The 115,343-nt window shown below is 69.9% G+C and carries 83 protein-coding genes and 6 pseudogenes (1 of these 89 only partly in view); 23 read left to right on the top strand and 66 right to left on the bottom strand.

Annotated features, from left to right (window positions below; all coding sequences use genetic code 11):
* The 3 genes from ACF1CT_RS29310 to ACF1CT_RS29300 all read right to left on the bottom strand — a co-directional run.
* Positions 1-1,091, bottom strand: the 5' portion of a protein-coding gene (locus ACF1CT_RS29310; RefSeq protein ID WP_391786984.1) for a PH domain-containing protein. Its footprint begins 463 nt before the window's first position; 1,091 of the gene's 1,554 nt are visible here — the first part of the coding sequence; it begins with the start codon at positions 1,089-1,091; the stop codon falls past the left edge of the window.
* On the bottom strand, positions 1,088-1,579 hold the full coding sequence (locus ACF1CT_RS29305; RefSeq protein ID WP_376241938.1) for a PH domain-containing protein: 492 nt from the start codon (positions 1,577-1,579) through the stop codon (positions 1,088-1,090). The genes ACF1CT_RS29310 and ACF1CT_RS29305 overlap by 4 nt, the downstream gene beginning before the upstream one ends.
* A 130-nt stretch (positions 1,580-1,709) precedes the next feature.
* Positions 1,710-2,276, bottom strand: coding sequence for a hypothetical protein (locus ACF1CT_RS29300; RefSeq protein ID WP_391786983.1), 567 nt, complete (start codon positions 2,274-2,276; stop codon positions 1,710-1,712).
* A 164-nt stretch (positions 2,277-2,440) separates the two neighbouring features.
* Between ACF1CT_RS29300 and ACF1CT_RS29295 the strand changes: the two genes are divergently transcribed.
* Both ACF1CT_RS29295 and ACF1CT_RS29290 read left to right on the top strand, forming a co-directional pair.
* Positions 2,441-3,706, top strand: a complete 1,266-nt coding sequence (locus ACF1CT_RS29295; protein ID WP_391786982.1) for a sensor histidine kinase — start codon at positions 2,441-2,443, stop codon at positions 3,704-3,706.
* Entirely contained in the window at positions 3,699-4,331 is a 633-nt protein-coding gene (locus tag ACF1CT_RS29290) for a response regulator (RefSeq protein ID WP_391786981.1), read from the top strand. Before ACF1CT_RS29295 ends, ACF1CT_RS29290 begins: the two co-directional genes overlap by 8 nt.
* 188 nt (positions 4,332-4,519) lie before the next feature.
* Here the strand turns inward: ACF1CT_RS29290 and ACF1CT_RS29285 are convergent, their stop codons facing one another.
* From ACF1CT_RS29285 to ACF1CT_RS29265, 5 genes are all read right to left on the bottom strand, one after another.
* A complete protein-coding gene (locus tag ACF1CT_RS29285; protein WP_391786980.1) occupies positions 4,520-7,348 on the bottom strand; it encodes an AAA family ATPase in 2,829 nt (942 codons plus the stop codon).
* A 90-nt stretch (positions 7,349-7,438) separates the two neighbouring features.
* The gene (locus ACF1CT_RS29280) at positions 7,439-8,206 is read right to left on the bottom strand and encodes a thioesterase II family protein (protein WP_391786979.1); all 768 of its coding nucleotides are present in this window, start codon (positions 8,204-8,206) and stop codon (positions 7,439-7,441) included.
* Positions 8,207-8,505: 299 nt separating this feature from the next.
* Positions 8,506-9,021: a cytochrome P450 gene (locus ACF1CT_RS29275; RefSeq protein WP_391786978.1), complete on the bottom strand. Its 516-nt coding sequence runs from the start codon at positions 9,019-9,021 to the stop codon at positions 8,506-8,508.
* Positions 9,022-9,382: 361 nt separating this feature from the next.
* Positions 9,383-10,030 (bottom strand): peroxiredoxin-like family protein, encoded by a 648-nt coding sequence (locus ACF1CT_RS29270; protein WP_391786977.1) that lies wholly within the window; start codon positions 10,028-10,030, stop codon positions 9,383-9,385.
* A gap of 115 nt (positions 10,031-10,145) precedes the next feature.
* Positions 10,146-10,292, bottom strand: coding sequence for a hypothetical protein (locus ACF1CT_RS29265; RefSeq protein ID WP_391786976.1), 147 nt, complete (start codon positions 10,290-10,292; stop codon positions 10,146-10,148).
* Between the two features lie 159 nt (positions 10,293-10,451).
* Here ACF1CT_RS29265 and ACF1CT_RS29260 point away from each other — a divergent pair, with 159 nt between their 5' ends.
* The gene (locus ACF1CT_RS29260; RefSeq protein ID WP_391786975.1) at positions 10,452-11,048 is read left to right on the top strand and encodes a TetR/AcrR family transcriptional regulator; all 597 of its coding nucleotides are present in this window, start codon (positions 10,452-10,454) and stop codon (positions 11,046-11,048) included.
* Positions 11,049-11,111: 63 nt separating this feature from the next.
* Here the strand turns inward: ACF1CT_RS29260 and ACF1CT_RS29255 are convergent, their stop codons facing one another.
* Genes ACF1CT_RS29255 through ACF1CT_RS29245 form a run of 3 tightly spaced genes read right to left on the bottom strand, consistent with a single transcriptional unit; the run spans position 11,112 to position 16,224 of the window.
* Entirely contained in the window at positions 11,112-12,467 is a 1,356-nt protein-coding gene (locus tag ACF1CT_RS29255; protein ID WP_391786974.1) for a cation:proton antiporter, read from the bottom strand.
* Between the two features lie 17 nt (positions 12,468-12,484).
* Entirely contained in the window at positions 12,485-14,146 is a 1,662-nt protein-coding gene (locus ACF1CT_RS29250; RefSeq protein ID WP_391786973.1) for a histidine phosphatase family protein, read from the bottom strand.
* Entirely contained in the window at positions 14,146-16,224 is a 2,079-nt protein-coding gene (locus ACF1CT_RS29245) for an FAD/NAD(P)-binding protein (protein ID WP_391786988.1), read from the bottom strand. The genes ACF1CT_RS29250 and ACF1CT_RS29245 overlap by 1 nt, the downstream gene beginning before the upstream one ends.
* A 283-nt stretch (positions 16,225-16,507) precedes the next feature.
* On the opposite strand from ACF1CT_RS29245, the gene ACF1CT_RS29240 reads away from it, so the two are divergent.
* Positions 16,508-18,004, top strand: a complete 1,497-nt coding sequence (locus ACF1CT_RS29240; protein WP_391786972.1) for a hypothetical protein — start codon at positions 16,508-16,510, stop codon at positions 18,002-18,004.
* Between the two features lie 164 nt (positions 18,005-18,168).
* Here the strand turns inward: ACF1CT_RS29240 and ACF1CT_RS29235 are convergent, their stop codons facing one another.
* The 8 genes from ACF1CT_RS29235 to ACF1CT_RS29200 all read right to left on the bottom strand — a co-directional run bounded on the left by ACF1CT_RS29235 (position 18,169) and on the right by ACF1CT_RS29200 (position 30,491).
* Positions 18,169-19,479: a TIGR02679 family protein gene (locus ACF1CT_RS29235; protein ID WP_391786971.1), complete on the bottom strand. Its 1,311-nt coding sequence runs from the start codon at positions 19,477-19,479 to the stop codon at positions 18,169-18,171.
* Positions 19,476-23,630, bottom strand: a complete 4,155-nt coding sequence (locus ACF1CT_RS29230; RefSeq protein ID WP_391786970.1) for a TIGR02680 family protein — start codon at positions 23,628-23,630, stop codon at positions 19,476-19,478. The genes ACF1CT_RS29235 and ACF1CT_RS29230 overlap by 4 nt, the downstream gene beginning before the upstream one ends.
* On the bottom strand, positions 23,627-24,958 hold the full coding sequence (locus tag ACF1CT_RS29225; protein WP_391786969.1) for a TIGR02678 family protein: 1,332 nt from the start codon (positions 24,956-24,958) through the stop codon (positions 23,627-23,629). Before ACF1CT_RS29225 ends, ACF1CT_RS29230 begins: the two co-directional genes overlap by 4 nt.
* A complete protein-coding gene (locus tag ACF1CT_RS29220; RefSeq protein ID WP_391786968.1) occupies positions 24,955-26,511 on the bottom strand; it encodes a TIGR02677 family protein in 1,557 nt (518 codons plus the stop codon). The genes ACF1CT_RS29225 and ACF1CT_RS29220 overlap by 4 nt, the downstream gene beginning before the upstream one ends.
* Positions 26,512-26,865: 354 nt before the next feature.
* Complete coding sequence (locus ACF1CT_RS29215) at positions 26,866-27,258, bottom strand: type II toxin-antitoxin system death-on-curing family toxin (RefSeq protein ID WP_391786967.1); 393 nt, start codon at positions 27,256-27,258, stop codon at positions 26,866-26,868.
* Positions 27,255-27,449: a ribbon-helix-helix protein, CopG family gene (locus ACF1CT_RS29210; protein ID WP_147995503.1), complete on the bottom strand. Its 195-nt coding sequence runs from the start codon at positions 27,447-27,449 to the stop codon at positions 27,255-27,257. Before ACF1CT_RS29210 ends, ACF1CT_RS29215 begins: the two co-directional genes overlap by 4 nt.
* 465 nt (positions 27,450-27,914) lie before the next feature.
* Entirely contained in the window at positions 27,915-29,150 is a 1,236-nt protein-coding gene (locus ACF1CT_RS29205; RefSeq protein ID WP_391786966.1) for a glycoside hydrolase family 1 protein, read from the bottom strand.
* Between the two features lie 78 nt (positions 29,151-29,228).
* Entirely contained in the window at positions 29,229-30,491 is a 1,263-nt protein-coding gene (locus tag ACF1CT_RS29200) for an MFS transporter (protein WP_391786965.1), read from the bottom strand.
* A gap of 100 nt (positions 30,492-30,591) precedes the next feature.
* Here ACF1CT_RS29200 and ACF1CT_RS29195 point away from each other — a divergent pair, with 100 nt between their 5' ends.
* Entirely contained in the window at positions 30,592-31,239 is a 648-nt protein-coding gene (locus tag ACF1CT_RS29195) for a TetR family transcriptional regulator (RefSeq protein WP_391786964.1), read from the top strand.
* 55 nt (positions 31,240-31,294) lie between these two features.
* Here the strand turns inward: ACF1CT_RS29195 and ACF1CT_RS29190 are convergent, their stop codons facing one another.
* From ACF1CT_RS29190 to ACF1CT_RS29175, 4 genes and pseudogenes are all read right to left on the bottom strand, one after another.
* Positions 31,295-32,152 carry an SDR family NAD(P)-dependent oxidoreductase gene (locus ACF1CT_RS29190; RefSeq protein WP_391786963.1) on the bottom strand — a complete coding sequence of 286 codons (858 nt, stop codon included), beginning with the start codon at positions 32,150-32,152 and terminating at the stop codon, positions 31,295-31,297.
* The gene (locus ACF1CT_RS29185; RefSeq protein WP_391786989.1) at positions 32,149-32,565 is read right to left on the bottom strand and encodes an alpha/beta fold hydrolase; all 417 of its coding nucleotides are present in this window, start codon (positions 32,563-32,565) and stop codon (positions 32,149-32,151) included. Before ACF1CT_RS29185 ends, ACF1CT_RS29190 begins: the two co-directional genes overlap by 4 nt.
* Before the next feature lie 149 nt (positions 32,566-32,714).
* A pseudogene (locus ACF1CT_RS29180) lies at positions 32,715-32,939 on the bottom strand (alpha/beta fold hydrolase); the annotation flags it as partial.
* A gap of 164 nt (positions 32,940-33,103) precedes the next feature.
* A complete protein-coding gene (locus ACF1CT_RS29175; RefSeq protein ID WP_391786962.1) occupies positions 33,104-34,645 on the bottom strand; it encodes a flavin-containing monooxygenase in 1,542 nt (513 codons plus the stop codon).
* An 88-nt stretch (positions 34,646-34,733) separates the two neighbouring features.
* Between ACF1CT_RS29175 and ACF1CT_RS29170 the strand changes: the two genes are divergently transcribed.
* From ACF1CT_RS29170 to ACF1CT_RS29160, 3 genes are all read left to right on the top strand, one after another.
* Entirely contained in the window at positions 34,734-35,951 is a 1,218-nt protein-coding gene (locus ACF1CT_RS29170; RefSeq protein WP_391786961.1) for a PucR family transcriptional regulator, read from the top strand.
* Between the two features lie 1,274 nt (positions 35,952-37,225).
* Positions 37,226-38,647 carry a hypothetical protein gene (locus ACF1CT_RS29165; RefSeq protein WP_391786960.1) on the top strand — a complete coding sequence of 474 codons (1,422 nt, stop codon included), beginning with the start codon at positions 37,226-37,228 and terminating at the stop codon, positions 38,645-38,647.
* Between the two features lie 236 nt (positions 38,648-38,883).
* Complete coding sequence (locus tag ACF1CT_RS29160) at positions 38,884-39,177, top strand: hypothetical protein (RefSeq protein WP_391786959.1); 294 nt, start codon at positions 38,884-38,886, stop codon at positions 39,175-39,177.
* Between the two features lie 14 nt (positions 39,178-39,191).
* On the opposite strand, the pseudogene ACF1CT_RS29155 reads toward ACF1CT_RS29160, so the two are convergent.
* Positions 39,192-40,072 (bottom strand): annotated as a pseudogene (locus ACF1CT_RS29155) (IS5 family transposase).
* A 124-nt stretch (positions 40,073-40,196) separates the two neighbouring features.
* Here ACF1CT_RS29155 and ACF1CT_RS29150 point away from each other — a divergent pair.
* Positions 40,197-40,982, top strand: a complete 786-nt coding sequence (locus ACF1CT_RS29150; RefSeq protein WP_391786958.1) for a DUF4145 domain-containing protein — start codon at positions 40,197-40,199, stop codon at positions 40,980-40,982.
* Between the two features lie 321 nt (positions 40,983-41,303).
* Here ACF1CT_RS29150 and ACF1CT_RS29145 read toward each other — a convergent pair whose 3' ends face one another.
* Complete coding sequence (locus tag ACF1CT_RS29145) at positions 41,304-42,224, bottom strand: hypothetical protein (RefSeq protein ID WP_391786957.1); 921 nt, start codon at positions 42,222-42,224, stop codon at positions 41,304-41,306.
* 156 nt (positions 42,225-42,380) lie between these two features.
* On the opposite strand from ACF1CT_RS29145, the gene ACF1CT_RS29140 reads away from it, so the two are divergent.
* Positions 42,381-42,545 (top strand): hypothetical protein, encoded by a 165-nt coding sequence (locus tag ACF1CT_RS29140; RefSeq protein WP_329837617.1) that lies wholly within the window; start codon positions 42,381-42,383, stop codon positions 42,543-42,545.
* A 94-nt stretch (positions 42,546-42,639) separates the two neighbouring features.
* Here the strand turns inward: ACF1CT_RS29140 and ACF1CT_RS29135 are convergent, their stop codons facing one another.
* Entirely contained in the window at positions 42,640-42,789 is a 150-nt protein-coding gene (locus ACF1CT_RS29135) for a hypothetical protein (protein WP_391786956.1), read from the bottom strand.
* A 319-nt stretch (positions 42,790-43,108) separates the two neighbouring features.
* On the opposite strand from ACF1CT_RS29135, the gene ACF1CT_RS29130 reads away from it, so the two are divergent.
* Together ACF1CT_RS29130 and ACF1CT_RS29125 are read left to right on the top strand one after the other, a co-directional pair.
* The gene (locus tag ACF1CT_RS29130) at positions 43,109-44,284 is read left to right on the top strand and encodes a transposase (protein ID WP_391786955.1); all 1,176 of its coding nucleotides are present in this window, start codon (positions 43,109-43,111) and stop codon (positions 44,282-44,284) included.
* A 42-nt stretch (positions 44,285-44,326) separates the two neighbouring features.
* Positions 44,327-45,310: a GNAT family N-acetyltransferase gene (locus tag ACF1CT_RS29125; protein ID WP_391786954.1), complete on the top strand. Its 984-nt coding sequence runs from the start codon at positions 44,327-44,329 to the stop codon at positions 45,308-45,310.
* On the opposite strand, the gene ACF1CT_RS29120 is transcribed toward ACF1CT_RS29125, so the two are convergent.
* Positions 45,289-46,452 (bottom strand): helix-turn-helix domain-containing protein, encoded by a 1,164-nt coding sequence (locus ACF1CT_RS29120; RefSeq protein WP_391786953.1) that lies wholly within the window; start codon positions 46,450-46,452, stop codon positions 45,289-45,291. The two genes, ACF1CT_RS29125 and ACF1CT_RS29120, sit on opposite strands and share 22 nt — an antisense overlap.
* Positions 46,453-46,541: 89 nt before the next feature.
* Entirely contained in the window at positions 46,542-47,195 is a 654-nt protein-coding gene (locus tag ACF1CT_RS29115) for an HAD family hydrolase (RefSeq protein WP_391786952.1), read from the bottom strand.
* Positions 47,196-47,466: 271 nt separating this feature from the next.
* Here ACF1CT_RS29115 and ACF1CT_RS29110 point away from each other — a divergent pair.
* The 4 genes and pseudogenes from ACF1CT_RS29110 to ACF1CT_RS29095 all read left to right on the top strand — a co-directional run.
* Positions 47,467-48,487, top strand: a pseudogene (locus ACF1CT_RS29110) (serine hydrolase domain-containing protein); the annotation flags it as partial.
* A gap of 74 nt (positions 48,488-48,561) precedes the next feature.
* Positions 48,562-49,197: a DUF4365 domain-containing protein gene (locus ACF1CT_RS29105; RefSeq protein WP_391786951.1), complete on the top strand. Its 636-nt coding sequence runs from the start codon at positions 48,562-48,564 to the stop codon at positions 49,195-49,197.
* 1 nt (position 49,198) lies between these two features.
* Positions 49,199-50,329, top strand: a complete 1,131-nt coding sequence (locus ACF1CT_RS29100; protein ID WP_391786950.1) for a hypothetical protein — start codon at positions 49,199-49,201, stop codon at positions 50,327-50,329.
* Between the two features lie 580 nt (positions 50,330-50,909).
* Positions 50,910-51,446 carry a hypothetical protein gene (locus tag ACF1CT_RS29095; RefSeq protein WP_391786949.1) on the top strand — a complete coding sequence of 179 codons (537 nt, stop codon included), beginning with the start codon at positions 50,910-50,912 and terminating at the stop codon, positions 51,444-51,446.
* On the opposite strand, the pseudogene ACF1CT_RS29090 reads toward ACF1CT_RS29095, so the two are convergent.
* Positions 51,427-51,549 (bottom strand): annotated as a pseudogene (locus tag ACF1CT_RS29090) (IS5/IS1182 family transposase); the annotation flags it as partial. The gene ACF1CT_RS29095 and the pseudogene ACF1CT_RS29090 overlap by 20 nt on opposite strands.
* Here ACF1CT_RS29090 and ACF1CT_RS29085 point away from each other — a divergent pair.
* Positions 51,507-51,690 (top strand): annotated as a pseudogene (locus ACF1CT_RS29085) (DUF6243 family protein). The pseudogenes ACF1CT_RS29090 and ACF1CT_RS29085 overlap by 43 nt on opposite strands.
* A 666-nt stretch (positions 51,691-52,356) precedes the next feature.
* Here ACF1CT_RS29085 and ACF1CT_RS29080 read toward each other — a convergent pair.
* The 22 genes and pseudogenes from ACF1CT_RS29080 to ACF1CT_RS28975 all read right to left on the bottom strand — a co-directional run bounded on the left by ACF1CT_RS29080 (position 52,357) and on the right by ACF1CT_RS28975 (position 93,537).
* Complete coding sequence (locus tag ACF1CT_RS29080; RefSeq protein WP_391786948.1) at positions 52,357-52,545, bottom strand: hypothetical protein; 189 nt, start codon at positions 52,543-52,545, stop codon at positions 52,357-52,359.
* A gap of 59 nt (positions 52,546-52,604) precedes the next feature.
* Positions 52,605-52,964: a hypothetical protein gene (locus ACF1CT_RS29075; protein ID WP_391786947.1), complete on the bottom strand. Its 360-nt coding sequence runs from the start codon at positions 52,962-52,964 to the stop codon at positions 52,605-52,607.
* Positions 52,939-53,862 (bottom strand): hypothetical protein, encoded by a 924-nt coding sequence (locus ACF1CT_RS29070; RefSeq protein WP_391786946.1) that lies wholly within the window; start codon positions 53,860-53,862, stop codon positions 52,939-52,941. The genes ACF1CT_RS29075 and ACF1CT_RS29070 overlap by 26 nt, the downstream gene beginning before the upstream one ends.
* A 39-nt stretch (positions 53,863-53,901) precedes the next feature.
* Positions 53,902-55,026 (bottom strand): DUF3696 domain-containing protein, encoded by a 1,125-nt coding sequence (locus tag ACF1CT_RS29065; protein ID WP_391786945.1) that lies wholly within the window; start codon positions 55,024-55,026, stop codon positions 53,902-53,904.
* Between the two features lie 2 nt (positions 55,027-55,028).
* Positions 55,029-56,318: a DUF262 domain-containing protein gene (locus ACF1CT_RS29060; protein WP_391786944.1), complete on the bottom strand. Its 1,290-nt coding sequence runs from the start codon at positions 56,316-56,318 to the stop codon at positions 55,029-55,031.
* Between the two features lie 223 nt (positions 56,319-56,541).
* The gene (locus ACF1CT_RS29055; protein WP_391786943.1) at positions 56,542-58,881 is read right to left on the bottom strand and encodes a UvrD-helicase domain-containing protein; all 2,340 of its coding nucleotides are present in this window, start codon (positions 58,879-58,881) and stop codon (positions 56,542-56,544) included.
* On the bottom strand, positions 58,878-65,732 hold the full coding sequence (locus ACF1CT_RS29050; RefSeq protein WP_391786942.1) for a DEAD/DEAH box helicase: 6,855 nt from the start codon (positions 65,730-65,732) through the stop codon (positions 58,878-58,880). Before ACF1CT_RS29050 ends, ACF1CT_RS29055 begins: the two co-directional genes overlap by 4 nt.
* A complete protein-coding gene (locus ACF1CT_RS29045) occupies positions 65,729-71,383 on the bottom strand; it encodes a hypothetical protein (RefSeq protein ID WP_391786941.1) in 5,655 nt (1,884 codons plus the stop codon). Before ACF1CT_RS29045 ends, ACF1CT_RS29050 begins: the two co-directional genes overlap by 4 nt.
* Positions 71,380-74,628: an SNF2-related protein gene (locus tag ACF1CT_RS29040; RefSeq protein WP_391786940.1), complete on the bottom strand. Its 3,249-nt coding sequence runs from the start codon at positions 74,626-74,628 to the stop codon at positions 71,380-71,382. The genes ACF1CT_RS29045 and ACF1CT_RS29040 overlap by 4 nt, the downstream gene beginning before the upstream one ends.
* Before the next feature lie 126 nt (positions 74,629-74,754).
* Complete coding sequence (locus tag ACF1CT_RS29035) at positions 74,755-75,987, bottom strand: serine/threonine-protein kinase (RefSeq protein WP_391786939.1); 1,233 nt, start codon at positions 75,985-75,987, stop codon at positions 74,755-74,757.
* 483 nt (positions 75,988-76,470) lie between these two features.
* On the bottom strand, positions 76,471-78,738 hold the full coding sequence (locus ACF1CT_RS29030) for a TIGR02679 family protein (protein ID WP_391786938.1): 2,268 nt from the start codon (positions 78,736-78,738) through the stop codon (positions 76,471-76,473).
* A gap of 440 nt (positions 78,739-79,178) precedes the next feature.
* Positions 79,179-79,748, bottom strand: coding sequence for a hypothetical protein (locus ACF1CT_RS29025; RefSeq protein WP_391786937.1), 570 nt, complete (start codon positions 79,746-79,748; stop codon positions 79,179-79,181).
* A 608-nt stretch (positions 79,749-80,356) separates the two neighbouring features.
* A complete protein-coding gene (locus tag ACF1CT_RS29020) occupies positions 80,357-80,740 on the bottom strand; it encodes a hypothetical protein (RefSeq protein WP_391786936.1) in 384 nt (127 codons plus the stop codon).
* Between the two features lie 84 nt (positions 80,741-80,824).
* Entirely contained in the window at positions 80,825-81,781 is a 957-nt protein-coding gene (locus ACF1CT_RS29015) for a hypothetical protein (protein ID WP_391786935.1), read from the bottom strand.
* The gene (locus ACF1CT_RS29010) at positions 81,778-83,037 is read right to left on the bottom strand and encodes a TIGR02678 family protein (RefSeq protein ID WP_391786987.1); all 1,260 of its coding nucleotides are present in this window, start codon (positions 83,035-83,037) and stop codon (positions 81,778-81,780) included. Before ACF1CT_RS29010 ends, ACF1CT_RS29015 begins: the two co-directional genes overlap by 4 nt.
* A complete protein-coding gene (locus tag ACF1CT_RS29005) occupies positions 83,034-83,744 on the bottom strand; it encodes a TIGR02677 family protein (RefSeq protein WP_391786986.1) in 711 nt (236 codons plus the stop codon). The genes ACF1CT_RS29010 and ACF1CT_RS29005 overlap by 4 nt, the downstream gene beginning before the upstream one ends.
* 4 nt (positions 83,745-83,748) lie before the next feature.
* Positions 83,749-84,491 (bottom strand): annotated as a pseudogene (locus tag ACF1CT_RS29000) (TIGR02677 family protein); the annotation flags it as partial.
* Between the two features lie 250 nt (positions 84,492-84,741).
* On the bottom strand, positions 84,742-87,018 hold the full coding sequence (locus ACF1CT_RS28995) for a DUF262 domain-containing protein (RefSeq protein ID WP_391786934.1): 2,277 nt from the start codon (positions 87,016-87,018) through the stop codon (positions 84,742-84,744).
* 608 nt (positions 87,019-87,626) lie between these two features.
* Positions 87,627-88,955: a class I SAM-dependent RNA methyltransferase gene (locus tag ACF1CT_RS28990; RefSeq protein WP_391786933.1), complete on the bottom strand. Its 1,329-nt coding sequence runs from the start codon at positions 88,953-88,955 to the stop codon at positions 87,627-87,629.
* 228 nt (positions 88,956-89,183) lie between these two features.
* A complete protein-coding gene (locus ACF1CT_RS28985) occupies positions 89,184-91,232 on the bottom strand; it encodes an APC family permease (RefSeq protein ID WP_391786932.1) in 2,049 nt (682 codons plus the stop codon).
* A 132-nt stretch (positions 91,233-91,364) separates the two neighbouring features.
* Positions 91,365-92,444: a 1-aminocyclopropane-1-carboxylate deaminase gene (locus ACF1CT_RS28980; protein ID WP_391786931.1), complete on the bottom strand. Its 1,080-nt coding sequence runs from the start codon at positions 92,442-92,444 to the stop codon at positions 91,365-91,367.
* A 274-nt stretch (positions 92,445-92,718) separates the two neighbouring features.
* Positions 92,719-93,537 (bottom strand): GntR family transcriptional regulator, encoded by an 819-nt coding sequence (locus ACF1CT_RS28975; protein WP_391786930.1) that lies wholly within the window; start codon positions 93,535-93,537, stop codon positions 92,719-92,721.
* Between the two features lie 334 nt (positions 93,538-93,871).
* Here ACF1CT_RS28975 and ACF1CT_RS28970 point away from each other — a divergent pair, with 334 nt between their 5' ends.
* Both ACF1CT_RS28970 and ACF1CT_RS28965 read left to right on the top strand, forming a co-directional pair.
* Positions 93,872-94,540: a potassium channel family protein gene (locus ACF1CT_RS28970; RefSeq protein WP_391786929.1), complete on the top strand. Its 669-nt coding sequence runs from the start codon at positions 93,872-93,874 to the stop codon at positions 94,538-94,540.
* Positions 94,540-95,223 carry a potassium channel family protein gene (locus ACF1CT_RS28965; protein ID WP_391786928.1) on the top strand — a complete coding sequence of 228 codons (684 nt, stop codon included), beginning with the start codon at positions 94,540-94,542 and terminating at the stop codon, positions 95,221-95,223. Before ACF1CT_RS28970 ends, ACF1CT_RS28965 begins: the two co-directional genes overlap by 1 nt.
* A 186-nt stretch (positions 95,224-95,409) precedes the next feature.
* Here ACF1CT_RS28965 and ACF1CT_RS28960 read toward each other — a convergent pair whose 3' ends face one another.
* From ACF1CT_RS28960 to ACF1CT_RS28945, 4 genes are all read right to left on the bottom strand, one after another.
* Positions 95,410-96,174: a DUF3159 domain-containing protein gene (locus ACF1CT_RS28960; RefSeq protein ID WP_391786927.1), complete on the bottom strand. Its 765-nt coding sequence runs from the start codon at positions 96,172-96,174 to the stop codon at positions 95,410-95,412.
* A 3-nt stretch (positions 96,175-96,177) separates the two neighbouring features.
* Complete coding sequence (locus ACF1CT_RS28955; RefSeq protein ID WP_391786926.1) at positions 96,178-96,594, bottom strand: OB-fold nucleic acid binding domain-containing protein; 417 nt, start codon at positions 96,592-96,594, stop codon at positions 96,178-96,180.
* Between the two features lie 155 nt (positions 96,595-96,749).
* A complete protein-coding gene (locus ACF1CT_RS28950; RefSeq protein WP_391786925.1) occupies positions 96,750-97,442 on the bottom strand; it encodes a response regulator in 693 nt (230 codons plus the stop codon).
* Between the two features lie 295 nt (positions 97,443-97,737).
* Positions 97,738-100,281, bottom strand: coding sequence for a DUF4118 domain-containing protein (locus ACF1CT_RS28945; protein ID WP_391786924.1), 2,544 nt, complete (start codon positions 100,279-100,281; stop codon positions 97,738-97,740).
* A gap of 515 nt (positions 100,282-100,796) precedes the next feature.
* On the opposite strand from ACF1CT_RS28945, the gene ACF1CT_RS28940 reads away from it, so the two are divergent.
* Positions 100,797-101,840 carry a M20/M25/M40 family metallo-hydrolase gene (locus tag ACF1CT_RS28940; RefSeq protein ID WP_391786923.1) on the top strand — a complete coding sequence of 348 codons (1,044 nt, stop codon included), beginning with the start codon at positions 100,797-100,799 and terminating at the stop codon, positions 101,838-101,840.
* Positions 101,841-101,982: 142 nt separating this feature from the next.
* Positions 101,983-103,422, top strand: a complete 1,440-nt coding sequence (locus tag ACF1CT_RS28935; RefSeq protein ID WP_391786922.1) for a M1 family metallopeptidase — start codon at positions 101,983-101,985, stop codon at positions 103,420-103,422.
* A gap of 60 nt (positions 103,423-103,482) precedes the next feature.
* Here ACF1CT_RS28935 and ACF1CT_RS28930 read toward each other — a convergent pair whose 3' ends face one another.
* From ACF1CT_RS28930 to ACF1CT_RS28900, 7 genes are all read right to left on the bottom strand, one after another.
* A complete protein-coding gene (locus ACF1CT_RS28930) occupies positions 103,483-104,151 on the bottom strand; it encodes a potassium-transporting ATPase subunit C (protein ID WP_391786921.1) in 669 nt (222 codons plus the stop codon).
* Positions 104,152-104,280: 129 nt separating this feature from the next.
* Positions 104,281-106,407: a potassium-transporting ATPase subunit KdpB gene (gene kdpB / locus ACF1CT_RS28925; RefSeq protein ID WP_391786920.1), complete on the bottom strand. Its 2,127-nt coding sequence runs from the start codon at positions 106,405-106,407 to the stop codon at positions 104,281-104,283.
* Positions 106,404-108,068 (bottom strand): potassium-transporting ATPase subunit KdpA, encoded by a 1,665-nt coding sequence (gene kdpA, locus ACF1CT_RS28920; protein WP_391786919.1) that lies wholly within the window; start codon positions 108,066-108,068, stop codon positions 106,404-106,406. Before kdpA ends, kdpB begins: the two co-directional genes overlap by 4 nt.
* A gap of 7 nt (positions 108,069-108,075) precedes the next feature.
* Entirely contained in the window at positions 108,076-108,165 is a 90-nt protein-coding gene (kdpF, locus tag ACF1CT_RS28915) for a K(+)-transporting ATPase subunit F (RefSeq protein ID WP_037777601.1), read from the bottom strand.
* A gap of 371 nt (positions 108,166-108,536) precedes the next feature.
* Complete coding sequence (locus ACF1CT_RS28910; protein WP_391786918.1) at positions 108,537-109,310, bottom strand: DUF3710 domain-containing protein; 774 nt, start codon at positions 109,308-109,310, stop codon at positions 108,537-108,539.
* Position 109,311: 1 nt separating this feature from the next.
* Positions 109,312-109,845 carry a dUTP diphosphatase gene (dut, locus tag ACF1CT_RS28905; protein WP_391786917.1) on the bottom strand — a complete coding sequence of 178 codons (534 nt, stop codon included), beginning with the start codon at positions 109,843-109,845 and terminating at the stop codon, positions 109,312-109,314.
* Positions 109,845-110,429: a PaaI family thioesterase gene (locus tag ACF1CT_RS28900; protein WP_391786916.1), complete on the bottom strand. Its 585-nt coding sequence runs from the start codon at positions 110,427-110,429 to the stop codon at positions 109,845-109,847. Before ACF1CT_RS28900 ends, dut begins: the two co-directional genes overlap by 1 nt.
* A 58-nt stretch (positions 110,430-110,487) precedes the next feature.
* Between ACF1CT_RS28900 and ACF1CT_RS28895 the strand changes: the two genes are divergently transcribed.
* Positions 110,488-110,943 (top strand): DUF3093 domain-containing protein, encoded by a 456-nt coding sequence (locus ACF1CT_RS28895; RefSeq protein ID WP_391786915.1) that lies wholly within the window; start codon positions 110,488-110,490, stop codon positions 110,941-110,943.
* A gap of 122 nt (positions 110,944-111,065) precedes the next feature.
* Here the strand turns inward: ACF1CT_RS28895 and ACF1CT_RS28890 are convergent, their stop codons facing one another.
* The 4 genes from ACF1CT_RS28890 to ACF1CT_RS28875 all read right to left on the bottom strand — a co-directional run bounded on the left by ACF1CT_RS28890 (position 111,066) and on the right by ACF1CT_RS28875 (position 114,652).
* Positions 111,066-112,049 carry a hypothetical protein gene (locus tag ACF1CT_RS28890; protein ID WP_391786914.1) on the bottom strand — a complete coding sequence of 328 codons (984 nt, stop codon included), beginning with the start codon at positions 112,047-112,049 and terminating at the stop codon, positions 111,066-111,068.
* A 12-nt stretch (positions 112,050-112,061) separates the two neighbouring features.
* On the bottom strand, positions 112,062-112,358 hold the full coding sequence (locus tag ACF1CT_RS28885; RefSeq protein ID WP_003965732.1) for a DUF4193 domain-containing protein: 297 nt from the start codon (positions 112,356-112,358) through the stop codon (positions 112,062-112,064).
* A gap of 404 nt (positions 112,359-112,762) precedes the next feature.
* Positions 112,763-113,992, bottom strand: a complete 1,230-nt coding sequence (locus ACF1CT_RS28880; RefSeq protein ID WP_391786913.1) for a sensor histidine kinase — start codon at positions 113,990-113,992, stop codon at positions 112,763-112,765.
* A gap of 6 nt (positions 113,993-113,998) precedes the next feature.
* A complete protein-coding gene (locus ACF1CT_RS28875) occupies positions 113,999-114,652 on the bottom strand; it encodes a response regulator transcription factor (RefSeq protein ID WP_383078773.1) in 654 nt (217 codons plus the stop codon).
* Between the two features lie 394 nt (positions 114,653-115,046).
* On the opposite strand from ACF1CT_RS28875, the gene ACF1CT_RS28870 reads away from it, so the two are divergent.
* Positions 115,047-115,220, top strand: a complete 174-nt coding sequence (locus ACF1CT_RS28870) for a hypothetical protein (RefSeq protein ID WP_391786912.1) — start codon at positions 115,047-115,049, stop codon at positions 115,218-115,220.
* The last annotated feature ends 123 nt before the right edge of the window (positions 115,221-115,343 follow it).

The raw sequence follows: 115,343 nt of genomic DNA, 5'->3' as shown, positions 1-115,343 counted from the left end.
GGGTGGCGGGTCAGCCCGTCCCGGACGGTCAGGGAGGGGTGCTCGTCCAGCACCGCGGCCGCCACCCGGCGGGCCTCGTCGCGGGGCACGGGCGGGGTCAGGACGCTCCGCCTCCGGTTGTCCTCGCGGTTGCCCAGGCCGCTGGCGACGGCGTTGAGCTTCGCCGCTCCGGCCCAGCGCAGCGGGATCGGCTCGACAAGTTCCACGCCGCGCAGCCGCCGCTTCTCGATGCTGACGGAGCGGGTGACGAACAGTCCACGGCGGACGCGGAACATTCCGCCTTCCTCGCGGGCCAGTTGGTAGCCGGACCAGCTCTCGATGAAGGTGGCGGTGGAGCCGATGATCCCGAGGACGACCACGACGGCCAGGACGACGAGGATCCCGTACCACAGCGGGACCGAGCCGAAACGGTCCTGGAGGTCCTTGACGACCCCGAGCTCCAGCGGGTCCACCTTCAGCTCGCGCAGGGTGCGGTAGACGCTGGCCACGGCGATGAAGACACCGCCGACGCCCCAGACGCTCAGCGGGCCGTACTTCAGCCACGACCAGTCCAGTTCGCTGATCGGCCCGTCGTCCACGGCGACGGTGGCCAGGCCGCGCCGGGCGTCCCGGCGCTCGATCAGTTGCCGGCGCAGCTCGGCGGCGTCCGCCTTGCCGATGCCGTCCAGCGCCAGTCGCTGGCCCGCGGAGACGCCCTGTTCGCCGGTGCCGATGGTGAGCTTGGTGAGTCCGAAGATCCGGTGCAGCGGGTTGGCGGTCAGGTCGACGCTGCGGATGCGGTCGACCGGGATCGAGCGACGGCTGCGGAACAGGAGGCCGGACTGGAGTTCCACAAGGTCGTCGGTGACCCGGTACCGGGTGGTGAACAGCCGCATCAGGCTGATGCCGCTGATGACCAGGAGGGTGAGGAAGAGGGAAGCGAGGGTGATCAGTACCTGAAGGTTGGTCTTCCTGGTGATCAGGACGGTCACCAGGAACATAGCGACCGGTGCGGCCAGGACGGCGAGATTGACCGGGATCAGCCGGGAGTCGAGCCGTCCCCACTGCGGTGCCGCGTGTGCCGCCCGCCGCACGGTGTTCGGGGCGCTCATGTCGCGTCCTCTGCGGTGGCCTGGGTGAACCGGGTCAGATGCTCGACCAGTTCCTCGGCGACCTTGTGTTCGATGCCCTTGATCTTCACGGCTCCGGAGGCGGAGGCGGTGGTCACGGTGACACCGGAGAGACCGAACATCTGCTGGACCGGGCCACGCAGGGTGTCCACCGTCTGCACCCGGGACAGCGGCACCACGCGCCACTGCTGCCACAGCCAGCCGGAGGCCGCGTAGACCGCCTCGTCGGTGACCTCCCACCGGTGCACCCGGTAGCGCCAGGTCGGCATCACGGCCGTGTAGATCAGGCCGGGCAGCAGCGAGATCAGTGTCGCCCACATGAAGAATTCCCGGGTGGGGGGAATGGAGGCCCACAGGATTCCGAACGTGAGCGGAAGAGGTACGGCGAGCAGCGCCGACTGCACGGTCCACCAGCCGATCGCGCGGCTCCCCACCCGGTGCCGGGGCGGCCGGAGCCTCACATCTTCCATGCTGTCCACTGCTGCTTCACCCAAGTTCTTGCGTCAAGGCGGATCGCCGAGCTGATGAGCTGTCATGTTGTTCTGATCATGGGGTGTTGAGGAAGCCGAACACGTCGGCCGCCTCAGCACCCCACAGTATTCAGAGTGCCGCGCCGCTGCCGCTCCGGGACTCCGCGGCCGGGTTCTGCGCCGCCTCGGCGGCACGCACCTTGCGCATCTTGGTCAGCAGGACGGCGGTCCGGGTCAGGACCATGGCCAGGGACATGAAGACGAAGGCGTTGGCGTAGGTGTCCGGACCGCTGATCTTGTAGTCGATGGAGAAGCGGATCAGGTCCTCGGTGAACCAGTGCTCGGCACCGTAGGCGAAGATCACGCGGCCACTGGAGAGTACAACCCACACCAGCGCGTAGCCGATCCCCCCGATGGTGTAGATCTGACCGGACTCGTGACGGTAGGCGGGCAGCAGCGCCCCGGCGATCAGACCGGCGATCACACCGATCCCCACACCGACGAACTGGAACGACACGTCGTTCCCGAGGGTGGGGAACGAGTGCACGAAGATGGCGATGACGACAGCGACGGCGAGCACCGAGCGCACCATGCGCATGGTGGTGATCTGGCGGTGTCCGATGTCCGTGGCCAGAATAATGATCAGAATCGTTCCGCTGGCGATGAGAGCGGTGACGAACTGGCTCAACTGGTCCATGTGCGAGGTCTCCTGCGGCGGATCGGTTCTTGACTTCGGCGCACCGCTCGGGCGGTGTCCTGGGTACCCACGCTAGGCCCGCGGCACCGGTCGCGGAGACGACTGAACGGTGGGTTCCGGCTGTCCACCGGACGGTGGACACGGTGGACACACGTGGTAGGACTATGGGCGTGCGCACTCATTCTCGACGTGGTGTTCCACGGGCTCGGCAGCACCATGCGTCGCAGGACGGCGCGTACTACGGCCCCGAGTCCGGAACCCGCTGGTTCGGTCTGTGGGACGGCTTCTTCGCGCTCTCCTACTTCGTCACGGCCACTCTGCTGATCGGCTCCGGCACCCATGCCGTGGCCATCGGCGCCCTTACCCTGATCGTGCCCTGGTACGCGGGATTCGGCCGGCCCCTGATGATCCGCGACGACGCCGTCGGACCCCGGAACCTGGTCTTCGCGAGTGTCCTGTTGGTGCTGTTGGCCGTGGTGACGTCGTTCACCCTGTCCGGTGCCTTCGCGATGTTCGCGGTCGTTCCCATGCTCATCATGAGTCTGCCGATGCGGCAGGCGGTCGTGGTGGTCGTGATGGCCAATCTCTGGCCGGTGCTGGTGGTGTGGGTACGCGAGGAGGACCTGGGCCTCGGGGTGATCCAGGTGCTGCCCTTCTCGTTGCTGAGCGTCGGGCTGTCCACCCTCCTCGGGATGTGGATCAAACGGGTGGTGCGCCAGAGCAAGGCGCGCGGTGGTCTGATCGAGGAGCTCCGGCGCAGCCGCGAGCGGGTGGCCAGGCTCTCCCACGAGGCCGGGATCTCCGCCGAGCGGGAACGGCTGGCGAGGGAGATCCACGACACGATCGCGCAGGGCCTCACCAGCATCATCGGCCTGGTCCAGACGGTCGATTCGGAGCTGGAGCACGATCCCCAACGGGCTCGCGCCCATCTGGCGCTGGCCGGCCGGGTGGCCAAGGAGTCGCTCGCCGAGGCGCGTGACTTCGTCACCGCCCTCACCCCGCCCTCGCTGCGCGGCAGTTCGCTGGTGCAGGCGGTGCGCAGACAGGCGGACGGGCTGATGGCGGAGACCGGCCTGGATGTGCGCTGCACCGTCGAGGGCACGGAGAAGCCGTTGCCCATGACGGTCAATGTCGTCCTGTTGCGCTCGGTGCAGGAGGCCATCGCCAATGTGCGCAAGCACGCAGGCCGGGCCCGGGCGGTCGAGGTGACCGTCGCCTTCGAGGAGGACACCGTCCGTCTCGTCGTCCGCGACGACGGTCAGGGCTTCACCCCCGACGGGGAACAGGACGGATACGGCCTGCGCGGCATGCAGGCGAGGGCCGCGGAGATCAACGGCTCGGCCACCGTCAGCAGCAGCCCCGGCCGGGGCACCACGATCGAAGTGACTGCCCCGCTCGGCGCGGTCGGCCAGGAGGCGTTCAGTGGCTGAGACGGCGACGATCAGGGTGCTGCTCGCCGACGACCATCCGGTGGTGCGCGAGGGGCTGAGCGCCATGCTGGAGTCCGCCGAGGGCATCAGTGTCGTCGGCCAGGCCGGGTCCGGCGAGGAGGCGGTCGTCCGGGCCGTCGACCTCCGCCCCGACATCGCCCTGCTGGACCTGCGCATGGGTGCCATGGACGGTGTCGCCGCCACCGGCCAGATCCTGCGCCTCTGCCCCGGTACCAGGGTCGTCATCGTCACCACCTACGAGGATGACGCCGACATCCTTCGCGCGGTCGAGGCCGGCGCCTCCGGCTATCTGCTCAAGGGCAGTTCGCGGCAGGAGCTCGTCGACGCGGTACGCAACGCCGCCCGCGGCGAGACGGTCCTGACCCCGTCGCTGGCGGGCAAGCTCTTCCGGCCGCGTGTCGTCGAGCCCTCCCCGCTCTCCGGCCGGGAACGCGAGGTCCTCGGCCTCGTCAGCCTGGGCCTGACCAACGCCGAGATCGGCTCCCGCCTCTTCATCGGCGAGGCCACGGTCAAGACCCATCTGCTGCGCTCGTTCAAGAAGTTGGGCGTATCCGACCGCACGGCGGCGGTGATGACGGCGATGGAGCGCGGCCTGCTGTCCTGAGAGCCTGTCGGTGTGACCGCCGGCAGGCTCCGAGGCGCGTCTTCGACCGGGGCCCGGTTCCGGCCGCCCGGACGGGCGCTCGAAGAGGGCTCCGCGGCCTTCTTCGAACCCCCGCCGAAGCTGAACGCGGAACGGGGAAACGGAGGACGAGGGAACGGGGAATCCGGCACTCCGCCGCGGGACGGGCCTCAGGCGATCCCGGTGAGGCTGCTGTCCGCGAGCTTCGCGGGCAGGTCCCGACGCCGCTTCACCTTCAACTTCCGGTAGATCCTGGTGAGATGCTGCTCCACCGTGCTCACGGTGACATACAGCTTGGACGCGATCTCCCGGTTGGTGTTGCCGTGCGCGGCCAGGAGGGCGACGCGTGCCTCCGCCTCCGTGAGCGCGTCGACCTCCGGCTGAGCGGCGTCACCGGCCGCCTGCGCGGCCGGGGCTGCTGTCTCCGCCCCTTCCCCGTGGCTGGGGATGAGCTGGCGGCACAGGGGCTCCGCCCCGCACGCCTTGGCGACGTGCCACGCCTTGCGCACCAGCACCCGTGCCCGGTTGAAGTCGCCCAACGCACGGTAACCACGTCCGAGTTCGCCGAGCGCGTGCGCGAGCCGGAGTCGGTTGTCGCCGTTCTCCAGAATCTCGACGGCCTCCTTGAGGCGGGGAAGGCGGCGCCTGAGGTCGTCGCCCCGGGCCAGGATCAGCAGCAGCGCGCCGCGCAGTCCCCGGTTCCCCGGGCTGCGTCGCATCTGTTCCTCGGCGAGCGCGTAGGCCCGCTCGGTCTCGTCCAGGGCCAGCCAGGTCTCGGCGGCGTCCATCCGCCACGGAACCAGATGCGGGGTGTCCACCCGCCAGGCGGTCATCAGGTCGCCGCAGGCGTCGAAGTCCCCCAGGGCGGCGTGGTACCGGCCGGTCGCCAGGTGGTAGCGGCCGCGGGCTCGTAGGTAGTGCAGCCCCAGCAGGGTCTGGAACAGCCCGTCGGGAACCGGGTGTTCCAGCAGCATCATGGCCTCGTCGTAGCGGCCCATGCCGGTTTCGGCCTCGATCAGGGTGGCCAGTGGCAGGCTGATGGCGACGCCCCAGCCCGCCGGGGATATTCGGGAGAGCGCGGTCCGTGCCTGGTGCGCCGCGACCGTCAGGTCGCCCTGCCGCAGCGCGATCTCGGCCCGTACCGCGGACAGCACCGCCTGCCAGGTGGGAACCTGCCGGCTCGCACACTCGCCCAACAGTCGTTCGCACCAGGTCTGGGCGAGATCGATCCGTTCGGCGTAGACGAGGGCCATCAGGGCGAACGCCAGCGGCTGCAGGGCGTTGTCCGACAGGTGGTAGCGCTGGAGTACGCGTTCGGCCTCGAACACCGCGCGATGGGTCTGGCCCGAGCCGAGGGCGGCGGTCAGGGCCGCGGCGGACTGCGCGTACGCCTCGCCCGCCAGGTCGCGCGGGCCGGTGGCCGTCGCCCGGTCCACGGCGCCGAGGGTGGGGACGCGGTTGCGCAGCGGGGGGCTGACCGCGGTCAGCCACTGTGCGGTGGCGGCCAGGGCCGCGCCCCACGCGTCCTCACCCGCGGTCCCGCCCGGCCTGCCAGAAGCGGTCCTCCCGTCGGCGGACAGCCGGGCGACGGCGTCCGCCGCCTGCTCCAGCCGTCCGGACCAGAGGAGGTAGGAGACGGACAGCGCCAGATCCCGCGAGGCGACGCGTCCGGCCTCCAACTCGTCGGCGAGCTGCGGCAGATGCGTCTCGGCCGATACGGGGCCCAGCCGCCAGGCGACACTGACCAACCGCGTCTTCAGGGCCGCCCGCGCGGGTCCGTCCTGGCTTGCGGAGTGGGCGAGTTCCAGGCAGCGCAGGGCGAATTCCAGTTCCTCCTCCACGAGGGCGTACTCGGCCGCCTCGCGCAGTACGGGTACGGCCCACCGCTCGGCGTCCCACCGGGCGGCGACCAGGTGCCGGGCGACTTCGAGCACGGCGGCGCCGTCGCTGTGGAGCAGTTGGGCGGCCCGCCGGTGCAGTGCGGCGAGGGTGGTGGCGGGGGCGGCGGCGAGCACGGCGGTGCGCGCGGCGGGAGCGCGGAAGGTCCCGCCCTCCAGCAGCGCGCTCTGGTGCAGGTCCTGCACCCCCTGTTCGACGGCGCCGGCGTTCAGGCCGAGCAGTTCGCTCAGCAGCACCGGGCAGTTCGCGTCGCCGAGGACCGCGATGCCCTGGGCGATGGTCAGCGCGTCGGGGACGCCGCGGTGCAGGCAGCCGAGCACGGCCTGGGCGTACGCCTCACCCGGGACGGGACGTTGCAGGGACTCGCCGTGCTCCCCGTCGGCCCGCCAGTCGTCCATGAGGGCGCGCAGCAGCAGCGGGTTCCCGCCGGTGAGCCGGTGGCACTCGGGGGCCAGCCGGGTGGCGACGGGGCTGGAGACCCAGGCGCCGAGTACGCGTGCGACGCCCGACTCGGTGAGCATGTGGAGCCGCAGTCGGCCGCAGTTGGGCTGGCGGAGCAACTCGGCGTGGAACATGAGCTGTTCCTGCCGCAGCCGGGTGGACTCGGTGAGTACCACCAGCACCTTGGCCTGGCGTACCCGGCGGGCCAGGTGGAGCAGGAACTGAAGGGAGTGCCTGTCGCCCCAGTGCACGTCGTCGACCGTGATGACGAGCGGGCGCCCCTCGGCCAGTTGCAGGAGGACCGAGGAGACGCGCGACATGGTGCGCAGCCGGGTGGGGGCGTCGCTCTCCTCGTCGGTGTCCACGCCGTCCAGCAGCGCGATCGCCTCGGTGCGGGCCCGGGGCGACATGGTGGCGTTGTCGAACACCTTCTTCAGCAGCCCGAAGGGCAGCTCGCGCTCCGACCGGGATCCGGCGGTCTCCAGCAGCAGCACGTCGCCGGCCAGGGCGCGTTCGGCGAACCTGTCGAGCAGGTCGGTCTTTCCGCTGGCGACGGCGCCGCTGATGAGTGCCAGCTGTCCCCTGCCCTGTCTCGCGCTGCACAGCATGTCGGTCAGCGTCGCGAGGTGGCTTTCACGTTCGAAAAGTTTGGCAGCCAAGGTGAGTTCGTCCCCCAGAACCCCGACCTGCGGTCCGGAATTCACACCGGACCGCAGGAATGGTGCGTCGATTGCGAATTCGTGGTCCGGTCAGGACTGCTTTCGGCCGGCCCCGGAAATGCTCTTGGAGATGATCTCGATGATCTCGTCCGCGTGGTTGGCCAGGAAGAAATGACCGCCGGGGAAAACCCTGATGTCGAATTCGGCGGTGGTGTGGGCGCGCCACGCCTCGGCCTCTTCGAGGCTGGTCCTGGGGTCGCTGTCACCGGTGAAGACCGTGATCGGGGCGCTCACCGCGGCTCCGGCCTCGGAGCGGTAGGTCTCGACGGCCGTGTAGTCGCTGCGGATCGCGGGCAGCACCATCCGCAGGATCTCCTCGTCGCCGAGGATGCGGGAGTCGGTGCCGCTCAGGAGCTGCATCTCCTTCACGATGCCGTCGTCGTCGCGGCGGTGCACGTTCTCCTCGCGGTAGCGGGACGGTGCCCGCCGACCGGACGCGAACAGGGCGATCGGGCCGGGAAGCCCGTCGCGCTCCAGACGCAGCGCCACCTCGTAGGCGAGGACGGCCCCCATGCTGTGCCCGAAGAAGGCGGTCGGCACATCGAGCCAGGGCTTCAGCTCGGCGACGATGGCGTCCGCGTAGTCGGGGATGTTGTCGATCCCCGGGTCCTGCCGACGGTCCTGGCGTCCGGGGTACTGGAGGCAGAGGACGTCAACGGCCGGGGAGAGCGCCCTGGACATCGGGAAGTAGAAGGGCGCGGAGCCCCCGGCGTGCGGCAGACACAATAGTCGGACACCACTCTCCGGAGCTGGGTGGAATCGGCGTATCCATGCGCTGTTTTCTCGGTTTTCACCCATGTACCGAAGATACTTTCCCTAAAAGTTTCGTTTACTCACATGCCTGCGGCCGGAATAAACGCGTGCACCGCCCCCAGAACAAGTCATATGTTTATCATGGTAGTTGACGTAGGGGGTACCCCTATGTTTAGACCAACACCCCCATGTGGGGTAGCGCGTAGACTTGTGTTCGATTAGACGGTGGATTTGGTTTGTTCCGGATGGCCCGGAGAAGTCCGGGCGGCCGGAGTGCGGCCACCGGACGGCGGGGCGCGCCGTCCGGTGGTTCTCCGTCGCTCGTGCTGTGGCGGGCGGCGCCGTCAGTCCGTTCGCAGGGGCAGTGCGACGAGACCGCGCACCGAGCCCGCGCGACGGCGCAGTTGCTCGGCGGGGACGGCGAGGCGCAGTCGCGGGAAGCGGCGCAGCGCGGTGGCGAGGACGATTTCGGCCTCCAGCGCGGCCGGGCGCGCACCGACGCGGCAGTGCAGGCCGTGACCGAAGCCGAGCCGGCGCGTGGTGTCCGGACGGGTGAGGTCGAAGCGGTCGGGGTCGGCCCACTGGTCGGGGTCCCGGTTGGCGGCGGCGACGCCGACGATCACGTAGGAGCCCTTGGGGATGGCCGTGCCGCCGATCTCGACGTCGTCCAGGGCGTAGCGGCTCGGTCCGGGGGTGACCGGACCGTCGTCCCGGATGGCTTCCTCGGCGGCTCGCGGCAGCAGCGACGGGTCGGCGCGCAGTACGTCGGGCTGGTCCGGGTGCTGGAGCAGGGCGAGCAGTGTGTTGCCGATGAGCTGGGCCGACGGCTCGTAGCCGCCGAAGAGCAACAGCCCCGCCATGCTGACGAGTTGGTCGTCGGTGAGCCTGCGACGGCGAGGACGGCCGTCAGCCCGGCGGGTCCCGGCGGCAGCGGCAGCACGGTGAAGGCGGCGGTCTGGCCGAGTCGGCCGCAGACTGCCAGCCGGGTGGCCGAGACCCGTTTCGGGGCGCGGCCGATGAGCAGGGTCCCGACCAGCGCACCCCCGCCGAGCGCGCCGAGCAGGAGCCCGGCGGCCGGTGGCCCGGGCGGGGCGCCCGCCGGTCCGACGCGCCCGGCGGCCCGGGGGAACGCGGATGCGGCCGGGGAACGGGCGTTGCCACGGCCGCCTCGGCGCGTCCGGCCCGCGTCGGTGACGACCGCTCCGGCGGGGGTGGTTCCGTTCAGGCGAGGGCGTCGAGCGCGGCGAGGATGTCGGCCGGTTCGGCGCGGGCGGTGTAGTCGGTGTCCACGAACGCCCAGCGGATGGTGCCGTCCCGGTCGATGACGTACGTCGCGGGCAGCGGGAGGGTGCGCGGGTGGCCGCCGTTGACGCGCTGGAGGTCGAACCCGAGCTTGTCGTAGACGGCGGCGAGGTCGTCGGGAAGGTCGAAGGCGAGGCCGTACTGCTTCGCCGCGTCCGAGCCGACGTCGCTCAGCACGTCGAACGCGAGGCCGTGCTTCTCGGTGAGGGACAGGGACTCGTCGGGGATCTGCGGCGAGACGGCCACCAGGCGGGCTCCGCGCGCGGTGATGTCCGCGTGGTGCTGCTGGAGCGAGCGCAGGGCGATGTTGCAGTAGGGGCACCACGCGCCGCGGTAGAAGGTGAGGACCACGGGACCGTCGGCGAGCAGTTCGTCGAGCGAGACGGTCCGGCCGGTCGCGGAGCCGAGGACGAACCGGGGGGCCTCGGCCCCGACCGGCAGGGCGGTGTCGGCCTGTCCCGAGGCGGCGAGTTCCTGGCCCGCCCGGTTCATGACCTCCCGCACCTCGGCGGGGATCTGCTGCTGACGGGCCTCGTAGAAGCTGCGCAGCTCGGCGTTGAGGGTCATGGGCGGGATTCCTCCAGGGGTTGTGGTGGGTCGGGACGGACAGAACTTGGAACGTTCGTTTCAAGATAGCGCCGCGCGGGACCGCGCGCCAGCCGGAGGGCGGCTGCCGCATGGTTCAGAGGGTGGTGAAGGGCCGGTGGTCGGCGAGCGCGAGGGCCCGGACGAAGGCGCCGAGCCCGAGCGTCCGACGGGCGGCGAGACGGAGGATCGAGGGGCGGTTCGACCCGTAGGCGACGGCCCACAGCTTCGGTATCCGATTCATGCGGCACAGGGTGAAGACGCACATCTGTTCGTGGGGTGATCGTGGACGAACCTGGACGGCCGCGGCCCGGGCCGGTGAACCTTCCGGGTAACGGCACTGGGCGCGGAGGCGCCACTCCGGTTATCTTGGAATTCCTATTTCAAGATGGCGGGGTGAAACATGCCGGACATCAAGCACTTCGATCCGGACGCGACCCTGGAGACGGTGGTACGGCTCTTCTGGCAACAGGGCATGGCCTCGACCGGAATCCAGGACGTGGTGAACGCCACCGGTATCAACCGCTCCAGTCTGTACTCCACCTTCGGCGACAAGCAGGCCCTGTACCGGGCGGCCCTGCGGCGCTATCTGGAGCACCGTTCGCAACCGGTCTTCCGGCGTCTGGCCGAGGACGCGAGGGGACTGCCCGCCGTCACGGATTTCTTCACCGGGCTGATCACCGCCCGCTGTTCGGGCGAGTACGCGCGCTGGGGCTGCATGGTCTCCAACGCCCACGCGGGAACCGAGAACGGCGACCCGGAGATCCGCGCCGTCCTCGACCAGCACCACCAGCAGCTGCGCGACGCCCTCCGCGCGGCCCTGGTCACGGCCGGGGAGCGGGGGCAGCTCTCCCCCGGCGTCGATCCCGCCTCCTCCGCGGACCTGCTGGCCCTCCTCGCCTACGGGGTCAACCTGCGCTCACGGGCCGGCGCCGACGCGGGCACCCTCACGGAGACGGTGAAGGCCGCCCTCGCGCCGATCGGCGCTCGGGCCGCCTGAACCTTCCCGCGGGACGGGACGCCGGGCGGACACCTGGTGTGTCCGCCCGGCGAAGGGGTCGGGTCAGACTCCCGCGGGTTCGTGCCGCGGGGGCTCCGCCACCGGGGACGAAGCGGTCTCCGGCGGGGCGGACACCATCTGCCGTTCCAGCCGGTCGGGCATCGCCCGGCGATAGAGCGGAACCGCGGCGGCCGTCGTGATGACGGCGACCAGGACGAGCATGGCGAAGACCTCGGGTGTGATCACCCCCTGGGCGAGGCCGATGTTGATGAAGATCAGGATCATCAGGCCCCGGGCGTTCATCAGGCCGCCCACGGCCCAGGACTCGCGCGAGGAGAAGCCGATCGCGCGCATCGCCGCGGCGCAGCCGACGTACTTGCCGATGAAGCCGGCCGCGAGGATGGCGAGGAAGGGCAGGACCATCGCCCAGCCGGCGATGCCGCCGAGCTCGGTGTTGAGTCCGGAGAAGGCGAAGAAGATGGGCAGGAGCAGGACGCAGACGATGTCCATCATCCGGCCGTGCAGGGCGGCGCGGAACGCGGGATTCTCGGGCATCGCGAGACCGGCGATGAAGCCGCCGAACACCGAGTAGATCCCGATGTAGTCGGTGAACAGGCCCGAGAGCAGCACGATCCCGATGACGATGTACATCTCCTCGAAACCGAAGGTGCCGGTGCGCTCGACCCGGTCGCCGAGCGGACGCAGCAGCTTCTTGACCCCGAGGAGCATGACGGCGGCGAACACCGCGGTGAGGCCGATCGTCCTGCACACGTGCCAGGCGCCGGCGCCGCTGTGCATCGCGGAGAGGACCGCGAGGAAGCACCACGCCGCGGCGTCGTCGACGGACGCGCCCAGGAGCGTCATGCGGCCGAGCGAGGAGTTCTGGAGCCGTCGCTCGTACAGGATGCGGGCGAGCATCGGGAAGGCCGTGATGGACAGGGCGCCGCCGAGGAAGAGGGCGAACTCGAAGGGGGTGACGTCCGGCCTGGAGATCCGGTCGTACAGGAGGTATCCGACACCGGCGCCGAGCAGCAGCGAGGGGACGATGCCGGAGACGGCGAGGACGGCGGCGTTGCGGGTGTCCTTGCCGCCACTGCCCGCGCGGTGGTCGAGCCCGGCACCGACGAGGAACATGAAGACGGTGAGGCCGATGGTGCTCAGGACGTACAGGATCGGCTTCACCTCGGGCGTGAAGATCGCCTTCTGGGCCGAGGGGAAGAGGGCTCCGAACAGGGTGGGGCCGAGCAGGACGCCCGCGACCATCTCGCCCAGGACCCGCGGTTGTCCGACCAGGAGGGCGAGTCTGCCGCACAGCGCGGACGCGGCGAGGATGACGACGACGGCGGGCAGCACTTCGAGCACGAGTTCGAGGTTCTTGTCGACGACGGCGGCGGCCAGTTGGTGGGTGGCGTGATGCACAGGTGCTCCTGCGGTTGTCAGGACCGTGCGGTGACGGTGGTGGGGGCGGTGCCGAGGTCCGGTCCGGCCGCGGGCCGCCGCGCGGGCGTGGGACCCAGGCCGAGGACGGCGGGCCAGCGCGTGTCGTCGGCGGCGACGACGAGGGAGCGGGCGTACCGGCTGTCGAAGAAGGACAGGACGAACATCGGCAGCAGGGTCCAGATCGCGACCTGCTCCAGGGCGGCGTTGCCGGTGAGGGCGGCGATGACGACCACCACGAAGATGTTCGGGTAGGTCATGGCGGTGTAGTCGTCCAGGGTCTGTACGTGCCCGCGGCGTTTGAAGAGCATCGCGACGAGCCGCAGTCCCACGGTGATGCCGAGCGCGGTCGGCGCGTGGGTCGTGAAGTCGGCGAGGTCGAGCTTCAGCGTGACGAGCACGATGAACGCGGTGAGCAGCAGGACGGCCGCGTAGCCGTTGCGTTCGCCGTACTTGGCGGTGCGGATCGGGAAGCGCCGCCTGAGCCGGCCGACCAGGAGGTAGGCCGCCGCGACGACGCCGGTCGAGGTGGCGGCGCTGATGGCGAGGGCCGGTGCCACCCCCTGGTGCAGCGTGGCGGCCAGGACGGCGGAGAACGAGACGGTCGCGGCCAGCGAGGAGAGCAGGACCTGCGCGAACGTCGGCATGATCATTCCGCCCAGGCAGCGGCTGACGGTCATCGCGACCACGGAGCTCGGGGTGGCGAGGAAGATCGCGGCGAAGGCCACCGTGCTGGTGTCGCCGACGTCCCACCAGCGCAGTGCGGCGGCGAGGACGAGGGGCAGCGCGAGGTAGCGCAGGGCCACGGACCGCAGGATGCCCCGGTCGGTGACGAAGGTACGCGCGTTCTCCAGTTCGATGCGGCACATGGTGATCACGCTCGCCAGGACCAGGAGCACGAGCAGGAGGTACGGCGAGGTGGCGAAGCGCAGTCCCGCGAGGTTGCCGAGCAGTCCGGCGGCGAGACCGGCGCAGAAGACGATCGGGTGGTTGACGACGATCCAGTCGTAGACCATGTTCATGGTCTCGTTCTCGTTCTTCACGTACGAGTGGACGCGGTCGCCGCGCAGCATCTCGGAGTTCGGCAGCCGCAGGTCGTACGACTCGTCGGCCGGCCGGTCGAGGACGAACCGGCAGATCAGCTCGACCACGTACTTGTGGGAGACCACGCAGACCGTCTCGCCCCGGCGCAGGGCCGGCAGCAGTTCCTCGTCGTAGAAGGCGCGGACCCGGTCCTTGAACTGTTCGGCGGTCTCCCCGCCCCGCATCGTGGGGCTGTCGGCGTTCATGGCGCGCTCGTACTCGGCGATGCCGTGGCGGCGCTGGAGGATGGACTTGCTCTCCAGGGTGTAGCTGCCGAAGTCGCGTTCCATGAGCCGGTCGTCGACGACGACCGAGGGGCCGGCCGGGCCCCGCTCGCCGAGGATGGTGCGGGCGGTGTCGTGCGCGCGGCTGAGCGGCGAGACGAAGACGCGGTCGAACTCCTGGCCGCGGTGGCGGGCGGCGACCTTCTCGGCCTGGATGCGGCCGAGCGTGGTCAGCGGCGCGTCGCGCTGTCCGGCGATGCGGTGCACGGAGTTGCAGGTGGATTCGCCGTGCCGGACCATGAAGAGCCTGCCGAGCAGCCCGCGGTCGTCCTCCTGCTGTGCGTGGTGTTCCATCAGGCATCCTTCTTCGGGGCGTGCTTGACCTGGCCGGCGTACTCGGAGTCCCACCCGGCGAGGCGGGTGATGTCGCAGAGGTTGTGCACGGCGTGCTTCTCCACGAGCGTCGTCAGGAGGGCGACGGTCCGGCGGGCCTGTTCGGCCGTGAGGCCGAACTCGCGGGCCAGGGCGGTTCCGAAGTCGGCGGTGTCGTCGGTGAGGATCGTCCGGTACTTGTCGCGCTCGGTCCGGTCCTCGGCTCCCAGGTAGTTGACGGCGTTCGGGTAGGCGGTCTCCCGGGCGTGGGCCAGCAGGCGCTCGCGGAGCCGCTCGGTGTCCGGCTCGCTCGCGCCGAGGTCCAGGTCGGCGACGATCCAGTCGCTGCTGCGGACCAGGCAGTGGTGGACCGTGTCCGGAAGGTTCATCGCTTCCCCGCTGGTCTGGCTCCCGGCCTGGCGCAGTACTTCCATGGCGGTGTCGAAGCACTGGTTGCGCAGGGTTCCGATGCTGAACACGAACGCTCCGAGGCGGCCCCGGCGGGTGGTCTCGTCGCCCTGGCGCATCGGGCCGACGGCGAAGAGGTTCCTCGCCGTCCCGCCGTCGGCGGCGACCAGCTGGCCGTGCGGGCCGACCTCGACGCCGCGGTGGGTCCTGCCCTGCGGCCGGGCGGCCCGGTGCCCGTGGATCAGGCCGTTCCACAGCGGGTGGTCCGCTCGCTCGTAGTCGGTGTTGTTGCCCAGGCAGTTGACGACGCGGTCGACGGTCACGTCCTCGCGGTCGGCGAGGACGACGCGGATCTTCGTGCCGTCCTCGACCGGCCGCATGTCCTGGATGGCGGACGGGATGACGCTGATGGTCCTCGGGGCGCCGTGGTAGCCGTGCATCCGGTCGCGGACCACACCGCCGATCTCCCGCACGGTACTGGTGCGGCTGGTGACGATCAGGCTCTTGTAGCGGTCGAGCAGCATCCGGACGTCGTCGGCGTCCATCCGGGAGATCAGCTCGATGACGTACGGCTCCCAGGCCTTCATGACGCGCTCGGCGAAGATCTCCGCGGGAGTGTCCGCGCCGTGCTCGGCGAGCAGGTGGGCGTACTCCGCCCCGACCCCCTCGACGACGGCCTCGGGAGTGAGTGTGTCGGCGTCGAGGAACGCGGGGCGGCGGGCCTGCCAGATGTCGTGCTCGTGGTCCGTCGGGTAGGTGCCGTGCAGGTGTCCGCCCCGCGAGCAGATGAGGATCTGCCCCTTGTGCCCGGCGTGCACCAGGGAGACCACGGTGTCGAAGGCGGAGAGCGCCGAGCCGGTGACGAGGACGGTCTCGTCGGCGCCGACGGCGCGGAATCGTTCCTGGACCCCGGGGGCGTAGGGGTCGCCGATGAACCGCTCGGAACCGCGGACGCGGTGGTAGAACGGCGCCTGGGAGGGGGCGAGGTGACCCGTCGCCAGGATCACCTGGTCGGAGTGGAGCTCGTGGACACCGCCCTCCTCACCGAGGTCGGCGTACTTGACGACGTAGCCGTCGTCACCGCGGCGCACGTCGATGGTCTCGCCGGACAACTCGCGCAGGGAGACCTCGGGGTGGGCGTCGGCCACGGCCGACCGCAGCCGCTCGGCGAGGTACTGGCGGAAGACGAGCCGGGGCACGACACAGGCGACGCCGAAGGCGTGATACTGCCACTTCGCCGGCCAGTCGGTGCGGTCGGCCTCCCCGTTCGCCCACTCCAGGAAGTCCTCCGGGCGCTCGCGGCGCAGGGTGATGCGGCCGGCCTGGATGTTGAGCATGTGCTCCCAGTGCGTGGACGCCCGGCCGAAGGCGAGACCGCCGTAGCGGTATCCCTCCTCGCGCTCCATCAGGCATATCTCCAGCGGCGCGGCGGCGAACTGCAGGAGGCGAATGGCGGTGAGGGTGCCGGAGAACCCGGCGCCGACGATGACGATGCGGCGGGGGGAGCCGGCGCGGCCGGCCATGGTCTTCCCCATGGCCGGCGTCGGGGCGTTGTCACGCACGGTCTTCCCCGTGCCCGGCGCCGGAGCGTTGTCGCGCGCGGTCTTCCCCATGGCCCGCGTGGGGGCGTTGTCACGCATGGCTACCTGCATTTCCACGGTCCTGTCTCCTTCGGTGCGTAAGGGCAAGGCAGGGCGGCCACGGACGGGCGAGGGCTGTGGCGCGAGCGGAGGAGGGCGCCGGCCCGGCGAGGCGGCATCAGCATCGGGAGCGGCGGCGGTGTCCCGGCCGGATCGTGGACGATCCTGGACGAGACCGCGCCACTCCTCGCGACGGCCGGAATGTGCTTGACAGGGGGGACGCTTCCCGGACTAACTTGAAACGCTCGTTCCATGTTGTTGTGTTCAGGCCAGCCGTCCTTGGGGGAGGATCTTCGTGCCGCAGTTACTCGATCCGGGCAGAGCCCGCACGATGGACGAGTTCATCGGCGAACTACGCCTGTTGAAGGCATGGGCCGGCAATCCCTCGATCACGGAGATCACCCGCCGCGTTCATGCCGCCTGGCGGCAGGTGGGACGCCCGCGCAACGAATGGCCCGCCAGATCCACCGTGGGCAACTGCTTCCGGATCGGACGCCGCCGCCCGAACACCGACCTCCTGCTCGCCGTCGTCCACGCCCTGGTCGACGGCGACGCGGCGACGGTCTCCACCTGGCGGCAGGCCATGCGTGCCGTCCTGGGCGAGGTCGAGGCGTCCGCACGGGTCACCGCCTACGACCGGCTGCCCGCACCGCCGTCGCTGCTCATCGGCAGGGACGACCTGCTGACCCGGGCGGAATCCCTCTTCCTCGACGAGGACGCCGCACCCGTGCTCGCCCTGGAAGGCATGGCGGGAACCGGCAAGACGGCCCTCGCCCTGGCCCTCGTCCACCGCGTGCGCCCGGCGGGCCGTCCGGACGCACCCGTACTCTTCGCACGACTGCGCGGCACCGCCCCCGGCGCACCCCCGGTCGACCCCTCCGCGGTTCTGGAATGCTTCCTGCGCCTCCTGGGAGTGGGCGGCGAGCGGATCCCCCACGGCCTCGAAGCCCGTGTCCAGCTCTACCGGCAGACGCTCGCCGGAACCGGGACCCTGATCGTGCTCGACGACGCCGCCGACGGTGACCAGATCCGCCCGCTGCTGCCCGGCTCGCCCACCTGCCGCACGGTCGTCACCAGCCGCAGCGCCCTGTACGACGTGGACGGAGTGGAGCGGCTGCGGGTCCCCCCGCTGGACGCGGCCGGCTCCGCGGAGCTGCTCGGCCGCGTCGCGGGAGCCGAGCGCCTCGGCCCCGGCCCCGCGGCCGGCCGCCGGATCGGCGAACTCCTCGGCCACCAGCCGCAGGCACTGACGATCATCGGCCGCCATCTGCGCGACCATCCCAACTGGGACCTCGCCGACTACTACCGCGAGTCGCTCACCCTCCTCGCCATGGAAGGCGGGGTCAGGACCTCCGTGGCGGCCTCCGACGCCCGCCTCCCGCTGGGCGCCCGTCGCCTGTTACGGCTGCTGGCCCTGCACCCCCTGCACGACATGGGCATACAGGCGATCGCCGCCCTGGCCGACGAGTCCGCCGCCTCCGTGCACCGGCACCTGACCGCACTCACCCGGGTTCATCTCGTCCACGAAGTGGAACCGGACCGGTACCGGCTGCCCGACCTCGTCCACGCCTACGCCGAGGAACGCATCAGCATCGACGAACCGGCGAGCCGGATAAAGGAGGCACTCGGCAGGGCCCTGACGTACTACCGGACCAGAATCGACAACGACGGCCGGAGCCGGACGAACCGCCTCGACACCGCCGTCGTACGCAAACGCTTCAAGCACACGGACGCCTGGTCCGAAGTCGTGCGCCAGGCGGCCAGGGGGACCGTGACATCCGTCGCGGCGTAGCGCGATCCGCCTCCGCCCCGTCGAGACCACGGTCACGGCCCACGTCACCCGCTTCCTCGCCGAACTCCGGCTCCGCGACCGGGTGCAGGCCGTCGTCAACGCCGATTCCTTCACCGTCGGACCACTCGCCGAGGCACTCCGCGTCCCGCGCGGCGGCGCCGTTCTCAAGCCTTTCCCGGACGCAGGCGGCCGGAGGAACACTCCGGCCGCGCCTCGGCGGCGAGGTCCCCCAACAGCGCATCGGCGACCAGTTCCTCGACCACGGCAGCGCCGTGCTCCGCCAGGGCATCGGCAAGCCCGGGATCCCACGGCGCTTCGGTGACGCGCCCGGGGTGAGGGCCGCGCGCGTTGCGGACGACCGCGGCCCGGTAGTCCGCCGCCGTCATGCGCCAGGGGTGCGCCCGTGTCTTGTCCAGGACGTACGCGGCGATGCGGATGCCCTCGCCGTCGAAGTCACCGTGGTAACGAAGAGCGGCGCCCCGGTCGGCGAGCAGGCGCAGGAGCTGGATCGCGGCGCTGTTGGGCCAACCGGACGTACAGACGAGCGGCGGACAGCCGGGGCCGAAGCGGCGGAGTGCCAGGGCCAGGATGCTGGGGTTCTCCACCACGTGGACGACGTGTGGGGCAAGCGCGGCGGGCAAGGCGAGTTCGCCCGGGTTCCGCACGTGCGCGAGGGTCAGGCTGGCGGCCTGGCCGGCCTCGGCGCACAGGCGGGCCACCCGGGCGAGAAGACCGTCGCCGACGGGGCGCAGCCCGCCCACGACGACGGTGGCTGACAGCGCGTCGTCGGCGACGCCCGCACGGGTCCACAGGGCGCGTCGTTCCGCCGCGGACTGCGGTGGAGCGACGTCGTACAGGGTTGCCAGGGCGCGCAGGACGAGCGTGGAGAGAGGTGTGCCGTCGTCGAGAGCGTGTGCGTGGCCGTTCAGGACCCGGGCGGCGAAGACGGGCAGCGGTTCGGCCCGGCCGGGGAGTTCGGCGAGCACGGCGAGCGCGTCGGTGAGCAGTGTGCGGGTGCGTTCCGCCGAGCCGCCGACCAGGCCCGCGGCCCGGCAGGAGGCGGCCCAGTCGGCGAGCACCGGCTGCGCCCGCACCGTGTCGTGACCGGCCAGCCAGGCCCACAGTCCCGAGCGTTCGTCGTCCTGGCGGCGCCGCTCGCCGGCTCGGTCGCCGAGTGGTCCGACGAGTGCGGTGACGGCCTCTCGGACGGTACGGCCGGAGAGTTCGCGGACGGCCTCCTCCAAACGGTCCAGGGCGACGGAGGGACGGGGATCCGGCAGGCGGTCGAGACCGAGGAGGTCGGCAAGGGCCTCCCGCTGGGGTTCGTCCAGCGGTCCGAGGCGTACCCGCGCGACGGGGCGACCGGAGGAGAGGCGGTCGTGGACCGTCTGCCAGAGGGGGCGGAGCTCGGGGCGGCGCAGGGTGGCCTCGCCCGGGGCCGGTTCTGTGCGGGGCGTGGTGTTCGCGGTCGTCATTCCGCCTCCATGCCGGTGCCGTTCCAGACGAAGCGCGCGCTGGTGACGGCCTCGTCGTCACCGGCGGTGAGGAGTTGGTGGACGGCGATGCCGGGCAGCTCGCGGTAGGTGCCCCACTCGTGGTCGGAGGTGATCATGAGGTCGAGGTCGAGTGCGGTGAGCAGGGCGAAGACTTGTCCTCGGTTCACGGTGTCGACGCCGACGAAGACCTCGTCGAGCAGGATCGGGCGGGGTGCCAGGGGCACGTCCTCGTAGTGGGCGGCGACGGCGGCGAACAGCGGCAGGTGCAGGGCGATGGCCTTCTCCCCTCCGGAGAGGGCGCCGTGCAGCCGCTTGGTCAGCGGCTGCCTGCCTTTTCCGTCCGCCCGGTCGAGACTGACGGTGAAACTGTGCCAGGCGGTGTAGTCGAGTACGTCACCGAGGTGTTCCTCCCAGCTCGCGGCCGTGTCGCTGTTCTTGGCCTCCTCGATGCGGCCGCGGAAGAAGGCGTGCAGGGCCTCACGGTCGGACTCGGTGACCCGGCCGGGGTCCTTCAGGAGCAGTTGGCGGGCGGTGCGGGTGCTGTCGGGGAGGTCCGGGCGAACGTCCCAGACGAGCTGGACCGCGACCTTGGAGGCGGTGCGGACCCGCTCCAGGTGCCCGTTCATGTGTGCGACGAGCTCGCCGGCCCGGCGGATTCGGGCGGCGAGGTGACGGCGGATGTCACCGGTGAGGATCTGGTCGAAGAGACGCCGCTCGGCGGTGCTGATGTCGTCACGGCTGCGGTCGCGTTCCTGGGTGAGCGTGGTGAGCAGGCCGGTCGCTCCGACGCGGACGCCGTCCAGGGCGGCGGTGAAGAGCTGGACGTCGTCGTCGGGCTCCAGGTCCAGGTCGGCGCGGACGCCGAGGTGTCCGCGGGCCTCATGGACGGCTTCGGAGAGGCGGGTCGCGGCGTCGCCGAGGTTCCGTGGGGCGTGCGGGAGGCCGGGCCACTGGGCCGCGATGGCGCGGGCGGCCTCCAGAGTGGCCCTGGTGCCGTCCCCGGCGTCGAGTTCCGGTGCGATTCCGGCGTCCTCGGCCAGGCCGACGAGGCACAGATGCCGCAGGCGACGTGCCGCGCCGCCCCGGGCCGCGACGGCCCTCTCCCGTCGTTCGGCGTCCTGGCCACTCGTGGCCCTCAGTTCTCCGATGCGGCCTTCCAGGTCCACGAGGAGACGGTTCGCCCGCCGGGCGTCGTCCCGGCAGCGGTCCCGTTCGTCGCGCGCCTCCACGACACGGGCGACGATCTGCCGGTAGTCCTCTCCGACGGCCGCCTCCACCGCGTGCAGGCGCGCCGTCATCCCGGCGGCCCTCGCCCCGGCCGTGGCCGCCTCCTCGGCCCTCTCGTCCGCGATGCGGCGGGATCGGTCCGCCTGCGCGGCGGTCTGCCGGGCCCGTTCCGCGGCGGTGGCCGCGGTGAGGCGGGCGTAGACCCAGTTGCCCGCGAGGTCGTGGAATCTCTCGATGTCGTCGAAGAGCGTCCGCAGCCGGTCGCGGTCGGTGGGCAGTCCGTGTTCCGCCGCCCGGCGGCTCAGTGTGCGCAGCGCGTCCGCCACCTCGGTCTCGCGCCGGGCGAGATGCGTGGTCGCGTCGCGTACGACCTCGTCCCGGGCGGCCACCATCTCCTCGGCCCGGTCCCAGTCCCGTCGGAGTGCGTCGAGTTCCCGGTGGCCGGGGCGGGCGGCCCGGTCGGCGTCCAGCCGGGCGGCCCGGGCGTCGAGCTCGTGCAGCTGGCCGTCGACGGCGTCGAGGGCGGCGGCCGTCTCCTCGACGCGCCCGGTCAGTTCGGCGATCCGGCGCTGCCGGGTCCGCTGCCGGGCGAGAGCACCGATGAAAGCGGGTTCCGGCTTGTTCCACGTCCCGGTGGCCGGCCCGAGGCGCCAGGCTCCTCCGGCGGAGACGGCAGCCGGGTGGCCGCCGGGAAGGACGGTGCCGTACGCGACACCGGCGAGGATCCGGGTCACGGTGTCGGCCGGTACGGGGAGGTCCGCCTCCGGCCGCAGCACGTCGAGCAGGCTGGGCCCCGGGGCGGTCGTGGTCAGGGCGGCCTCGATCCGGGTGTCGTGACCCGGCAGCGTGATCCCGTCCGAGGAACTGACCCACGCGTCCAGGAGGCCCGAGCTCTCCAGTGCGGCTTCCACCGCTGCCCGGACGGGGACCGGGACGTCTTCGCGGAAGACCACCAACCGCCACAACGGTGCTCCCGCCGCCGTGGTGCGGACGGTGGTACGGGCGGGCGGAACGGGCGGCGGGAGGTCGGTCTCGCCACTGAGCCGACGCACCTCCTCGCCCAGCCTGTCCCGCTCCTCCCCCAGCCGCCGGCGTGCGGCCTGCGCACCGGCCCGCGCCGTGGTGATCTCCTGGTCCAGCGGTCGCGCGGCGGCATCGACCAACGCGCGCACATCCGCCTCGACCGCGGCCCCGGCCGCCAGTTCGCCGGGGTCGGCGATGCTCAGCTCCGCGCAGTTCCCGGCCCAGGCGAGCAGCCGTTCCGCCTGCCCGGCGACGGCGTCGTCCCAGGCTCCGGCGGTCTCGTCCCGGCGAACGATCGCCTCCCCGAGCCGGGTGCGTGCCTCGTCCAGCAGGCCCTCGGCGGTGCCCCGGTCCCGTACCGCGCGGTCGTGCCCCTCGATCGCCTCGGTGATGTGGGCGACCTGCCCGCGTCGGGCGGTGACCGCGCCGCGGAGCAGTCGGCGGGCCCGGCGGGCCGCGTCCTCTCCCGGCGGACGAACGACGGCACCGGACTCCTCGGATCGCCGGTCGCCCGTGCCGTGCGCCGGGCCGTCGCGGAGCGGCACCGCCGGTCCCGCGTCCAGGATCGCCGCCACCTCACGATGGACGGACTCCATGCCCGGGCCCCGGGCCGACCGGTGGGCTTCGTCCGCGGCTTCTCGCGCGTGTTCGTCGAAGGTGCGGGCGTGCCCCGCGGTCTCGTCGGCGAGCCTCCGGTCCTTCTCCGCCCCGTTCCCGGCGGACCGAGCGGTGGAACGCCGCTGCTCGGCGGCGGCGACGAGGTGTGCGGCGTCGCGGCGGAGCCGGTCGAGTTCCTCCCCCTTCCGGTACGCGTCGCTGTCGCGCAGCCCCTCGACGGTCTCGTCCAGTGCGTGTGCCCGCAGCTCCTGTTCGTCGCGCAGGGCCTGCGTCGAGCCGCGTTCCGCGAGCACCTCGTCGAGCTCCTCGGCACTCCGGCGGGCGGCACGGGTGAGGTCGTCCAGGTCGGTCGTCGCGGAGATGAGTCCGGCCGCACCGGCGCGCAGAACCCGGCGGGCGTAGGCGCGCTGCCGGGATGCGACGGTCTCGGCCGCCGCCACTTCCGCGTCGAGCCGGTCGACGTGGTCGCGCTGCCGGTCCAGGCGCTCGAAGCCCTCGGCGAGTTCGGTGATCTCCCCTTCGCCGAGCGGGGGCAGGGCGCGGGACAACAGGGTGGACAGCAGCGAGGGGTCGAGCCGTTCGGACAGCTTGGGCTGGCGGAGCTGGAGCAGCGCGGAGAGCAGCGACTCGTACCGCTGCTCCGCCATGCCCGCGAAGAGCGCGCGCCGGACAGCGGTGCGATAGTCGGTGGCCGACGGGTGGACCTCGCCCCGGTCGCGAAGGGCTTCGGCGAGAGCGGCCTTGGTCAGCGGCTGCCCCGCCTCGTTGACGAGTGGCACGCCATCGGGGTGGGAGAGCCGGGAGCCGGTGGTGAAGTATTCGGCGTGTGCCGTACTGGTGTGCACGCTCGCATGCAGGCGGGCACCGCAGCCGAACCAACGCTCGACGCCGTCGTCGACGCGGCGGAACTCCATCCACACGTATCCCACGCGTGTCTTGCCGGAAGCTCCCGCACCCAGCATGTTCCAGTGCATGGTTCGTTCCGAACCACCGAACGTGGAGAGGCGGTTGGGGCGGAGACTGGCGTCGAAGAGGAAGGGGAGCAGCAGTTCCAGGGCCTTGGACTTGCCGGAGCCGTTCTGGCCGCGCAGCAGCAGACGCCCCTGATGGAACGTGAAGGTCTCGTCGTAGTAGCGCCAGACGTTGAGGATGCCCGCGCGGTGGGGCTGCCAGCGGCTGCGGGCGGCGTCCGACTCGCGAACGGACGGCAGTTCGGCGTCCTCCTCGGGCCGTCGTTGGAGGGGCAGCTCTGTCACGTTCACTGTGTGTCTCCTGCCGCGGCGACGCCGCTGGAAGCGGTGGTGCCTTCCGGTTCGTTCCTCGGGCCCGGACCCGGGCTCGGGCTCGGGCTCGTGGTCTCCGTCAAGCGGTAGCGGTACGCGGCCGGCCGCGCGAAGGCGCGGCCCCGGGCCCGGTCGGCCAAGCCCATGTCGAGCAGGACGCGCAGGGCGTCGTCGGCCAGCCGTGCCGGACCGTCCTCGGACCGGTACGCCTTGGCCCAGCCCGGGAAGCGGCGCAGTTGCCCGGCCCCGGCCTCGGCCAGTTGCTCGGGCAGCATCCCCGCGGGAGTCGCGCAGAGAGGTTCGAGGAGGAGCAACGCGGCGACCCGGGCGGTGGAGGTGTCGTCGGGGAAGCGGACGTCGGTGGCGATGCCGTCCGGATCCACGAGGAGAAAGCCCTCGGCCCGTTCCTCCAGGAGGAAGCCGGCCTGCTCGACCGAGCGGCGCATGATCCGGCGGCCGGTCGGGGAAGTGACGTACGCGAGTTCGTCCTCGTCGAGGTCGGCCCGGTACAGCACGGGGTCGTCGAAGAGGCGGCGGAGTACCGAGTGGCGCAGCCACAGGTTGCGCTGGGCATCCGTGGAGGCGGTCTCGCCGGACGAATCGTCGGCCGTCCCGTCGACGGCGGCGCCGCCGTACCGGCGCTCCCGGACCAGGCCGGTGAGGAGGTTCTCGAACCGCGCGGGCACCTCGTCCGGGGGCACGGCGAGCCGGGAGGCGCCGACGGGCGCCGCCGGCAGCCTCATCAGCAGCGTGCTGTCCACCCGGTAGAGCACCTTCGCCTCCGCGGAGTCGGCGTACGCCTCGGTCGTCCCGTCCACGGCGCGCAGCACTTCGTACGACTCCAGCAGCTTCAGGACGTCGACGAACGCCATCCGCTCCGGCCGGTGGACCGGGTCGAACGCCGGCAGTTCCCGGTCGGCCGCCGTCGCCTGCACAACGCGGTCGGCGAGCATGCCGATGGTCGTCATCGGCATCGACAGCAACTCGGCCGCGGTGACACAGAGCAGGACGTAGCGCCGACGGTCGAACGGGGCCCGGCCGGACCGTGCCCTGCGCGCCGGGCGGGAGCCGTCGGGGTTCGCACGGATCTTGGCGAGGCGGGCGTACCCGCGGCGGGGCTCCACGACCAGGCTCCAGCCGCACGTGTAGTCGAACCAACGGGCCAGCGGGTCACGACGGCGACGCACCAGTTCGAATCCGGTCGGGTCGGCGGCCTCGGTGAGCAGCGGACGGGCCAGAAGGAGGCGGAGGGCACGGGCGACCTCTTCCCGTTCCGCGGAGGCGAGCTGGTTGGCGAGCGTGCTCATCCGGCCGCCTCCTGTCCGGTGGCGGCGCCTACTGCCGGGAAGGCTGTCGTTCCGCCCGCGACCATGATGTGGACGACGTAGTCCGGGCCCGCCAGCGTCCCCTTCGCGGTGTGCAGTACGGCGGTACGCCTGTCGGGAGGCGGCGACAGCACGATCTCCACCCTGCCGTCCCCGGTCGTGGTCCGCCGCAGGCCATCCGTGTCCGACGGGGCGGCAAGGGCCCGGCCCAACAGGTCGAGCAGGTGGTCGAAGGCCACCGGATCCAGGACGTCGAAGGAGGAGAGCCGCACCGGGCCGTCCGTCCTCAGCGCCTGCCGGGCGCGCGCGAGTTCCGCCCGCTCCGCACGTGCCCGCTCGGCGCGCTCGGCCCTCAGGGCCGCGACGTCCCTCACTTTGCCGGTGCGGGTGAAGCGCTCCGTCCGTCCACTGGTCCGCAGCAGCGCCGACACCGCCACCGCAGGCGCCTCGGACCAGGAACGGGACAAGGGGATCAACTCGGGGTCGGGGTGGGCGAGGTGGGCGTGGCGTGCCGGACCGAGGCCGAAGGCCGTCGACCACAACCGGTGCAGGTCGTCCTCCTCGGGAGCCGCAGCGAACCAGCGCGCCAGTTCACGGAAGTCCTGTACGGCGCTGGAGGAGCGGCGCCGGGACTCGTTGATCCGCTCCAGGACCTGGAGGAGGGAGACGATGGCGCGCCGGGCGATGTCGTGCAGCTGCTCGATCCGGGGGCGCGCCCCGTCGTCCGGCAGGAACCAGGCCCGCAGGCCCGACCAGCGCGCCCGCCGGCCCTCCAGCCAGCCGGCCGCCGGGTCCTCCCCCGGCACCGGTGGCAGTTCCGCGCCCCGCAGGGCCCGCTCGCGCAGCACCGCGATGCCCCTCTCCTCCACGCGGGCCACGGCCGCGGCGACCGTCTCGCCGCGCCGGTCGAGATCGATCAGGAATTCCTGGAGGTACGCGACGGTGGCGGCCTTGACCTCACGGAACACATCCAGGTCCACGCCCTCGGCGCGCAGGAGCCGCTGCAGCTGGCCGTTGAAGGCCTTGGTGTTCTCCACCAGGGCCTCCAGATGGCCCTCCAGCTCCCGCAAGGTGCTGAAGATCCGGCGGTCCGCCGCGGCGGGTTCACCGGACAGCAGAGTCAGCTCGTCGAGCCGATCGGTGATCGCCTCCAGCACCGCGGTCTGCAGCGCCCCCGTCGAGGCCAGCACCTCCAGGGCGTGTCGCAGCCCGGCGAGCGCGGCCTCGCCCCGGCGGGTCAGCGAGTAGTGCAGGTTGCGCCGCTCGTACTCCTCGGCCGTGCGGTAGTTCTCGGCGTGGTTGTGGACCACATCGAGAAGTTCCCACCCCACCAGCCGTTTCAGCGTGTCGTGCAGTTCTTCGTCATCGACGTCCGCGATCCAGCCCACCCCGCGCAACCGCTCGCGTACGCCGTCGAGCCCGAGCGTGGTCTCCAGGTGTTCGCCCGCCACGCCGAAGGCCTCCAGCACGGCCCCGTTCAGGTCGGACTTCTCCCCCGTGGTGAACCGGAACATTTCCGGTGGAACCCTGCGCATCCTCGTACGTCCCCTCCTCCGCCGCCCCCGCGGCACTTCGGCCCCCACGGTAACGATCCGGGGAGCAGCAGGAGGTGGGCCGACGAGCGGCGTCGTGCGGCTGCGCGTCCGAGGCGCACGACGACGAGGTGGGGGCCGGGCACGCGTGCCCTGAGCGGCGCATGATCCGGCGGCCTCCACACGGGGCGTGGCCGAACATCTGCGGCTCGACGGCGCGCGCGCCGCGACCGGCAATCCGGGCCAGGGGGTCCGGCCCGATCCGGTCGGCCGACGCGCCGTCGCTCGGCGGCGATGGAAGCCGGGTGATGCGTGAGGGCTGGGCACGCGAGTTTCCGGGCCTCACGATGTCGTGCGTCAGGAAACGGGGAACCAGGCAAGCAGACGCTTGGCGATGAACGGCACATCGACGATGTCCTGCGCGACTTCCTCGACGAACGGGCCGGCCACGGAGACGGGCGGCGGAACGGCACCGGCGCTGACGCCGTTGAACCGCAGGAAGACGCGCATGGCAAGCCAGGCGGTGCGCTTGTTGCCGTCGATCAGCCCGTGGTTGCGGGCGACCGAGTGCAGCAGCGCCGCCGCCTTCTCGTGCAGCGTGGGATACAGCTCGGCCCCGAATACGTTGGTTCGGGGCCGTTCGATCGCCGACACCAGAAGTCCCATGTCGCGCACGCTGTGCTCGGTACCGTTGACCGCGCGGGCGATGGCCAGGATCTCGTCGATCTGGATGTAGCGCACTTCGGTCACTTCAGGTAGTCCAGGATCTCCGCATCGCTGTCCATGAGCTCGGCCAAGACGTCGTCGACCTTCAGCTCGGCCCGGTTCTGGGCGTCACGGATGGCCTCGATGGCAAGCTCCTGCTTGCTGCGGCGCTCGCGACGAGCACGCTCGGTGAGCTTCGCGTCGAGGTCGTCGGGAAGTCGGAGTGTCATCGCCATACAGTGATGATACCGGTCTGGTATCTGGGTGGCGAGGTGATACCGACCACTCAAGGCCTCGGACCACCGCGCCCCCACCACGTCTCCGCCGAACCGCGCTCCCGGTTCCGAGGAGCGTGCGGCCGAGGCAGGGACGGCCCGGTCCGCGCGGCCGGGCCCAGAAGGTCCGCGAGGTTCATGCGCACGCACAGAACCGCAGGTCAGGAGCCCTTTGCAGCCGGTTCAGGGATGGCCACGCACTCCGCATGGTGCATCAGAGGATCTTTCTCATGGTTCCTCCTGTGCGGGGATGAGGGGAAGAAGGGAAAAGAGGAGAAGGAGCTGGGGGTGGGATCGGTGAGGAACGGCCCCCGGTCCTGGTGTCAGGTCCGGGGCCGGGGGCCGTTCGGCAGGTGGGGCGCTCAAGGCGCCCGGGAGGCGGCGGCCGGATCGGGGAGCGGCTTCGGCCTCCGTGGTCGCCGTCCGTCAGGCCGTGGGCCAGCGACGGTCTCGGCCGGCCGCGCCGAGCCAGCCGGCGGAGGGCTTGGGAGTGCGGGCGAAGGTGGTGCGGTCGACCGCGATGAGACCGAAGGTGGGCCGGTAGCTGCCCCACTCGTAGTTGTCGAGGGCGGTCCAGTGGAAGTAGCCGCGTACGTCGATGCCGTCGGCCATCGCGTCGGCCAGACCGGCCAAGGCGCCGGAGGTGTAGGCGACGCGGCGCGTGTCGTCGCCGGTGGCGATGCCGTTCTCGGTCACGACGAGCGGGACGCCCGGGGCGAGCTCGGCGGTCCGGCGCACCGCCTCGCCGAGGGCCTCCGGGTAGAACTCCCATCCAGTGAGGGTGCGTTCGGCGTCGTCGGGGACGGGCAGGAGGCCGTCGGGGCCGACCACGATGCGGGTGTATGTCTGGACGCCGAGCCAGTCGTCGTCGCGTGCCGCCTCCAGGAAGACGTCCTGGCGCGGGCGGCTGTAGGCATCGGCGGCTGCCTCCGCGCCTTCGAGCGCCTGACATGCCTGGACGGAGACCGACCAGCCGGTGCGCACGTGCGGCACGTGGGACTTGACCGCCTCGACGGCGCGGCGGTGGGCGCGGGTCAGGGCCTCGGTGAGGTGGGGGTCCGGCTCGGGTATCCCGGTGGTCGCGAGCTGCTCGGTCGCGCCGCCCGCCTCCGTGCCGGCCGCCGCCTGAGCGAGGACAGGGAGCAGGGCCGCCACCATGTTCGGCTCGTTGATGGTGCACAGGTGGTCCACGCCGTCGGCGTAGACCGGGGCGGCGGCCTCGGCGAAGCGGGCAAACCGGTCGGCGGCGTCTTCGCCGTACCACGAGCCCCGGGCGGCGAACCAGCGCGGCGTAGTGAAATGGTTCAGGGTCACCAGGGGGCGCAGGCCGCGCTGGTGGGCGCCCTCGACCATGCGGCGGTAGTGGTCGATCGCGGCGCGGGAAATCTCGCCGGGGGCCGGTTCGATGCGGGCCCACTCCATGCTGAACCGGTAGTCGGTGAAGCCGAATCCGGCGAGCAGGTCCATGTCCTCGGGCCAGCGGTGGAAGCTGTCACAGGCGTCGCCGCTGGGCTCCTCGATGTGCCCGCCGGGGCCCTGTTCCAGGGCGAGGTGTTCCAGCTCCCACCAGTCACTGTTGTGGTTCGCTCCCTCGGTCTGGTGGGCAGCGGTGGAGGCCCCCCAGAGGAAGCCCTCGGGCAGGGTGGTGCGGGGGTCGGTCATGGTGCGTGCTCCTGGGAAGTGGGACGGCGGCGCCGGGCCGCGGCGGTCGTTCGGTAGGGCAGGGATGGGTGACGGGGGTCAGGCGACGCGGCGCAGCGGCAGGACGCACAGGCCGCCGGCGAGGGTCAGGACGATGGCGAGGACGAACAGTGCCGGGTACCCGAAGGCGGGCACGAGCAGGCCCGCGGTGATCGGGGCGAGCAGCTGCGGCATGGTGTTGGCGATGTTGAGAAATCCGAGGTCCTTGGCTCGGTTCTCCTGGTCGGGCAGGACTTCCGCGACGAGGGCCTGGTCGACCGCGCCGAAGCAGCCCAGGCCGAGGGCGGCGGCGCCGGTGAAGAGGTAGAAGGACCAGAGGGCCGGGGCGAGCACCAGGGGGACGATCGCAGCGGCCATGACGGCGGTGCCGGCCAGGATGAACACCTTGCGGCGCCGGAGCCGGTCCGAGAGCGGCCCGCACACGGCGATGGCGGTGCCGGTGGCGAGCGCGGAGACGATCGCCCCCAGGGCGATGACCGGACCCGCGTGCGCGGTGGACAGGTGCAGGTGGTCGGTCAGCACGTAGAGCTGGTAGACGAGGACGAGGTTGATCCCGAGCAGGGCGAGCAGCCGTCCGCCCAGCGCCCAGAAGAAGTCGGCGTCCTTCGGCGGCAGCAGGCCCCGGCCCAGCTCCCGCAGGGAGATCCGCGGGCGGGCCAGGTCCTTCGAGGACGTGTCCGGGGCCATGAAGAAGAACAGCAGGGCGCCCGCAGCGACCAGCCAGGGCAGCCAGCGCAGCCCCAGGGTCGGCGCGGTGACCAGCGCGCCCGCCGCGACCGCGCCCAGGCTCTGCCCGACCAGCGAACCGAGGCCGGTCCAGGCCGAGGCCTTGCCCAAGCGCTCCGACGGGACCCGGTCGGGGAGCACCGCGTACAGCGGGGCGAGCATCGCGTTGAGGGCGATCTGGAACGCCACGATCAGCACGAGGAGCCCGGCGAAGCCGTCCGCGAAGGACGCCGCGCTGAGGCAGCAGGCGGCGGTGAGGCCGCCTGCGGCGATCCACGGGTTGCGGCGGCCGTGGCGGGACCGGGTGCGGTCCGACAGAAGGCCGAAGGTGATGTTGGAGACCAGGGCGGTGACCGCTCCGGCGGTGGCCAGGACGGCGAAGTGGGTGAGCTTGGTGGCGGGGTCGAGCTCCTCCAGGCGTGCCTGGAGGAGGGTCAGCCCGGCGGCGGCGGGGAACGCCCAGCTCAGGTGGGTGGCGGCGAGCAGGGGGCCCAGCCGGGTGGCTCTCGCGGGGGGCTTCTCGGTGTCGGTGCCGCCTTTGATCAAGGTCGCACCGACGGGTGAGGTGGGCGTCACGGACGGCTCCTACATGCCGTGTTGTGTGGAAGTCGCCTCAAGGTAATGTTGAAAACATTGATGGTCAAGGTTTTGGTTGTGGGCTCGTTAGACTCCACCCATGAGCACTCCCAGGGGGCCGTACGCGAAGACCGCTGCGAAGCGGCAGAGGATCATCGAGGCCGCGCTCGCGGCGTACGCGGAGGCGGGCAGCCGCAGGGTGTCGGTACGGGACATCGCCCAGCGCGCCGGCATGACGGACGCGGGCGTCCTGCACCACTTCGGCGGCCGCGAGGCCCTGCTCACCGCCGTGCTGGAAGCCCGCGACGCCGCCGGAAGCGAGCTGTACGGGTGCTTCGAGAAGCACGACGCCGGCTACGCGGACATGCTGGCGCGGAACGCCGCGACACCGGGCTTGGTGAAGCTCTTCGTCGACTTGGCCGCGGCGGCGGCCGAACCCGACCACCCCGCCCACGACTTCTTCACCGAGCGCTACGACCGCTTCCGCCGAGAACTGACGACCGCCATCGCGACCAAGGCCGCCGAACGGGACGCGGAGGCCACCGGCCCCGGAGCACACCCCGGCTCCCCCGCAGCGCCCGAGCCCCTCGATCCGGCCTGGGCCGCGCGCATCCTCATCGCGGCGACCGACGGACTCCAACTGCAGTGGCTGCTCAACCCCGAGATCGACATGGCTGCCGACCTCTCCCGCCTCGCCGACCTGCTGATCACCGTCGGCACCCGCGCCACGGATCCGGCGGCGAACTGAAGCGCCTCACCTGTACGCACAGAGGGAGCGCACTCCCCCATGCCGTCATCGGTCATCACCCAGCGGCACCGAACAGCTTCCGCTCGAACGCGGCGGTCAGCTTGGGATACAGGCCGGGCAGCAGGCGGACCAGGCGGTCCGCGGTCCTGGCGTCGGAGCCGACGCGCATGCGCGGGGCTCCGGCCTCCACACCGTCGACGATGACGCGGGCGGCCTGTTCGGCGGGCATCTTCAGGAGCTTGTCGTTGTAGACGCGTGCGCGGTCGACCTCGGAAGCTGTCGGGACGAGGCCCCGGTCGCGGGCCTGGGACAGGCCGACGGTGGCGATGTTGGTCTTGACGCCGCCGGGGTGGACGAGAGTCACCCGGACCGGCAGGCGCCCGGTCAGCAGCTCGGTGCGCAGGGTCTCGGTGAAGCCCCGGACGGCGAACTTGCTCGCGCAGTAGGCCGAGAGCGTGGGCTGGGCGAGGTAGCCGTTGACGCTGGAGACGTTGACCACGTGCCCGTCGCCGGAGGCGATCAGGTGCGGCAGGAACGCCTTGGTGCCGTGGATGACGCCGAACAGGTTGACCGCCAGCGTCCGGTCGTACACGTCCCAGTCCGTCTCCAGGACCGTCCGTCCGCCGCCGGTGATCCCGGCGTTGTTGTAGATCTGGTGCACCACCCCGTAGTGCGCGGCGACGGTCTTGGCGTACGACTCCACGGCGGCACGGTCGGCGACGTCAAGAGGGGCGGTGTGCACCTCGGCGCCCAGCGCCCGGGCCCGGTCGGCGGTCTCGCCGAGGCCGCCGTCGTCGATGTCACTGACGGCCAGCCGGGCGCCGCGCTTGGCCAGTTCGAAGGCGACCTGACGGCCGATGCCGGCGCCGGCGCCGGTGACCACGGCCACCTTGCCGCGGACGCTGTTGCTCATACGGGTTCTCCTGCCGAGGGGGCGGGCACGACGCGAGCGCCGTGCGCGTGGGCGAGTTCGGTGGTGAGGCCGACCAGACGGTCGAGGACGCCGGGCGCCAGGTTGTGGCCCATGCCGGGGATCTCCACGTTCCGGGCGCCGCGGATCGCGGCGGCGGTGGCGCGGCCGCCGCTGGGATGCACCAGGAGGTCGCGGTCGCCGTGCACGACCAGCGTGGGCGCGGTGATCCGGTGGAGTTCGGCGGTACGGTCGCCGGAGGCGCGGATGGCGTCGATCTGCCGGGCCATCGGCGCACCGGAGCGCCTGCCGCCCGTACGCTCCCACACGCCCGCCGACCAGGCCCGCTCCAGCGCCTCGTCGGGCGGGAAACCGGTGCCGCCGATGTGCGCCACAAGCTCCAGGTGCCGGGCCACGGACTCCTCGACGGTACGGGCCGCGGGCTTGACCAGCCGCGCGACGGTCGACCAGGCCGGCCGACCCGCCGGGCTCCCGTGGTGGAGAAGATCGAGGTGAGCGTGGCGACCCGGTCGGGGTGTCGGGCCGCGAGGGTCTGCGCGATCATGCCGCCCATCGACATGCCGACCAGGTGGGCCCGGCCGATGCCGAGGTGATCCAGCAGGCCCAGGGTGTCGGCCGCCATGTCGGCCAGGTCGTACGCGTCGGGGCGGGGGCGGGCGAGGAGTTGGCGCGTCCGCCCCGGCGGCGGGGCCGCGATCCGGTCGGACCGGCCGGCGTCCCGGTTGTCGAACCGCACCACCCGGAAGCCTCGGCCGGTGAACCCGGCCACGAGGCGGTCCGGCCAGGAGGTCAGGTCGAGCCCCAACCCGGCTAACAGCAGCAGCGGTTCGCCGTCGTCCGGGCCGTGCGTCCGGTACGCGAGGCGCGGCCCGGCCGGCGGCTCGACGAACCGGTCGCCGTCGGATCCATCCGTCGTGGCGTCGTCCCCGCCCGTCACGCCGCCGCCCCCGTCCGGGCCGCGGCCCGGGAGAAGACCAGTTCCCGGTCGGTGACGCTGCCGGAGCGCAGCAGCTTGACGTCGTCGCGGTAGTCCATGGAGGTCAGCCACGGCATCCGGTCCCCCTGCCGGGGCAGCGAGTCGACGGCGCGCCGGACGTAGCCGGCGCCGAAGTCGAGGAGCGGGCGGGTCACCATTCCGGGGTCGGCCGGCTCGGGTCGGCAGCTGTCGTAGCCGTGGGCGTCCAGATGGGCGAGCAGTCGGCAGAAGTGCTCGCAGAGCAGGCCGACCTTCAGCGTCCAGGACGAGTTGGTGTAGCCGATGGCGAAGGCGAAGTTCGGCACGCCCGAGAGCATCATGCCCTTGTATGCGAGGGTCTCCGACAGCCGTACCTCACGGCCGTCGACGGTGAGGCGGATGCCGCCGAACGCCTGCACGTTCAACCCGGTGGCGGTGACGACGACGTCCGTCTCCAGCTCCTGCCCGGACTCAAGGAGGATGCCCCGCTCGGTGAAGGTGGCGATCCGGTCGGTGACCACGGTGGCCCGGCCCTCGCGGATCGACCGGAACAGGTCTCCGTCGGGAACGGCGCACAGCCGCTGGTCCCAGGGGGCGTACGGCGGGTTGAAGTGCACGTCGACGGGGTAACCAGCGGGCAGCTGACGGGCGTTGGACCATCGGATCACGCGCCGCGCCGTCTTCGGGAATCTCCGGCAGAAGCTCCAGACGAGACGCTGCTGGGCGATGTTCCTGCGCCGGGACAGGGCGTAGCCGCGGCGCTGTCCGAGGTACCTCTTCAGCGCGTTGGCGATCGCGTCGGCGCGCGGTATCGGCATGACGTAGGTCGGCGTGCGCTGGAGCATGGTGACGTGCGCGGCGGTGCCCGCCATCGACGGGACGAGCGTGACCGCGGTCGCCCCGCTGCCTATCACCACGACACGCTTGCCCGCGTAGTCCAGGTCCTTCGGCCAGTGCTGCGGGTGCACGACCGGGCCCGGGAAGCGGTCCAGGCCCTCGAAGCGGGGCGTGAAGCCCTCGTCGTAGCGGTAGTAACCGCCCGCGCAGAACAGCCAGCCGCAGGTCAGCGTGGTGCGCTCGCCGGTGTCGGTGTGTTCGACCTCGACGGTCCAGCGCGCCTCGTCGCTCGACCAGGACGCGCCGAGAACCTTGTGGTGGTAGCGGATGTGCGCGTCGATGCCGTTCTCGGTGGCGGCCTGCCGCAGGTAGTCGAGGATCCGCGGCGCATCGGCGATGGACTGCTCGTCGCGCCAGGGCTTGAACTCGTACCCGAAGGTGTGCAGGTCCGAATCCGAGCGTATGCCCGGGTAGCGGAAGAGGTCCCAGGTCCCGCCGGACACCTGGCGGGCTTCGAGGACCGCGAAGCTCTTCGACGGCAGCTCGGTCTTCAGGTAGCGCGCGGCACCGATGCCCGAGATCCCGGCTCCGACGATGAGGACGTCGAGGTGCTCGACGGCGGACCTGGCAGAGGACGGGGACACGGGCGGCTCCGGGCGGTGTCGGTGGACGGGTGTGTCCATGCTGGTCGCGCCGCCGCACGGCAACAACGTGCAAACCGCACCATCCGGGTCGAGTGGAGGTGACGATCTGCACAACTACGATGGGTACATGTCATGGCAGTCGCCCTCGCCCCTGGTACGGGAACTGATCCGCCGGGGCGCCGAGATCGCGCTCACCCCCTCGCCGGACTGGCTCGCCGAGCTGGACGCGGCGATTCTGTCCGGCGACGCCAGACGACAGATCGCGGCCGATCCGGTGCTGGCCGCCGGGACACGCCGGACCAACCGCTCCAACCTGTTGTTCTGGGCGGCCTCCAACGTCCGCGCGCCGGGCGAGCCGGTCCCGGCCAACGACACGGAGGCACCCCTGGCCGTCGCCCGGGACATGATCCGGCGAGGCCTTGACGAGTCCGCTCTGGACGCCTACCGGGTCGGCGAGAGCGTCGCTGTGCGGATGTGGACACAGATCGCCTGCACGCTCACCAGCGACCCGGAGGAGCTGCGCGAACTCCTCGACGTTTCCCTGCGCTCCATCGCCGCCTTCGTGGACGACACCGTCGGCGCGATCTCGGCCCGGATGCGCGCCGAGCGGGACGAGCTCACCCGGGGCACCCACGCCGAACGCCGCGAGACCGTCGCCCTCCTGCTGGAAGGGGCGCCCATCACCCAGCAGCGCGCCGAGAGCCGGCTGGGCTACCGGCTGCAGCCGAAACACACCGCCGCGATCATCTGGACCGAAGCCCCCGACGCCGACCTGAGCCAGCTCGACCGGGCCGCCGACGCATTCGCCGAGGCCGCCGGCCAGCCGCGCGCCCTGAGCATCATCGCGAGCGCCGCCACCCGCTGGCTGTGGGTCCACGGCCGGCCCGACGGCGACCGGGCGCACGCAGCACTGGACCGGCTGCCGGACGTGCGGGTCGCGTTCGGCTCCACCGCGCCAGGCGTCGACGGCTTCCGTCGCAGCCACCTCGAAGCCCTGACCACCCAGCAGATGCTCACCCGCCTGACCTCACCCTCACGGATGGCCTTCCACCACGAGGTCGAACTCGTCGCCCTGCTCACCGCCGGCCCCGAACGTGCCGACCGGTTCGTCACACGCACCCTCGGCGAGCTGGAGACCGCGCCACCCGAGATCATCGAGACCCTGCGCGTCTTCATCGCCGAACAGTGCAACGCCACCCGTGCCGCCGCCCGGCTGTTCACCCACCGCAACACCCTGCTCCGGCGCCTGGCCCGCGCCGACCAGCTACTGCCGCGCCCCCTCGCCCAGCACACGATCGAGGTCGGCGCCGCTCTCAAGGTCCTCCAGTGGCGCGGATACCCCTGACGCCGCCGAAAAGTGCACAGAGAAAGCACCTGGCCCTTCCATCGAGGGTCGACAGCGGGCAGCCTGCTCAACAGCTCCCGGAATCAGCTCGGACGGCAGCCGGAATCTCCCTGCCATGTTCGCGCCGTACCGGATGAGGACAGCGGTGGGGACTCCTCCCCGGAAGTGGATACTCCACCGGCTCCGGGCACGGCGTCCCGCACTACAGCCTGCCGCGGGGCGGGGCGCCCGGCATCCCCGAACCGCGAGCCTGCGGCTTGAAGCCCTTCCCCGGGCGCCGGAGTCCCTACGACCCCTGACACGGCATCCGTCCGACGCCCGCCTCGGCATCACGGAACGTCACGACCGAGAAGCGAAGGGGCGGAACCGGCCAACAGCTCGGCAGCGGGCCTCAGCACCCCATCGCGGCGGCCGCCTCCACACAGGCGAGTGCCCCGCCCGGCAGCCTCAACCCACACCTGACGCACCATCAGGCAACGCGTCGTTCATGGGTCACACGTGCGTCAGGTGCGTCGAATACGCGTCAAGACATCGCACCTGACACACGTATCGCCCATAACGCACACTCGGGAAAGCGGCAGATCAGGCGCCCTTGGCGGCCGGCTCCAGAATCGCCACGCACTCCATATGATGCGTCATCGAAAAGATGTCGCGGAGAGCGGGGACTGGAGAAAGTGCAGGCCAGATGGCCTATTCCTGCCTCCCCGGCGACCGGTGAAGTCACCCGAGCGTCAGATGAGCGTCAAAGAGAGCCGGGCCCGCGCTTCTGCTGGTGCCGCATCAGACAACGTTCGCCCCACCGAGTATCCCGCATAGCCGTTCGTCGGCGGCGTGCTCGTTCCGCCAGACGAGCGGCTACCACGCTCGGCATCACGCAGGCCTCCGGCAGGGTGAAGCGGACCCGCGAGGAGATATGGGCCCACCACCTTGAGGGCGGCTGCCCAGTACCACGCACGCGAGGGCCACCTCAACGCGTCCCGCAGCCACGGGGGAGCAGGCCGACGACGAAACCGTGCGGCCCGGGGCCTGGATCAGCCAGCAGCAGGTCAAGGCCGGGAAGCTGTCGCTTCAGCAGGCGAGGAGCTGTCCGCCTTGGACATGCGCTGGTCATAGACGAACGGCCGCGGGCACGCTACGCGGGCGGACCGGTGGCTGAGTGATCTCTGCAATTCTCGCTGCGGCAACGGCCCGTAGGCGGTGGCTGCCTCGCGGGCGATGCTCAGGCTGCGGACCCCCGCGCCGCCCAAGGTCGCCGTCGCCGGGCGGCTGCCGAGATGAGCATTGCCGACCGCGCCGATCCGAGACGATCGCGCGGCTCTCGCAACCGCTGCCATAAGGTGATCGTTTGGCTACTGAGAAAGGTGCATCGCCTCGTGAATTCAGTCCGCAAGTCCAGCAGTTCAGCCCTAATCGCCGCCCTCGCGATGGTCTTCGCTGCCAGCTGCACCCAGCAGCCCGAGCGTGTCGATTCCACCCCTCCAGCCCCGACCGGCAAGCAGACCTTACCGGCCCGCGCCGTCTACGATCCCCCAGCGAAGTTCAACACCCAGGCTGGCGTCCTCATGCCCTGGGAGGCCACATCCGGGCTGCTGAGCGTCGGCGGAACCTGGCTGGGTGACAGCAAAATCCCGGTGGCTCTCCACAAGGACAAGGCATACGTGGCGACCCTCGACCGCCTGCTGGCCTTCAACACGACCACCGGTTCGCTCACCGCCACTATCGCTCCCACGGCTGATGCGCTGAGTGTGCTCAGCGAGAACGACCGCAACAACGCCGCTCCTCCGGTCGTCACCCCAGGAGCCGATCCGCTGGTCCTCGCGCCGTTCTTCGTACGGCGGCCCGGAGTCGGAACTCAGGCAGCCACCAACTTCATCGAGCTCACTGCCACCGACGCGTCCAGCGACAAGGTCGGCTGGAGGCTGCCCCTGACGCTGCCGTCCTGGACAAAGGACGGCAGCCCGCGCACTGTCTCGGTCATAGGAGCCTCGGAGAAGGTCGCCATCGTGACGGTCAGCACCGGCGCGTCTTCGCTGTTCTCCGCTGCTACCACCTACGGCATCGACCTCACCGCACGCCGTGTCGTGTGGACCAAGGACCGGTTCGAGGCGACCGCCGTAACCGGGAAGATCGTGGCAGGCGAGCTGGAAACCTCTGACGGGACCTACGAATCCGCACGCGGCTACGACCTGCTCACTGGCACCGAGCGCTGGCACGGAGAGGACCGTCTCAACCTCGACGTGAAGCCCGCCGGGCCGCACCTCCTCCTCGTCCAGGCACAGAACAAGGACGACGCACGCGTACATATCCAGCAGTTCCTCGATCCCGCGACCGGCGCGGTGAAGCACGAGGCTCCGGAGGACATCGCCGGCTCCCGCTGTGGCCATGATGGGCAGAACACCGTTGTCTGCTCCTGGAACCAGGGAAACCTGTACAAGGTCTGGGCATTCAACGACCGCACCGCCTCCCTGCTGTGGCAGCTGCCAGACCAGACTGCCAATCGCATCGCGCCGCGGGTCACAGCCGTCTGGAACGGACGGGTCTACGGCAAGACGGACAACGGCCCCCTCGCTCTGGACTCACGGACCGGAGCCGACCTGCCGACCCGCCCGGGTGTCGCCCCCTTCCTCGTCAACGGGTACACCGGACTCGCCCTGTCCCCGGAAGATGACCTGACCGCGTACCCGGCCGCTAGGTAACCGGGATGCTGCGCGGTCGACGCCCCCGGCTGAGGGTGGCCGCCGCCGCACAGAGCCGGGCATCGGATGAGAGCTGCTGGCAAGGCCGCATGCCGCGCCCGCCGCTCCGTCTTTGCTGAAGTTCTTTGGCGGGCTCCCCAATTGGGGAGCCCGCAGGCCTGTCCGGTCTACGTAACCTGGGGTTGGTGAGTGCGCTAGGTAGTGTCCGGCGGATCATGAGGCCGTAGGGTCTGACCGTGATTAACCTCCAGGTCCGAGGCGAGAACGGCACGATCGAGGCCCGCGCGAAGCACGGTGTGGTCTGGGGACCTGAGCTGGCTGGTCTTGATCAGGCCGTGTTTCCGATGCTGGGACACCTGCTGCCGTACGCGGATACCGTTTTCAACCACAGGCAGGTGTCAACCCTGTTGGAGGAGGTACCGCGGCTGCCTGCAGGCGTGCTGGCTGATGAGTTCGCACGCGAGCTGATCGAGCTGGGTCAGGTAGTTCTCGCCGGACAGGGCCTGTACCTGTGGTTCCTCGGGGACTGAGACTGCGGGCCAGCTCAGCACCGGAGCCACAACCGGACAGCCGCAGTGGTGACGGTGCCGTGAAAGACGTAGGCCCTCTTGTCATAGCGGGTGGCGACGGCCCCGGAGTTCTTGAGCCGGTTGATCGTCCGCTCGACTTCGTTGCGGCGTTTGTAGATCTCGCTGTCGAAGCTGGCGGGCCGGCCGCCCCCACTGCCGCGACGTTTGCGGTTGGCCCGCTGGTCCTTCGGTTCGGGGATGGTGTGTTTGATCTGGCGTCTTCGCAGGTAGCGCCGGTTCCGACGTGAGCTGTATGCCTTGTCGCCGCCCAAGTGGTCCGGCCGGGTGCGGGGACGACCGCCTTGGGGGCGAGGAACGCGGATCCGTTCGAGGACCTCGATCATCTGCGGCGCGTCGCCCCACTGGCCAGGCGTGACCAAGAAGGCCATCGGGCGGCAGCCACCTTCACACGCGAGGTGAATCTTGCAGGTCAGGCCGCCCCGAGACCGTCCGAGTCCTTCGTCGGGGCGGTGGTGTCGAGGCGTCGTCCTTTTTTCGGGACACGTGGCTTCCTCTTGCGAGCGCCGGCCGCGTGCTGATGGGCACGGCAGGACGTCGAGTCGACGCTGACCATGCTCCAGTCGATCCGGCCCGCGAGGTCGGCGTCGGCCTAGACGGCACACAGGATCCGGTCCCACGTGCCGTCCGCCGACCAACGCCGGTGCCGTTCATAAATGGTCTTCCAGCTGCCGAAACGCTCAGGGAGGTCCCGCCACGGTATGCCTGTCCGGACCCGGAACAAGATCCCGTTGATCACTCTGCGGTGGTCGTTCCACCGTCCTCCACGCAGCCCCGACGCCGGCAAGTGCGGCTCCAGCCGGACCCACTCGGCATTCGTCAGATCACCCCGCCCCATGCCAGACACAACGAGTCGGCAATCCGACAGTCACACGATCCGCCGGACAGAACCTAGAGCCGTCCTTCTACGTCCTCGTAAAACCCCGCCCATGGGTGCGTTGCCGCTGGCAGGATGAGACGCTATGGCAAACGTCTTGATCAAGGATCTACGGGAAATCTCGAAAGGCTTCTCCGAGAAACTGGAAGAGTGGCCCCACATCCCGTGTCCCACGTGCGTGCGGGGGGTATTGCAACCGGTCCCCGAATCCTTCGTGGAAGAAGAGAGGGTCACCAGTAAGTCCTGGCGCAACCATGAAGCATGGGAGCCCGAGTGGATTCAGGGCGACTTCCTCTGCATCCTCACGTGCCAGAAAGGGGCCTGTGACCACGTACGCGTCGTCGGGCACAGCGCGGTCGAAGCGACAGGCAACTGGGAGTGGGAGGGAGAACAGTACGAGCAGCGCTTGACGCCGACCATGTTCTTCCCAGCGCTGCCTCTGCTCGAAAGCCGCCCCCTCTGCCCGAAGGAGGTGGGGAAACGGATGGATATCGCAGCCAAGATCATTTGGCTCGACCCCAACTCTGCTGCGAACCGGATCCGGTCGGCGGTCGAGGCCCTGATGGACGAGCAGGGGATCATCCGCTACAAGCCCGACCGTAGAGGGAAGCCGTCGAGAATCAGCCTCGACCAACGAATCTCTACGTTCAAGGCAGCGCTGCCAGAGCACGCAGAAGCCGCTGACCTGCTCTTGGCCGTCAAATGGATCGGCAACGTGGGCAGCCACGAGGATCTTCTCCGCAGCCGTGACGTCCTGGACGGAGTCGAGTTCCTGGACCATTCCCTGTCCCTGATCTACGACACGAACCACGACGACATCAAGAAGCGGGCAGCCGACGTAACTGCGCGGCGGGGACGCCCCAGCAGCTGATCCATCGCTGACTCATAGTGACCGTGAGCGCGGGGCAGTCAGGGCGGACGAGCGCGTCCGCGCTCGGCGTCCCGGGTGCGGGCCCCTTGCGGGCCACGCGTTCACCGGCAGCGACCGAACCGGCCCCGGAGGGCCTCCCGGCAGCTGCCTGGTGTGGCCTGCGGCCTACCGCACGTCACACGCCTCGCCACACCTCTGCCGCTCGGTGGAGCGCTGCGGCACGGTTCATCCTGGGTGCCATCTGGCTCCCGCTCTTACTGCACCCGACAGCATTGCGAGACTTCCCCTGGGGTGAATGCTGCGGGCCAGCCTTGGGAATCGTCAGCGCGCCAGTTTGAGGCGTGCAGTCTCTGCGGCATGGGAGGCTGCTTCGATCAGCCCGAGTTCGCCGGCGAGCGTTCCCACGAAGGCATTGACCGCCTCGATCGCGCGGCCCTCCATGGTGTCGGGCTCTGCGAAGTACGCCGCGAACTCTCCAGCGCCGATGGTCACCATGGCGGGCCGACGGGCCTGGTAGTCGGCCCACATCGGTCTGTAGACGGAGCGCACTCGGTCGAGCTCGGTTTCGTCGATCTCCTCATGCCGAAGGCGGCGGATTGTCTGCTCCTGGGCCCTCCACATCGCGATGTGGTGCTGGACGGAGACCGGCCCGAAGGGTCCGGGAAGGGCTCGTTCGATCCTCGGCATACCGGGCTGGGCCGACCAGGGCGAGTGCAACTCCGTGAGGACCGCGGTCAGCCTGTCGATGTCAATCCGGCCGGTCCGCTCGCCTTCCTCGAGGACGAGCTGGGCGGCGCGCCGTTGCTTGGGGGTGGCCGAGGGGTGGGCGAGTTGCTCGACGATGGCGCGGACGTTCTCCCTGCGCCGAACGGCGGTCGTCTGGCCGGTGGCGCGCGCGTGGGTACGCAAGGCTCGGCGGGCCTGCGGGGTGAGCACGATCGTGTCGTCGATCAGCCACAGGTACAGCACGACGCGGATCAGGGAGCGTTGCGGGATGCGCCCCAGCGGGGAACGCTCGCGGGCTTCGAGAAGTCTGGTGAACAACTCGCGTTGCTCGGGTGGGAAGACTCGCGGATCGCTGCCGTGCGCTCTGGTCTTGCGCGGCTCTGGGTTGGCAAGCATGCCGTCCTCGACCCAGGAGGTCACCATCCTGGGACTGGCTTTCACACCCAGCGCGAGCCCGTCAGCAACCAGATCGGCCGAGGTCCCCTCAACCCACGTGGTGGCCTGATTCCCGTTCATGCCGCCGAACTTACATCGAGATTCGAGCCCCGGAAGCTGCGTTCAACCCACGTCAGCCATAAGGCTTGGGCCAGCAGAAACTGCGCCCCGCACCGTATCCCTGGCAGGAACACCCGGTGCGGGGGCAGCCGACTCATCCCCTGAACGGAGACCGTCATGTCCCACCGTACGCACCGTCCCGCCCCGAAGCGCCGACGCGCCCGCCACCGTCTTGTCCAGGGCCTCGGGCAGGCGGCGTTCTACGCCGCTTCCGCCACGTTGGCTGGCGGGCTGGTCCGCGAGCTGCTCCACCTGGTCCACATGTCCGTCTTCTCGTGCTGACCTGAAGACCAGTGAGACGCCGCGTCCGAGCCTGCCGGGCGCGGCATCTCACTGGCCCTCTAGCTTGACTCTGTCGGTGATCTTGGAGGCAAGGTCAGGTGCCGGGGGTGCACCAGGACTCCGAGCCCGTGGCGAGGGCAGCGATCGGCTGCTTGAGCTGGCTGGCCCCCTCGCCGCCATCCACCGCATCACAGGCCCCCGTACCGGTCGGCTCGCCGGAGCCCGGCAGTACCGCACCTGGCACTGCTACCTTCGCGGCCGTCTCAACACGTACACGACTGCCGCACCCGACCTCGCGCCCGCCTCTCGCTGAGAGCGGTGGAGGACGTGGCGCAGGAATAGACGGCAACGGGCACGTGCCCGAGACCGCCGGACGGGTTGCTCGGCATGTCTCAAGGCTGCTGGCCTGCGATGCCCTGGCCCAGGCACGGCCCGTGTCGCAGGAGCAATGCTCATGACCTGGATCGGCCTCGGGTTGGACGCGAAGGGCGTACCTTCCCGAGTGATCGACTTCTGGTCATCGAGTAGGCCGACGTTGCACCGTCGGTTGGGAAGGCACGCCCGTGCTGAGCGTAGTGAATGCCGATGGAACGACCGAGACCGGCTCTCTGATCGACGACATCGTCCGCGAGGGCGCGGCCGCCGCTCTGGAGGCTGAAGTCCACTCCTACATCGTCGAGTTGGCCGACCAGCGAGACGAGAGTGGGCGCCGCCTGGTGGTCCGCAACGGCTATCACCAGACCAGGAAGGTCGTGACCGCGGACGGGGTGATCGAGGTGAAGGCCCCACGCATCAACGACAAGCGCATCAACGAAGCAACCGGCGAGCGCAAGCGGTTCTCCTCGGTGATCCTGCCGCCGTGGTGCCGCAAGTCCCCGAAGATCAGCGAGGTGCTGCCGCTCCTCTACCTCCACGGCCTGTCCAGCGGGGACTTCGTGCCCGCGCTCGAGCAGTTCCTCGGCTCCTCGGCCGGCCTATCGCCGGCCACCGTCATCCGGCTGACCGCCCAGTGGCAGGCCGGCCACAAGGCGTTCAGCGAGCGCTACCTGTCCACCACGGACTACGTCTACGTCTGGGCCGACGGTATCCACCTGCGCATACGGCTGGAGGAGGCGAAGGCCGCGGTCCTGGTCGTCATGGGCGTGCACGCTGACGGAACCAAGGAGCTGATCGCGATGGCCGACGGCTACCGCGAGTCCTCGGAGTCCTGGGCGAGCCTGCTGCGGGACTGCCAGCGGCGCGGCATGCGCGCTCCCGTCCTCGCCGTCGGCGACGGAGCCCTGGGCTTCTGGAACGCGTTGGACGCCCCGAAGTCAGCTCAGCCCGCGGCAAAGAAGGCCGTCCAGGACATCTACAACACCGAGGACAAGGAGCACGCGGCCGCCGCGGGCAAGGCGCTCGCCAAGCAGTACAGCGCGAAGTTCCCCAAGGCCGTCAAGAAGATCGTCGATGACGAGGATGAGCTGCTGGCGTTCTACAACTTCCCCGCCGAGCACTGGATCCACCTGCGGACAACCAACCCCACCGAGTCGACCTTCGCGACCGTCCGCCTGCGAACCAAGGTCACCAAGGGCGCCGGATCCCGGGCCGCCGCCCTGGCAATGGTCTTCAAGCTCGTCGAGTCCGCCCAGGCCCGCTGGCGAGCCGTGAATGCACCCCACCTCGTTGCCCTCGTCCGCGCTGGGGCCCGCTTTGAACGCGGCCAGCTCCTTGAACGGTCGCAGACGACCGCGGCGTGAATAGGGTGGCGGACCTGCCTCGAAGTTCGAGAACATCCGGCCATGTTGGATGGCACGGCAGGACAGGACCTTCCGGTCGACCTCGGGTTCCGACCGTATCGCGGCGACGAAGACGACTGCGCCATGGCCGCGGTGCGGCTGGGGTGTGTTGAACGGGACCGGGTCGATGTCCATTCGGTAGTGGAAGGGCTCCCGACAGCGGCCGAGATCGCCGAAGCTTCTGCCAAGTTGGAGGAGCCGTCCAAAAACCAGATCCTGGTGGTGCTCGACGAGAGCGTCGTCGGCTACGCGACGATCCGGTGGTGGCAAGAGCGGGACGATACGTGGCTGTACCTGCACCGCGGCTACCTCTTGCCCGGGCATCGCGGCCAGGGCATCGGCTCAGCCATGCTGAGCTGGGCCGAAGAGCGGATCCGCCAGCTCGTCAAACAGCACGGAACGGCGCGGACGGCAGTGATCGGCGCGAACGCCATGGCCTCCGAGCAGGACGCCACGGCACTTCTGCGCGCAGCCGGCTACCGACATGTCTTCAGCCTGGTCGAGCTGGAGCTGGGCGATCTGCAGCAGGTGCCCGAGCCGGGCAGCGAGCTGCCGGCCGGGATGCGGACAGGGCCGATCGGGACAAGCCACTACCGTGCAGCCTGGAGGACGGTCGTCGATTCGTACGCGGACCGCGGTTTCACTCAGAGATGGCCTTTCCAGGACTTCGTCGACACCGCCGACCCGGCATGCTGGAGGGCTGCCTGGAACGGGCAGGACATGGTCGGCGTCGCCCTGTGCTCCATCCGCCGTCACGACCACACCGTGGGCGAGGTGGAAGAGCTGAGTGTCCGGACGGACCAGCGACGCCTCGGAATCGGCCGGGTCCTGCTGCTGGACGGGCTGCGGAGCCTTCGCGAGCAGAGTGCAACGACCGCTCGGCTGTTCACGGGCACGGCAAATCCACACCGGTCCTACGACCTTTACGAGAGCGTGGGATTCCAGCGGCGGAACGAGTACGTCCGTTACCGCAAGCCGCTTGCTTGATCGACCGGCCATTGGGCTGTCGGGTCAGTCCACAGGATTTGACAATACCTCCAGCCAGGAGCCATCTCGCACACAGTTTGGAGGGTGTCGGCAGCGGCCTCCCACCGTCGGCATTCCACCTGGGTGAGGGCGACGTCCAGGCCGTAGCGGGCACGGGTGGCCAGGGGCACTCTGGCATCCAGGCGGACGGTATCCATGAGTCGCAGAGCCCCGCCCGTGTCTCCGAGCGCCACCGCGATGCTCATCGCCTGCGTGGCGGCGTATATCGGCCCATACGGCTGGGCGTGAGAACCCCGGGCATGTTCGTCCCCGATGCGGGCGGCGACGGCGTGCGCCTGGGAAAGGTACTCGCGGGCGTTGTCCGCGCTCGCCCCGCCCCGGGAGGCGGCGACGGCGGCGTTCGTGACGAGCTGGCCGTAGACACTGAGCCGGTCCGGGTCGTGCTCGCTCATCTTGGGCTCGATCCGGTCGGCCTGGGCCGCTGCGAGGAGGAATCCCTGCTTGGTGCGCCCATCACGGAGATTGACCCACGCGGTCGTGGCGGCGAGATGGGCGTCACGAAGGTCGTCCCCGGTCCGCACGGCGACCTGGCGGCCATAAGTGAGGGCCGCATACGCCAGATCTCGCGAGCCGAGCACGTTCGCGGCCATGCCGGCGGTCTGGAAGGTGTCGCTCAGCACTCCCCCGGCGGCCCCCTTCTCTTCGAGGCTGGCGGCGTCGAAGCGGGCCCGCGCCTCGGGGAGAAGCTGCCCGAGGAGCATTCCCAGCTCGGCGTACCGACCGCCCCAGTAAGCGGCGTCCGCGCGGCGCAGGACAGCACGGAGCTCTTCGACACTTCCCGGCTCGACTTCGAAGGGAATGCCGATCGCGGCGTCATGGGTGGCGGCGGAGACCATGCGCAGCGCGGCCCGCTCGTCCCGGTCCATGGAGCGGCGAGGCGCCTGTTGCCCAAGCAGCACGGCGATGTCGGTACCGAGCGCGTGGGCGATGGAGAGCAGGGACGGCAGCGATGCCGTCCCTCCGCGTTCGAGCTTCCGAACCACCCCGACAGACACCCCGGCGGCCTCCGCCAACCGCTCCTGCGTCACCCCGCCCCGCAGCGCCTTCAAACGCTCCGAGGTGGTGTACTCCGACCACTCCATGGTCCAGACCCTCCGCGTGGTGAGCCCCACACGGACAGTACTGGCCGGAGAGGGAACACGAACGCCCTTTCCGGGGAAGGAGGTTGACCTCAGGCGGCGTGAACCGCTGTGACCCCGAGCAGTGCTTCAAGCTCGGCCACGGCCGCGTCCTCGTCCGTGACATGGACAGTGGAGATCCCCAGCGCGGCGGCCGGCGGAAGGTTCACCGCGTGATCGTCCACGAACACGCACTGCTCGGCGGGCAGCCCGATCCGTTCCAGGGCGAGTTCGTAGATCGCCGGATCGGGCTTCGCCATGCCGACCAGCTCGGAGACGACGTGCACGTCGAACAGGTCCCAGATGCCGACGTGTTCGTACGGGTTGAACGGGTCGAGGCCGAAGCTGTTGGACAGCAGGGCAAGCCGGTGGCCGGCGGCACGCGCGGCACGCGCGAGCGCGACCATCCGGCGGGCCACAGGCACCCCGGCCCAGGCCCGCCCCATCAGGTTCACGGGGTCCACGTGCTCCCCCAGCAGCGCCGCTGTCCCCTCGTTCCACTCGGCCTGCCCGATCTCTCCGATTTCCAGAGCCGTGTACAGACGCCGGCCTTCAGGGTGATCGTTGAGAGTGCTGCGCCACGCACCCGGAGCCAGCCCTTCTGACACGCACCAGGCGCGGTGGACATCGATCGGGCTGGCAGTAAGCACCCCGGTAAAGTCGAGGATCAGGCCGCGCCTGTCGGCGACATCAGTCCTGTGCGGCATCCGGTGATCGTTCCTTCCCCGATGGGTTCTCTCAGCGACGCTACCGCGCACTGACCGTGCGGACGGGCGAAGCCTCTCTCACCGATTCGCGCGAGCACCTGGCGTACTGCCCCGACGGAACGCCTGGGCTCGGAAATGCCCGATGGCAGCCACGGGCCGTTCACCCGCCTCCTCGCGTCCCGCCCCAGCGGCCCCCGGCACGCCGTTGCCCGGCACACCCCGGTCGACTCGCTACGTTGAGCGACGAAACACTTACGCAAAGGGGGAGATCATGCCGTACCGCACCGAGCACCTGCTGAGCGAAGACGTCCGCGACAAGGTCTACCCGGGCGCGGTGTGGGGCGTCGATGACTCGGGCGGAGTCCGGGCGACAGTCACCACCGGTGTCCTGGCCCCCTACGAGCCGGACGTGAAGATGCGGCTGGACACCGTCTTCGACGCCGCCAGCCTCACGAAGATCCTCGCGGTCTGGGCCTCCATCGGCGCCCTGTGGGAGGACAGCGTCCTCGACCTCGACGCCCCTCTCGGCTCCTTCTGGGGCGAGGCCGCCGACCATCCCCTCGGATCCGTGACCACCCGCCAACTCCTGACCCACACCGCCGACCTCCCTCTCCGGGCCCAGCTGAAGAACCTCTACGGCACCGACCCCGCCGACATCAGCCGCAGGGCCCTGCACGAAGCCCTCAACCAGCCGCCCGGCGAAGCCGTCGAGTACACCGACCGGGCCACCCTCAACCTCGGCCACCTCGCCGAACACCTCTCCAGTCAGACCCTCGCCCAGCCTTCCGAGACGAGAACCTGGCGCTCGCTGGGCATGGAAGCCACCCGTTTCAGCCCACTGCCCGCCGACATCGCGTCCCGATGCGCCCCCACCGAACTCGACCAGGACACCGGCACCCACCTCAAGGGCGCTGCCTACGACTTCTCCGCCCGCCTCCTCGGCGGAGTATGCGGCATCGCCAGCGCGTTCACCGTTCTCGACAACCTGGCCGTCTTCCTGCGGTACATGCTCGACCACAGCACGGCCCCACCGAAGCCGGCTTCGGCGCCGAGCGGAGCGCCCACTCCCTCACCACGCAGACCGGTGGTCTCCAGCCGGAACTTGGCCTGTTCTGGCACCCAGCCCCCGACATCACCGACGAACAGGACGTCTGGGCCCACTACGGCTTCACGGACACCGGCATATGGATCTCCAGGACCGCTGGGCGGTCCGGCTGACCAACAGGCTCTACTACACCCGCGACCGCCAGCCGCTGACCGACGTCCACAACGCCTTCCGCCAGGAGGCATTCGGCTGCCCTCTCCCCGCGGCCCAGAGCAGAACGCCGATGTCATTGACAGCAGACGGCTCCAAGAATGAGGACTCATGGCCCTGTTGGACACACGTGGCGAAAAAGAAGCGTCGCGGACTCCTGTTGACGATCTGAAAGTTGAGGCCCTGTTCCCACATCCCTCGCCCACGCCTATTCTCGCGATCAAGCGGCAAGGGGGAGGGCGCGTGGCAGGCGAAGCGACAAGCTGGCAGAAGGAACAGATCAGCCGCGCGTACGTACACGCACTTGCTTCCCAAGGCGGTTACACCGTGGGCGAGTGGAACGTCGACAAGGACGGTGTCGACGTCACACTCCGGGATCGCGGCCTGATGGTCGACTTTCAGCTCAAGTGCACCCAGAGTCCGCGGGTCGTCCGAGGCGGGTACAGCTTCGACCTGGACGTCGAGACCTACGACAAGCTGCGCAGCACGGAACGCTCAGCACCTGGACACTTGGTCCTCTTGGTGGTGCCGCCCAACCTTGAACTCTGGGTAACCCAGCACTCCGATTCCGTCGTGCTCGCCTGCCACGGATACTGGGCCTGCTTACACGGCCGCGACTCTGTGGCCAGCCGTGCCACGACCGCGATCAGCCTGCCGGAAGAGCAACAGCTCTCAGTGAAGTCCATGCGCGGCATGTTCAACATGGCACGCAGCATTCTTCTGTCCGGCAGCGCGGGGGTGCACTGACATGGCTACCGACACGCTTCCCTTCGGGCCCGACGAGATCCGGAGCTATCTCAAGGTCACCGGCTGGTCCACCGTGTCCGGAGGAGAGGTAGCCGAACTCTGGCGCCTTCCGGGGCCAGCCGAGGAAGTCGTACTCGTCCCCATGAAGCCGGGCGCCCCGGACTTCGGCAAGCGCGCACGCATGCTCGTCGAGGACCTGGCGCGTGTCAGCGCCGAAGACACGCGGACAGTCCAGGACGCCATCGCATCCGTGTTCCACGACGTCACGGACCTCAGGGCCTCCCACCCCACCATTCACGACGGATCGATTCCCCTGGACGCCGGATTCGAACTGTTCCAGTCCGCCAAGCGCCTTCGCGTGGCCTCAGCAGCGGCCACCATCCGCCGCCAGGGACACTTTCGCAACTTCCCCACCCGCGCCCGGGAACAGGCCCGCGACGTCCGCCTCGGACAGACCCGCAAGGGCTCGTACATCGTGCCCATCATCAGCCAGGCGCGGTCGCCGCTGGACGTGTACGAACGGGGGCAGAAACAGATCGACATCGAGGTCGAGGAGACGCTCTTCGATCGGCGAGTCACCGCGACAATGTCCCGTGCCCTGGGAGTGCTGGAGGAGATGGCCGGTGCCGAGCGGGTGCCCACGCCCAGCGAGATCACGGATTCCATCGGAGAAGGCGTCTCGTACGAACTCTGCCAGGCCCTGTCGAAGGTCGTGAACAGCGACGCGGTCGACACGCTGGACGTCACCTTCAACTGGTCCCGCGTAGCTCCAGCTCCGCCCGGCACACCACGGGAGGTCGAGTTCAACCACGATGCCATCGCCATCGTGGAGCGGGTGTCCGACCAGCTCAAGACGAGCGTCTACAGCCGCGAGAACGTGCTCTTCGGCTTGGTTACCCACCTCAACCGGCACCCGAACGACGAGACAGGCAGAGTGGGCGTACAAGCCCTCATCCAGCGACGCAGCCGCACGGTCTGGATGGACCTCCCGGACGCCGGCTACCACGAGGCGGTCCGCTGCCACGACTCCGGCATTCCCGTGCGCGTCCGAGGGGTGCTCAACAGCCCACCCGGAGGATCCGCCACCATGCAGGTCGCCGACTTCGGACCGGATCCGTCCCTGGGGCAGTAGCCGCACACCCGATGTCGAACACTGACGCGAGGTGTGCCCCAGCAGCACACTCCCGAGCGGCCTCCTCATGTCTGCGGGTACGTCCGGGAATTGGCCTGGCACCAAGTTCGAGACACTAGGCTGCTTGCCGGACCTGACGGGAAGAGGGCAATGCAGTACTGCGAGCTCCACGAAATACACAACTGCGCGGACTGCGCTCCGCGCACACCTCGCAGCGGCTCGCCTACTGGCGAATGGGACGAGTGGCCAGCCGCTGCGATCATCATCCACGCCAGCGGCAAGGCCCACCTTCCCGGCTGCGGGCACATCGTCCCAGCCGACATTCGGCCACCCCTCTATGGCTGGGTGCTCACCCCCTCACCGGAAGCATGGCGCCGTCTTGCGTCTTCCCACCCGCTGCACGCCACGCAGGGCAACACCGAGCGATCGGGTGTGAGTCGCTGCATGACCTGCGACGAAACGCAGTAGGAAGTTGTTGTCTTTCCGGACTTGGGGGCGGCGTTTTCGCTGGTCAGGAGTAGGGGCGGTGGTTCTGTGGGAGTTGTGACCTGTCATGTCGTCGCTCCCCGGGAGGTTGCGGGTGCCGTCGGTTGTCGGACTGCTGGAACAGCACGAGCTCGCAGCTCGCTCTCGGGTTGACGGGCTGCGTGAGGAGGCCGACCGTATCCAGGCCGAACTGGCCGTGGCCGAGCTGGAATGGCAGGAGTGGGTGATCGCCCGCAGACGGGTCGATGCGGTGCTGGCTGCAGACTGCGGCAGCACCGCCGACACGGAGGACGTCCCGGATCCGCGGGCTGCGGGCGGGCCGTCGGTGCTCCGGGATTCAGCGAAGCCGAAGTCGCAGGTGCCGGTGTGGCGTGAAGGGCTGGCCTGGTCGGTGCTGTCGGTGGACTACCAGCGCATTCTGCAGGCTCTCTCGGACCGGGACCGGCTCCATCAAGGGCCGCTGACCTGCCAGGAGATGGCCGTGATGTTCGGTCTGGACGCGGTGCCGGCCAAGGTGGAGGCACTGCGGTCGAAGGCGAAACGCCTGGTCGCGCGCGGCTGGCTGGCCGCGCCTGCGCCGGGCCGGTTCATGCTCGCGAAGGCTGCGGCCGGGCGAGGCGGCGGGTCATGAGCAGGGTCATCGACCAGTAGATCATCGCCTCGGCGCTGGTGGTGCGGCGTTCGTAGTCGCGTGCCAGGCGGCGGCCAGCGCAAGAGGCTGTCCTGCGTCGAACGGCAGAAGAACGGTCCGCACCGCAACCTCGACCGCCAGGGTGCCGCCGACCAGAAGGCGGAGCTGGGTGTGCAAAATGCGCGAGAAGGTACGCACAGCTGAGAGCGCCGGACAGACGAGCGACGACACCGCACAGAGGTGACGCATCGCCGCCGCCGGGCGGCACCGCAAGGGGTAGGGCCCGGACCGCGACGCGCAGTCCGAGCCCTGGTGCCGCATCGGGGCTCTGCTGCCGTACTGGCTGCCGTGCCTAGTAGTGTCGATCACTCTGCCAGAGGCAGCAGCCAGCGTCCCATGGTTCAGCTATGGGACTTCCTCGACGTGCTCTTGCCGATCGGCCCCGAAGCCCGCGCGTGCTGCAGGACCGGAACTTCCCTAGGCGTTGGAAGATGGCAAAACGAACCAGGCTCGACGGACTTCCACTACGGCGAGATGAAGATGCGCCGACACGGCACCGAAGCACCTCTGGGCAAGCAACTGCTCCTGAGCAGGCACTGGACAGTGTCCGGATAGGAGCTGCGGGCCGTTCGTGCCCTCACCTCCCGCAGGAGAACTCCGGCCCACCGTTACCGCAGGAAATGCCAACTGACACACCATCAGAACGAGCGTCAAGTGAGCGTCACGAGCGTCAAGATATCGCCCGTAACGCCCACACCACACATAATGCGCACGGCTAAAACCGCAGGTCAGGCTTCCTTCTTCACAGGCTCCAGGATCGCCACGCACTCCACATGGTGCGTCATCGGAAACGTGTCACTGAGCGAGAGATATGAATAGCAGCAGGTCAATAGCTGTCTTCTGGGCTACTCTAGGGGGCTTGGGGTATGCGGAACGTCAGTTGAGCGTCACGACGGGCCGGAGTGGCTTTCTCATTCAAGCCGATCAGCGTCTCGACCGGGTTCATCCACACGAAGCGGTGCAGATCACGCGGGTCGTCCCCGTACAGCCGCCGGTGGATGTCGGATGCCGTTTTCTGCGCCGTGTGCTGGTACAGCACCCATACGGAATCGGCGGGAGGCTTCGCATCGCCTGTCCAGGCGCGTACGTCGTCCCAGGTCAGCTGGAAGACCGCCAGCCGTGCCCGGTGCGCGGCCGGGTCTGCTTGTCGCCGTCGGACGCGATGCGGTTGTGGGTGGGGCTCGCGTGATAGCGGTAGCCGTCCAGATAGACGGCGACGCGCCTGCGGTCGTCATCCAGGCTGCGGAAGACGACGTCGGACACGGTGAACCCGAGGTCGGTCTGCGTCTCCATGCGCCAGCCGCTGACCGTGCCGTCCGGGGCCGTGAACCGCAGTGTCGTGTCGCGCTCACCGTCGGGCGTCTGCGCGGTGCGCACGCTGACGACGTCGAAGCCCTCGGCCCAGGCGAGGAGCCCCGGTCCGGGAGTCCGGTCAGAGGTCTGGACGGATCTTGCCACCGACGTGCGCGATTCGGAGCTTGCCGTCTTCTCCGACGGGGCGGAAGTGGATACGGCCGGCGCCCGGAGTGAAGCGGGCGTGGAGGTGGAACGTCTCCGACCGCCCGTCCAGGTCTTCGAACCGACATACGCGCTTGCGCGTCTCGCCCTCCGGAGTCACCTTGCTCCGCCATTCCGGCTCATGCGTCGCGGCAGGGTCCCATGCGGCGGCTGCGGCATCCAACCGCTCCAGGCAACGTCGCACGGGCACAACCCAGCGCGGGTCGAGGTTGCTGAACTGAGCCTCGGTGCGGGGCAGGAACTGGAGGCTCGGATAGAGGTCAGCCCTGCGTTCCCAGATCTGGCGGCCAGTCACTGCCCGGGCCAGGCTCGACCTCCGGATCCAGCCGAGGTGTTCCTCGACGTGCGGCACGGCCGAGATGTGCCGCACGTCGACAGTATCGTGCTCGAACTCCAAGGAACCGTCGTCAAGTTCGACGAGCTCGCTGCGTTCGATACTGACTGTCGACCTCTGCCACTCACGGGAGACCGGAAGACTAACCGCGACACCATCCATGAAGTGCGCGGCACCCAGGGCCTGGGCTTCTTCTCCCTCGTGGCGGTAGTCGAGTTGGCCGTCCGCACCCGGTTCCGGAAAGACACTGCGGACCGGGGACCTGTTCCGCAGACCGAGGAGACGCTGCCAGCGGACATGATTCTTCGGGCTGGCCCCGATCCATTTGCCGACCGGATAGCCCTCGGCGATTTCCAGTGACTTGAGCGCGACCTCGCTGACCAGAGAAGTCTCAACCGGGTCCTCCTTGGCGACGGTGCGCACGGCGTCGACCAGGTCGGCCATCGCCGCATCGGCGCGGTCCGGGTCACAGGCAACGCCGCAGGACTTCTCGTTCAGGAACAACAGAGGCACACTTCCCCCTCAACCGTTGGCTGTTCTTCGTCAGTCCAGCAACTGATCCAGTGAGTTCTCCCACTCGTCGAAGAACCCTTCGGGCCACTGGGCCAGCATGCCGTCCTCGTCGACCCGGGGGCTGATGACCTCGGCACCCGAGCCATTGCCCTGGAAGAAGTGGATGAGCGCCTCCTCCGGCCGCAGGTCTCCCCGTTTGACGGCAAGGCGGACTCCGTTGAGGACGTGGTCGCTGTGGGTCTCGACGATCATTTGCGCCCCGGTAGCAGCGGCCGCCGAAATCAGTGCCGCCATCCTGCTCTGCCCTTTGGGGTGGAGATGGGCCTCGGGATTCTCCAGCAGGATCAGGCTCTCTGGAGTGGCTGTGAGACAGGCGACCACGATCGGCAGCGCGTAGGTGAGGCCAAAGCCGACATTGGTGGGGCGGCGGCGCCGGGTGGCGTTGATTCCGGCGGTGCCACCGAAGCCGTAGGAGAGACGGACGAAGTCGGTGCCCTCGATCGCGGAAGCCTGGAGGTTCACACCGGGGCAGAGTTCCTGCATCCAGGCAACCGTTTGATCGAGGAGTTGAGGGGAGGCCGCACCCGGATGGCGCAATGGCCCTTCGGGGACTTCTCTCTCGGTGAAGTGGCGCAGGTAGTTGACCGTGTGTTCGCCCCGGACACCAAGGAACCCGCGGTCGATGGCTACCTGCCGTGATCGCGGGTAGGTGACAGCTGGCGTGATGCGATCGGCGTGCAGGTACTGGAACGGTGTGTCGAGCAACTGGGAGAGCTCCGGCGAAACCCTCACCTCCATCACGTCTTCGTCGGGCTGCTCCGCGTCGTACAACGCGGCGACGCGGACCGCGTCACCCACCTCGACAACGAGGCCCACCACAGGCGCCTGGGTGGCCAGCAGGTCGTCGGCGGGACCGAAGTCGTCGTGCAGGACGTCGCGTGCGGTTCCGAGCTCCACCAGCTCGCCGTTGAGCAGCAGCCCCCCTCGGGGGGCCGTCGCCCGGTCGGGCCCGAACGACTGGCGAAGCAGGGCGAGGGACTGGACGACACTGCTCTTGCCGGAGGAGTTCAGTCCGGTGAGCAGGGTCAAGGGACCCATGGGGAGTTCAAGGCGGCGAAACGCCTTGAAGTTGACCAGGGTGAGCCGAGTGATCACTGTCAGGCATCTCCGTGTTCAAGGAGGTCTTCGAAGAGTTCCTGTACTGCTTCGAACCGCTTTCGTACCTTCCTAGGGTCTCCGGTGGCCACGGAGATGGACCGTTCGAACTCGGTGTCCTCCATCAGGTCCGCAAAGGCGTCCAGCACGCTCAGCCGCCTCAGCACATCATGCTGGGGCGGGGCGAGCCCGGCCAGATTCACCGCGATGGTCTCGAACAGGGCCTTGTTGATGGGGGACTTGCGTTGCTGCCCCGCCCGGTACTTGCGGAAGGCGTGAACGCCGAAGATCGCCTGGGCTGCGTCCATGGCGTGGCTGAACTCGTTCCGCAGCTGCGCCTCTTCCGCGGGTACAAAGCGGTTGATGCGGTGCATGGCCTGGCCCAGGAACCCGTCGAAGTCGCCGTTCTGGTATCCGTCCGGAGGTGTGAGCCGGAAGGCAAGGAAGCGAAGGACCATCTCGCGGTCGGCCATGCGGTCCCCGACCACGCTGTAACCGGTGGCACTGCGGAACTCCTCGGACGCCGCGAGTTCCGCGAGGAAGGTTCTGGAGCGGCCCGGGATGAGCGCGTGCCGGATCTCCTGACGGGTGAGCGGTTCACCGCCGGTGTTGATACGGGCGAAGACGTTGAACATGACCGGCTCGGGGGTGCCGCGCCTGATGACGTGGACGACGACCTCGGTCTCGCGCAGCCGGATCTGAAGCTTGCCAGAGAGGTCGTGGAAGCCCGCTCCCGCAAAATTACGCAGGTACTCCAGCCCCTTCAACGTCAACGGTGCCGCGTTTACCGTCTCGGCGTCGAAGAAGCGAGCGATGGAGGTGAGGCGTTGAATGCCGTCCACGATGGCCCAGCTGCCGTCCTTCTGCTCGGCGGCGTAGAAGGACGGGATGGGAATGCGCAGAAGCAGCGACTCGATCAAGCGGCTCTGCTTCTCATCGGTCCAGATCCCGGCCCTGCGCTGGAAGTCGGGAGCGAGGTCGATCATCTCGTTGCGGAGCCGAGAGATCAGCAGGTCGACTGTGGTCGTGCGGGTCTCGATGTCGATGTGCTCGGGGTCGAAAGGCGAAGTGATCTCGTCGACACCGCCCTCGGTGGCCTCCCGCTCGACGTCCGTGGGCTGCCCGTCGGAGGCGGTCTCCCTACCGAACAGCTCGTCCAGGGTAGGGAGCTCCCCCGGCACCTCCTGGTAACGCTCGTAGACCGACCGCTGGTCCCGCGTGCGCCTCTGGCTACTGTCCTCCAGCGCGGCCATGTCGTCCTTCGCCCTCGCCCTCGTGTCGTGCCGGGTCATTCTGTCCGTCCGTCCTGGCTCCTCACCCTACCGGCCGTGATCCGGCGCTCCGTGGTCTCCCACAGGCTCTCGCGAACCGCATGCGGCTTTGCAGACTGCACCGAAGTGGAACGGTGTGTACGCGCATTGCCTGCCGCTGCTTGACCAGAGCGATTCTCGCGCAGGCGGCGGAACAGCGGCTTTCCTGCGCACGGCGAATCCGGCGGCCGAGCGGGTTCACTTACTACCTCGGCAGATACGGACTCGCCTTCCCGTGCCAGCTGATGCGCAGGGTGTCGCGGGCTCGGGTGGCGGCCACGAAGAGCAGGGAGCGCGCCTTCAGTTCCTCGCGGGCAAGACGCTTCGGATCGGTGTCGCGGTAGCGCTGGACGAGGGAGGCGCGGGGGATGACGCCGTCCCGCGCACCGATGATGGCGAGTTTCTGGTATTCCAGGCCCTTGAAGCGATGCATGGTGCCCACGTGGATGTCGCCGTCGCCCTTGACACCGTCTTTGGTGAGTTCGGCGACGGTGAGGCCGGCCTCGGTCGCCAGGTAGTACATGACCTGGTTGGCGGCCTCGCGGTCGGCGACACAAACGGCGATGGTGCCGCGCGGGTCGCGAGGTCTGCCGCCGACTCCGCCGGTGGCGTGTTCTTCTCGCCAGGTCTTGAGCGCGGCAGCGAGCTGGACAAGTTCGTCGTCCCAGGAATCGCAGGGGACCAGGTCCGGGGCCGGGCCGCGGAGGACCGAGCGGTAGCCGTCGAGGTTGTCCGTGCCGTCGTCGAGGTCATCAAAGGTGATCTGGGTGCTCTTGGGGTTCACCACTTCCATGGCGCGGTTCAGGATCTCGCGGGTGGTGCGGTAGCTGAGGGTGAGACGGGCGGCGCGGCCGCGGATGTGGACTCCGACGGTGCCCAGGGTGACTTGCTGGTCGTAGATGCGCTGGTGGGTGTCGCCGGCGATGAACATGTCGTCCTCGCCGGAGGTGACCATGGCGCGGAGCATCTTCCAGTGGGCGGGGCGGAGATCCTGCGCTTCGTCGACGACGACGTGCTGGTAGCGGTGACCGAGGTAGTACATGCCGGAGCTGTCGTCACGGTGGATGAGATCCCTCCCACCGATCTCGTCCTTGTGCTCCTGACGGTCCTTGATCCTGGAAGCACGCTGCATCTCGAAGCGGGCGGCGCGTTCGGCGGCCTGGCCCCAGGTTTCGCGGTTGTCCTTGTCGAGGCGTGTGGTGAACTGCTCCAGGATCTTCCAGATCTGGGCGCGGTCGGGACGGCTGACGGAGTGGCCGCGTCCCGCTCGACGGGCATCGAAGTACGCCTTGCGGGTACCGAGGGACTGGCCGAGAATCACCTGCTCCCATTCTTCGTACAGGAATTCCGCGTCCCAGCGCTTCTCGTCGAGTTCGACGAGGATCTGGCGGAGGGTGTTCAGGGCGACGCTGTCGGAAATGCGCTGCTTCCCTGCGCCGGAAAGCGTGTTCTCGCTGAGGACGCGGGCGGCGAGCTGGTCGATGTGCGTGATGTCGACGCGGGCGAGTTGCTCGGGTTCGAGGAGTGAGGCGAGGCGGGCGCGCAGGTCGGTGGTGAGGTTTTTGGTGAAGGTGGTGAGCAGGATCGGCTTGTTGTGGCCGGGGGGCAGCCTCTCGGCCAAGTGTTTGACCCGGTGCAGGGCGACGATTGTCTTGCCGGTGCCGGGCCCGCCGGAGACACGGAAGGGGCCGCTGTAGCGGCGGTCGACGAGCTTGGCCTGGGCGGGGTGGAGAAAGACCTTCCAGGCACGGAAGTCGCCCTCTTCGAGGATGTCTTTGAGGGCCTCGTCGATGGTGGTGACGGTGGTACGGGCGAGCGCCGCGTCCAGGTCCTGCCGCTCGGACTCGTCGAGTTCGACCTCGACGGGTGCGGTGATCTCCTTGCGGACCTCGTCGAGGGTGAGACCGGCTGCGAGACCGTACAGGATGTCCTTGGTGAGGAGCGGGGCGCCGGAGACGAGGGCGTCGAGCTCCGCGCTCCCGGTGACCGCGAGGGCGAGGCCGATGAGCTGTTCGGCGACGCCGAGCTTACGGAGGTCGTCCGGGGCGAGGCCGGCCAGGAGCGGCTCGGCCTCCGGCACCTCGGGTGTGATGGCCGCCGGTTCTGCTGTGGCCAATACGGGAGCGAGCGTCTCCGGCTCGTCTCCGGCTTCGGGTTGCTCAGCCGGGGTGAGCGTCATTCCGGCCCGCTGGAGGACGCTCTGGCCGACCACCGAGAGGTCGACGAACTCGATCTCTCCCGTGATGCGGTTGATCGCGACGGAGAGTTCTTCGTAGACGTGCTTGCGGTGTCGTACGGCGACGACGAGCCACTTCTCATGGCCGTCGCCGTCGATGCCGATCTTGGCGAGGAGCGCCCGGTAGGACTGGTCGATCTTCGCCCGGTAGACGCGGCCGTCGCCCTTGAGCGGCTTGAGGTCGAGGCCGGGGTGATCGGGGTTCTGCCGGAAGCGGTGGGAGAAGTCGTAGAACTTGCCCTTGACCGAGCGATCGAGCTTGTACAGCTCCTGTTCGGCCTTCTCGTACAGGCTGAGCCGTGCGGTCATCGGCGGGTCGGGCCTTCCGTGTCGGGGAGCAGGGTGAGCAGAGTGTCGAGGTGGTCGAGCCAGTCGGCGGCCGTGCGTACGGTCCAGCCGTCACCGGTGTACGCGTCGTCCCGCTTGCGGCGTTCCTCGTCGTCGTGGCCGTCGGCGTCCACGACCACCGCGATCTTGATGCCATGGCCGGACCAGGCGAAGTCGGCCTGCCAGCCGCGCTCCCCCAGTTCGTAGCCGAACACCGGGGCCTTCTTGCCTCGTGCGGCGAGCTTCTTGGCAAGCCGGGTGAGGTCGGAGTCGGGCTCGTCCTCTTCGAGGAGTTCGAGGATGTCCTCGTCCCAGGCCGCATCCCGGAGCAGGTCTTCGAGTGCCTGCTCGGCAACAGAGGATCCTGGGGGCGAGGTGGCCGGGAAGCGGTCAGCCCCTGTCGTCGGCCCCGTGGTCTCCGCCGGAGCCGTCGGGCCGCTCTCCGCCCGGTCTGCCGCAGCCGGCTCGGGGTGCAGCCGGGTGATGAGCGTCTCCAGTTCGCCGACGCCACCTCCGACGCGGAGGATGTCTACGGGGAAGTCGGCGGCCAGGCTGGTGGCGAGCTGTACGCCGTCGCCGCCGGTGAAGGCGAGGAACTGGAGGAGGTTGGACCAGTAGAGCCAGGACCGCCAGCGGAGTTTGTGTTCGGAGGTGCCGAGCTGGTCGCCGTCATGGTCGTCGAGTACGGCGATGGCACCCCAGCCGACTCCGGCGGCCCCGTCCGGTCCGCCGGAGGGGTCGACGGTGTAGAGCAGCGGCAGGCCATGCTCATCCGTGGCGTGGAGGACGAGGATTTCCCCGCTCTCGGCGACGGGTTCGACGTCGTCCGCCGGGCTCCCGCCCCTCGCGAGGGAACGGAGTGCGCCGCGCAGCGTTGCGCGGGCCTGCGCGCGGTCGACGTTCTGCGCCAGGGGTTCGGGGGCGCTGAGGAGCCCGCCGACCAGAGCCTCGGCCCGCCGCCCCCACCGGGTGCGGGACGGGTCGCGGAGGTAGCCGAGGAGAGTGTCGATGGGATTGCCGAAGACGGCCCCGGCGAGTTCGGCGCGTTCACCCCCGAGCTCCTCGTACCAGTCCTTGGCGACGTCCTGACCGCTGCGCCGGTAGGGCGGCCATACCGGACGGGCCTTGGCGCGTTCGCCCGTCTCGAAGAGCTCGATGTCGTCCCAGGTGATCTGGAAGACGAGAGCTCCGCCGGCCCGCAGGTCGTCCCGCTTCCTGCAGTCGGGCGCGATGCGGTTGTGCGCACGGGTGGCGTGGTAGCGGTGACCGTCGAGGAAGACGTGCACCTTCTGGGAGGTGCCGTTGGTCCTTTCGAAGGTGAAGTCCGTGCGGGTGAACTCCTCGTCCCGCTGGGCGGTCAGCCGCCACGCCGTGGATCCGGCGAAGCGCAGGTTGCCGCTGTGTGTGCCGCTCTCCTCCAGGGAGGCGTCGTCCTGGCCGTTGCTCCAGGTGCGGAGGGCGGTGAGGAAGCGGGCCTCCAGATCGGACTCGACCTGCTTGTCCAGACCGATCGCCTCGGTCGTGGGGACGTCCGCGACCTGCCAGTGGTCGATGGGCTGCCCCTCGTCGTCGGTCAGCGGGCGGCCGTTCTCGTCGACGGGGCCGAGGAGGCTGTTGATGATCTCCAAGGCCTCGCGGCGCGAGACCTCGTCCTGGTGACGTTCCTCGGCGTAGCGGTGGAGGCAGCGGTGGCAGGCGCGGCGCCCCTCGTCCTTGCAGGGGCAGTTGAGCAGCACGTCGCGCGCTTCGGCGAGGGTGTCGCGGAAGGCGGTGGGGCGAGTGAGCCGGTCGAGGTAGCCGGTGCCGCCGGGGAGGCGGTCGTACAGGACGAGGAAGTGCCGTTTCTCGCCAGTGGCCTTGTCGGGCATCCTGGCGAGGGTGGTGTCCAGGTGGGCGGGGTCACCGCCGAAGTGCCGGTCGACACCGAGGCGCAGCGCGGCCCGGAAGGAGTGGACCTTCTCGTCGACGAGCACGGTCGCGGCCGGGAGCAGGATGCGCAGGGCCTCGGTGGTGAGCTGGTGGGCGAGGAGCACCGGTTCCTGCTTCGGGGCGTCCGGCCCCTTCTTGCCCCGGCGCAGCGGGCACCAGGGCTGATGGTGCTTGACGGCCGGGTTGTGCACGGCGGAGGTGTCGAGGGCGTCGGTGTCGTGGTCGAAGACGGGTTTGCCGTCGGCGGTGGCCGCTCCGCAGGCGGTGCAGACGTGGAAGGGCGCCAGTCGGATGTCGTGTCCGGCGAGCTCGTCCTCGGCGCGTGCGTCGAACCGGAGCGGGCCGACGTTGATCTTCCGGATGACGGCCTTACGGGAGTAGTCGACGCCGAAGGTCTCCCGGGTGTGCCGCCAGGACGCCCCGGCCTCGATGTGCTCGGCCGGGATGTCGACCGCGTCGACGACGGTGTAGAACCGCTGTTCGCGATCGTCCCTGTCGTCGCCGATCCGGGCATCGTCGCGCTTGTCGCGTGAGGTGACGACGGTGGGTTCGATCACCTGGTGGAGGCAGGACCCGTCGTCGGCGATGCCGGTGCTGTGGCAGCGCGGGCACGGGGTGCGGTCGTCGGCAGCGTTCTCGGTGCGGACGTAGCCGCAATCCCTGCAGAAGCGCCAGGGCGTCCAGTCGGGCCGGGTGGAGCTGCCGATCTCGATGCCGGTGATCTGGTGCTTGTAGCCGTTGACGTAGAACGTGTTGCCGGGCGCGAGTTCGGACAGCGCGTAGCGGCGGGGCCGGTCGTAGGGGCGCATCTTGGAGTCGAAGCGTTCCCGGCCGGTCTTCGGGTCCGTGCCGTCGGGCCAGTACAGCGTGGCGTTGAGGGTGGTGACGGAGTCGATGAGCGCGTAGTTCGGCAGCAGCCCGAGGTCGCAGAGGGCCTGCTGTGCGGTGGTGAGACCGCGTTTCATCAGACGTTTGCCGACGGCCCGGTGTTCCGCTTCGAGTTCGACCTTGCGGATGCGCTGCTCGTCGTCGTTCTCATGGAGTTCGTGGACGGCCTCGTCGATGAACTTCAGCCTGCGCCGGAGTTCGTCCTCGCCGCGCTTCCACTGCCGTCCGGCTTCCTCTACAGCACCGCGCAGCCCGCGTCCGGCGTAGACACGCAGGTCGTCGGCGGCCTTGGGGCTGACCCCGGTGGGGAAGAGGCCGAGGAACCTCTCGACGAGTTCGTCGGCACCGCTGAGCGCAGCCTCCACGAGGTCGGCGAGGTATCCGGAGGGGCCGAACAGTGCGGGCGCGTCGTGCGGGATCGCCGCGAGCGGCCGTCCGTCGGCCCGCTCCAGCCGGCCCCGCGCGGCGAGGTCGAGGAGGTGGGCGAGGTACTGGCGCCGCAGGATCTCGATGGCCGACAGGTGGCTGCCCGGCGGCACGATCTGCCCGGCGATCATCTCGCGGGGCTGGTCGAGGTAGTACAGGTCGCGGCGGCTGCGGTCGGGGATGGTGAGGAGGAAGGCGTTGCCGGTGCGTCGGCCGGCGCGACCGACCTGCTGGGCGTAGTTGGCGGCGCGGCGGGGCAGCGCGGCGAGCACGACGGCCGACAGGTCGCCGATGTCGATGCCCATCTCCAGGGTGGGGGTGCAGGAGAGCACGTTGGGGTCCTTGAACCCGCTGCCGTCACGGAACGCCGCTTCCACCCGCTCGCGCTCCGGCCGGGTGAGCATGCCGGTGTGCTCGGCGGTGATGACCTGGTACGTGCCGGCCTTGCGGTAGAGCCTGCGGTAGTAGTCCTCGCGGTAGTCACGGTCGCGCTGGTGCCGGCCGAGTCCTTCGGGCCGGTTTCCGGCGACGAGGCGGCCCGTGCGGCAGCGGTAGGCGGGGCACTTCTGGCCGTCCCACTGGGGCAGCAGGCCGGGGTGGACGGTCTGTTCCCAGAAGCAGGAGGGGCAGCGGACGAACGCCTCGTTGACCTCGCCGTCCTTCAAGAGCTGTACGTCGACGGCGCCCGGCTTGAGCCCGTAGACCCGCAGGCTGCTGTCCTCAGGCGTGCGTACGGCGAGCAGTCCGGCTGCGACGAGTTCGGGCAGCAGCCGGGACCAGAATTCGGCGGCCTGCTCGCGCGGCAGCCCGAGGCTGCGCTGCGCCCACCGCTCGGGCCAGGAGAGCCGCCCGGTGGCGAAGTCGAACTCGCTCTTGGTCTTCGGCGCGCTCAGCAGGAACACGGGTGCGGCGATGCCCTTGGGGAAGGCCCGCATGCCGGCGGGCCGCTTGCCCCAGATGTAGTAACGGCTGGTGCCGGCTTCCCTCAGGTATCCGTCCAGCCAGCGGTGGCCGATGGCGCCCCGGGTCCGCAGCCGTTCCAGGAAGATCCGCAGGAAGCCGAGGTACCGCGCGTCGTCCAGGGCGTCGGGTACGGGCAGTTGGCCGCCCTTTCCGTACGGCGAGGTGTGCGCGGTACGTACGAGCTCGACGGCGGCAGCCGGATCGGCTATACGCACCTGGGCGGCGGCGGTCCGGGTGAGTTCCAGGGTGCGGCCGTTGCGGGACCGGAACCCGAACTCCATCAGCGCCTCGAACGCGAACCGCTCCCCGATCAGATTCCAGGTCTTGTGGTCACCGCCCCGGCCTTCGCCGGACAGCAGCCGCTTCACGCCCTTGAAGTCGTGCAGGTCGGTGGGGACGACGGCGGCGAGCGTCGTACGGTCGGTGGTCGCGTCGACCACGTCGGCGATCAGGTCGTTCAGCGCGGTCGGCCTGTCCTCGGACAGGTGGCTCTTGAACAGGGCCCTCAGCGAGAAGGTGTACGAACGGCTCGCCACGAATCCCGCCCGGTGCGCGGCGTCCTGCACCGAGTCGTTGAACATCAGGGTCTTCGCCTCACCCTGCTCCTCGTCGAGCTCCCCGCCGGTGAACAGCTGGGTGACGGAGGCGGCGGCGAGGGCGGCGGCGCCGGTACCGAGGAAGCGGATCGTGTTGCGCGAGCCACAGGCCGGGCACCAGTCGTCCTCGGCGGCTCGGGTCGCGGTCTCCCCCAGGAACACAAGGACGAACGCGGAATCGGATCCGGCAAGGCGGGGGCTGCCCGTCTCCGGGTCGTAGTCCGCCACCGGGTCCGGCAGCCGCAGCCTGCGCTTGGGCCCGTCCAGGACACGGAGCTGTCCGGCCCCGGTCACGCTGAGCGCGTTGGCGTCGGCCCGCCCGGCGGCGCGGCCCGCGCCCTCCATGGGCGCGGCCCCGGATCCCTCCTTCGCCTCCCCCTCGGTGGCGGCGATCAGATTGCGGACCCTCATCTTGTCCTGGCTGACCGAGGCCCGCCGGATCTTGTGGGTGTCGACCTCGACGTCCAGGTCGTCGGACTCCGGAGTGAAGACCGCCCAGCCGGAGCGACCGCAGTCACGGCAGTACACCGCGGGCAGGAACAGGTTCGCGGTCTGCCCGGCGGTCGCCGTGGTCACCGGCGCGGTGTGCACCGCTCCGCCTTCGGAGGTCTCCGGTGTGCCGGCCGCGTCCCACTGGAACTCGGCCTTCGGCCACGGCAGCACGCCCCGTACGAGGCGGGACACCGACCGGGCCCACTGGTGCACCTCGACCTGCACGAAGGGGCGCGGCTTCTCAGGCGTGGACGCCGGGTCACGGGCCACCGAGAGCAGGGCGACGAAGCGGGCGAGCGCCTTCGCCGCCACCTCGGGACGCAGCGTGATGGTCCGGCCCCAGGACTGCGCGCCACTGCGCCACATCAGGTCGAGGACCTCGGGCATGGGACGTACCTGCCCGTCCAGGGCGTGCAGCACGGCCGAGGTCAGCGGGTGCCGCTTCAGGATCCGGCCGAGTGCGTGCGGGTCGGTGTCCCGGCTGCCGGTGACGGCCTCGGCGAGCGCGGCGAACTCCTCCTCGCCGAGCGTGGGGTCGGACAGCGCCGCCAGCTCGTCGGGCGTCGGAGTGGGGACGAGGGGGTCGTAATCGGCACGCGGCACGAACGCGTCGACGGTCAGCCGCTGTTCCCCGACGATCGAGTCGGTGAGGAACTCGGTGCCGAACACCTCGGTCGCCACGCCGAGCAGCTGCCGTACTCCGTCGGCGTCCGTCCCCGAGGCGAGGGTCGCCGAGGTGGCGACCGGGCAGATGCGCCCCAACGGGCGCCCCTTCTCCGAGGCCCCGACGGCGGAGGCGAGCCGGCGAAGCAGCATCGCCACGTCGGTGCCCTGCGCGCCGTCGTACGTGTGGAACTCGTCGACCACCACGTAGCGGATGTCGGCGTCCGCCCACAGCGGGGCGTCGGCGGCGCGCTGGAGCAGCAGGTCCAGCATCTTGTAGTTGGTGATCAGGATGTCCGGCGGCGTCACCTGCATGTCGGACCGGTCGGTGAACACCCGCCCGTACCGGGTCGACGCCCGGTCACCGATGTACAACCCGGCCCGCACCTTGCTCAGTTCGGGGTGCTCGGTGAGGAGGCCATTGATCCGCTGCGCCTGGTCGGTGGCGAGCGCGTTCATCGGGTACAGGAACACGGCCTTCACCCCTCCGCGCCCTGCTGCCCGCTCGCGCGCGCAGTGGTCGAGCACGGGGTAGAGGAACGACTCCGTCTTGCCCGACCCGGTACCGGTCGTGACGAGCGTCGGCCGGGGCGTTCGGCCGCCCGCCGACGACAGCCGCTCGAAGGCGACGGCCTGGTGCGCGTACGGCTTCCAGCCGTCGGTGCGCCGCCAGTCCAGGTACTTCTCCCAGGAGGGGTCCGCATCGACGAACGGGGTACGCAGCCGGAGGAACGGCCCCCGGAACATGCCGGAGTTGTCGTCCCCGAGGAACCGGTGCAGCGCCTGCCGCGCGCCCTCGTCGGTGAGCGCGTAAGTGGTGGACAGGTACTGGAGCAGGCTCTCCTTGAGCCCTTCCGCTTCGAGCGTCGGCCTCACGGCTTGGGCACCTCCTGCTTGACCGGGTCCCACTGGCCGGCGGCCACGGCGGCGTCGAGGCGCTTCTGGAAGTAGGCGTGCGCCTCACGCATCTCGGTCTCGCGGTCGGCCTTGTAGAAGGGGGCGGTGTAGCCGTCGGGGACGGGGGTCTGGGGGGCGGGGTTGTGGGTGGGGTCCTCCTGGTGGGCTTTGAAGGCGGGGTCGGCCATGCATGCCTCGAACTGCTTCCAGGTCTCCTTAGTCTGGCGCTGGCCGTAGGTGCGGGCGTTGCTCGCCAGCTTTGACCCCTCGGCGTCGAACCAGCTGGCCGCCTCGTACTTCTGGAGTACGGGGAAGCGGCCCCGGTACGCGGCGATCAGGGCGTCGGCGTCCATGCCGAGCCAGACGGCTACGAGTGCGTCGATCTCGACTAGGGCGGCGCGGCGGGCGTACTCGGTGCGGAGAGGGGTGTCGCGCTGCCAAGTGGGGGTGGTCTCGTGCAGGCGCGTCGGCATTGAAGGCCAGGGACGCGCCCAGGGTTCGTATCCGGCCCACCTGGAGTCGTGGAGCTCTTGCCAGAGATCGGCGTAGGCAGTGGTCAGGCAGTTGAGCCGCAGGGTACGGAGGAGAAGCGCAGGTGCGAGGGGATGCTCGGCACTCCCAGCCGGCATGATGCGTGCGCCAGCAACTTGCAGCTGAGCTCGATTAGTTGTACGCAAAAAGTAATCGAGCGGGAGCGACGCCCAGAATCCCGAGGCAAGCACGGTTGCCCTCAAATCCGGCATGGCGGCACTGTGAACGCCATGCACGTGAGAAGTGCCGGGGGGGACCAGAGCCGCGTACAGCGCTCGCTCTGTATTCGACGCGATCATCTTTCGCCACGTGAGTCGATAGAATTCCGTGTAAGCCCTCGTGGCCTGGGCCACGAAGGCTTCATCTACCAACTCGTATGGAATCTCCCTTGGCAGGCACCCTCGCTCCTCGGCCAGCGCCGTCCGCATTTCCTTGATCTCGCCATCCGAAGCCCGCAGTCTCTCCAGTTCCGCGTGGTTCAGCCACCGATCCTGCGCCGCGAGAAAACTCGCCGTTCGCCCCTTCGCCCGCACATAGGAGGTATCGGGAACGAAGTCGTCTGGGAGCGTCGACAAATCCGCACCATACGCGTCATTGCTGTTGGCGTCATGTCGCTTGTAGATCGGCGTCGCTACGCTCAACTGAGGGCCCTTGAGAATGACGTACTGCCACCCCTCGGGTTGGTACTCCTGACCAGTGTCCGGATTTGCGCGATTGTAGTCGATCAGATTGTCCTTCTTCGCGCCGCTCTCGTCGTAGCCGCGCGAGATCTGCGGGGCAAGGGCCCCTAGGCGCAACGGATAGTCGGCCAGCGCAGCAATCGCCGAGGCTTCCCCTGTACTCACAGGGAACAGCAGACGAGCCTGTTCAATCGGCTGCTCACCGTACTCGCCGAGAAGACGCTGCCATACGAGGAGCTGTTCCCGGTCCACCCGTACAACGCGTGCTCGGTGCGGACGCTCGTCGAATTCGCCATTGCGATAACGCACTCCGGGGACGTCCCCCGTTCCGTCGTGATCTGCGGACAGGCGTAGGGCATCGACCGAGACCAGCCAGGAAAGGTGATCGAACCCGATCTCTTGCGGATGGCCGTAGATGTGCACGCCGAAGTGGGTGGTGTCCCCTACAGGGCGTGGAAAAAATCGCTGCCCGGAGTTAACGAAGTCGCCGTGAATCCGAAGCCGCCGATACGCCGCTTCCCGTAGTGCGCCTTCCTTATCCCCTGTGAGGTGTGTGCCAGAATGGACGAGCCCTGTCGTCCCCCGCACAGAGGCGTGGTCCCACATCTGACACATGAATGCCCGATAGAGATCGGGCTGGGTGCCCTCCAACAGCGGGTACGCATGCGGTGCCCCGAAGAACTCGACCTGAGCGGAATTGTCGGTGAGTTCCTCCAACACGTAGGCTGCCGCCGCCGAGGCATTGAGTACCTCCTCGCGACGCTTGACCTTAGCTGCTGCGGAAACCCGTTCCTCCAACTCGAACCAAGGCTCACGCTCCGCAAGCACCGAAGCCTCGTCCCAACGGGGCCGCACCCAAGGTGGATTCCCCACCTGAAGGTCGAACCCGCCGCCCTCCGCGAAGGCCAACGCGAAGTCCAACTCCCAATGCAGGAACCCCTGCTCCTCCGCAATATCGGTCACCACCCGCATCCACGGAAACCGCTCCTCCGGATGCTTGAGGTCCATCCCCAGCAGGTACGGAAGGCTCAGCTCGAAGTCCTTCAGCGCATCCAGGTGGGCGAACTCCTTGAGCAGGTCGTTCTCATCGATGTCGACCGTTCCGAGCATCGCTTCCAGGAAGTCGATCCAGTCATCGAGGTCCACCAGCGGAATGACGTCCCGCCAGTCGCGCGGAGCCCGCTTGGCCGCCGTCTTCCTCGGCTTCGCCGATACGCGCTTGCTCGCCCCCGCCTCGCCCCCGGCCTCCGCGAAGAGCAATGACTCCTGAACGCCGGATTCGGTCGCGAACAGCGTGGTCTGCTCGGTAAAGCGCGGCGTCGGAACGACGTCCAGGCGCGCCAGCTCGCCCGCCGCGCCGGACTCAGGCCGCTCCCCCGCCACGAGCTCCTCAGCGCCACCCACCGGCCCGGCGGCCCCGAACATCTCCCCCAGGAGCTCGGCGGCGTTCACCGCCTCCTTCGGGTCGTACTCCGACGCACTGCCATCCAGCAGCGCTGCCTCACCCGTTGGCCAGAACCAGAGCGCGCACCAAGCGTCCATGACCTGCTTCAGCCGCCAGTACGGCGACCCCACGGCTTCGAAGAGCTCGGCGTACACCTTCTCCTTGGACAGCCGAGTCCCGCTGTCCCCGTCCGTATCGCCCGCAGCCGCCCGGCGCAGGAACGAGAACTCCCCGTCCTTATGCTGCTCCGCTCCCCACACCTCGACGGTCCGGGCGATCTCCCGCTCCGACAGCTCCATCCGCTTGACGACGAGTGACCACAGGAACTCCGCCCGCCGCGCCGCGTCCCGAAGCCGGGTGTACTGGGAGGTCGCCTCGCGCCTCGTCTTCCCTACGAGGATCGGCTCGCCCGTCTTGGCGTTCAGCCGCCGCTTCGGCTTCTGGAGGATGCCCTTCTTCCAGTTCTTGAGCTGGTCGACACCGTCCCCCGCCAACTGCGCCAGCAGCTTCTTCGCGTCGCCGCTCGCACCCGTCACCGCCGCCCAACCAGGGGTCGGCAGCAGGAACTGGTGCACCGCCCCGTCCGGCAGCGGCTGCCACTCCCCACTCTGCTCGTTGTTCCGGAACGGCAGCGGGGTCGGCGCCTGGGTGCCCTTGGCGTTCAGCCAGAGCGCCTTGCCCTTCCACGGCGCGACATCTCCCGCCCTGTACACCGAACGACGCCCGCCGATCAGCGAGTTGCCCCGCCGCAGGTGAAGCCCGAACCACGGCGCCCGCATCCCCGGATGCATGGTGTTGAGCCACAACGACACCTCGGCGAGCTCGACGCCCGTCGAGTTGAGGTCCACGCCGTACGCGTTGTGCAGCGCGATGTACGCCTTGACCTTCTGCTTCTCCGTCAGTGCCTCGGACGTCGGGATCGACGTGCCCAGCTCGTCCTGACGCCGCCGCAGATACTCCTCGGCGACCTGGTTGATCGCCTCGTTGAGGAACGCGCCGGAACCGAGCGCGGGCTCGCAGATGCGGTACTTCAGCAGCTCCGAGGCCCGCGTCCTGACGACGTTCCCCTCGGCGTCCTTCTCTTGGTCCAGGCGGTGCTTGAGAGCCAGCTCGACGGTGACCTGGGTCAGCGACTCAGGGGTGTAGTACGAGGCCGAGGTCTCCCGGTCCCGGCCGGCGAGGCGGTAGACGAACGTCCCCGCCGGGTACTTCTTCGGGCCGCGCAGGCCCTTCTCCTCCCGGTCCCGCTCGTCGTACTCGACCCGGGTGTTCTCCGGGTACTCCTTGAGCCGGTGCGAGGGGACCAGCCAGGAGCCCTTCTCCGGGTCACCGCCCTTGGCGACCTCGCTCAGTTCCTCCTCGGCGATGATGCCGGTGTACGACATCAGGCCCTCGTACACCGCACCCAGCTGATTGATACCGAGGTTGCGGTACGAGATGAAGCCGCCGCGTTCGCCGCGTCGCTTGGCCTTCTTCATGGTGAGCAGGCGCAGCACCTCGTGCAGGGCCTGGTTGCGTAGCCGCAGGTCGAGCCAGGCCGGGCCCCCGGGGCCCTCCTCGTCGCGGCGCGGATCGCGGGTGCCGAGGCCGATGAGCCTCACCGATGCCGGTTCGAAGAGTTCGCTGCGCAGGGGTTCGAAGCGCAGGCCGCGGCCCTCGCTGCGCTGCCGGGCCTTCTTCTTGCGGGTCTCCGCGTCGTCTTCGGGACGCTCGTCCCAGGGCTCGGTGCCGTACTGCCGGTGGCCGTAGTTGACCTTGTTGAACAGGAGGTCGAGGGAGGCGTGCAGGTGGAATCCCTGGCGAGCGGTCTCGTCCGTCAGCTGCGCGTCCCGCTCGACGAGATCGCGGAGGCGGGCCACCGAGTAGCCGGCCTCGTAGGTGCCGTCGTCGGCCGGGAGGATGCCCAGTTCGGGGCGGGCCTCGGCGTACAGGAGGAACAGGACCCGGTAGAGGTAGCGCAGTGCCTCGCGGGTGAGCTGCCGTGCGAAGGGGTCCCCGGGCGTTTCGAGGTCACGCGGTTCGAGACCCGTCTCCTCCAGGCGGGCCAGGACCTCGTTGGCGATGATCTCGACGGACTTCTGGAGGCCCTGACGCAGCTCGCCGGAGACGCCGACCGCGTTGTCGCGGGACGCCTTGACGAGAGCGTCGATGGCGGGGCCCTTGCCGTCCTCGGCCGGTGCGAGTGCGTCGTGGCTGAACAGGCCTGCGATGGTGGCGAGTTCGCCGGACTGCCTGCGGTCGTAGCGCTCCAGGGCGGCGTCGAGATTGGCCGCCAGGTATCGGCCCTCGCCCCAGGCCTGCCGGTCGGCGAGGACGATCACCCCACCACAGAGCAGCAGCACGAAGCGCGGGGCGCTGCCGCCCTTACCGCCCAGCTCGCTCTGGAACAGCCAGGTGGCGAGCGCGTGACCCGACTCGTAGGTCTCGCCGCTGCCGACCGTCCGCACCGGGTGCATCAGGCGGCCGTAGGAGTCGGCGTCCAGGGCGGTGTCGTTGCTCGCGGACCAGCCGCAGTCGACGGCGACGATGCCGTCGCCGTGCCAGGCGACAGAGACGGTGTGGTCGCGTCCTGCCCGGTGGACGGTCAGCTCGCGCGGACCGGACTCGGCACCCGCCTGTGCGTATCCGAGGGCGGCGAGCACCTTGCGGTGCCAGTCCTCGACACGTTCGCTCCACTCCTCGTCCTGGTAGGTGTGGAAGAACTTCTCATAGCCCACTGCGTCGGGGTACTCGTCGTCCTCGACATCCGCTTTCGCCTGCTCCGCGAAGAACCCGCGGTACTTCTCGTCGAGGTATACGGACCGCAGGCCGCGCAGGGCGACGCGCGGCGTGACGCGATCGTCGTTCTCGTCGGACTCACGGTCCGCCCAGGCCGCGAAGACGCCCTTCTTCAGGCCGTCGGCGAGCTGCTCGGCGAAGTAGTGCGCGGACAGGTACTCACCGCGGTTGGAGAAGGAATCGAAGTCGGTACTCATCGGGCGGTCGTCTCTCCGGCGTCGGGCGTGGCGGTCTCAGCGGGTACGGCGGTGGGCCGCGATGCCGACGTGGCGGCAAGAGGTTCGAGGACAGCGAGGAGCCGCAGCAGCGGGGCGCCGGAGGTCCGCAGGGACCGGACCAGCGTCTTGCGCCTGCTCGCTGTGAGGTCGACGTCCTGTTTGACCTTGGACGATCGGCGGGCTGCTGGCGTGAACAGCGCCGTCTGCTGCCACTCCGTGACGCGCTTCTCGTACGGAGCGAGGACGGCAGCGATCTCCTGCGCGTACGCGCCCTCGCGGTCGGTCAGGAAGCGCCGGGCCTCGGCGACCGCGTCCGGCACGCGCGACTGGAGGAGTCCGAGGTTCACCGGGGTGGCACGGCCCGGCATGCTGGGGCCGACCCGGCAGGCCGCGAGGAAGGCGTCGTCGATCCGGTGGACGCGGGGGGCGTCGGGGAGACCGGTGACGGCCATCCACTCCACGACGGTGGGACGCCCGGCCTTGTTCGAGTAGATGCCCTGGAGCAGGTAGACGGGGCCGTCGAGTGCGGCGGCCAGCTTCGGATCGATATCGGCCGCCTTGCCGTGGTCGGGATCGAAGGCGAGCACGAACGCCTCGTCGTGGCGGAGCGCCGCAAGCGCCTTGTCGGTGACCCAGTCCAGGACGGGGTGCACGTCGGAGACGTAACTGACGTTGGGCCACTGGCTGGCGGAGTCCTCCCGGGCCACCTTGAGCCGCTTGGCGGCAAGGCCCTTGTCGAAGGTGAGGCGGATGCGGCCTTCCTTGTTCGCCGTGGGGAGGATCTGCTGCTCGGTGAGATACGACTTGGGCAGGGCCTTCAGCCGATGGAGGAGATCCGACGGCGGCTCGAAGGCGATCGTGCCATCCTTCTCACGCCGCAGCTTGAGCGCGATGTCCGGGCTGATGGGGTGACAGACCTGGCGGAGGGCCTCGTCGAAGTAGCCGGAGGTCGCGTCTGTACCGCCGCCCGTGCCGAACAGGCTGGGCACGGTGGCGCGCGGCACGTCGTCCGTCTTCTTCTTCGCTCCGACGTTGCCCATCAAGCGACCGAGCACGGCCTTGACGCCACCGCCCGTCGAGGACTGCTTGATCGATTCCTCGACGGTGCGACCGGCGATGAGGTCACGGGTCAGCCGGTCGTCCTCCTCCTTCGCCCGGTAGATACCGGTGACCGCCTCCGCGGTGCCCTCGATACGGTGGGCCTCCTCCTCGCGGGCGAGGAGCTTGGCGCCGACCAGGCGGTCGTCCAGCGGCAGCGGTTCACCGGTCTCGTCGTCGGTACGCCACTCCACGTCACTGGTGAGCACCAGGGCCCGGAACTGGGGCTTCTTCTCCTGCCCGTACCGGTCGACGCGGCCATTGCGCTGCTCGATGCGGATCAGCGACCAGGGCAGGTCGTAGTGGATCAGCTGGTGACACTGCTGGTGCAGGTTGACGCCTTCGGAGGCAACATCGCCGGTGAACAGGAGCCGTACGGGTGCCGAGCGCAGGCCGAAGTCCTCGACGATGCGCTTCTGTTCATCCTCACCCGTCGCGTCGCCGTGCATGACCTCGACGACCCCGCCGTACGCCTTCCACGGCTTGGCCTTCTTCTCGCCCTGCTCCAGCTGCTTCACCGGGCGGAAGCCGAGCCGGGCCGGAACGATCTCGGCCAGCCACTTCAGAGTGGGGACGCGCTCGGAGAAGACCACAACACGGGTGTCGGAGCCGGGGCCGACACCGATCTCCTTGAGCACCTCGACCAGGGCGTCAAGCTTGGACGAGTTGTCGCTGCCGAGATCGCCCGCGACGCGCGCAAGGTCGAGGATGGCCTCCCGCTCGATCCGCCGCGCGGCCTCCAACTTGGCTGGGTCCTGCCCCTTGCGGCCCTTCAAAGGCTTGTCGAGGGACTTGGCCCGCGCCTCGACCGAATCCTGAAGGGCCCGGTGGGAGGAGAGGAACGCCTTCAGCAGGTTGTACGCGACCATCGGGTCCGCGCACACGGAGGAGGCCGCCCGGTCGCGCGGAATCCAGCGCGCGGCCAGCTCCTCCAGGACGGCCGTCTCCTTCGCGGTGGCCTTGGCGATCACCGGCTGGGACGGGCCGCGGTCCGCCCAGACGCCCTTGAGGGAATCGCGTACCTCGGGGTCGGTCTTGGTGCGCCGGATGTAGAGGTGCCCCAAGTCCTTCACGTCGTAAGCGGAGTGGTCCGCGATCGCCGCCTCGTCCAGCATGCCGATCAGTTCGGCGAAGGACTCCCCTTCGCCGTTGTGCGGGGTGGCGGAGGCGAGGACGAGGGCGTCGGTCCGGCGGGCCAGGAGACGGGCGAGGGCGTTGTTCTTCGTTCCCTTGTTGACCAGGTTGTGGGACTCGTCGATGACGACGGCGTCCCATTCCGTCTTCTCCAGGTGGTGGGCGTAGACGTCGCTCTTGAGGGTGTCCACGGAGATGATCGCCCGCTTGAAGTAGGCGAACGGGTTCCGGCCGGCCGGGATGTCCTGCTGGATCCGCTGGATTCCGGTGGAGTCGAGGCGGACGAGCGGAATCGAGAAGCGGGTCCACAGCTCGCGCTGGAACTGCTCCAGGACGTGCGCAGGGGTCACCACCAGGATGCGCTCACCGCGGCCACGGCGGATCAGCTCGGCAAGGAGGATGCCGATCTCCAGGGTCTTGCCGAGACCCACCACGTCCGCGACGAGAACGCGGGGCTGGGGGTTCTCCATGGACAGGGCCAGCTGAGCGGGGCGGAGCTGGTGCGTCTGCTGATCCATGAGGAAGTTGTCGGCCAGCGCGAGCCCCTGCTCGGTCTGCGACAGCGCGGTCTTACGGATGACGGCCTCCAGGTAGAGGCGCGCCTTGCGGTGGTTCGGGGAGGAGTCGGGGACGAGACGCGTCCTGTCCGGGTCGAGCGGCTCGATGTGGTCGAGCTTCTCGTAGAAGACGGCGTCCGTGCCGCGCACGAGGGAGGAGACGCCGGTGACCTCGACCATCCAGCCGTCGTGCGGTGTGTCGGCGACCTTCTTCACCAGCCACTGTTCGTCGCGCACCAGGACCTGGGAGCCGGGGGCGAACCTGGGGCGGTGCGAGCGCGGCACGGAACCGGCCGGGGTGTCGGCGGAAGCATCCTCTGCGGCCTGCTCGCGGTACGCCGAGTCGAAGGTCCCCTGTCCCGTGGCCGCGTCACCGACCTCCGCCGAACCGCTCACGAACCGCTCCGCTTCCTCATCGTCCCTGATGTCCCGCATACCGCTCCCCACCGCTTCTTTCACATAGTTCTCGCGTGCCACGGGCGGCGGCGCAGCGGTGCCGGGCCTCCCGCCCACTTCCCCATAGCAATGCGGGCGCACACCGGTACCGCCCGCTCGGACCCGTTACAGGGCCGCTTGCATCGCGTATCTGGCCCTCAGTTCCTCGGCCACCTTCTGCGAGGCCGGCTTCCGGCCGGGTCTGCGGCGGGGCTCGGGTGGCGTCCGATCCGTGGGGCGGGGCGTCTGCTCACCGGCTCGGGCCTTGGCCGGCGGCGCAACGGGAAGCTCGGCGTCACCCCCCGCCGGGACCGGAGACGACGGCTGCTCCTCGTCGTCAGGTGGGTCGCTGCGGTCAGGGCGGTCCAGCGGGCTGTCCAGACCCTCCTCGTCCACGACCGGGGTGTGCACGTCGAGTACGTCGACGTACTGCGTGGTGATGCGCTCCCACACGGCCGGCGAAGGACCCGGCCGGCTCTCCACGGCCTTCCCGGGGTGGGCCGAGACGTCGATCAGCGCATACCGCGCCTCGACCGGTGTGAACCCTGAGGCCTTGATCAGCTCCACGCATTGGGCGGTGACTTCGGTGAGGCTGGGCCGGTCCTCCGGAGCGTGGGCGAACATGCCTGCGACCAGTGGGACGAGCACCCCCGGCAGGCCGGATAGGTCCGGCGGGTGGGACTCGTCGGTGACCTTGGCGACGATCGCGGGCCAGCCGTTGCCCTCGTACGGGTAGCGGCCGGTCGCCGCGTACAACAGAACCGTGCCCAGGCCGTACACGTCGGCCGGAGCCTGCACCCGGGAGCGGCCGAGCGCCTGCTCCGGCGGCATGCAGCGCACCGTGCCGACGATCATGCCTTCCTGGGTGAGCGTGTTCTTGCCCGCGTCCATGAAAGCCCCGAGACCGAAGTCGATCAGGATGGGGCCGTACTCGCCGAGCATGACGTTCTGCGGCTTGAGGTCGCGGTGCAGCAGGTCGACGGCGTGTACCGCCTCCAGGCCCTCGGCAAGCAGCGCGCCGAGACTGGCCACGAGCGGGACCGACAGGGTTCCGGCGCTCTCCACCTGCTCCTGGACGGTACGACCGGGCACATACTCGACGGCCATCCATGGCTGGGCCGCGTACGGATCGGCGTCGAGGAAACGGGCCACCCGGTTGGTCCCGACGACCGTCCGGGCGATCAGCGCCTCTTTCTCGAAGCGCGCTCGGGTCGCCTGGTCGAGCCTGTCGTTCCTGATCACCTTCACGGCGACCGGGTCACCGCCCGGCGAGTAGGCCAGGTAAACCTGCCCCATGCCCCCCGCGCCCAGCTCCCGCTCGACCGTGTACCGGCCGATTTGCGTGGGCCTCTCAGTCATGTCTTCCGCGTCACCCTCTCGCGCCGCTCTCGTGGGGGCGCGTCACGCCTTCACAGAAGGTTCACTCTAACGCTCCGGATAGGGGACCGTCAGGGGCTTGTCGCTTGACATGCGCGAATACGGGGAGCGAGCCGAAACTCGACCCGCCTGCCCCGCGAGGAGGGCATTCGCGCCGGAATGCCGACGGCCCCTGGGACGCGGACCCGGCCCGCCTACGGCTCCTCGACCCCGCCGAGTTGCTGAGCGCCCGCGTCGCCGAGGCCAACGCCCGCAGCCGTACCGGCCTCAGTGTTGGCGACATACGGGGCTCCCCACATGCCGCCCCGGCCGAAGAAGACGCCCGGTGATGCAGGGTGCATGCAACCGGTGCGCGCCTACCACGTAGCAGCACGGTCGGGAGCCGTGGCGTCGAGGGTGCGGACCGGTTCGCGCCGTCGGACGAGGACGTCGTCCCGGACGTGGCGGAGGGCCCGTCTCCTCATCTCACCCGAGATCGGACAGCAGATCCCCCAGCACCGCCTCCTCCTCCACCCGCACCCCCGCCTCCTGCAACGCGTCCGGCAGCTCCGGGTCCCACGGGGCTTCGGCCCGCACCCCGGTGAGGGGTGGGCCGGCGGGCAGGGTGTGTACGGCGGTGCGGTAGTCCGCCGCGGTGTAGCGCCACGGGGTCCAGGGGACCCGTCGCAGCAGGGCGGCGGCGATCCGCAGGCCGCCCCAGTCGAAGTCGCCGTGGTAGCGGAAGCGGCTGCCGTGCGTGTGGAGATGGCCCAGGAGGGCGAGGGCGGCGGCGGACGGCTGGCCCTGGAGGCAGACCAGCGGCGCGCACCGGGTGCCGTACGTATCGGCGGCCGCGGCGAGCACCGCCGGGTTCTCGCAGATCCGGACTGTCGGCGGCGCCGAGCGGGGCGGGCGCCGGGTCAGCTGCCGCAGAGTGAGCACGGCGGGCTCGCCCGCGTCGGCCATCCAGTCCAGGGCAGGAGTCCCCCGCAGATTCAGGGCGAGCACCGTCGAGGACAGCTCGTCGCGCAGCAGTCCCACCGATGCCCACGCCTCGCACCGCCCCTGCGCGCCACCCGTGTCGGGGACCCCGGTCAGCGCCCGGACGCCGGAGAGGGTGAGGGTGCAGAGCGGGGTCCCGTCGTCCAGGGCGTGGGCGCTGCCCAGGAGCTGGGAGGCGAACGTGGGGAGCGACACCGCCGGCTCCACCGGAACGGCTCTCACGACAGTGGCCACCTTGCCGAGCAGGTCGGCCGCTGCGGTGGGTGTGCCGACGTGGCGTCGTACGAGACCGTCGCTGCGGAGCCGTTCGGCCCAGGGTCTGAGGGCGGGGACCTCGTCGGCCAAGACTTCGAGCGGGGCGTACGCCTGGGCCCAGGCCCGGTGCTCCTCGGCGCGCACCTGGCCGAGGACGGTGACCGGGCCGGTGAGCGCCACCACGGCGGCGGCCAGTCCCGCCGGGCTGACGCCTGAGCGGCGCAGCAGGTCGTCCACCGCCTCGAGGCGCACGGACAGGGACCGTCCGCCACCCGGCGCGCGCCCCAACAGCCTTTCCGCCGCCATCCGTTGGTCCGCCGTGGGCGCGCTCAGCGATACCGGTCCGGTGAGCGGTTGCCCGCGCTCCAGGCGTCGGCGCGCACGGTCGACCAGCCAGCTGAGGGCGGGTGCGCCGAGGAGTCTGCGCAGCCGTACGTCATCGATCGTCGACGCAGTCCCGGGGGTCACTTCCACTGAGGTTCCGACGCCTCGGTGCGGGGTGCGGGCACCGCACCATCGGGCACCGCCGGGTCCGCGCCGCGCCGCCTTCGGGTGCCGTCCCACTCCCACCGGGTGACGAGCACCGCCGCGACCTCGTCGATCCGCGACAGCTGGGCGATGGCGATGCCGGGCACCTGCGGGTAGCAGGCCCAGGCACTTGGCGCGGGAGTCGTCGTCCACTCCGGCGAACGCCTCGTCGAGGGTGACCAGGCGCGGTGCGTACGGGCTGCCCGCACTCGCGTAGTGGGAGGACGCGGCGGCGAACAGTGGCACCGACACGGCGAGCACCCGTTCGCCGCCGGAGGCGGGTCCCGTGGCCGGGATCCAGCGGCCCTGCTGGTGCCGCTCGACCCCGAACTCGTGCCAGGTCCGGTAGTCGAGTGCGGCGGTGAGGTGATCCAGCCAGCTGCCCGAGGCGTCGTCGGTGTGCTGGCGGGCGATCTGCTCCGAGAGGAACTCACCCACGGCCGCGCGGTCCTCGGCGGTCCAGACGTCGGCCGACCGGCGCAGCCGCTCCCTGGCCGGGGCCAGCCCGGCGGGGGCCTTGCGGGATGCCCGCCACACCAGCCTCAGCCGCATGCCGGTGGAGGTCGGCCGCTCCTCCAGTTCGACGTTCATGTCCCGCACCTGCCGCTCGGCCGCACCGATCAGCTCCTGGAGCGTCCCCGCGACCTCCGTGACCACGTGGGTCTCCAGGATCTCCCGCTCCCGTGCGGACAGGATGCAGGACAGTTCGCCGACCTCGACGGCCAGTGCCGCGGCCAGGTCCGGTACGGCTCGTTCGCGGCCCTGATACGTGATGTCGACGACCATGCCGTCCTCCACCATCCGGGCGGACGCCCGGTGTCCGTGCCGGGACAGGGTGTCCTGGAGGGTCTTGAACTCCTCGCTGAGCCGGCGCTGCACCCGTTCCCAGGCGCTGTCGGAGTCGTCGGTGGAGGACAGTTCCGCGTCGATGGCGCGGGCCAGCGTGATTGCGGGGGGGGCGCGGCCCATGCTCCGCCTTCCACGGCGGGCACCTCGATGTCGGGCACAGCCACAGTCATCAGTCCGGTGGCGGTGAACCGCTGGAGTGCGGCAATCGCCTCCGTACGCGCCTCGGCCGCCTCCGCCAGCCCTTCGTGCAACTGCTCGATACGGCCTTCGGTCCGGCTCGCGGCCCGGTCGGCCTCGGCATGACGCCGGTGGGCGGCCTGCTGCTCGCTCTCGCAGGTGCGCGACGCCTCCGCGGTCCGCGCCAACAGGCGCTGAAGCTCGTCGATGGCGGCGCCCACCGTGGAACGCAAGGTGCTGAAGCGCTCGTCGGCCGCCGCCGCCTCGTTCTCTGCGTCCTTCGCGCGCTCCGCGAGCTCTGCGGCACGCTCGGCCGCCTGTCCGGCCTCGGTACGCTCCTCGGCGACCTGGCCGTCAGCCTCGCCGCGCTCACGCAGGGCGGGCTAGAGGGCTGCCAACACCTCGGCGAGGGCGCCGAGTGCGTCACGTACCGCTGTCAGCCCGTCCTCGTCGGACGGCATCCTCAGGTCCTCTGCGGTCCGGGCGAGTTCCGCCGCCGCCTCGCTCCGGCCGGCCGCCTCCAGAAGGGCGGCGGCCCGCTCCTCGCGCCGCCCACCGGCCCGGCGCAGGGACTGAGCCGCGGCGGCCACGCGGGCGTGCGCGCGGGTGAGAGCGGTCTCGTCCGGTACGTCCGCCACCTCCGCGTCCAGCACCTCGCGGCGGGCGGCCAACGCACCGAGCAGTTCCGCAAGGGTCGTCAACTCTCCCTGCAATAAGTTGAGTTCACCGGTGATCGTTTCGATGCGGGCCCGCCTGGCAGCCTCCCGCGCACCCTCGCCGATGTACTCGGCGGTGGCCTTGGCCCATCGGCCGGTCAGCGCGCCGACCCGGAAGCGGCCGTCGACCGCGACCCACGTTCCGGCTTCGCCCGCCGGCCCGGCGCCACCCTGCTCGGCACCCACGGCACCGGCGCCGATCGCGGCAAGCACCCGGGCCACGGTCGCTTCGCCCACGGCAGCGTCCCCCCGCGTCCCCCTGGTCCACGGCCGGGCGCAGCAGGTGCGCGAGCGACGCGACCCGCACCGGAGCCCCTGCCGGGGCGAGCAGCACCTCGTGGCTGTCGGCGGTGAGAACCGTGCCGCTGGGCAGCACCCAGGCATCCAGCATCCCGGACGCCTCCAAGGCGGCCTCAAGACCGGCCTGTTCCGCTGCGGAGAGCCCGTTCTCGAAGTCCACCAGCCGCCACAGCGGGGCACCCGTCAGACGCTCGCGCAGGCCGGGGGTGCGGGTGTGCGGCGGTTGCGGCGGACGTCGCCCGCCGGCCTCCAGCGCGGCGAGTTCCTGCCGCAGCCCGTCGGCCTGCCCGGTGAGTTCGGCACGGCGCCGGCCGGCGGCGGCGCCCTGCTCGGCCAGCCGTGCGGATGCGGCGCTGTGGGCGCGCGCGGCCTCGGCCCGTGCCGGGTACGGGCTGTGGAGGCGACCCACCCATTCCTGGAGTTCGTCCAGCAGACCGGGCTCGTCCGCGTAGGCGAGCTCGGTCCAGCCACGGGCACGGGTGCGGACCTCGTCCAGCAGCGCCCGGCCCGCGCGCACCGCCTCCTCCTCTGCCCGGCCGAGCTCCTCAGCGGCCGCGGACCGGTCCGCGTCGGCTTCGTCCAGCCGGACGGCGTGCGTGCGCCGTTCCTCCGAGGTGCGCACTGCGGTGACCCCGTTCCACGGACTCCTCGACGGCGCCGCGTAGTTCACTCGGGGCGCGCCCGTCATCCGGCAGGTCGTTCGCGGGGAAGACGACCCGGGCGGTCGCCGCGGCCTTTGCCGCCTGCCGGTAGATGTTCTGCGCATGCCGGTCGGCCGCCCGCAGCCGGTTCTCGGCGGCGCCGAGCCGCTGGAGGCCCTTGTCGTGCAGCCGCGCCGCCTGGCCCCGGTCGCTCTCCGCGCGCTCTGCCGCATGCGCTGTGCGCTCCACCTCGTGGTGTGCCTGCTCAAGGCTTCGGGCGCTGCGCATCTCGGGGCTCTCCCGCAGAGCCGCGTCCTGGGCGCGGAGCTGGTTCTGCTGCTTCTCCAGCCTCGCGATGAGCTCGGTTGCCGCCTACCGTTCCTCCTCGGCCCCGGCCTGCTGTGCCTGTGCCTCGGCAAGGTCGCTTTGGCGATGCTCGTAGCGGGAGTGCTCGGACCGTGGCAGCCGGGCACGGCGACGGGTGGCGACGCGTGCGTAGCGCCGGTAGTGCTCCAGGAAGCCGGCGGCGGCACGCTCCGCCGCGGAGGCCGCCGCCAGTTCGGTCTTCTCCTCGTCGAGGGACCGGAACGCCTCGGCCACGTCGGCGATCACGGCCTGGTCCACCGGCGGCAGGGCCTCGGTGAGGGCGCGGGACAGGGCTGCCTCGTTGGGGCGCTTGGACAGCTGAGGCTGGCGCAGCTGGACGAGCAGGTCGACCAGGGCGCCGTACCGCTGCTCGCCGAGCCCGAAGAGGGCCTCGTCCACGGCTCTGCGGTAGGTCTTCGCCTGGTCGTACACCATGCCGTGACCAGCGACGGCTTCGGCGAGACGATCCCTGGTCAGGGCCGTACCGGTGGCGTCGACCAGGCTGAGGAAGCCCTCCACGGGTGTACCGAGTCCGTGCTGGACGCGCAGCTCGGTGACCGCGTACCAGTGCCGGGCGATCCCGCGTCCGCTCACGGCCTTCAGCCCGCAGAGCAGCGTACGGAAGTGGCTCTCCCCGGTGCTCGCGTCGTGTCTCTCAAACTCGATCCAGGTGTAGCCGAGGCGCTCGGTGTGCGGGTGCTCGCCGCCGAGCAGGAGGTTCCACTCCATCCGCTTGCCCGGGTCCCCATCCGGCTCCACCCTGCGCGGGCTCAGGTCGCCGTCAAGGAGGAAGGGCAGGGTGAGGGCGAGCACCTTGGACTTGCCGGTGCCATTGTTACCGCGCAGCAGCAGTCGCCCGTCACGGAAGTGGAACTCCTCCACGTCGTAGTGGAAGAGGTCGACGAGCCCGATGCGCAGGGGCTGCCAGCGGGTGCGAAGGGGTTCGGGAAGCGGGTTGGTCACGCCTGACCGGCCTTTCGCTGTGCCGGCGTGCGCGCGCTGCCGGGTGTGACTGTGGGTGGTGTTCCTGGTTCGAGTACGACGGGTTCACCGACTGCGTAACGCGTCAGCGCGGGGCGGGGGTCGGCTCCGTCGGCGGTCCGGGAGACGAGGCCGAGGGCGGCGAGCCGGGCGACGGCCTGCTCGACGAGCTCGGCCTCCGTGCCCGGCTCTCGCGCGGCCTTGGACCAGAACGTGCCGTGTACGAGGGCGAGTTCCCGTACCCGCTGGGTGAGCTGGTGGGTGGTGACGGGCCGGGCCGCCCCCGCCAGGTGCTCGGCAAGCAGCAGGGTGATGTGGCCGTGGGTGCCCTGCTCGGGCATCCGTACGTCGGTGAGGTCGTCCTCGGGGTCGACCATGGCAATGCCTTCGGCGCGGATCTCGGGCACCAGACCGGTCAGCTCGGCCACCCGGGCCGTGAGGAACCCCCGCTGTCTGGTGAGGTAGCCGAGTTCGGCGTCGCTCAGCTCGTCGTAGTAGAGCACCGGGTCGTCCAGGAGTCGGCGGGTCAGTGCGTGCCGCATCGCGCGGAAGCGGAGTTCCTCGCTGTCGAGGGCGGTTTCGGCGACGAGCTGCGCCAGCCGGTCGGCGGTGGCCTCGGCCTGCACGGTGGAGGGGCCACGCCGTGTCGCAAGGAGCCCCGCGAGTACCCGGCGTTCGACGTCGTAGAGCACGTCGCCCGCTCCGTTCACGTACGCGTCCTCGTCTTCAGCGACCCGGCGCAGTACGCCGAGGCCGAGCAGCAGCCGCACGACTGCCGCGAGGTCGAGGCGCTCGTCGCGGCGGTCGAGGGTGAAGTGGATGCCCGACGCGACCAGCCCGGGGTCGGTGGCGTCGAGGACGACCTGGTCGGCGAGACGGCCGAAGGCGATCTGGGACTCGCCACGCTCCAGGGCCGCCAGGGCCAGACAGAGCAGAACGTAGCGGCGGCGGGTGAAGGGGGCGGCGGCGCGGGTCGCCTCGCGTGCAGGGTGTGTGGCGTCGTGGAGCACGCCGGGGATCTTGCGCAGCCGGGCGGTCCCGGCGTCCACGTGGAGTGGCCATCCGGTGTTGCGGTCGAACCACTCGCGCAGTTCGGCGGCGTGCCGTCGTACGAGCCGGAAGTCGTCCGCGTGCTTGCCGTGGGAGAGCAGGAGCGGCTGTTTGAGCAGGGTGCGAGCGGCCTTGCGGAGCTCTGCGGCGTGCTGTCCGTCGAGCACTTCTGCCGGTGGCGTGGTCATCGTCCGCTTCCTCCGTGCAACGACCTGTCGTCGTCGGTCAGATCGACGATCTCGATGAGGTGATCGGGACCGTGGAACGTGCCCGACGGTGTACGGATCTCCGCCGGAGGCCCCTCGGCCAGGGCGCTGAGCCTGATCTCCATCGAGCCGTCGTTGCTGGTGGCCACGGTGTGCCGCATGCCGGGGCGCCAGGTGGCCAGTGCGTCGCCGAGCAGTTGGAGGAAGAGACCGAAGGAGACCGGGTCGAGCTCGCCGAGTTCGGACAGTCTGACCGCTCCGTCGGTGACGAGGCGGTCCCGGGCAGCGGCGGTCTCGGCCACCTGCTTGGCCGCCACCTCGGCGAGGTGACGACGACGCTCCTGACGGTCCTCGACCTTGCGGGGCTTGCCCCGCCGCTCGTAACTGCCGGTACGGCGCAGCTGGGGGCTGATCCGCAGCGGCTCCGCGGCAGCCCAGGGGGTTGCGGCGGGCACCGGTGCGGCAAGCCGGGCGGCCAGGGTGTCCGCGTCGGCCGTGAGGTGCCGGGCGGGGTGGAGTCCGAAGGCCGCCCGCCACAGCTGGTGCCGCGACGCGTCGTCGGGGGCCTCGGCGAACCAACGGGCGAGGGTGCGGAAATCGGCGGACCGGTCCGACCGGCCGGCCCGGCGCTCCCCCCAGCACCCGGACGACGGCCAGCATCTGCGGAATGGCCCCCAGCGCGCGGCCACGCAGCAGGCGGGCCTGCGACTCGCGGCCGTCCCGGCTGAGGAACCACGCGGTGAGCCCGGCCCAGTGGGCGTATGCCTTCTGCGCGGCGGGCTCCGCGTCCTCGGGCGCGGCGTCGGCCGCCTCCCGTCCCGCGGCAGCCCTGAGCAGGATCTGGATCCGGCCCGAGTCCTCCAGCTCCAGGATGATCTGGGCGATGCGTCCGCCCAAGGTGATCAGGTCCTGGATGAAACGCTCCAGATACTGGATGAGGCGGTCCTTGTACGCGAGGAAGACCCCTTCCTCCACCTCGTGCAGGTCGATGGTGCGCTGCAACGAACTCATGAACGCGCGCGCGTTGTCGGCGAGAGCGGCGAACCGGCTCGCGAGCGCGTCGAACGCAAGGTACGTCTTGCCCGGGTCGGGCTGCTCGTCGGCGGTGAGGACGAGAAGGGCGCGCAGCTGCGTGACGATGTCGTGCAGAGCGATGGCCTGAAGGGCGCCCCGCCGCCCGAGCGCCTCGTCGTAGGCGGCCAGGGCTTCCCCGGCTGCCTCCCCGGCCCGGGTCAGCTGGTAGATGAAGCGTTTGCGGTAGAAGTCCTCGACGGCGCTGACCCGTCCAGTGTCGGGGTCGGCGCGCAGATTCCCCCACTCGACCAGCTTGTCCAGTGCTTTGACAACGCCGTCCAGCTCGCCGGGCCGCACCCCCCGGGCAGCGCGGCGTACACGTCCTCGGGACGCAGATGCACGGCGAAGTGTTCCTTGGCCATGGCGAACGCCCGCATCACCTGCCGGTAGAGGGCGGTGTTCTGCACGGTGAGGTGGGCGAAGGGGCTGAACCTGTGCGGCCCGGAGCCTGGAGCGGTGGTGCTGGTCATCACTGGCCATTGTGCCGTGACGGCAACGCTCCCGGACGGAAACCAGAGTGATTGTCTGGTTGACGCCGGTATGCGGGGCGCCCTGACCGCTTCCAGGCCCGAGGTCATTCCCCTGGGGTCGGAGGGCCGGCCATAAGGACGCTCATCCCCAGTGTTCCTCCTTGTAGCGCAGGAGATCATCACCGTGGAGTTGCTTCGTGGCATTGCCGACCCGGACCCAGAAGTCGGTGGCGCCGTTGCCGCCCTTGGCGGGTTTGGCGAACACCGGCATGCCTGCCGCGGCAACACTGATCTGACAGACGACGTTGCTGGCGATTTCGGGGAAGCCTACGCGGACGGTGGTAGCTGTCGGGGTCGACAGGCTGCTGTCGATGAGTTGGCGCACGAAGAGCTCGTATCCGTCGACGCTGGCCTGCGACTCCAGAGTGGTGAGGTCGTTCTCGATACCGAGGACGGTCCCGTCGTCGGCGACGCCGATATACAGGTTTCCGCCCTCGCCGTTCAGGAAGCCGCAGACGGCCTTGACGATGTTGTGCCGCAGAGACTTGTCGGCCTGCCGGGTGTGCACGTTCCAGCGGGCGCTGGCCTTGAACTCGGTGCCCTGGGATTCGCCGGCGGCGATCATGTCGGCCGGGGTGGTCGGGACGTACGCAGGGCGTTCCCCTCTGAGGGTTTCGAACGCTTCCCGCACAACCTTGGCTATCAGCTGACGCCGCCGTTCCAGAAAGGTGAAATAGTCGAGCTGTTCCCAGCCGACCGGGAGCGCGTGCCACCGTACCTGCCGCTCGAGCACCTTCGGGTCCATAGCGTCCGTGATTCTCGGCCAGTATTCATGTGGTGCGTCGCTGTTGGACAGCTCGTCCGCCGGCCACGTCACATACGCCATGTTCGCGATGGCATTGACTTGGCGTCGGTCGGTAATACCCAGTCCGGCGAGCACCTTGCCGTGGAACAGGTTGTCCCGGCCGACGGCCCTGACGGGTTTGACTGAGGGGTCCAGCAGATCACGGATCCGTTGGTCGCCGAGGAGCATTTCGGCGTCGAGGATGTCGAGCGCAGCCTGGTAGGCGAACAGCACCGGTGAGCGCGACGAGGACGTGTCCAACCGGTTCGGCAGGGAGATGTCCCAGTAGTCGCCGGTGAAGTTCGCTGCGATGATCCGGTCGAGTTCCGCAGCGAAGGCTCGGCCATCACCTGGCGGCAGACTGCCGATGCGCCCCAGGTCGGACTCCATCTGCGACTCCGGCGAGTTGGAGTACCGACCGGTGGTGTGCGCCATGAAGAACCACCGTCCGATCAAGGGACGGAGTTCATCGGCCGTCAGCCCGAAATCGTGGCGTCCAATCAGCCAGATCGTGTAGCTGTACAGCAGGGCGTTGTCCGAGGTGATCATCTTGCGGCTGCGGAAGCCAGCCATCCTGACGCACTGGAAGAACTCGTGCCAGCTGGTCAGGTCCAGGACCTTCGTGTGCGCTTGAGCGAGCCGATCAAACTGCTCCTGCCGTCGTGCGGCGGTGACCTTTCCGGTTCCAAGGTCCTTTCCCCGCAGGACGCTGTAGACGTGCTGCAGCCGGGCACGCCGGAAGGCGAAAGCGACGGCTACGCGCAGCAGTTGGTCGGGACTCGGGTCCAGAAAGGCGTTCCGAGGGCTCGGATCGGGGAGCCCTGAGATCACCGCGCCGCGGCTGAATTCTTCGAGCTGACGGCGCCCCTCCTCCCAATGCACTGACATCAAAGTGAGGATGAAGTCGGACTGATTGAGCTTCACGCCTTCGGAGTTGATGCGCACGAAGATGTCGGCGACCTGCTCCTCGTCAGCCGAAGCACCCAACTCCACAACCTGGAAGAGAAAATCATGCAGGTCCCGGACACCATCTATGCGTTCTTCGAGCTCATCTTTGGCAGCGTCCGACAACGGCTGTCCGCCAGCCTCTTCGAGCCGTTGGAAAAAGCGACGGACGGTGGGCTTGTAACCACCTTGGGCCCAGAGCGCAGTGATGTCCGGAATGAAGTGGGCATCCCGCTCGATCGCCGCGTCAGTGACCTCGAATGTCTGGTCCTCCGGGTGGAACGCGATGCGAATGTTGATCGCGTCGAATGACTTGGTGACGATCTTGCGCCCGGTGAGGACAGCGAACAGGGCGGTGAGCCGCTGCTGCCCGTCGACGACCAACAGCTGGGGTGCTCGATCACTCGCTTCCGTTCCGATCTGCCGCGTCCCCACCTCAGCGCCGGTCTCCCAGAACATCAGCGTGCCGATCGGGTAGCCCCGATACATCGAGTCGAAGAGATCGCGGGTCTTCGCCGCGGACCAGACGAACGGGCGTTGAATGTCGGGGAGTCCGATACGGCCGCCTTCGATGTTCTCGATCAGGTGCCGGAGCGTGTAACCGGTGTCGCGATACAGAGTGGATGGCACAGCCGAGGGCTCCAAACGTCCGAGGGCAACTGGTCGGTGGAAGTATCAAGAGCGTGGGAACAGCATCAGGTTTCTACCACGTGGACACACCACACCACAGGACCAATGGCGCTGGCCACAAGGAGGAATGCACGGCGGCGTGGCCCAACTGAGGGTGGTCCCACCCAAGTCCGCAATGCCCTGGGCCGGGTTTCGGGGCCGCCCATCCGGTCAACCGAATGCCACACCTGCTGGCCCGGACGGGCTGGATGAAAGCACGACCTCGGATCGGCGCCACGCTCTGCCACTTGGACTGCCAGGCGCTGGGCTCCAGGGAGCCGGGGACCGGGATGGCAGCTCGCGCCGCCGCCGGGAGGAGTTCCTTGCCCTCCATGCCGAGGGCCCGGCCCACACGGCCCCAGTCTGTGAGGTCCGTGAGGCTGAGACTCCCGATTCGAGCGTCATACGAGCGTCAAGAATCTCCGAACGAGACCTTGAAGACGTCGCGGACGCAAGCGACTCCGTGATGAATTCGCAGTTCAGGAGGCTTCGAGAGTCAGGCCCGGCACTCGACCCGCTCCACGGAGGGAAACAGGTCGAGTGTCTCACCCGAATCACAAAACCGCAGGTCAGGCTTCCTTCTTCACCGGCTCCAGAATCGCCACGCACTCCACATGATGAGTCATCGGAAACAGATCGAACGCCCGCAGCGTCCGCACCCGGTATCCCCCGTCCCGGAAGTAGGCGAGGTCGCGGGCGAGGGCGGCCGGGTCGCAGGCCACGTAGGCGATGCGGCGGGCGCCCAGTGAGGACAGGTGCGCGACCGTCGACCTGCCGGCGCCCGCGCGCGGGGGGTCGAGGACGATGAGGTCGCACTCGGTGATGCCGGTGCGCGGGAGGACCTGGTCGACCTTGCCGTGCTCGATGCGGACCCGCTCCAGGTCCTTGAGGTTGTGCCGGGCGTCCTCGACGGCGCGCTTGCCGGACTCGATGCCGAGGACCGCGCCCTTCTCGCCGACGCGCTGGCCGATGGCGCCGGCGAACAGGCCGACGCCGCAGTACAGGTCGAGTGCGGTGTCGCCCTTGCGGGGCAGCAGGCCCTGCATGACGGCGCGGACCAGGGTGTTGGCGGCCTGCGGGTGGACCTGCCAGAAGCCGCCGGAGCCGACCCGGTAGGTGCGGTCGTCGGCGCGTTCGCGGACGAAGGCGCGGCCGTGCACCCGGTGGACGCCGCCGTCGCGTTCGTCGACGCGCATCACCGAGACGGGCTTGTCGAGTTCGACGAGGGGAAGCCGGCCGCCGGGCCTCGGGGTGAGGATGACCTGGCGGTCGTGGGAGCCGGTGGCGGCGATGGCCTCGACGGACGCCATGCCGGGCCAGTCACGCTTCTCGACGCCGAGTTCGGTGACGCCGGGGGCCGCGATCAGGCAACGCTCGATGGGCTCGACGTCGTGCGAGCGGTGCTTGCGCAGGCCGACGCGGCCGTCCTCGTCGATGGCGTACTGGACCCGGGTGCGCCAGGCCGGTACCTCGCCCGCCGGGAGCTTGTCGCCCTCGGCCGGCATGACGGTGCCGTCCCAGCCCGCTTCCTCGGGGGTGAGGCCGGCGAGGTGCTGGAGCTGTTCGGCGATCACCTCGCCCTTGAGCCTGCGCTGGGCGCCGGGCTTGGCGTGCTGCCAGTCGCAGCCGCCGCACTTGCCGGGGCCCGCGTACGGGCAGGGCGCCTCGACACGGTCCTTGGAGGCTTCGACGATGCGGACGGCGTCGGCGCGCAGGAAGCGGGAGTCGCTCCCGCCCTCGGTGATCCGGGCGACGACCTTCTCGCCGGGGAGTGTGTGGCGTACGAAGAGGACCCGGCCCTCCTCGGTGCGGGCGATGCAGTGGCCGCCGTGTGCGACGGGGCCGACCTCGACCTCGTATTCCTCCCCGACCAGCGACGACGTGGATTCGTTCTGCATGAGGGGGTGGCTCCAGGGTTCGGGGAAGGTACGGCCGGACAACAACCTACGAGTCTACGTGGATGTCGCCCGGCCACCCGCCACGAGTCGGACGGAGACGGAGGGGTGTCCCGGTCGCCTCCGCCGGGACAGTCCTGCGCCGGGACAGTCCTGCCCTGGCCTGCCCTGGCCTGTCCTGTGCCGGGGCAGTCCAGCGCCGGGAGAATCCTGCGCCGGGACAGTCCTCCGTCAGGCCTTGTTCGTGGGTTCCCTGGGCTTGCGCTCGACGGGACCGCGGCGCACCGCGCCCGGCGCGTTCCACTCGGCGCGCTTCCTGGCCCGCTTCCTCGCGGCCTCGGAGGACTCCAGCTGGTACGGAACCGAGGTGACCATCACCCCCGGGGTGAACAGCAGTCGTCCCTTGAGGCGCAGGGCGCTCTGGTTGTGCAGGAGGTGTTCGTACCAGTGGCCGACCACGTACTCGGGGATGTACACGCTCACCACGTCGCGCGGGCTCTCCCGGCGCAGGTTCTTCACGTAGTCGATGACGGGGCGGGTCACCTCGCGGTACGGGGAGTCGAGGATCTTCAGCGGGATGTCGATTCCCCGTCGTTCCCAGTCCTCCCTGAGCGCCTTGGTCTCGGCCGGGTCGACGCTGATGGAGAGGGCCTCCATCCTGTCGGTGCGGATGAGCTTGGCGTAGGCGAGTGCGCGCAACGTCGGCCGGTGCAGTTTGGAGACCAGGACGATCGAGTGGACCCGGGAGGGGCGCATCGTCTCGTCCGCCGGGGTCTCGTCCGCCGCGATCTCCTCGGCGACACGGTCGTAGTGGCCGCGGATGGCGGTCATCGTCCCGTAGAAGATCACCATGCCGAGCAGGGCGACCCAGGCGCCGTGGGTGAACTTGGTGGCGAGGACGACGACGAGCACCAGACCGGTCAGGAAGGCCCCGAAGGTGTTGATCGCGCGGGAGCGCTTCATGTGGCGTCTCTTTGCCTGGTCCTTCTCCGTCGCGAGGTGCCGGTTCCAGTGCCGGACCATGCCGATCTGGCTGAGGGTGAACGAGACGAAGACACCGACGATGTAGAGCTGGATGAGTCGGGTCGAGTCCGCGCCGTAGATCCAGGTCAGGAGGATCGCCGCCCCCGCGAGCAGCACGATGCCGTTGGAGAAGGCGAGCCGGTCGCCGCGGGTGTGGAGCTGGCGGGGCAGGTAGCGGTCCTGGGCGAGGATCGAGCCGAGCAGCGGGAAACCGTTGTAAGCGGTGTTCGCGGCCAGGAAGAGCACCAGCGCGGTGGCCCCCGCGAGTACGACGAAGAAGAACGTGCCGTCGCCGAAGACGGCTGCCGCGACCTGGGAGATCACCGGGTCCTGGACGAATCCGGAGCCGACCGGCGCACCGTTGCTGATCAGGTCCTTGGCCGGGTTCTCGGCCATCTTCACATCGGTGGCCATCGCCAGGCCGATGATGCCGCAGAACATGGTGACGGCCAGCAGGCCCATCATCGCGAGCGTCGTCGCCGCGTTCTTGCTCTTGGGCTTGCGAAAGGCGGGCACACCGTTGCTGATCGCCTCGACGCCGGTGAGGGCGGCGCAGCCGGAGGAGAAGGCCCGCAGCAGCAGGAAGACCAGCGCGAACCCGGCGAGTCCCTGGTGCTCGGCCCTGATCTCGAAGCCGGAGGTCGGGGCACGCATCGTGTCGCCGAGGACCAGGCCCCGGAACGCACCCCAGGTGATCATGATGAAGACGCCGGCCACGAAGAGGTACGTGGGGATGGCGAAGAGCTTGCCCGATTCCTTGACGCCGCGCAGGTTCATCAGCGTGAGCAGCACGATGGCGGTGATCGCCGCCGCTGTCTTGTGCTCGACGACGAACGGGATCGCGGACCCGAGGTTCTCGACCCCGGAGGCGATCGACACGGCGACGGTCAGCACGTAGTCGACCAGCAGTGCGCTGGCCACGGTGAGCCCCGCCCTGGGGCCGAGGTTGGTGGTGGCGACCTCGTAGTCACCACCACCGCTCGGGTAGGCGTGCACGTTCTGCCGGTACGACGCGACGACCGTGAACATCAGGACGACGACGGCGAGCGCGATCCACGGGCTGAAGTGGTAGGCCGACACGCCCGCGACGGACAGCACCAGGAGGACTTCACCGGGTGCGTACGCCACCGAGGACAGCGGGTCGGATGCGAAGACCGGAAGGGCGATGCGCTTGGGCAGGAGCGTTTCTCCCAGCTTGTCGCTGCGCAGCGCCCTTCCGATCAGAATCCGTTTGGGCAGGTCGGTCAGTTTGGACACGCAGAGGATCGTAAGCGTTCCGTATGGAAGCCGCAGAGCTGTCCGAGCCGTGGCCCGCCATTTCCCTGCACTCGGCCGAAACCGACGCGAAATCCTTAACGGAATCCTTGCGCCCGTACGCTCGGGAGGGGCTCAGGCGCCCGGGAACAGGGCACTGTAGCCGTTCAGTGCGGGCTGACCGCCGAGGTGTGCGTAAAGGACGGTGGATTCCTGGGGGATTTCACCGCGGCTCACGAGATCGATCGTTCCGGCCATCGATTTTCCCTCGTACACGGGGTCGGTGATCATTCCCTCGGTCCGGGCGGCGATCCGCATTGCGTCGAGTGTGATGTCGTCAGGAATACCGTACGTGCCCGCGTGATAACGCTCGTCCAGTTCGATGTCGTCCGCGGTGAGTTCGCGGCGCACACCGATGAGCCGTGCGGTGGCCGCCGCGATCCGGGTGATCTGCTCACGGGTACGGGCCGGTTCGGCGGAGGCGTCGATGCCCAGAACCCGCCGCGGCCGGCCGCCCGCCTCTTCGAGCGCGGCGAAGCCCGCGACCATACCGGCCTGGGTGGAGCCGGTCACCGAGCAGACGACCACGGTGTCGAAGAAGACACCGAGCTCGCGTTCCTGCTCGGCGACCTCGTACGCCCAGTTCGCGAAGCCGAGCCCGCCGAGCGGATGGTCGGACGCGCCGGCGGGAATGGGGTACGGCTTGCCGCCGCTCTCCTCGACCTCGCGCATCGCCTGCTCCCAGCTCTCCTTGACGCCGATGCCGAATCCGGCGCGCACCAGCCTGACGTCGGCTCCGGCCAGACGACTGATCAGGATGTTGCCGACCTTGTCGTAGACGGCGTCGGGCCAGTCGACCCAGCTCTCCTGGACGAGGACGCACGAGAGGCCGGTGCGGGCGGCGACCGCCGCGACCTGCCGGGTGTGGTTCGACTGGACGCCGCCGATGGAGACGAGCGTGTCGCAGCCCTGGGCGAGGGCGTCGGCGACGAGGTATTCGAGCTTGCGGGTCTTGTTGCCTCCGTAGGCGATGCCGGAGTTGCAGTCCTCCCGCTTGGCCCAGATATCGGCGCCGCCGAGGTGGTCGGTGAGCCGGTCGAGACGGTGGACGGGCGAGGGGCCGAAGAGGAGGGGGTGGCGGTCGTACGAGGAGAGGGAGACCGAAGCGGAAGGAGAGGCGGGCGTGGCGGAGGCGGAGGGGAACGTGTGCGTCACGGAAGGGCTCCCTGGGTCGGGGCGGAGTGATGCGGGGTGAGTGATGCGGGAGGTGAGTGATACGGGAGGTGAGTGATGTTGCGGGAGGCGAGTGATGTGGGGCGGAGCGATGCGCGGGATGAGTGGTGCGGGGTGGGTCCGGAGGTGGGTGTCGGCCGCGAGGCGTACGGGGTCCGTGTATCCGGGATGAGCGGGGGTGGGTGGATGGGTACGGGCCGGATGGGCCGGCGCAGGTCGACCGCCGGGTCGTCAACGGAGTCGGCCGGACAGCCCGTCAGCCGGTGTGTCCTGCGTGAGCCACGTCCCCCTTCGTGGCTTCGGCCACCGGGTGGGACGGTCCTCCGTCGGCCACTGCCCCGGACAGTTCGCCGGCCGGATCGTCGGACGGGGCCTCGGACGGGGCCTCGGACGATTCGCCAGCCGGGTCATCGGACGGGTCATCGGACGGGTCATCGACGAGTTCTTCGAGCGCCCGCCAGATCTCGGCGGTGATCCGGGCCGCCGCGTCGGCGTCGCGCTCCGCGCACGCCTCGATCAACCGGTCGTGCAGCTCCGCCGAGCCGTGCGCCGCGCTCGCCGTGCCGAACTGTCGCCACTCCAGCCGTCGCAGCAGAGGCGTGTACCGCTCGACGGTGGCGGCCACGGCACGGTTGCCGCAGGCGGCGACGAGCACGCCGTGGAGCCGGTCGTCGGCATGCAGCGCGTCCGCCACGTCACCACGACGGGTCGCGTCCCGGAAGCCGTCGTTCGCCTCGCGCATCGCGGTGACGTCCGCGTCCGTGAGACGGGGCACCGCGGTCCTGGCGGCAAGCTCCTGCATCGCCCGTACCACCGCCGCGGCGTCCCGGACGTCACCCGGGACCAGCCGGGTCACCCGGGTGTAGCTCTGCGGCTTGGATTCGACCAGGCCCTCACCGGAGAGACGGGACAGCGCGTCCCGCACCGGGGCCCGGGACAGGCCGAGGCGTTCGGCGAGGTCGGCGTCACGGACAGGGGCACCGGGCGGGATGTCACCGCGGACGATGGCGTCCCGGATCGCCTCGTACGCGGTGTCCCGCAGCAGGGTCCGTCGGACCGGGCGCAAGGTCTCCATGAACTGACATGTTAGATGTCTGTTCATTGTTCGTTCAAGGGTCCGTCGCGTGGTTCGAGGAATCGTCAGGTGACGGGAGGGATTGTCAGGCGGTCGGAGCGATCGCCGTGCGTCCGGCCGGTGGGCGCGGATGGTGTCCGGGCCGCCCGCCCATGTCACCGGGCACGACGAAAACGCGGCCGGATGAGGCTTCGCGCTCCCCGCCGCTTAAGCTCATCCTGGGCAACGGGACGAACCGTTGCCCCGTTGTTTTGCCCGGCAAGCTGAGGAAGAAGTGTGAGCAGGGTGTTTTCGCAGGTCAGCCGGATGACCAGGACTGCGAGGTAGGCACAAGGTGCACATCGTCATCATGGGCTGCGGGCGAGTGGGAGCCGCTCTCGCGCAGACCCTGGAGCAGCAGGGGCACACGGTCGCCGTCGTGGATCAGGACCCCACGGCCTTCCGGCGCCTCGGGTCGGGTTTCGGCGGGCGACGCGTGACCGGGGTCGGCTTCGACCAGGACACCCTCCGCGAGGCCGGAATCGAGGAAGCCGGCGCGTTCGCCGCGGTGAGCAGCGGCGACAACTCGAACATCATCGCCGCCCGGGTGGCCCGCGAGATGTTCGGCATCGAGAACGTCGCGGCGCGGATCTACGACCCCCGCCGTGCCGAGGTCTACCAGCGTCTCGGCATTCCCACGGTCGCCACCGTGCGCTGGACCGCGGACCAGATGCTGCGGCGGCTGCTGCCGTCGGGCGCGGAGCCGCTGTGGCGCGATCCGAGCGGTGGTGTACAGCTCGCTGAGGTGCACACCACTCCCTCCTGGATCGGCCACAAGATCAGCACCCTGCAGGAGGAGACGGGCGTCCGCGTGGCGTTCCTCACCCGGTTGGGCGAAGCCATACTGCCCAGCTCGCAGACGGTGCTGCAGGAGGGCGACCTGGTCCACGTGATGATGCGTACGGACGAGATCGCACAGGTCGAGGCAGCCTTCGCCGAAGGGCCCGAGGAGGGCGGTCACTGATGCGTGTCGCGATTGCCGGTGCCGGCGCGGTGGGCCGTTCCATCGCCGGCGAGTTGCTGGAGAACGGGCACGAGGTCCTGCTCGTCGACAAGGCTCCGACGGCCATCTCGGTGGAGCGGGTGCCGATGGCGGAGTGGCTGCTGGCCGACGCCTGCGAGATCACCTCGCTCGACGAGGCGGCGCTCCAGCGCTGCAGCGTCGTGATCGCGGCGACCGGCGACGACAAGGTGAACCTCGTCGTCTCGCTGCTCGCCAAGACCGAGTACGGCGTGCCGAGGGTCGTCGCCCGGGTGAACAACCCGAAGAACGAGTGGCTGTTCAACGAGGCGTGGGGCGTCGATGTGGCGGTGTCCACCCCTCGCCTGATGTCGGCCCTGGTCGAGGAGGCGGTGAGCGTCGGCGACCTGGTACGGCTGCTGCGCTTCAGCCATGGTGACGCCAATCTGGTCGAGCTGACGCTGCCGCCGGAGTCGGCGCTGGCCGGAACCCAGGTCGGTGAAGTGGCCTGGCCCGAGGACACCTCGCTGGTCACCATCATCCGCGGGCAGCGCGTGCTGACGCCGAGCACCGAGGAGACGCTGGAGGCGGGCGACGAGCTGCTGTTCGTTGCCGCGCAGGCCCGCGAGGAGCAGCTGGAGGACCTGTTGTCGGTGCGCCGGGGCGGCGGCGGCTCCGCGGACTGACGCACGACGCGGAGGCGTACCACCGGGACGTGTACGACCCGCGTGTACGACAGCCGGAGGGCCCGGAACCGTTCCACACGGTTCCGGGCCCTCCGGCTGTGGCTTCCCGCTCGCGCTCCCGCTCTCCGCTTCCGGCTGTGGCTTCCCGCTCGCGCTCTCCGCTTCCGGGTCGCTGTCGCGGGTTGGTCAGAACTCCTGGTTCCGGGGCGCGACGGCCGCCTCCTGCGCCTTGCGGGCCTTCTCGGCCTCCTCCTCCGCCTCCATCTCGGCGAAGACGTCGATCGGCGGCGGGGCCTTGGCGAGGAAGACCCAGGTCAGGTATACGGCAAGCAGGAACGGCGGGATCTTCAGGGCGACCAGCACCCAGCCGAGCTGAGTGGTGTCGGCCCACCAGTACAGCGGGAAGAGGATCGCGCACTTGGCGAGCAGGATCAGTCCCCAGGCATAGCTGGCCTTGGCATACGCCTTCTTGCGGCCGGGGTTCCTGGTACGCCAGGAGAGGTTCTCCTTGAACACAGGCCCAAGGATCAGCCCGATCAGCGGCACCCCGGCAAGAGTGGTGATCAGGTAGGCCAGTGCCAGGCCCAGCGTGTACACCATGCCCGGCAGGTAGAAGTCCTTGGCGTTGCCGGTCATCATCGCGAAGACCACGCCGAAGGCCACGCCGAAGACGCCGCTGAAGGCGTGCTTGACGGTGTCCTTGCGGATCAGTCGTACGGCGACGAGGACCAGGGACACCACCAGGGCCGCGATGGCCGAGACGTGCAGGTCCTTGTTGATCGTGAAGATCGTGACGAAGAGCAGCCCCGGAAGAACTGTCTCCACCATCCCCCGGACACCGCCGAACGCTTCGAAGAGCGCTGCCTCGGTGACCGCTTTCGCTTCGGCCTCCTGGTGGTCGGTGCGGGCGATGCGTTCCGTGTCGGACGACGGCTTGTCGAGAGACGTCACCGGCTACTCCTTGCCGAGCGGTCGGAGTTCGTATTTGGGATTGAACAGCACCCGGCGTCCGTGACTCATGGCGATCCGGCCCGAGGCGATGAGCCTGCGACCCGGCTCTATGCCGACGATGGAGCGTCGGCCGAGCCAGACCACGTCCAGCGGCGCGGTGCCGTCGAACAGCTCCGCCTCCAGGGCGGGGACTCCGGCGCGCGGCCGCAGGGTGACCGTCCGCAAGGTACCAGTCACCTTCACGATCTGCCGGTCGGTGCATTCGGAGATCCGGGTGCACCCCGAAGCCTGCGCGTCCTCCTGCAGCTCCTCGGACTCCAGATCCTCCTGCGAGCTGGACAACCGGTCGAGCATCCGGCGAAAGCGACCGGAAGGCTTCTCCGCCTTGCCGGACTTCTCGGATCGAGGAACAGCACTCATACCCGAAGGGTACCGGTCTCCCGTGCCCCGGGCGGGTGTCCCCCGTCTCACTCGAACGAGTCATCCAACAGGCCCCTCGCACGGCAGCCGCCCGCGCCCCGCCGATCCCCCGCCGCGCCGGCCGGGCATCCCGCGGTCGGCGGATTCCCGCCCGTTCAGCCGCGCTCGAAGCGGTACCCCATCCCCGGTTCGGTGACGAAGTGCCGGGGGTGCGAGGGATCGGTCTCCAGCTTGCGCCTGAGTTGTGCCATGTAGACCCGCAGGTAGTTGGTCTCGGTCCCGTACGAGGGCCCCCAGACCTCCTGGAGAAGCTGCTTCTGGCTGACCAGTCGGCCGCTGTTGCGGACCAGGACCTCCAGCAGGTGCCACTCAGTGGGGGTGAGACGCACATCGCGGCCCGCGCGGTGGACCTTCTTCGCCGCCAGATCGACGGTGAATCCCTCGGTCTCGACCATCACCACGTCGTCGGTGCCCTGCCCTCCGACGGGTTCGGCGCGGCGTACGGCGGCCCGCAGCCGGGCCAGGAGTTCGTCCATGCCGAACGGCTTGGTGACGTAGTCGTCCGCTCCGGCGTCCAGCGCCTCGACCTTCTCGTCGGAAGTGTGGCGAGCGGAGAGCACCAGGATCGGCACCCGGGTCCAGCCGCGCAGCCCCCTGATCACCTCGACGCCGTCCATGTCGGGCAGTCCGAGGTCGAGGACGACGACGTCGGGGTGGCGGGCGGCGGCGAGCTGGAGGGCGGTGGCGCCGTCGGGCGCGGCGTCCACCTCGTACTTGCGCGCCTTCAGGTTGATCACGAGAGCGCGTACGATCTGCGGCTCGTCGTCGACCACGAGCACCCGGGTCATGGGCGTCCTGCCTCTCTGCTGCACGGCTCGATGCCTCTGCTGTACGGCTCTGCCACTGTCTGTGCTGTTTCTACTGTCTCTGCTGTCTCTGCTGTCTCTGCTGTCTCTGCTGTCTCTGCTGTTTCTACTGCCTCTGCTGTTTCTACTGCCTCTGCTGCCTCTGCTGTCCGTACTGTTTCCGCTGTCCGTGCTCTGCGGCTCCGGTGTGTCCGTGCGGTCCGGCGTTTCGGCCGTACGGCTCCGCCGCGCGGCGGCCTCCCGGGGCCGCCCGGAGATCTCGGGGTGGCCGGCGCGGTCATGTGGTGGTCCGCGCGGGCAGGTCGGCGACGGCCGGGGCATGTCCCGGGGCCGCCTTCAGCGTCAGCACCATGGTGAGACCGCCGCCGGGGGTGTCCTCGGCGTCCAGCGTGCCGCCCATGGACTCCACGAACCCGCGGGCGACGGCCAGGCCCAGCCCGACGCCCGCCCCGCGCGGGGCATCGCCGTAGCGCTGGAAGGGCTCGAAGATGCGGTCCTTGGCGTCGTCGGGAACGCCGGGGCCCCGGTCGGCCACCCGCAGTTCGACGCGTTCGCCCAGTGCGCTGGCGGCGGCGGTGACGCGCTGCCCGTCTGGGCTGTACTTGACGGCGTTCTCGACGATGTTGGCGACGGCCCGCTCCAGCAGTCCGGGATCGACGTCGACCATCGGCAGGGTCTCCGGGATGTCCAGGTCCACGCTGTCCTCGGGAACTCCGCCGAGGGCCATCGGGACCACCTCGTCGAGGTCGATCTCGCGAATCAGCGGGGTGACGGTGCCGGTCTGCAGCCGGGACATGTCCAGCAGGTTGCCCACGAGGTGGTCGAGCCGGTCGGCGCCGTTCTCGATGCCCTCCAGCAGTTCGGCCTCGTCCTCGTCGGACCAGGCGACGTCGTCCGATCGCAACGAGGTGACGGCGGCCTTGATGGCGGCGAGGGGGGTGCGCAGGTCGTGACTGACGGCGGCGAGCAGCGCGGTCCTGATCCGGTTGCCCTCGGCGAGCCGCCGCGCCTCCTCCGCCTCGTCGACGAGTCGCTGGCGTTCCAGGACGACGGCGGCCTGGGCCGCGAAGGCACCGAGCACCCGGCGGTCCTCGGCGGGCAGCGGCCGGCCGGAGAGCGCGAGCGCCATGTGGTCGCCGACCGGCATGTCCACATCGGCGTCCTCCGGCCGCTCCACCGGTCCCGGTCCGACGCTCCCGGCACAGGTCCACGGGTCGACGTCGCTGCGCCGCTCCAGCAGGGCGACGGACTCCATGCCGAACGTCTCACGGACCCGGTCCAGCAACGCGTCCAGAGTGGTCTCGCCGCGCAGCACGCTGCCGGCCAGGAAGGAGAGGATCTCCGACTCGGCACGCAACCGGGCCGCCTGATGGGTACGGCGGGCCGCGAGGTCGACGACCGAGGCGACCGAGACCGCCACCGCGAAGAAGATCACGATGGCGACGAAGTTCTCCGGGTCCTGCACGGTCAGGGTGTGCGTGGGCGGGGTGAACCAGTAGTTCAGCAGCAGGGAGCCGACGGCGGCCGACGCGAGGGCGGGCAGCAGCCCGCCGAGCAGGGCCGCGAGAACCGTCATGAAGAGGAAGAGCAGGACGTCGTTGGCGAGTCCGGGACCGTTGTCCAGACCGCGCAGGAGCAGCGTGAGCAGGGCCGGACCGCCGACGCCGAACAGCCAGCCCCAGATGATCCGGACCCGGCCCAGTCGGGCCCCGCGGGCGATCGGCAGCCCGCGCCCCTTGGCTACCTCTTCGTGGGTGACGATGTGGACGTCGAGGTCGGGGCCCGACTCCCGGGCGACGGTGGCACCGACGCCCGGTCCGTAGATGTACTGCCAGGCCTTGCGTCGGCTGGAGCCGAGGACGATCTGCGTGGCGTTCACCCCACGGGCGAATTCGAGCAGCGCCGACGGTATGTCGTCGCCTATGACGTGGTGGAAGGTGCCGCCCAGGTCCTCGACGAGGGTGCGCTGGACGGTGAGCTCCTTGGGCGAGGCCGACGTCAGCCCGTCGCTGCGGGCGATGTAGACGGCGAGGATCTCGCTGCCGGAGCCCTTGGCCGCCATCCGGGACGCGCGGCGGATCAGCGTACGGCCCTCGGGGCCGCCGGTGAGTCCGACCACGATGCGTTCGCGGGCCTGCCAGGTGGTGCGGATGTTGTGCTCGCCCCGGTACTGCTGGAGGTACTCGTCGACCCGGTCGGCGACCCAGAGGAGGGCCAGCTCACGCAGTGCGGTCAGGTTGCCGGGGCGGAAGTAGTTGGACAGGGAGGCGTCGATCCGGTCCGGCTTGTAGATGTTGCCGTGGGCCATCCGGCGGCGCAGTGCCTGGGGGGACATGTCGACGAGTTCGATCTGGTCGGCCCTGCGGACGACTTCGTCGGGGACGGTCTCGCGCTGCCGCACGCCGGTTATCGACTCGACGACGTCGCCGAGCGACTCCAGGTGCTGGATGTTGACGGTCGAGATCACGTCGATCCCGGCCTTCAGGAGCTCCTCGACGTCCTGCCAGCGCTTGGCGTTGCGGGAACCCGGCACGTTGGTGTGCGCCAGTTCGTCCACCAGGGCCACGACAGGGGCACGTTCCAGGACGGCGTCGACGTCCATCTCGGTGAAGACGGTGGCGCGGTACTCGATCTCCCTGCGGCGGATCTGCTCCAGACCGTGCAGCATCACCTCGGTGCGCGGGCGGTCGTGGTGTTCCACGAAGGCGACGACGCAGTCGGTGCCCCGCTCCACCCTGCGGTGGGCCTCGGAGAGCATCGCGTACGTCTTGCCGACGCCGGGTGCCGCGCCCAGGTAGATCCGAAGCTTGCCGCGTGCCATGGCCCCATTGTCTTCTCGAAAGCCGGCTGCGGCCGATGCGGCAGCCACTCCGAAACTACCCCGCGGATTTCCGGCAAATAGGGCGGGGGTGGGGTTCGGAGACCGAATTGACAGGATTCTGACGCCACGCCCCGCGGCGTCGCTCCGGAGCACGGTGCCGCCCATTTCCCGTCCGCCTCCGTCCACGAACCCTCCGTCCGCGAGCTTCCGGGGGCCTCCCGGGCGGCAAAATCGCTTTCCGACGGCTTCCCGACAACTTCCTTACACGCCGCGGCCAGCCTTGCCGGGGTCAGCAGGTCCGTCCGCCCTCAGAGCCGGTCGGGTGACCTCTGGCCGGGCGGCCACGTCCTGGCACGCACGCTTCCGGCGTTGCCGGGATGACCGAGTAGCTCCGCTGCTGGGCCATGCCAGCGCCTTGGAATCGCACGCGCCATGCCCCGTCCGCTTTCCGGTCGAAGGTCACCCGACAAGCTCTCGGGCGCGGGGGGATCCGCCGCCCGTCCCGAAAGGCACGCATGACGACACGCAGCAGTCTTCCCGGCCCCGGCGCCCGAACCCTCATGGCACCCCTGGCCCCGGTCCTGGTCCTCGCCCTGGTCACGGTGCCCGTCATCACGGCCACCGCGCACCCCCGGAGCCCCGTCTCCCCCGTCGCCGCGCAGAACACCACCACCGCACAGAACACCACCGCCGCCCAGGACACCACCACCGCGCAGAAGCCCATCAGCGCGCAGGGCCCCGCCACCGCGCAGAGCCCAGCCGTCCCGGCCGTCTCCGAGCAGCAGGTGATGTCCCATCTGCGTGCTCTGCAACGCATCGCCGACCGCAACGGCGGCAATCGCGCTCACGGTACGAAGGGGTACGCGCAGTCCGTGGCGTACGTGAAGCGCGCCCTGGACCTTGCCGGTTTCCGGACGCGGCTGGCGCCCTTCACCCACGCCGGTGTCACCGGCCACAACCTGATCGCCGACTGGCCGGGCGGCGATCAGGACCACGTGCTGCTGACCGGCGCCCACCTGGACAGCGTGCCGGAGGGGCCGGGCATCAACGACAACGGGTCGGGATCGGCCGCGGTCCTGGCCACCGCCCTCCAGGTGGCCGAGTCCGGCCTGAAGCCGAAGCGGCACCTCCGCTTCGCCTGGTGGGGTGCGGAGGAACCCGGGCTGATCGGTTCGGCGGACTACGTCGGGAAGCTCTCCGAGGCCGATCGCCGCAGGATCGACGTCTACCTCAATTTCGACCAGGCGGGCAGCAGGAACACCGATCAGTGGCTCGTGGTCCACGACGACGAGCACGGCGAGACGGAGGCCCAGCAGGCGTTCGAGTCGTGGTTCGCCGAGCGCGGCGTCCCGACGTTCGACATCGGGGTCGGCGGTTCGGACCACGAGTCGTTCGGAAACGCGGGCATCCCGTCGTCCGGCTTCAGCACCGGCATCTCGGACTGCATCCATGAGGCCTGCGACAACCTCGCCAACGTCGACCCGAAGACGGAGACGACCAGCACCAACGCCATCGTCGGCGTGGTGTGGAAACTCGCCGCCGCTGTTCCCCGGCGCTGACCCGTCCCGCCCCCGGAACACGTCATCGCCGACCGTCCCGGGACCTCCGGCGCCAACCCGCCCCGCCCCGCCCCCGGGAGAACGGCACACCGGCCGACCGTCCCGGGACCCGTCACCGACCGACCACCCCAGGAATCGAGACATGCGCAGACTGCCGAACCAGCGCCGCACAACCGTCGCCGCCCTCGCCACCGCCGTGGTGAGCGCCGTCGTCCTGGTCGCCTCCCCCGCCTCGGCCGCCATCGGTGGTCCGGGCGTCGGCGACCCGTACTTCCCCGACGACGGCAACTCCGGCTACGACGTGTCCCACTACGACGTCCGGATCGCCTACGACCCGGCGCACACCGAGCGTCTCGACGGCGACACCACCGTCACCGCCCGTGCCCTGACCCGTCTGGACCGGTTCAGCCTGGACCTCAAGGGGTTCACCGTGGCGTCGGTCGCCGTGAACGGCACCCCGGCGAAGACGTTCTCCCGGGCCGGTGCCCATGAACTGGTGATCACCCCGGCCCATCCGGTCGCGAAGGGCACGACCTTCACGGTCCGGGTGACGTACGCGGGCAGGCCCGACGCCGAGGGCTGGCACACCCTGGCGAGCGGCGGCGCGTACGTGGCGGGCGAACCGCACTCCGCGACCTCCTGGTACCCGGCCAACGACCACCCGTCCGACAAGGCCACCTTCGCCCTCACCGCGACGGTGCCCGACGGCTGGAAAGTGATCGGGAACGGTCTGCCGGGGCCGGAGACCACCGAGAACGGCCGGCGCACCTTCCGCTGGTTCGAGGACAAGCCGATGGCCACCTATCTCAGCACGGTCGCCATCGACCGGTTCACCGTGCACCGGGGCAGGACGGCCGCCGGAACGCCCGTCATCACGGCGTACAGTCCGGACGCCGTGATCGACGCGGACGCGGAGGCCGAGCAGACCGAGATCCTGGACTTCCTCGCCTCGAAGTTCGGCCCGTACCCCTTCTCCTCCGCCGGCGCGATCGTGGTCGGGGCCACCAAGGAGCCGGCCAACGGCCCTCTCGCGCTGGAGACGCAGAGCCGCCCCACCTACGGGGCGATGCTCTTCGACGCGTCGGTGGTCCACGAGAACACCCATCAGTGGTTCGGCGACAGCGTCTCGTTCGAGGACTGGCGGGACGGCTGCGTGGCGGAGTGCTTCGCCCAGTACGCCGGGCAGTTGTGGGAGGAGCACAAGGGCGCCGATCTGGACACGTACTACTACCGGTCCGAGGTGGAGGACTACCGGAACGACCCGTCGTTCTGGTCCGTCCGGCTCTACGACCCGGGCCCGGGCAGGGAGCTGGACCCGGCGCTGTACTCCAAGGGGTCCCTGATGCTGCACGCCCTGCGCCGTACGGTGGGCGACGAGGCGTTCTTCGGGACGCTGCGGACCTGGACGCACGACCACGCGTACGGCAATGCCTCGTTCCGGCGGTTCGAGGCGCTGGCGGCGAAGGTCTCGGGCCAGGACCTCAGGGGTTTCTTCGCGGCGTGGGTCGACGGCACGGTCGTCCCGCCGGAGAAGTACCTGTATCCGGGCAGCCTGGCCGAGTCGGCCGACGCGGCCGGGTAACGCCGGTACGGGGCAGTGCCGACGCCCCGGTGGCGTCGGCACTGCCCCGTCCGCCCGCCCTCACCCCCTGCCCACCAACTGTCCGAGCGCGATGTTGAGCCGCAGCACATTGACCGTCGGCTCCCCGACGAAGCCGAGGATCCGGCCGTCTGTCTGCTGTTCGACGAGCTTCTCCACCCGGTCGACGCCGAGGTGGTTCCGCTCGGCCACGCGGCGCACCTGCAGCCGCGCGTAGGCCGGTGAGATCCCGGGGTCGAGGCCGGAGCCGGAGGAGGTGACGGCGTCGGCCGGTACCTCGGCGGGGTTCACCGGGTGGCCGGGGACGGAGTTGTCCTTGACGACGGCGGCCTTGGCTGCCTTCACCTCGGCGACGAGTTCGCTGTTGTCACCGGCGAGGTTGGTCGCACCGGAGACGAGCAGCTTGTACTGGGTGTTGACGCTGTTGGTGGCGAGACCGTCGGAGGGGCGCGGCTGGAACCATCGCAGGTCCGGGGCCGCGGTCGCCTGCCCCTTCGTCGGCGGCAGGTCGTAGCGCTGTCCGATGAGTGCGGAGCCGACGACCCTGCCGCCGGCACTGATCTCGGAACCGTTGGCCTGGTGGGGAAGAACGCCCTGGGCGACGCCCGTCACGGCGAGCGGGTAGAGCACGCCGCAGAGGACGGTGAGGACGAGCAGGGCACGCAGTCCCGCCCAGAGCAACCGGGCGGTGTTTGCTACGGAGTTGTTCATGGCAGCTCAGCCAATCCCTCATGGGGTCGGCCCGGGACACGGGATTCGGTCCGGTCCCCGGAAAAGGATCCGGAACAGGATCCGGTCCGGTCCGGGGGACACGCTTCGTGCTCGGTCCCGGGGCGGGGGTCAGTTCAGTCCGGGGACGAGGGAGATGATCAGATCGATGATCTTGATGCCGACGAACGGGGCGACCAGGCCGCCGAGTCCGTAGAGCCCGAGGTTGCGGCGGAGCATCGAGTCGGCGCTGCTGGGCCGGTAGCGCACGCCCTTCAGGGCGAGCGGGACCAGCGCGACGATGATCAGCGCGTTGAAGACGACCGCCGACAGGATCGCGGACTGCGGCGAGGACAGTTGCATGATGTTGAGCTTGTCCAGACCCGGGTAGACCGCCGCGAACATCGCCGGGATGATCGCGAAGTACTTCGCGACGTCGTTGGCGATCGAGAACGTCGTCAGCGCGCCCCGGGTGATGAGCAGTTGCTTTCCGATCTCGACGATCTCGATGAGTTTCGTCGGGTTGGAGTCCAGGTCCACCATGTTCCCGGCCTCCTTCGCGGCCGAGGTGCCGGTGTTCATGGCCACGCCGACATCCGCCTGGGCCAGCGCCGGGGCGTCGTTGGTGCCGTCGCCCGTCATCGCGACGAGTTTGCCGCCCGCCTGCTCGCGCTTGATGAGGGCCATCTTGTCCTCGGGGGTGGCCTCGGCGAGGAAGTCGTCGACGCCCGCCTCCTCGGCGATGGCCTTCGCGGTCAGCGGGTTGTCGCCCGTGATCATGACCGTCCTGATGCCCATCCGGCGCAGTTCGTCGAACCGCTCCCGCATGCCCTCCTTGACGACGTCCTTGAGGTGGACGACGCCCAGGACGCGGGCTCCGCGCCCGTCCTCCAGTGCCACCAGCAGCGGTGTGCCACCGGCCCCGGAGATCCGGTCGGTGAGTTCCCGCACCTCCGGGGCGACGCTGCCGCCGCACTCCTGGACCCAGGCGGTGACCGAACCGGTCGCGCCCTTGCGGACCCTGCGCCCGTCGACGTCCACGCCGGACATCCGGGTCTGGGCGGTGAAGGCGACCCAGTCGGCCTGCCGCAGCTCGCCCCGGTGGCGTTCGCGCAGCCCGTACCGCTCCTTGGCGAGGACGACGATCGAGCGGCCCTCGGGGGTCTCGTCGGCCAGCGAGGAAAGCTGTGCGGCATCCGCCAGTTCGGCCGCGGTGGTGCCCGCGACGGGGAGGAACTCGGCGGCCCGGCGGTTGCCGAGCGTGATGGTGCCGGTCTTGTCGAGCAGCAGGGTGGAGACGTCTCCGGCGGCCTCGACCGCGCGCCCCGACATGGCGAGCACGTTGCGCTGCACCAGCCGGTCCATGCCCGCGATGCCGATCGCGGAGAGCAGGGCGCCGATGGTGGTCGGGATGAGGCAGACGAGCAGTGCGGTGAGCACGATCATCGACTGCTCCCGTCCGGCGTGGACCGCGAACGGCTGGAGGGTGACGACGGCGAGCAGGAAGACGATGGTGAGGGACGCCAGCAGGATGTTCAGCGCGATCTCGTTGGGCGTCTTCTGCCGTGCGGCGCCCTCGACGAGGGAGATCATCCGGTCGATGAACGTCTCACCGGGCCTGGTGGTGATTTTGATGACGATGCGGTCGGAGAGCACCTTCGTGCCTCCGGTGACGGCGCTGCGGTCGCCGCCCGACTCCCGGATGACGGGCGCCGACTCGCCCGTGATGGCGGACTCGTCGACGCTCGCGACGCCCTCGATGACGTCCCCGTCACCGGGGATGACGTCTCCGGCCTCGCAGACCACCTGATCACCGATGCGCAGCTCGGTGCCCGGTACCCGCTCCTCGTTCCTGCCGATGATCCGGCGGGCGGCGGTGTCGGTGCGGGCCCGGCGCAGGGTGTCGGCCTGCGCCTTGCCGCGTCCCTCGGCGACCGCCTCCGCCAGGTTGGCGAAGATCGTGGTCAGCCACAGCCAGGCGGCGATCGCCCAGCCGAACCATTCGCCCGGGTCGAGGCAGGCCAGCACGGTGGTGAACACCGAACCGACCAGGACCACGAACATCACCGGGGACTTGGCCATCACCCGGGGATCGAGCTTGCGCAGCGCGCCCGGGATGGACGTGAGCAGTTGCCGGGGATCGAACAGGCCCCCGCCGACGCGGCCTTCGCCCGAGCGACCGGTGGGTGCGTCCCGGTGCGGTGCCCGGGTGGGGGTGACAGTGGACATCGCGTCCTCTTGCTCCGTACGAGTGGTCATGACGCCAGCCCTTCGGCCAGCGGCCCCAGCGCCAGGGCCGGGAAGTAGGTAAGCGCGGCGACGATCAGCACCGTGCCGACCAGCAGTCCGCTGAAGAGCGGTTTGTGGGTGGCGAGGGTTCCGGCGGTCACCGGTACGGGCCGCTGCCCGGCCAGCGAGCCGGCCAGCGCGAGGACGAACACCATGGGCAGGAACCGGCCGAGCAGCATCGCGAGACCGATGGTCGTGTTGAACCACTGGGTGTTCGCGTTCAGCCCGGCGAACGCGGAACCGTTGTTGTTCGCGCCGGAGGTGTACGCGTACAGCACCTCGGAGAAGCCGTGCGCGCCCGGATTGAGGATCGAATGGGGCGGGGTGGGCAGGACGAGGGCCAGGGCGGTGAAGCAGAGCACCAGCGCCGGGGTGATCAGGATGTAGCAGGCGGCGAGCTTGATCTCGCGGGTACCGATCTTCTTGCCGAGGTACTCGGGTGTGCGGCCGACCATCAGCCCCGCGAGGAACACCGCGATGACCGCCACGATCAGCATTCCGTAGAGGCCGGACCCGACACCGCCGGGCGCGACCTCGCCGAGTTGCATCCCCAGCATCGCGATCCCGCCGCCGAACCCCGTGTACGAGGAGTGGAAGGAGTTCACCGCGCCGGTGGAGGTGAGGGTGGTGGCGACGGCGAAGATCGACGAGCCGGCGATCCCGAACCGGGTCTCCTTGCCCTCCATCGCCCCGCCGGCGAGCTCGAACGCGGGCCCGTGGTGGGCGAATTCGGTCCACATCATCAGGGCGGTGAAGCCGAGCCAGATGCCCCCCATCGCCCCGAGGATCGCGTAGCCCTGCTTCGTCGAACCGACCATCCGGCCGAACGTCCTGGTCAGCGCGGTCGGGATGACCAGGATCAGGAAGATCTCGAAGAGGTTGGACAGCCCGTTGGGGTTCTCGAAGGGGTGGGCCGAGTTGGCGTTGAAGTAGCCGCCGCCGTTCGTGCCCAACTCCTTGATGACCTCCTGCGAGGCCACCGCGCCGCCGTTCCACTGCTGCGGGCCGCCCATGAACTGACCGACCTCGTGGATGCCCGCGAAGTTCTGGATGGCGCCGCAGGCGACCAGCACCAGTGCGCCGACGACGGAGAGCGGCAGCAGGACGCGGACGGTGCCGCGCACCAGGTCGGCCCAGAAGTTGCCGAGTTCGCCGGTGCGGGACCTGGCGAAGCCCCTTACCAGGGCGACGGCGACGGCGATGCCGACGGCGGCGGAGACGAAGTTCTGCACCGCCAGGCCGCCGGTCTGGACGACGTGGCCCATGGCCTGTTCGCCCGCGTAGGACTGCCAGTTGGTGTTCGCGACGAACGAGGCCGCGGTGTTGAACGCCTGGTCGGGGGTGATCGAGGCGAAGCCCAGGGACCCGGGCAGGCTGCCCTGGAGCCGCTGGAGGAGGTAGAGGAGCAGGACGCCCACCGCGGAGAAGGCGAGCACACCGCGCAGATACGCGGGCCAGCGCATCTCGGTGTCGGGGTTGGCGCCGATGGCCCGGTACATCCACTTCTCGACCCGGAGGTGCTTCGTGGAGCAGTAGACGCGGGCCATGTGGTCGCCGAGCGGCCGGTACACCAGTCCCAGCGCCACGACGAGCGCGAGGACCTGGAGCACACCGGCGAGGACGGAACTCATATCGGGCTCAGAACCTCTCCGGGTACAGAAGGGCGAGGACGAGATAGCCCAGCAGGGCGACGGCCACGACGAGGCCGACCACGTTTTCGGCGGTCACAGCCTGGCCACCCCCTTCGCTATGAGGGCCACCAGCGCGAACACCGCGATCGTGACGACGACGAAGGCCACATCAGCCATCGTGTGCTCCTGGATGAGGTACGGATTCTCTGACCTCTTGAGGAAACCTCTCGTCGCACCCGTTTCGACCTGTGTTGATGGCTCCCTTACGGGGAACGGCGAGCCCTTGACGACGCGCTGACGTGCCCCATACGCGCCCCATACACGCGCCCTCGTGCGCCCCTGTCCCTCCCCTGCCGGGAACGCGAAAAGGGCCGGTGGGTGGCTCCCCTTCCGGAAAGGGAAGCCACCCACCGGCCCTCAGCCGACGGGGCGCGGCCCGCGCGAGCGAGCCACTCGACGCACCTCGGCTCAGCGCACCTCGGTGATCTCCGGGCCGCGCTGGAGCTGACCCATGCCGCCGGAGAACTTGGAGTTCTCCTGGCTCTCCTGCTGGACTCCCTCGGGCACCATCTGGGCGTCGTTGGGGAGCTTGAGGACGATCGGATCGCGCGGCGCCATCGGGCCCTCGCCGCGGACGACCACGGTGTCCCGGAAAACCGTCTCCAGCAGCCCCGCGGCCTCCGGCTGCACGGCGCCCTGGCCGGAGATCACTCCACGCAGGAACCAACGCGGCCCGTCGACGCCGACGAAACGCACGAGCTGCACGCCGTTCGTCCCGTCCGGGAGCTGTACGGGGACCTGGGCCCGCAACTCCCAGCCCAGCGGGCCCTCGACCTCGTCGATGATCCCGCCCTGCTGGGTGATGCCCGAGGCGATCTCCTCGCGGACCTCGCCCCAGATGCCCTCCTTCTTGGGGGCCGCGAACGCCTGGAGCTGCACGGCGCTGTCGCGCAGCACCACGGTCGCGGCGACGATCGCGTCACCGGCGACCTCGACGCGCAGCTCCATGCCCTCGACACCGGGCACGAAGATGCCGCCCAGGTCGACCCGGCCCTCGCCGGGCTCCGAGACCTCGGTGATGTCCCACGGTCCGTCCGGCCGCGGCGCCGGCGGGAGGTTCACCCGGCGCGGGCCGCTGTCGGCCCCGTCGGTGTCATCGAGCTCGTCGACGACCTGCTCGGCCTCGCGCGCTTCGTCCGCCACGTCCTCGGCGGAACCACTCTTCTTGCGACGTCCGAACACGTCACTGTCCTTCCCGGTCGGGTACGACCGAAGCGTAGCTGTTTCCGCCCTGGTTGATCCCGCCCCCGACGCCATCGACCGCACCGGAGGCGTGGCCCCCGGTGGATCCGAAGCCACCCTCGCCACGGGCCGAACCGGGCAACTCGGTCACCTCGTGGAAGCGCACCTTCTCGACCCGCTGCACCACCAGCTGGGCAATCCGGTCGAACCTCTCGAACCGCACCGGCTCGCGCGGGTCGAGGTTGATGACGATCACCTTGATCTCTCCACGGTACCCGGCATCGACCGTCCCCGGGGCGTTCACGAGTGCGACTCCGCAGCGGGCCGCGAGCCCGGACCGCGGGTGCACGAACGCGGCGTACCCGTCGGGCAGCGCGATCGACACCCCGGTCGGCAGCATCACCCGCTCGCCCGGGGCGAGCTCGGCGGGCTCGGTGGTCACCAGGTCGACCCCGGCGTCACCGGGGTGCCCGTAGGCCGGAATCGGCACCGCCGGGTCGACCCGGCGGATCAGTACGTCCACGGGCGGCCGCATCAGGGGTTCACCTCGAACGCACGGGCGCGCCGGACCTGGTCCGGGTCGGCCATCGCGGCCTCGATCTCGGCCGGGCGACCGTTCTCGATGAAGTGGTCGACCTTCACCTCGATGAACAGCGCCTCGGCACGGACCGCCACCGGGCCGTCCGGGCCCCCTATCCGGCCGATCGCCCGGGAGTAGATCTTGCGGCCGTGCACCGCGGTGATCTCGGCGTCGAGATGCAGCACGGTGTCCACCGGGACCGGTCGCACGAAGTCGGTCTCCAGCCGCCCGGTCACCGCGATCACCCGCAGCAGCCAGTTCAGCGAGCCGAGCGTCTCGTCCAGCGCGGTGGTCAGGATGCCGCCGTGCGCCAGCCCCGGGGCTCCCTGGTGCGCCGCCTTCACGGTGAACTCGGCGGTGACGCTCACGCCCTCGCCGGCCCGTGCCTGGAGGTGCAGCCCGTGCGACTGCGACCCGCCACAGCCGAAACAGTGTTCGTAGTGCGCGCCGAGGAGCTCACCGGGCGCCGGGGCTTCGGGGTGCCGGACGGGTTTCACCGCGTCGGCGGGGGGATTCAGGGCCGCAGATGTTCCACTCACAGGCGCAGACCTTACCCGCGCCGTCGGTGTCGCGGCGCACCGTGCCAAGCTTGGGTTCATGCAGCCTTCCGCCCCGCCCTTCGACGAACGACTGACCGCGCCCCGTTCGTGGTGGCTCATCGCCTTCCTGATCGGTATCGCCTGCGCGCTGATGCTGCTGCCGCTCGGCACCGTGCCGCTGCTGGCCGGTCTGGTGGGCGGCACCGCACTGTCGGCGGTCGCGGTGAGCTCGTACGGCTCGGCCAGGATCCGGGTGGCGGCGGGGTCCCTGGTGGCCGGGGACGCCCGCATTCCGGTGTCGGCGCTCGGTGAGGCCGAGGTGCTGGACGCCGACGAGGCGCGCGCGTGGCGCTCGTACAAGGCGGACACCCGTGCGTTCATGCTGCTGCGCAGCTACATCCCGACGGCGGTCCGGGTGGAGGTCACCGACCCGCAGGACCCGACCCCGTACGTCTATCTGTCGACCCGGGAGCCGCAGGCCCTGGTCGACGCCCTCGGCGAGGCGCGCGCCTGACTTCCGGGCTCCGGGGTCCGTCGGCGCTGCGGGATTCGCCCCGTCCCGGGGACCCGCACCGCCCCTGTCCGTGCCTCTCCACGAGCTTCGGGGCTTCGTGCCCCGGGCGCTCCGTGGCCCGGTCAGCCCGTCGGTTTCCCCGGCAGGGCCTTGCGCGGGCCCCGCGTGCGTTCCGGGGGCGGCGGCGGTACCGGGAGCCGGTCCCAGGGGACCTGGCGCTCGCGCAGGTCGTTCCTGATCCGCTCGGCGACTCTTCTGGTGTCGCGCCGGTTCATCATCGCGCCGACGGCGGCGCCGATCATGAACGGGATCAGGTTCGGCACGTCGCGTGCCATGCGCTTCATGACCTGCCTGCGCAATTCGTGTTTCGTCCGGCTGCCCAGTGCCGCGTTGATCGTCAGGGGCTGGGCGATGTCGATGCCGCGTTCCTCCGTCCAGGACGAGAGGTAGGCGGTGGACCGTTGGGGGAGCCCGCCCGGCGGACGCAGTCCGTAGACCTCGTGCAGTTCCGCGACGAGCTTCATCTCGATCGCGGCCACACCGGTGATCTCGGCCGTCAGCTCGGCGAGCATCGCGGGCGGTACCGGCATCATGGCCGCCGCGCCGATTCCGGCACCGACGGTGGCGGTGGCCCTGCTCGCGCCCGCCACGAGCTTGTCGGCGAGCTCCTCCGGGCCGAGGCCCGGGAACTGCCCGCGCAACGTCGCGAGGTCGCGCACGGGGACGCGGGGAGCGGACGCGATGATCAGGTCGGCGATGCGACCGATCACGGCCCTCGCGTTCTCCCCGCTCCTGCGAACGCCCCGTCTCACCGAACCCGGACGGCGCGCCCCGGTCATGGGCCCCGTCCTGTCGAGCTCTCCGGCCGTATCGGCCGGTTCCGTTCCGTCATGTCCCACGGCCGCCGCTGCCGCTTCGAATGCCGCGGCTGCTTCGAGCGAGGCCGGTCGGCCTCGCTCGTCGTCACGCTCGCCCGGGGTTGGTGGCAGGGCGGACCGCTCGGCAGACGCTGTGGTGCGCTCTGCCGGGACCGGTCCGCCCTGTTCCGCCTCCGACGACTTCTTGCGCCGCAGGCGTCGCTTCCGGAACGGTTTGTCGCCTGCCACGGCCGACTCGGCCTAGTCGCAGTCGCGGCAGATCGGCTGGCCGTTCTTCTCGCGCGCCAGCTGGCTCCTGTGGTGTACGAGGAAACAGCTCATGCACGTGAACTCGTCGGCCTGCTTCGGCAGGACCCTGACGGCCAGCTCTTCGTTGGACAGGTCTGCGCCGGGCAGTTCCAGCCCTTCAGCCGCGTCGAACTCGTCGACGTCGACGGCGGACGCCGTCTTGTCGCTCCGGCGGGCCTTCAGCTCTTCGAGGCTGTCCTGATCGACGTCGTCGTCGGTCTTGCGTGGGGTGTCGTAATCCGTTGCCATGTCGCTCTCCCCCTCTGGGTGTCTGCGGTGTCTCAGCGCACGTAACGCGTGAGAGGCCGGACTTGTGCCCGACCCGAGGCGGAGATTTTGCCTCACATCAAGGTCTGTTACTCAATCGACACCCAAAAGGACCGCTCGGGAGTGATCGGCTTGGGTGGCGATGGGGACCGTACACGGTCCCGGCGTCGTGTCCCACAGGCGCCACCCCGTGTACTTCCCGTGATATCGGACCCGGGAAACCCTGATTTTTGCGGGGTTTCCGGCTACTGTGCCGATCACGGAGCGTTGAGGTCCGGACATTCTCCTCTGTGATCGATCACACACGACCACGTCGGTCACAGGTCCCGAAAATTCCGCCCAAAGCGAACAAAACTTTTCGGGTGCGCGGCGCTCCGTCCGGCCGGTCAGACCGGCAATGAGACACGCATCACAAGGCCGCCCCCTTCCCTCGGATCCGCGACGATACGGCCGCCGTGGGCGCGCGCCACGGACCGGGCGATCGACAGGCCGAGCCCGACCCCCTTGTCGCTGCCCGTTCGCTCCGTACGCAGCCGTTTGAAGGGCTCGAAGAGGTTGTCGATCTCGTACGCGGGCACCACCGGGCCCGTGTTCGATACCACCAGCACGGCATGACCGGACTGGAGCTCGGTGACGACCTCCACCCAGCCGCCTTCGGGAATGTTGTACCGCACGGCGTTCTGCACGAGGTTCAGCGCGATCCGCTCCAGCAGGACACCGTTGCCCTGGATGACGGCCGAGGTCCGTTCGCCGCGGATCTCCACGCCGCGCTCCTCGGCCTCGGCACGCGTCTGGTCGATGGCCCGGGAGGCGACCTCGGCGAGGTCGACCGGCTTGCGCTCGACGATCTGGTTGTCGCTGCGGGCGAGCAGCAGCAGTCCCTCCACCAGCTGCTCGCTGCGCTCATTGGTGGCCAGCAGGGTCTTTCCCAGCTGTTTCAGCTCCGGCGGAGCCTGCGGGTCCGAGAGGTGGACCTCCAGCAGGGTGCGGTTGATCGCGAGCGGCGTGCGCAGCTCGTGCGAGGCGTTGCCGACGAAGCGCTGCTGGGCCGTGAAGGCCCGCTCCAGGCGGTCGAGCATCTCGTCGAAGGTGTCGGCGAGCTCCTTCAGCTCGTCGTCCGGGCCGTCCAGCTCGATGCGGCGGGACAGGTCCGTTCCGGCCACCCTGCGGGCGGTACGGGTGATCCGGCCCAGCGGGGAGAGCACCCGGCCCGCCATCGCGTACCCGAAGGCGAACGCGATGACGCTGAGGCCGACCAGGGCCAGCAGTGACCGGTTCAGCAGCGTGTCCAGCGCCTGCTGTCGCTGGTGGTTCACGCAGGAGTTCATCGCCGTGTTGATGGCCTCCGACGTGGTCACCCCGCTGAAATCGCACACGCTGCTGGTGAGCTGATTGTTCACGATCTTGAACGGCAGCTCGCTGCCCACGTGCAGGGCCTGGGCTGCCAGCATGTAGATGATCGACAGCAGCAGGATGCCGGCGATCAGGAACATGCCGCCGTAGAGCAGCGTGAGCCGTATCCGGATGGTGGGGCGCAGCCAGTAGGGCGGCTCCTGCTGCTTGGGTTCCCAGGTGGGCTTGGGGGGCGCCGGCGGGGGCGCCTGGACGCTGGGCACCGGCGCTCAGATCCGGTAGCCGGAGCCGGGCACGGTCACGATCACCGGGGGCTCGCCGAGTTTGCGGCGCAGTGTCATGACCGTCACCCGCACGACGTTGGTGAACGGGTCGGTGTTCTCGTCCCAGGCCTTCTCCAGCAGCTGCTCGGCCGAGACGACCGCGCCCTCGCTGCGCATCAGCACCTCCAGCACGGCGAACTCCTTCGGCGCGAGCTGGATCTCGGCCTCGCCCCGGAAGACCTCGCGGCGATTGGGGTCCAGCTTGATGCCCGCCCGTTCCAGGACGGGCGGCAGCGCCACCGTCGTGCGTCGGCCCAGTGCGCGCACCCGCGCGGTCAGCTCGCTGAACGCGAACGGCTTGGGCAGGTAGTCGTCGGCCCCCAGTTCCAGACCCTCCACCCGGTCGCTGACGTCCCCGGACGCGGTGAGCATGAGCACCCGGGTCGGCATGCCCAGCTCCACGATCCGGCGGCAGACGTCGTCGCCGTGCACCAGGGGGAGATCCCGGTCCAGCACCACGACGTCGTAGTCGTTGACCTCGATGCGTTCCAGGGCTGCCGCGCCGTCGTACACGACATCGACGGCCATGGCCTCACGACGCAATCCGGTGGCCACCGCATCGGCGAGCAGCTGCTCGTCCTCCACGACGAGTACGCGCACGGCGCTGTCCTTCCTCAGAAACTTCACTACGGCGGAAACTTCACCGCGGCGGGAACCGCGGTGCGTGCCGATGCGCGCACGGTCCGTGACACGGGCCGCCCATCGGTACGGATGTGTGCGGCACCATCCTGCCCGCAACGCGCATAAACCGGCGGTAAGGCGGCGCTCCCCCACCTGTGCCTCCCGGGAATTCGCAGGATTTCCGGGCCAGTTGAGGTTTCTCCGAGGTGGGGGCCGGGGAGGACGCAAACACACCCGCGATCACGTCTCGAAATGTGGCGTCCCAGGCCACTCCGTCCCCGGAGAGCTCGTGATCACCAGCCCTACCGCCATCGCGCGGAGGGAAACCCCGGGCACACCCCCGTGCCACCGACCCACGCTGAGGGGGCGCATCATGGACGCTTTCACCGCAGGCCTGCTGCAACGGATCAAGACCACCGAGTCCGACCTCACCAGGGCTCGGGAGACGGGCGACGACTTCCTCGCGGACGTCGAGCAGAGCGAGCTGGACGACCTGCACCGCCTCGCGGCCGAGCACGGAGTCAAGATCGGCAGCAGCAGCGTCTGATCCGTCGTGGGGGGGGGGGCCCCCCCCCCGCCCCCCGGGGGGGGGGCCCCCCCCCCGCCGGGGGGGGGGGGGGGGGGGTTAGGGGGGCCACACGCCCCCCCCCCCGCGCCAGGGGGGGCGGCG

This window comes from Streptomyces sp. NPDC014734, from assembly GCF_043083325.1.
GTDB lineage: Bacteria > Actinomycetota > Actinomycetes > Streptomycetales > Streptomycetaceae > Streptomyces.
The sequence above is the reverse complement of the archived record's forward strand: the minus strand, read 5'-3'. Positions and strand labels throughout refer to the sequence as shown.

Excerpts from the sequence above, each read along its gene's own strand:
- ACF1CT_RS29305 (WP_376241938.1), bottom strand. The coding sequence starts at position 1,579 with ATGGAAGATGTGAGGCTCCGGCCGCCCCGGCACCGGGTGGGGAGCCGC.
- ACF1CT_RS29300 (WP_391786983.1), bottom strand. The coding sequence starts at position 2,276 with ATGGACCAGTTGAGCCAGTTCGTCACCGCTCTCATCGCCAGCGGAACG.
- ACF1CT_RS29295 (WP_391786982.1), top strand. The coding sequence starts at position 2,441 with ATGGGCGTGCGCACTCATTCTCGACGTGGTGTTCCACGGGCTCGGCAG.
- ACF1CT_RS29280 (WP_391786979.1), bottom strand. The coding sequence starts at position 8,206 with ATGGGTGAAAACCGAGAAAACAGCGCATGGATACGCCGATTCCACCCA.
- ACF1CT_RS29275 (WP_391786978.1), bottom strand. The coding sequence starts at position 9,021 with ATGGCGGGGCTGTTGCTCTTCGGCGGCTACGAGCCGTCGGCCCAGCTC.
- ACF1CT_RS29270 (WP_391786977.1), bottom strand. The coding sequence starts at position 10,030 with ATGACCCTCAACGCCGAGCTGCGCAGCTTCTACGAGGCCCGTCAGCAG.
- ACF1CT_RS29265 (WP_391786976.1), bottom strand. The coding sequence starts at position 10,292 with ATGAATCGGATACCGAAGCTGTGGGCCGTCGCCTACGGGTCGAACCGC.
- ACF1CT_RS29260 (WP_391786975.1), top strand. The coding sequence starts at position 10,452 with ATGCCGGACATCAAGCACTTCGATCCGGACGCGACCCTGGAGACGGTG.
- ACF1CT_RS29250 (WP_391786973.1), bottom strand. The coding sequence starts at position 14,146 with ATGGAACACCACGCACAGCAGGAGGACGACCGCGGGCTGCTCGGCAGG.
- ACF1CT_RS29245 (WP_391786988.1), bottom strand. The coding sequence starts at position 16,224 with ATGCAGGTAGCCATGCGTGACAACGCCCCCACGCGGGCCATGGGGAAG.
- ACF1CT_RS29235 (WP_391786971.1), bottom strand. The coding sequence starts at position 19,479 with ATGACGACCGCGAACACCACGCCCCGCACAGAACCGGCCCCGGGCGAG.
- ACF1CT_RS29225 (WP_391786969.1), bottom strand. The coding sequence starts at position 24,958 with ATGAGCACGCTCGCCAACCAGCTCGCCTCCGCGGAACGGGAAGAGGTC.
- ACF1CT_RS29220 (WP_391786968.1), bottom strand. The coding sequence starts at position 26,511 with ATGCGCAGGGTTCCACCGGAAATGTTCCGGTTCACCACGGGGGAGAAG.
- ACF1CT_RS29210 (WP_147995503.1), bottom strand. The coding sequence starts at position 27,449 with ATGGCGATGACACTCCGACTTCCCGACGACCTCGACGCGAAGCTCACC.
- ACF1CT_RS29205 (WP_391786966.1), bottom strand. The coding sequence starts at position 29,150 with ATGACCGACCCCCGCACCACCCTGCCCGAGGGCTTCCTCTGGGGGGCC.
- ACF1CT_RS29195 (WP_391786964.1), top strand. The coding sequence starts at position 30,592 with ATGAGCACTCCCAGGGGGCCGTACGCGAAGACCGCTGCGAAGCGGCAG.
- ACF1CT_RS29190 (WP_391786963.1), bottom strand. The coding sequence starts at position 32,152 with ATGAGCAACAGCGTCCGCGGCAAGGTGGCCGTGGTCACCGGCGCCGGC.
- ACF1CT_RS29175 (WP_391786962.1), bottom strand. The coding sequence starts at position 34,645 with ATGGACACACCCGTCCACCGACACCGCCCGGAGCCGCCCGTGTCCCCG.
- ACF1CT_RS29170 (WP_391786961.1), top strand. The coding sequence starts at position 34,734 with ATGTCATGGCAGTCGCCCTCGCCCCTGGTACGGGAACTGATCCGCCGG.
- ACF1CT_RS29165 (WP_391786960.1), top strand. The coding sequence starts at position 37,226 with ATGAGCATTGCCGACCGCGCCGATCCGAGACGATCGCGCGGCTCTCGC.
- ACF1CT_RS29150 (WP_391786958.1), top strand. The coding sequence starts at position 40,197 with ATGGCAAACGTCTTGATCAAGGATCTACGGGAAATCTCGAAAGGCTTC.
- ACF1CT_RS29145 (WP_391786957.1), bottom strand. The coding sequence starts at position 42,224 with ATGAACGGGAATCAGGCCACCACGTGGGTTGAGGGGACCTCGGCCGAT.
- ACF1CT_RS29140 (WP_329837617.1), top strand. The coding sequence starts at position 42,381 with ATGTCCCACCGTACGCACCGTCCCGCCCCGAAGCGCCGACGCGCCCGC.
- ACF1CT_RS29125 (WP_391786954.1), top strand. The coding sequence starts at position 44,327 with ATGTTGGATGGCACGGCAGGACAGGACCTTCCGGTCGACCTCGGGTTC.
- ACF1CT_RS29120 (WP_391786953.1), bottom strand. The coding sequence starts at position 46,452 with ATGGAGTGGTCGGAGTACACCACCTCGGAGCGTTTGAAGGCGCTGCGG.
- ACF1CT_RS29115 (WP_391786952.1), bottom strand. The coding sequence starts at position 47,195 with ATGCCGCACAGGACTGATGTCGCCGACAGGCGCGGCCTGATCCTCGAC.
- ACF1CT_RS29105 (WP_391786951.1), top strand. The coding sequence starts at position 48,562 with ATGGCCCTGTTGGACACACGTGGCGAAAAAGAAGCGTCGCGGACTCCT.
- ACF1CT_RS29100 (WP_391786950.1), top strand. The coding sequence starts at position 49,199 with ATGGCTACCGACACGCTTCCCTTCGGGCCCGACGAGATCCGGAGCTAT.
- ACF1CT_RS29060 (WP_391786944.1), bottom strand. The coding sequence starts at position 56,318 with ATGACCCGGCACGACACGAGGGCGAGGGCGAAGGACGACATGGCCGCG.
- ACF1CT_RS29055 (WP_391786943.1), bottom strand. The coding sequence starts at position 58,881 with ATGACCGCACGGCTCAGCCTGTACGAGAAGGCCGAACAGGAGCTGTAC.
- ACF1CT_RS29045 (WP_391786941.1), bottom strand. The coding sequence starts at position 71,383 with ATGAGTACCGACTTCGATTCCTTCTCCAACCGCGGTGAGTACCTGTCC.
- ACF1CT_RS29040 (WP_391786940.1), bottom strand. The coding sequence starts at position 74,628 with ATGCGGGACATCAGGGACGATGAGGAAGCGGAGCGGTTCGTGAGCGGT.
- ACF1CT_RS29035 (WP_391786939.1), bottom strand. The coding sequence starts at position 75,987 with ATGACTGAGAGGCCCACGCAAATCGGCCGGTACACGGTCGAGCGGGAG.
- ACF1CT_RS29030 (WP_391786938.1), bottom strand. The coding sequence starts at position 78,738 with ATGGGCCGCGCCCCCCCCGCAATCACGCTGGCCCGCGCCATCGACGCG.
- ACF1CT_RS29020 (WP_391786936.1), bottom strand. The coding sequence starts at position 80,740 with ATGCGCAGCGCCCGAAGCCTTGAGCAGGCACACCACGAGGTGGAGCGC.
- ACF1CT_RS29010 (WP_391786987.1), bottom strand. The coding sequence starts at position 83,037 with ATGACCACGCCACCGGCAGAAGTGCTCGACGGACAGCACGCCGCAGAG.
- ACF1CT_RS28990 (WP_391786933.1), bottom strand. The coding sequence starts at position 88,955 with ATGCAGAACGAATCCACGTCGTCGCTGGTCGGGGAGGAATACGAGGTC.
- ACF1CT_RS28975 (WP_391786930.1), bottom strand. The coding sequence starts at position 93,537 with ATGGAGACCTTGCGCCCGGTCCGACGGACCCTGCTGCGGGACACCGCG.
- ACF1CT_RS28965 (WP_391786928.1), top strand. The coding sequence starts at position 94,540 with ATGCGTGTCGCGATTGCCGGTGCCGGCGCGGTGGGCCGTTCCATCGCC.
- ACF1CT_RS28955 (WP_391786926.1), bottom strand. The coding sequence starts at position 96,594 with ATGAGTGCTGTTCCTCGATCCGAGAAGTCCGGCAAGGCGGAGAAGCCT.
- ACF1CT_RS28950 (WP_391786925.1), bottom strand. The coding sequence starts at position 97,442 with ATGACCCGGGTGCTCGTGGTCGACGACGAGCCGCAGATCGTACGCGCT.
- ACF1CT_RS28945 (WP_391786924.1), bottom strand. The coding sequence starts at position 100,281 with ATGGCACGCGGCAAGCTTCGGATCTACCTGGGCGCGGCACCCGGCGTC.
- ACF1CT_RS28940 (WP_391786923.1), top strand. The coding sequence starts at position 100,797 with ATGACGACACGCAGCAGTCTTCCCGGCCCCGGCGCCCGAACCCTCATG.
- ACF1CT_RS28935 (WP_391786922.1), top strand. The coding sequence starts at position 101,983 with ATGCGCAGACTGCCGAACCAGCGCCGCACAACCGTCGCCGCCCTCGCC.
- ACF1CT_RS28930 (WP_391786921.1), bottom strand. The coding sequence starts at position 104,151 with ATGAACAACTCCGTAGCAAACACCGCCCGGTTGCTCTGGGCGGGACTG.
- kdpB (WP_391786920.1), bottom strand. The coding sequence starts at position 106,407 with ATGACCACTCGTACGGAGCAAGAGGACGCGATGTCCACTGTCACCCCC.
- kdpA (WP_391786919.1), bottom strand. The coding sequence starts at position 108,068 with ATGAGTTCCGTCCTCGCCGGTGTGCTCCAGGTCCTCGCGCTCGTCGTG.
- dut (WP_391786917.1), bottom strand. The coding sequence starts at position 109,845 with ATGCGGCCGCCCGTGGACGTACTGATCCGCCGGGTCGACCCGGCGGTG.
- ACF1CT_RS28895 (WP_391786915.1), top strand. The coding sequence starts at position 110,488 with ATGCAGCCTTCCGCCCCGCCCTTCGACGAACGACTGACCGCGCCCCGT.
- ACF1CT_RS28885 (WP_003965732.1), bottom strand. The coding sequence starts at position 112,358 with ATGGCAACGGATTACGACACCCCACGCAAGACCGACGACGACGTCGAT.
- ACF1CT_RS28870 (WP_391786912.1), top strand. The coding sequence starts at position 115,047 with ATGGACGCTTTCACCGCAGGCCTGCTGCAACGGATCAAGACCACCGAG.